99 protein-coding genes (2 of these 99 running past the window's edge) are annotated in these 115343 nt (G+C 62.6%); 63 read left to right on the top strand and 36 right to left on the bottom strand.

Going from position 1 to position 115343, the window contains the following annotated elements; translation table 11 throughout:
• On the top strand, nucleotides 1-1271 hold the end of the coding sequence (locus AC3EML_RS25905; RefSeq protein ID WP_488500386.1) for a HAMP domain-containing protein. The gene continues 4441 nt to the left of window position 1, outside the view; 1271 of the gene's 5712 nt are visible here — the last part of the coding sequence; its start codon lies beyond the left edge, outside the window; it ends in the stop codon at nucleotides 1269-1271.
• 10 nt (nucleotides 1272-1281) lie between these two features.
• Nucleotides 1282-3357, top strand: a complete 2076-nt coding sequence (locus tag AC3EML_RS25900; RefSeq protein ID WP_352521508.1) for a response regulator — start codon at nucleotides 1282-1284, stop codon at nucleotides 3355-3357.
• Nucleotides 3358-3475: 118 nt separating this feature from the next.
• Here the strand turns inward: AC3EML_RS25900 and AC3EML_RS25895 are convergent, their stop codons facing one another.
• The 6 genes from AC3EML_RS25895 to AC3EML_RS25870 form a co-directional block, all read right to left on the bottom strand.
• The gene (locus AC3EML_RS25895; protein WP_352521509.1) at nucleotides 3476-3904 is read right to left on the bottom strand and encodes a GFA family protein; all 429 of its coding nucleotides are present in this window, start codon (nucleotides 3902-3904) and stop codon (nucleotides 3476-3478) included.
• A 142-nt stretch (nucleotides 3905-4046) separates the two neighbouring features.
• Entirely contained in the window at nucleotides 4047-4364 is a 318-nt protein-coding gene (locus tag AC3EML_RS25890; protein ID WP_023687854.1) for a hypothetical protein, read from the bottom strand.
• 269 nt (nucleotides 4365-4633) lie between these two features.
• Nucleotides 4634-5605, bottom strand: coding sequence for an SDR family oxidoreductase (locus AC3EML_RS25885; RefSeq protein WP_352521552.1), 972 nt, complete (start codon nucleotides 5603-5605; stop codon nucleotides 4634-4636).
• Between the two features lie 183 nt (nucleotides 5606-5788).
• Nucleotides 5789-6430: a hypothetical protein gene (locus AC3EML_RS25880; RefSeq protein ID WP_023702102.1), complete on the bottom strand. Its 642-nt coding sequence runs from the start codon at nucleotides 6428-6430 to the stop codon at nucleotides 5789-5791.
• A gap of 453 nt (nucleotides 6431-6883) precedes the next feature.
• The gene (gene ftsZ, locus AC3EML_RS25875; protein ID WP_023702103.1) at nucleotides 6884-7864 is read right to left on the bottom strand and encodes a cell division protein FtsZ; all 981 of its coding nucleotides are present in this window, start codon (nucleotides 7862-7864) and stop codon (nucleotides 6884-6886) included.
• A 321-nt stretch (nucleotides 7865-8185) separates the two neighbouring features.
• The gene (locus AC3EML_RS25870; RefSeq protein ID WP_352521510.1) at nucleotides 8186-9055 is read right to left on the bottom strand and encodes a LysR family transcriptional regulator; all 870 of its coding nucleotides are present in this window, start codon (nucleotides 9053-9055) and stop codon (nucleotides 8186-8188) included.
• Nucleotides 9056-9290: 235 nt separating this feature from the next.
• Here AC3EML_RS25870 and AC3EML_RS25865 point away from each other — a divergent pair, with 235 nt between their 5' ends.
• Together AC3EML_RS25865 and AC3EML_RS25860 are read left to right on the top strand one after the other, a co-directional pair.
• Complete coding sequence (locus AC3EML_RS25865) at nucleotides 9291-9446, top strand: YjiS-like domain-containing protein (protein ID WP_352521511.1); 156 nt, start codon at nucleotides 9291-9293, stop codon at nucleotides 9444-9446.
• Nucleotides 9447-9587: 141 nt separating this feature from the next.
• On the top strand, nucleotides 9588-10658 hold the full coding sequence (locus tag AC3EML_RS25860) for a DUF930 domain-containing protein (RefSeq protein ID WP_352521512.1): 1071 nt from the start codon (nucleotides 9588-9590) through the stop codon (nucleotides 10656-10658).
• A gap of 87 nt (nucleotides 10659-10745) precedes the next feature.
• On the opposite strand, the gene AC3EML_RS25855 is transcribed toward AC3EML_RS25860, so the two are convergent.
• The 6 genes from AC3EML_RS25855 to AC3EML_RS25830 all read right to left on the bottom strand — a co-directional run bounded on the left by AC3EML_RS25855 (nucleotide 10746) and on the right by AC3EML_RS25830 (nucleotide 17336).
• On the bottom strand, nucleotides 10746-11489 hold the full coding sequence (locus AC3EML_RS25855; protein WP_023681186.1) for a ribonuclease activity regulator RraA: 744 nt from the start codon (nucleotides 11487-11489) through the stop codon (nucleotides 10746-10748).
• Nucleotides 11490-11512: 23 nt separating this feature from the next.
• The gene (locus AC3EML_RS25850; RefSeq protein WP_352521513.1) at nucleotides 11513-12676 is read right to left on the bottom strand and encodes a mandelate racemase/muconate lactonizing enzyme family protein; all 1164 of its coding nucleotides are present in this window, start codon (nucleotides 12674-12676) and stop codon (nucleotides 11513-11515) included.
• A 31-nt stretch (nucleotides 12677-12707) separates the two neighbouring features.
• Entirely contained in the window at nucleotides 12708-13805 is a 1098-nt protein-coding gene (locus AC3EML_RS25845; RefSeq protein WP_023733178.1) for an ABC transporter ATP-binding protein, read from the bottom strand.
• A 124-nt stretch (nucleotides 13806-13929) separates the two neighbouring features.
• Nucleotides 13930-14820, bottom strand: a complete 891-nt coding sequence (locus tag AC3EML_RS25840; RefSeq protein WP_023681190.1) for a carbohydrate ABC transporter permease — start codon at nucleotides 14818-14820, stop codon at nucleotides 13930-13932.
• Entirely contained in the window at nucleotides 14817-15776 is a 960-nt protein-coding gene (locus AC3EML_RS25835; protein ID WP_352521514.1) for a carbohydrate ABC transporter permease, read from the bottom strand. The genes AC3EML_RS25840 and AC3EML_RS25835 overlap by 4 nt, the downstream gene beginning before the upstream one ends.
• An 81-nt stretch (nucleotides 15777-15857) precedes the next feature.
• Complete coding sequence (locus AC3EML_RS25830; RefSeq protein WP_023668101.1) at nucleotides 15858-17336, bottom strand: ABC transporter substrate-binding protein; 1479 nt, start codon at nucleotides 17334-17336, stop codon at nucleotides 15858-15860.
• 205 nt (nucleotides 17337-17541) lie between these two features.
• Here AC3EML_RS25830 and AC3EML_RS25825 point away from each other — a divergent pair, with 205 nt between their 5' ends.
• From AC3EML_RS25825 to AC3EML_RS25750, 16 genes are all read left to right on the top strand, one after another.
• A complete protein-coding gene (locus AC3EML_RS25825; RefSeq protein WP_352521516.1) occupies nucleotides 17542-18252 on the top strand; it encodes a GntR family transcriptional regulator in 711 nt (236 codons plus the stop codon).
• A gap of 54 nt (nucleotides 18253-18306) precedes the next feature.
• Nucleotides 18307-19473 carry a mandelate racemase/muconate lactonizing enzyme family protein gene (locus AC3EML_RS25820; protein WP_352521517.1) on the top strand — a complete coding sequence of 389 codons (1167 nt, stop codon included), beginning with the start codon at nucleotides 18307-18309 and terminating at the stop codon, nucleotides 19471-19473.
• A 56-nt stretch (nucleotides 19474-19529) separates the two neighbouring features.
• Nucleotides 19530-20888, top strand: coding sequence for a mandelate racemase/muconate lactonizing enzyme family protein (locus tag AC3EML_RS25815; RefSeq protein WP_352521518.1), 1359 nt, complete (start codon nucleotides 19530-19532; stop codon nucleotides 20886-20888).
• Nucleotides 20889-20935: 47 nt separating this feature from the next.
• Nucleotides 20936-21262, top strand: a complete 327-nt coding sequence (locus tag AC3EML_RS25810; RefSeq protein ID WP_352521519.1) for an NIPSNAP family protein — start codon at nucleotides 20936-20938, stop codon at nucleotides 21260-21262.
• An 8-nt stretch (nucleotides 21263-21270) separates the two neighbouring features.
• The gene (locus AC3EML_RS25805) at nucleotides 21271-22473 is read left to right on the top strand and encodes a mandelate racemase/muconate lactonizing enzyme family protein (protein WP_352521520.1); all 1203 of its coding nucleotides are present in this window, start codon (nucleotides 21271-21273) and stop codon (nucleotides 22471-22473) included.
• Nucleotides 22474-23366: 893 nt separating this feature from the next.
• Entirely contained in the window at nucleotides 23367-29177 is a 5811-nt protein-coding gene (locus AC3EML_RS25800) for an RHS repeat-associated core domain-containing protein (protein WP_352521521.1), read from the top strand.
• A 30-nt stretch (nucleotides 29178-29207) separates the two neighbouring features.
• Nucleotides 29208-29621 carry a hypothetical protein gene (locus AC3EML_RS25795; RefSeq protein WP_352521522.1) on the top strand — a complete coding sequence of 138 codons (414 nt, stop codon included), beginning with the start codon at nucleotides 29208-29210 and terminating at the stop codon, nucleotides 29619-29621.
• A gap of 240 nt (nucleotides 29622-29861) precedes the next feature.
• Entirely contained in the window at nucleotides 29862-30905 is a 1044-nt protein-coding gene (locus AC3EML_RS25790) for a PilN domain-containing protein (RefSeq protein WP_352521523.1), read from the top strand.
• On the top strand, nucleotides 30905-31498 hold the full coding sequence (gspM, locus tag AC3EML_RS25785; protein WP_352521524.1) for a type II secretion system protein GspM: 594 nt from the start codon (nucleotides 30905-30907) through the stop codon (nucleotides 31496-31498). Before AC3EML_RS25790 ends, gspM begins: the two co-directional genes overlap by 1 nt.
• Complete coding sequence (locus AC3EML_RS25780) at nucleotides 31495-32073, top strand: hypothetical protein (RefSeq protein WP_352521525.1); 579 nt, start codon at nucleotides 31495-31497, stop codon at nucleotides 32071-32073. Before gspM ends, AC3EML_RS25780 begins: the two co-directional genes overlap by 4 nt.
• Nucleotides 32070-33296, top strand: coding sequence for a hypothetical protein (locus tag AC3EML_RS25775; protein ID WP_352521526.1), 1227 nt, complete (start codon nucleotides 32070-32072; stop codon nucleotides 33294-33296). The genes AC3EML_RS25780 and AC3EML_RS25775 overlap by 4 nt, the downstream gene beginning before the upstream one ends.
• Nucleotides 33293-34936, top strand: a complete 1644-nt coding sequence (locus AC3EML_RS25770) for a GspE/PulE family protein (protein ID WP_352521527.1) — start codon at nucleotides 33293-33295, stop codon at nucleotides 34934-34936. Before AC3EML_RS25775 ends, AC3EML_RS25770 begins: the two co-directional genes overlap by 4 nt.
• Complete coding sequence (locus AC3EML_RS25765) at nucleotides 34936-36153, top strand: type II secretion system F family protein (protein WP_352521528.1); 1218 nt, start codon at nucleotides 34936-34938, stop codon at nucleotides 36151-36153. The genes AC3EML_RS25770 and AC3EML_RS25765 overlap by 1 nt, the downstream gene beginning before the upstream one ends.
• Nucleotides 36150-36620 carry a GspH/FimT family pseudopilin gene (locus tag AC3EML_RS25760; RefSeq protein ID WP_352521529.1) on the top strand — a complete coding sequence of 157 codons (471 nt, stop codon included), beginning with the start codon at nucleotides 36150-36152 and terminating at the stop codon, nucleotides 36618-36620. Before AC3EML_RS25765 ends, AC3EML_RS25760 begins: the two co-directional genes overlap by 4 nt.
• Nucleotides 36617-36949: a PulJ/GspJ family protein gene (locus AC3EML_RS25755; protein ID WP_245260247.1), complete on the top strand. Its 333-nt coding sequence runs from the start codon at nucleotides 36617-36619 to the stop codon at nucleotides 36947-36949. The genes AC3EML_RS25760 and AC3EML_RS25755 overlap by 4 nt, the downstream gene beginning before the upstream one ends.
• Nucleotides 36946-37656 carry a type II secretion system protein GspJ gene (locus tag AC3EML_RS25750; protein WP_352521530.1) on the top strand — a complete coding sequence of 237 codons (711 nt, stop codon included), beginning with the start codon at nucleotides 36946-36948 and terminating at the stop codon, nucleotides 37654-37656. Before AC3EML_RS25755 ends, AC3EML_RS25750 begins: the two co-directional genes overlap by 4 nt.
• A 46-nt stretch (nucleotides 37657-37702) precedes the next feature.
• Here the strand turns inward: AC3EML_RS25750 and gspG are convergent, their stop codons facing one another.
• From gspG to AC3EML_RS25725, 5 genes are all read right to left on the bottom strand, one after another.
• The gene (gene gspG / locus AC3EML_RS25745) at nucleotides 37703-38149 is read right to left on the bottom strand and encodes a type II secretion system major pseudopilin GspG (RefSeq protein ID WP_352521531.1); all 447 of its coding nucleotides are present in this window, start codon (nucleotides 38147-38149) and stop codon (nucleotides 37703-37705) included.
• A complete protein-coding gene (locus AC3EML_RS25740; RefSeq protein ID WP_352521532.1) occupies nucleotides 38149-38652 on the bottom strand; it encodes a prepilin peptidase in 504 nt (167 codons plus the stop codon). The genes gspG and AC3EML_RS25740 overlap by 1 nt, the downstream gene beginning before the upstream one ends.
• A complete protein-coding gene (gene gspD, locus AC3EML_RS25735; protein WP_352521533.1) occupies nucleotides 38649-40775 on the bottom strand; it encodes a type II secretion system secretin GspD in 2127 nt (708 codons plus the stop codon). The genes AC3EML_RS25740 and gspD overlap by 4 nt, the downstream gene beginning before the upstream one ends.
• 284 nt (nucleotides 40776-41059) lie before the next feature.
• Nucleotides 41060-41599, bottom strand: coding sequence for a hypothetical protein (locus AC3EML_RS25730; RefSeq protein ID WP_352521534.1), 540 nt, complete (start codon nucleotides 41597-41599; stop codon nucleotides 41060-41062).
• A 2-nt stretch (nucleotides 41600-41601) separates the two neighbouring features.
• Nucleotides 41602-47844 carry an RHS repeat-associated core domain-containing protein gene (locus AC3EML_RS25725; protein ID WP_352521535.1) on the bottom strand — a complete coding sequence of 2081 codons (6243 nt, stop codon included), beginning with the start codon at nucleotides 47842-47844 and terminating at the stop codon, nucleotides 41602-41604.
• A gap of 432 nt (nucleotides 47845-48276) precedes the next feature.
• Between AC3EML_RS25725 and AC3EML_RS25720 the strand changes: the two genes are divergently transcribed.
• Together AC3EML_RS25720 and AC3EML_RS25715 are read left to right on the top strand one after the other, a co-directional pair.
• Complete coding sequence (locus AC3EML_RS25720) at nucleotides 48277-49806, top strand: MDR family MFS transporter (protein ID WP_023696271.1); 1530 nt, start codon at nucleotides 48277-48279, stop codon at nucleotides 49804-49806.
• A gap of 69 nt (nucleotides 49807-49875) precedes the next feature.
• Entirely contained in the window at nucleotides 49876-50712 is an 837-nt protein-coding gene (locus AC3EML_RS25715) for an amidohydrolase family protein (protein WP_286442641.1), read from the top strand.
• A 55-nt stretch (nucleotides 50713-50767) separates the two neighbouring features.
• Here the strand turns inward: AC3EML_RS25715 and AC3EML_RS25710 are convergent, their stop codons facing one another.
• Nucleotides 50768-51553 (bottom strand): SDR family NAD(P)-dependent oxidoreductase, encoded by a 786-nt coding sequence (locus tag AC3EML_RS25710; protein WP_023687891.1) that lies wholly within the window; start codon nucleotides 51551-51553, stop codon nucleotides 50768-50770.
• Between the two features lie 82 nt (nucleotides 51554-51635).
• On the opposite strand from AC3EML_RS25710, the gene uxuA reads away from it, so the two are divergent.
• From uxuA to AC3EML_RS25680, 6 genes are all read left to right on the top strand, one after another.
• A complete protein-coding gene (gene uxuA / locus AC3EML_RS25705; RefSeq protein ID WP_023687892.1) occupies nucleotides 51636-52820 on the top strand; it encodes a mannonate dehydratase in 1185 nt (394 codons plus the stop codon).
• A 308-nt stretch (nucleotides 52821-53128) separates the two neighbouring features.
• Nucleotides 53129-53506 carry a hypothetical protein gene (locus AC3EML_RS25700; RefSeq protein WP_156033774.1) on the top strand — a complete coding sequence of 126 codons (378 nt, stop codon included), beginning with the start codon at nucleotides 53129-53131 and terminating at the stop codon, nucleotides 53504-53506.
• A 194-nt stretch (nucleotides 53507-53700) separates the two neighbouring features.
• The gene (locus AC3EML_RS25695; protein ID WP_352521537.1) at nucleotides 53701-54990 is read left to right on the top strand and encodes a D-arabinono-1,4-lactone oxidase; all 1290 of its coding nucleotides are present in this window, start codon (nucleotides 53701-53703) and stop codon (nucleotides 54988-54990) included.
• Nucleotides 54987-56159 (top strand): alanine racemase, encoded by a 1173-nt coding sequence (locus AC3EML_RS25690; RefSeq protein ID WP_031199743.1) that lies wholly within the window; start codon nucleotides 54987-54989, stop codon nucleotides 56157-56159. The genes AC3EML_RS25695 and AC3EML_RS25690 overlap by 4 nt, the downstream gene beginning before the upstream one ends.
• A gap of 79 nt (nucleotides 56160-56238) precedes the next feature.
• On the top strand, nucleotides 56239-57951 hold the full coding sequence (locus tag AC3EML_RS25685; protein ID WP_352497916.1) for an aldehyde dehydrogenase family protein: 1713 nt from the start codon (nucleotides 56239-56241) through the stop codon (nucleotides 57949-57951).
• A gap of 49 nt (nucleotides 57952-58000) precedes the next feature.
• A complete protein-coding gene (locus AC3EML_RS25680) occupies nucleotides 58001-59653 on the top strand; it encodes an FAD-binding dehydrogenase (protein ID WP_023702125.1) in 1653 nt (550 codons plus the stop codon).
• A 239-nt stretch (nucleotides 59654-59892) separates the two neighbouring features.
• Here AC3EML_RS25680 and dgoD read toward each other — a convergent pair whose 3' ends face one another.
• Together dgoD and AC3EML_RS25670 are read right to left on the bottom strand one after the other, a co-directional pair.
• Nucleotides 59893-61041, bottom strand: a complete 1149-nt coding sequence (gene dgoD, locus AC3EML_RS25675; RefSeq protein WP_023685304.1) for a galactonate dehydratase — start codon at nucleotides 61039-61041, stop codon at nucleotides 59893-59895.
• A gap of 7 nt (nucleotides 61042-61048) precedes the next feature.
• On the bottom strand, nucleotides 61049-61738 hold the full coding sequence (locus tag AC3EML_RS25670; RefSeq protein WP_245259915.1) for a FadR/GntR family transcriptional regulator: 690 nt from the start codon (nucleotides 61736-61738) through the stop codon (nucleotides 61049-61051).
• Nucleotides 61739-61983: 245 nt separating this feature from the next.
• Here AC3EML_RS25670 and AC3EML_RS25665 point away from each other — a divergent pair, with 245 nt between their 5' ends.
• The 4 genes from AC3EML_RS25665 (at nucleotide 61984) to AC3EML_RS25650 (ending at nucleotide 66320) form a co-directional block, all read left to right on the top strand.
• Nucleotides 61984-62973 carry an arabinose ABC transporter substrate-binding protein gene (locus AC3EML_RS25665; protein ID WP_023668118.1) on the top strand — a complete coding sequence of 330 codons (990 nt, stop codon included), beginning with the start codon at nucleotides 61984-61986 and terminating at the stop codon, nucleotides 62971-62973.
• A gap of 69 nt (nucleotides 62974-63042) precedes the next feature.
• Complete coding sequence (gene araG / locus AC3EML_RS25660; RefSeq protein WP_352521538.1) at nucleotides 63043-64554, top strand: L-arabinose ABC transporter ATP-binding protein AraG; 1512 nt, start codon at nucleotides 63043-63045, stop codon at nucleotides 64552-64554.
• Nucleotides 64555-64565: 11 nt separating this feature from the next.
• Nucleotides 64566-65516: an L-arabinose ABC transporter permease AraH gene (gene araH, locus AC3EML_RS25655; RefSeq protein ID WP_352521539.1), complete on the top strand. Its 951-nt coding sequence runs from the start codon at nucleotides 64566-64568 to the stop codon at nucleotides 65514-65516.
• A 24-nt stretch (nucleotides 65517-65540) separates the two neighbouring features.
• Nucleotides 65541-66320, top strand: a complete 780-nt coding sequence (locus AC3EML_RS25650; RefSeq protein WP_023685301.1) for an SDR family oxidoreductase — start codon at nucleotides 65541-65543, stop codon at nucleotides 66318-66320.
• Nucleotides 66321-66382: 62 nt separating this feature from the next.
• Here the strand turns inward: AC3EML_RS25650 and AC3EML_RS25645 are convergent, their stop codons facing one another.
• On the bottom strand, nucleotides 66383-67330 hold the full coding sequence (locus AC3EML_RS25645) for a GlxA family transcriptional regulator (RefSeq protein ID WP_023685300.1): 948 nt from the start codon (nucleotides 67328-67330) through the stop codon (nucleotides 66383-66385).
• A gap of 86 nt (nucleotides 67331-67416) precedes the next feature.
• Here AC3EML_RS25645 and AC3EML_RS25640 point away from each other — a divergent pair, with 86 nt between their 5' ends.
• The 7 genes from AC3EML_RS25640 (at nucleotide 67417) to AC3EML_RS25610 (ending at nucleotide 74592) form a co-directional block, all read left to right on the top strand.
• The gene (locus AC3EML_RS25640) at nucleotides 67417-68124 is read left to right on the top strand and encodes a DJ-1/PfpI family protein (protein ID WP_352521540.1); all 708 of its coding nucleotides are present in this window, start codon (nucleotides 67417-67419) and stop codon (nucleotides 68122-68124) included.
• A gap of 121 nt (nucleotides 68125-68245) precedes the next feature.
• Entirely contained in the window at nucleotides 68246-68980 is a 735-nt protein-coding gene (locus AC3EML_RS25635) for a FadR/GntR family transcriptional regulator (RefSeq protein WP_352521541.1), read from the top strand.
• On the top strand, nucleotides 68977-70173 hold the full coding sequence (locus AC3EML_RS25630) for a PLP-dependent transferase (RefSeq protein WP_352521542.1): 1197 nt from the start codon (nucleotides 68977-68979) through the stop codon (nucleotides 70171-70173). Before AC3EML_RS25635 ends, AC3EML_RS25630 begins: the two co-directional genes overlap by 4 nt.
• Before the next feature lie 26 nt (nucleotides 70174-70199).
• On the top strand, nucleotides 70200-71477 hold the full coding sequence (locus AC3EML_RS25625) for an ABC transporter substrate-binding protein (RefSeq protein WP_023733168.1): 1278 nt from the start codon (nucleotides 70200-70202) through the stop codon (nucleotides 71475-71477).
• A 272-nt stretch (nucleotides 71478-71749) separates the two neighbouring features.
• A complete protein-coding gene (locus AC3EML_RS25620) occupies nucleotides 71750-72673 on the top strand; it encodes a carbohydrate ABC transporter permease (protein ID WP_023685296.1) in 924 nt (307 codons plus the stop codon).
• Nucleotides 72673-73521, top strand: coding sequence for a carbohydrate ABC transporter permease (locus AC3EML_RS25615; protein ID WP_023691354.1), 849 nt, complete (start codon nucleotides 72673-72675; stop codon nucleotides 73519-73521). Before AC3EML_RS25620 ends, AC3EML_RS25615 begins: the two co-directional genes overlap by 1 nt.
• Nucleotides 73522-73524: 3 nt before the next feature.
• The gene (locus AC3EML_RS25610; RefSeq protein ID WP_023668129.1) at nucleotides 73525-74592 is read left to right on the top strand and encodes an ABC transporter ATP-binding protein; all 1068 of its coding nucleotides are present in this window, start codon (nucleotides 73525-73527) and stop codon (nucleotides 74590-74592) included.
• A gap of 2 nt (nucleotides 74593-74594) precedes the next feature.
• On the opposite strand, the gene AC3EML_RS25605 is transcribed toward AC3EML_RS25610, so the two are convergent.
• Nucleotides 74595-75437: an AraC family ligand binding domain-containing protein gene (locus tag AC3EML_RS25605; RefSeq protein ID WP_081725414.1), complete on the bottom strand. Its 843-nt coding sequence runs from the start codon at nucleotides 75435-75437 to the stop codon at nucleotides 74595-74597.
• A gap of 247 nt (nucleotides 75438-75684) precedes the next feature.
• On the opposite strand from AC3EML_RS25605, the gene melA (AC3EML_RS25600) reads away from it, so the two are divergent.
• The 6 genes from melA (AC3EML_RS25600) (at nucleotide 75685) to melA (AC3EML_RS25575) (ending at nucleotide 84723) form a co-directional block, all read left to right on the top strand.
• Nucleotides 75685-77151, top strand: a complete 1467-nt coding sequence (melA, locus tag AC3EML_RS25600) for an alpha-glucosidase/alpha-galactosidase (protein ID WP_031197811.1) — start codon at nucleotides 75685-75687, stop codon at nucleotides 77149-77151.
• A 98-nt stretch (nucleotides 77152-77249) separates the two neighbouring features.
• The gene (locus AC3EML_RS25595; protein WP_488505343.1) at nucleotides 77250-79409 is read left to right on the top strand and encodes an ABC transporter substrate-binding protein; all 2160 of its coding nucleotides are present in this window, start codon (nucleotides 77250-77252) and stop codon (nucleotides 79407-79409) included.
• A gap of 99 nt (nucleotides 79410-79508) precedes the next feature.
• A complete protein-coding gene (locus AC3EML_RS25590; protein ID WP_023833956.1) occupies nucleotides 79509-80516 on the top strand; it encodes an ABC transporter permease in 1008 nt (335 codons plus the stop codon).
• Nucleotides 80517-81653, top strand: a complete 1137-nt coding sequence (locus AC3EML_RS25585; protein ID WP_023696252.1) for an ABC transporter permease — start codon at nucleotides 80517-80519, stop codon at nucleotides 81651-81653.
• Between the two features lie 10 nt (nucleotides 81654-81663).
• Nucleotides 81664-83331, top strand: a complete 1668-nt coding sequence (locus tag AC3EML_RS25580; RefSeq protein ID WP_352521543.1) for an ABC transporter ATP-binding protein — start codon at nucleotides 81664-81666, stop codon at nucleotides 83329-83331.
• A 21-nt stretch (nucleotides 83332-83352) separates the two neighbouring features.
• Entirely contained in the window at nucleotides 83353-84723 is a 1371-nt protein-coding gene (melA, locus tag AC3EML_RS25575) for an alpha-glucosidase/alpha-galactosidase (RefSeq protein WP_023702138.1), read from the top strand.
• Between the two features lie 29 nt (nucleotides 84724-84752).
• Here melA (AC3EML_RS25575) and AC3EML_RS25570 read toward each other — a convergent pair whose 3' ends face one another.
• Together AC3EML_RS25570 and AC3EML_RS25565 are read right to left on the bottom strand one after the other, a co-directional pair.
• Nucleotides 84753-86399 (bottom strand): acetolactate synthase large subunit, encoded by a 1647-nt coding sequence (locus AC3EML_RS25570; RefSeq protein WP_023702139.1) that lies wholly within the window; start codon nucleotides 86397-86399, stop codon nucleotides 84753-84755.
• 107 nt (nucleotides 86400-86506) lie between these two features.
• Nucleotides 86507-87394: an AraC family transcriptional regulator gene (locus tag AC3EML_RS25565; RefSeq protein WP_023691348.1), complete on the bottom strand. Its 888-nt coding sequence runs from the start codon at nucleotides 87392-87394 to the stop codon at nucleotides 86507-86509.
• Nucleotides 87395-87493: 99 nt separating this feature from the next.
• On the opposite strand from AC3EML_RS25565, the gene AC3EML_RS25560 reads away from it, so the two are divergent.
• On the top strand, nucleotides 87494-88198 hold the full coding sequence (locus AC3EML_RS25560) for a glutathione S-transferase family protein (protein ID WP_488505342.1): 705 nt from the start codon (nucleotides 87494-87496) through the stop codon (nucleotides 88196-88198).
• A 125-nt stretch (nucleotides 88199-88323) separates the two neighbouring features.
• Nucleotides 88324-88884, top strand: a complete 561-nt coding sequence (gene msuE / locus AC3EML_RS25555) for an FMN reductase (RefSeq protein WP_352444550.1) — start codon at nucleotides 88324-88326, stop codon at nucleotides 88882-88884.
• Nucleotides 88885-89044: 160 nt separating this feature from the next.
• Here msuE and AC3EML_RS25550 read toward each other — a convergent pair whose 3' ends face one another.
• The 9 genes from AC3EML_RS25550 to pcaQ form a co-directional block, all read right to left on the bottom strand.
• Nucleotides 89045-90076, bottom strand: a complete 1032-nt coding sequence (locus AC3EML_RS25550) for a hydroxyacid dehydrogenase (protein WP_352444548.1) — start codon at nucleotides 90074-90076, stop codon at nucleotides 89045-89047.
• A gap of 253 nt (nucleotides 90077-90329) precedes the next feature.
• A complete protein-coding gene (locus AC3EML_RS25545; RefSeq protein ID WP_023741772.1) occupies nucleotides 90330-91775 on the bottom strand; it encodes an aldehyde dehydrogenase in 1446 nt (481 codons plus the stop codon).
• 89 nt (nucleotides 91776-91864) lie between these two features.
• Nucleotides 91865-92650 carry a coniferyl-alcohol dehydrogenase gene (locus AC3EML_RS25540; RefSeq protein ID WP_023749942.1) on the bottom strand — a complete coding sequence of 262 codons (786 nt, stop codon included), beginning with the start codon at nucleotides 92648-92650 and terminating at the stop codon, nucleotides 91865-91867.
• Between the two features lie 2 nt (nucleotides 92651-92652).
• The gene (locus tag AC3EML_RS25535) at nucleotides 92653-93717 is read right to left on the bottom strand and encodes a branched-chain amino acid ABC transporter permease (RefSeq protein ID WP_023702146.1); all 1065 of its coding nucleotides are present in this window, start codon (nucleotides 93715-93717) and stop codon (nucleotides 92653-92655) included.
• Nucleotides 93714-94610: a branched-chain amino acid ABC transporter permease gene (locus tag AC3EML_RS25530; protein WP_023749940.1), complete on the bottom strand. Its 897-nt coding sequence runs from the start codon at nucleotides 94608-94610 to the stop codon at nucleotides 93714-93716. The genes AC3EML_RS25535 and AC3EML_RS25530 overlap by 4 nt, the downstream gene beginning before the upstream one ends.
• Complete coding sequence (locus AC3EML_RS25525; RefSeq protein WP_023685278.1) at nucleotides 94607-95335, bottom strand: ABC transporter ATP-binding protein; 729 nt, start codon at nucleotides 95333-95335, stop codon at nucleotides 94607-94609. Before AC3EML_RS25525 ends, AC3EML_RS25530 begins: the two co-directional genes overlap by 4 nt.
• Entirely contained in the window at nucleotides 95332-96072 is a 741-nt protein-coding gene (locus tag AC3EML_RS25520; protein ID WP_023691339.1) for an ABC transporter ATP-binding protein, read from the bottom strand. Before AC3EML_RS25520 ends, AC3EML_RS25525 begins: the two co-directional genes overlap by 4 nt.
• Nucleotides 96073-96095: 23 nt before the next feature.
• Entirely contained in the window at nucleotides 96096-97394 is a 1299-nt protein-coding gene (locus AC3EML_RS25515) for an ABC transporter substrate-binding protein (RefSeq protein WP_352521545.1), read from the bottom strand.
• Nucleotides 97395-97670: 276 nt separating this feature from the next.
• Nucleotides 97671-98588 carry a pca operon transcription factor PcaQ gene (pcaQ, locus tag AC3EML_RS25510; protein ID WP_023685275.1) on the bottom strand — a complete coding sequence of 306 codons (918 nt, stop codon included), beginning with the start codon at nucleotides 98586-98588 and terminating at the stop codon, nucleotides 97671-97673.
• Between the two features lie 92 nt (nucleotides 98589-98680).
• Here pcaQ and pcaD point away from each other — a divergent pair, with 92 nt between their 5' ends.
• The 6 genes from pcaD to pobA are packed head-to-tail and all read left to right on the top strand — an operon-like array spanning nucleotide 98681 to nucleotide 103499.
• Entirely contained in the window at nucleotides 98681-99490 is an 810-nt protein-coding gene (gene pcaD / locus AC3EML_RS25505) for a 3-oxoadipate enol-lactonase (RefSeq protein ID WP_023687922.1), read from the top strand.
• Nucleotides 99483-99896 carry a 4-carboxymuconolactone decarboxylase gene (gene pcaC, locus AC3EML_RS25500; RefSeq protein ID WP_023685273.1) on the top strand — a complete coding sequence of 138 codons (414 nt, stop codon included), beginning with the start codon at nucleotides 99483-99485 and terminating at the stop codon, nucleotides 99894-99896. Before pcaD ends, pcaC begins: the two co-directional genes overlap by 8 nt.
• Nucleotides 99886-100641, top strand: coding sequence for a protocatechuate 3,4-dioxygenase subunit beta (gene pcaH / locus AC3EML_RS25495; RefSeq protein ID WP_023685272.1), 756 nt, complete (start codon nucleotides 99886-99888; stop codon nucleotides 100639-100641). The genes pcaC and pcaH overlap by 11 nt, the downstream gene beginning before the upstream one ends.
• Nucleotides 100641-101255, top strand: a complete 615-nt coding sequence (pcaG, locus tag AC3EML_RS25490; RefSeq protein WP_023685271.1) for a protocatechuate 3,4-dioxygenase subunit alpha — start codon at nucleotides 100641-100643, stop codon at nucleotides 101253-101255. Before pcaH ends, pcaG begins: the two co-directional genes overlap by 1 nt.
• Before the next feature lie 19 nt (nucleotides 101256-101274).
• Nucleotides 101275-102327, top strand: a complete 1053-nt coding sequence (locus AC3EML_RS25485) for a 3-carboxy-cis,cis-muconate cycloisomerase (RefSeq protein WP_023685270.1) — start codon at nucleotides 101275-101277, stop codon at nucleotides 102325-102327.
• Nucleotides 102327-103499, top strand: a complete 1173-nt coding sequence (gene pobA / locus AC3EML_RS25480; protein ID WP_023685269.1) for a 4-hydroxybenzoate 3-monooxygenase — start codon at nucleotides 102327-102329, stop codon at nucleotides 103497-103499. Before AC3EML_RS25485 ends, pobA begins: the two co-directional genes overlap by 1 nt.
• Before the next feature lie 13 nt (nucleotides 103500-103512).
• Here pobA and pcaF read toward each other — a convergent pair whose 3' ends face one another.
• From pcaF to AC3EML_RS25465, 3 genes are read right to left on the bottom strand one after another with little or no spacing between them, the layout of a single operon-like run.
• On the bottom strand, nucleotides 103513-104718 hold the full coding sequence (gene pcaF / locus AC3EML_RS25475; protein ID WP_352521546.1) for a 3-oxoadipyl-CoA thiolase: 1206 nt from the start codon (nucleotides 104716-104718) through the stop codon (nucleotides 103513-103515).
• Between the two features lies 1 nt (nucleotide 104719).
• Entirely contained in the window at nucleotides 104720-105508 is a 789-nt protein-coding gene (locus tag AC3EML_RS25470) for a CoA-transferase subunit beta (RefSeq protein ID WP_023690761.1), read from the bottom strand.
• A complete protein-coding gene (locus AC3EML_RS25465; RefSeq protein ID WP_352521547.1) occupies nucleotides 105505-106362 on the bottom strand; it encodes a CoA transferase subunit A in 858 nt (285 codons plus the stop codon). Before AC3EML_RS25465 ends, AC3EML_RS25470 begins: the two co-directional genes overlap by 4 nt.
• A 116-nt stretch (nucleotides 106363-106478) precedes the next feature.
• On the opposite strand from AC3EML_RS25465, the gene AC3EML_RS25460 reads away from it, so the two are divergent.
• The 10 genes from AC3EML_RS25460 to AC3EML_RS25415 all read left to right on the top strand — a co-directional run.
• A complete protein-coding gene (locus AC3EML_RS25460) occupies nucleotides 106479-107249 on the top strand; it encodes an IclR family transcriptional regulator domain-containing protein (RefSeq protein WP_023729434.1) in 771 nt (256 codons plus the stop codon).
• 208 nt (nucleotides 107250-107457) lie between these two features.
• Nucleotides 107458-108183 (top strand): GntR family transcriptional regulator, encoded by a 726-nt coding sequence (locus tag AC3EML_RS25455; protein WP_023752095.1) that lies wholly within the window; start codon nucleotides 107458-107460, stop codon nucleotides 108181-108183.
• Nucleotides 108184-108186: 3 nt separating this feature from the next.
• Nucleotides 108187-109221 (top strand): ADP-ribosylglycohydrolase family protein, encoded by a 1035-nt coding sequence (locus AC3EML_RS25450; protein ID WP_023696232.1) that lies wholly within the window; start codon nucleotides 108187-108189, stop codon nucleotides 109219-109221.
• Nucleotides 109218-110192 (top strand): PfkB family carbohydrate kinase, encoded by a 975-nt coding sequence (locus AC3EML_RS25445; RefSeq protein ID WP_023752094.1) that lies wholly within the window; start codon nucleotides 109218-109220, stop codon nucleotides 110190-110192. The genes AC3EML_RS25450 and AC3EML_RS25445 overlap by 4 nt, the downstream gene beginning before the upstream one ends.
• 33 nt (nucleotides 110193-110225) lie before the next feature.
• On the top strand, nucleotides 110226-111287 hold the full coding sequence (locus AC3EML_RS25440) for an ABC transporter substrate-binding protein (RefSeq protein ID WP_023687931.1): 1062 nt from the start codon (nucleotides 110226-110228) through the stop codon (nucleotides 111285-111287).
• 66 nt (nucleotides 111288-111353) lie between these two features.
• Nucleotides 111354-112223, top strand: coding sequence for an ABC transporter permease (locus tag AC3EML_RS25435; RefSeq protein ID WP_023712105.1), 870 nt, complete (start codon nucleotides 111354-111356; stop codon nucleotides 112221-112223).
• Nucleotides 112223-113011 (top strand): ABC transporter permease, encoded by a 789-nt coding sequence (locus AC3EML_RS25430; RefSeq protein WP_352518740.1) that lies wholly within the window; start codon nucleotides 112223-112225, stop codon nucleotides 113009-113011. The genes AC3EML_RS25435 and AC3EML_RS25430 overlap by 1 nt, the downstream gene beginning before the upstream one ends.
• On the top strand, nucleotides 113011-114078 hold the full coding sequence (locus AC3EML_RS25425; protein ID WP_352518739.1) for an ABC transporter ATP-binding protein: 1068 nt from the start codon (nucleotides 113011-113013) through the stop codon (nucleotides 114076-114078). Before AC3EML_RS25430 ends, AC3EML_RS25425 begins: the two co-directional genes overlap by 1 nt.
• A 103-nt stretch (nucleotides 114079-114181) precedes the next feature.
• A complete protein-coding gene (locus tag AC3EML_RS25420; protein ID WP_023712102.1) occupies nucleotides 114182-115270 on the top strand; it encodes a Gfo/Idh/MocA family protein in 1089 nt (362 codons plus the stop codon).
• 54 nt (nucleotides 115271-115324) lie between these two features.
• A protein-coding gene (locus AC3EML_RS25415; protein ID WP_023705643.1) for a sugar phosphate isomerase/epimerase family protein crosses the window boundary here: on the top strand, nucleotides 115325-115343 show its start. 896 nt of this gene lie beyond the right edge of the window; the window shows 19 of its 915 coding nt (coding positions 1-19); its start codon is at nucleotides 115325-115327; its stop codon lies off the right edge, out of view.

The following is a 115343-nucleotide window of genomic DNA, read 5'->3' as shown; positions in this document are numbered from 1 at the left end:
CTGCGACAGCTCTGCTCAGCAGTCCGCCCTCGGCAGAGCTGATCGACGACCGCGATTTAATCCTACCCACCGATCGGATCGTGTTGATCGTCGAAGACGATCCGACCTTTGGCGGGTTGCTGCTTGGCCTCGCCCGGTCGGCCGGGCTGAAAGGCGTTCTGTCGACTGCAGGTTCCGGCACGCTGGCATTGGCCCGCAAGCTCGTTCCCGACGCAATCACACTTGATCTCGGACTTTCGGATATCGATGGCTGGGTGCTTTTCGATCTGCTGCGGCATGACCAGAAGACGAGGGGAATTCCTATCCATGTCATCTCGGGTGCCGAAGACATCGACAGTCTCGCACGCAAGGGGGCGTCCAGCATTTCCACCAAGCCCGTTTCCTCGGACGAGCTGATGAAGGTGTTTCAGGATATCCACTCGAAGAAGCTCCGCGTTCAGCGCCGCGTTCTGGTCGTGGACCCTGACCCGGAGCGGCGTCTGGCTCTGGTCGAGGCAATCCGCGACGGCGTAACGTCGGTCACCGCGATCGGTCGTGTTGCGGCAAATGCAGAAGACGTTGGCCTCGCCTTCTATGATGCCGTCGTGCTCGGCTTTGGACGCTCCGCCAAGGACAACGCAAAGGCGCTGGACGAGATCACCGGCCAATTCGGCGAAGCCTTGCCGCAGCTGCTGTTCTTTACGCCTCACCCGGACGCGCTTGAACAGGTACTGGCATTGAACCCGGCCTTGGCGGAAGCACCGCGGGCGGAGAACTTCGCTCAATTGGCGCTGCATATTTCGGCAACGCTGCCGGGAGAAGGTCGCCAAGAGGCCTGGGCAGGAACTGAACATAACGGCAAGTCCGATCTCGCCGGGGCGAAAGTTCTCATCGTCGACGACGACATTCGCAACATCTATTCGCTCACCAGTGTTCTGGAGACCTATGACATACAGGTTCTGCATGCCGAGCGGGGCCGTGATGGCATCGCGCTTCTTGAACAGGCGCCCGATGTCGACGTGGCATTGATCGATATCATGATGCCGGAGATGGACGGCTACGAGACGATGCGGCGGATTCGCGGCACACCGGCGATTGCTCATATCCCGCTGATTTCCGTCACCGCAAAGGCGATGAAGGGGGATCGGCAAAAATGTCTGGATGCCGGGGCTTCCGACTACATCGCCAAACCCGTCGACCTGGATCTCCTGCTGGCGCTGCTTCGTGTCTGGATCGGGCGTGCCCGATCCCGTGTCGAGAGCCCGGAAAAAATTCTCCTGGCAGCGAACTGACGGCCGTTCGATGCAAAAGCTGGCAAGAAACAGGGTAAGGAAACTTGAGGTGGCAGCTCTTGCCGAAGGGCCGGCAAGAGCCCGCATCCTGGCGGTGGACGACGATGAGCGCAATCTGCTGGCGATCAGCGAAGTGCTCGCGACTATCGGAGAGGTCATCTGCGCCCAATCGGGCGAAGAGGCTCTGCGCTTTCTGCTGAAAGAGGAGTTCGCCGTCATTCTCCTGGATGTCCTCATGCCAGGGTTGGACGGGTATGAAACGGCCGCACTTATCCGCCAGCGCGAGCAATCCAAGCGCACCCCAATCATCTTCTTGACCGCCATCAACAAGGAGGATGCGCATATGCTGCGCGGCTATGATGCCGGCGCGGTCGACTATGTGTTCAAGCCATTCGATCCGATCATGCTGCGTTCGAAAGTCGCGGTTTTCGTCGAACTCCACGAGAAGACGCTCGAGATCCAGCGCAAGGCGGAGGTCGAGCAGGGACTATTGGCGCAGGCGTTGCAGGCGCACAAGGACAAGCTTCAGGCCGAACGCGCGCTGCGCAGCGCCGAGCAACGGCAGGACGCCATCCTGAATTCGTTGCCGGTCTGCTTTCATGCTCGGGCAGCCGAGCCGCCCTTTGCGGCGCGCTTTGTTACGGAGGGCGTCGAGCGCTTGACCGGCTTTGCGCCTGAATACCTGACATCGGATCCGGAGTTCGGTCTCAGCCGCGTTCATCCGGACGACCTGCCGCGATTGAAGCAAGCGCTGCTGGCGGCAAAAACCACCGGCTCCTATACGTGCGAGTTCCGCTGGCAATGCGCCAATGGCGAGTATCGCATTTTTCTCGACCAGGGGGTGATGTCGGACGGCTCAGATGGCCGTGAACCGGAAATCATCGGCACATTGCTTGACATCACCGAGCGGCGCGGTCTTGAGGATCAGCTGCTTCAATCCCAGCGCATCGACGCTATCGGCAAGCTAACCGGCGGCCTGGCGCATGATTTCAACAACCTGCTCGCCGCAATTCTCAGTGGGTTAGGGCTGCTTGAACGCCGGGCCACGTTGGATGATCAGGCGCAACAGGTACTCGACCTGACGCGGCGTTCTGCAAAACAAGGCGCTGACCTTGTGGCGCGAATGCTGGCATTCTCGCGGCGCCAGACCCTGAAGCCGGAAGCGGTGCGCCTTGCTGCGCTGGGCGACACGATGAATGGATTGGTGGCGCCCGTACTGGGGGGGTTGATCCGTTTCGACTGGCAGATCGATGACACGATCTGGCCGGTGCATGTCGATGCAGGCCAACTTGAATTGGCCCTGATGAATCTGGTTTTCAACGCGCGTGACGCCATGCCCTCTGGCGGGACAATAACCGTGCATGCGCAGAATCGATCGATCGTGACGCAAACAGAGGATATTCCGCCGGGCGACTATGTCCTGATCGCCGTCAAGGACACCGGATCCGGCATACCACCCGATCTTGTCGCCAAGGTCGTCGAACCGTTCTTCACCACCAAGCCGGTCGGTAAGGGAACGGGCCTCGGTCTCAGCACGGTCTACGGCTTCATGAAGCAGTCAGGTGGGACACTTCGCATAGAAAGCGTCGTCAACCGCGGAACTACCATGCAACTCTGGCTGCCACGTTCGACCGAACAGCCGGTGGATCCTGCGGTGGAACCCGACATTGAACGAGCGTTCGCCGATGCCGGAATGGAGCACCCATCAATCCTCCTGATCGACGACAGCCATGTTTTGCGGCAATTGACCGCCGAGTCCCTTCGCCAGCGCGGTTTCGAGGTGACCTGCGCGGGAGGAGGGGCGGAGGCGCTGGCCATGATGGAGCGCACTCCCGACAAGTTCGACGTCATTATCACCGACTTCGCCATGCCACTCGTATCCGGCGTCGACGTAATCCGCTTCGCGCGCAATTTGCGCTCGGACTGGCCAGCGGTCATGATCACGGGCTATGCCGATGCCCGGGAGATTGCCGATCGGCCAGCCGACGTGCCCTTGCTCGGCAAGCCCTTCCGCGACGAGGATCTGTTCGAAGCGATTTTCTTCGCGATAGAGAATGCGGCCCCCCAAAGGATCAAAACCGGCTAGCGCTTAGGGATTGTCGACGGTCTGGCGACGTCGGCAGGCCGGGCAGATCGAGACCGCACTTTCGGGGCACGGCGACAAGGGCCGCATTCCTGATCGGCAATCTGGGTCGTTCGCGGCGCTACCAGCGCTCCTCGGTGTCGCGGTCCGGTAGGTCTATTCCGCAGCACACCCAACCAAGGCGCTGCGCTGAACCGTAGTTGTACCGAGGCACCAGGTGAGCCGGATCATCGAAGGTACCGACGTGCAGCGCGATCTCGGTTGGCGACGCGTCGAAGCAAAGGCTGAGCGGCGACCCGCATTCTGGGCAGAAGCCTCTTTGCGCGATCGGCGAAGACCTTCGATATGTTGGCGTTCCGGAATTCCAGCTCAGGCTTTGGCAGGGCATCCAGGCAAGAACTGCAAACGCGCTGCCGGTCGCTCGTCTGCACATATCGCAGTGGCAGTAGTGAACCCTCGGTTCGATCCCGGCGCTGAATCGGATCCTGCCACAGAGACATCCGCCCTTGATGGCCAAGGAGCCGGGTAGGCGCTTGCCAACCTCACGCATCAAGATCGATCAAGGCGGCGCCGAACGCTCCGATCGCAGTCAAAGAGGCACTGCCGATGTTCTTGTCGGCGATGCTCTTGTCGGTTGCGAAGGCGGTCAGCGAGCTTGAGTTTCATGGCGTTCCGAACCTGTTGCGGGGCAGTTAATGGGCATGGTGCTCGGCATTCCGCTTGCGTGTTGCCGCTGCCTTCTTTGCCGATTCCGATCGGCTTGCGGCTGACCGTGAAGCCGATGCCTTGCCGCCGCTTTTCCCACCCTTGTGGGCCGCGGGGTGTCCGGTGTGTTTACCACGACCCGAGCCGCCTTCTTTCTTGCCGCCGCCATCGTCCTTGTTGACGGTCGCCCATGCCCGGCGCTCGGATTCCTTCTCGGAAACACCGCGCTTCTCATAGCCCGCGGCAATGTGGTCGGCTTTGCGTTCCTGTTTGTCACTGTATTTCGATTTGTCGCCTCGTGGCATGGTCGTTCTCCTGGCTCAATGATGTTTGAACGGGATGCCGGCGGGAGAGTTCCAAGCGGAAATTCAGAAAACTGAAAACGCGGGCGAGGATTTCGACCAACGCGGAGCGCTATTGCTCCGGAGCCGTGGCGGGTGCCGTGCAGCGGCGGCCCACGGCACCGATCACGCGTTTCTTGAAGCGACCGAGCACGGCAAGCGTCTCCCTGGAGACGACGTCGTCGCGTGCCGTCTACTCGGTAGCCCAATGCAATGAAATACGTTCCGCGACCTCAGTAGCCACCGACCACCGGCAGGATCTCTCCCGTGATGTAACTCGAGCAATGCGACGAGGCGAGGAACACGTAAGCCGGGGCAAGTTCTTCCGGTTGCGCTGGCCGTTTCATCGGCGTATCCGCGCCGAATTTCGAGACGTCGTCGGCTTCCTTGTCCGAAGGGTTGAGCGGCGTCCACACCGGACCTGGCGCGACCGCGTTTACCCGGATGCCCTTGCCGATCAGATTGCCCGAAAGCGCTCGCGCGAAGGCATGAATGCCGCCCTTGGTCATCGAATAGTCAACCAGTTGCTTGGAACCGTCGATGCCGGTCACCGAACCGGTATTGATGATCGCGGAGCCCGGCTCCATGTGCGGCACGCTCTCCTGCGCCATATGAAAATAGCCGTAAAGATTGGTCTTCAGCGTCGTGTCGAAATGTTCCTCGGTCAGGTCGTTGAAGTCACTGGAATGGATTTGGAAAGCGGCGTTGTTGACCAGCACGTCGATCCTGCCGAATTTTTCGACCGTCAGCGCCACGGCGTTGCGGCAATGCTCGCGTTCACTGACATCGGCTTTTATCAGTATGCAACGCCGGCCTTCCTTTTCGACGGCGTTTTTGGTCGCTTCGGCGTCCCTGTCTTCACTCAAGTATACGATCGCAATGTCGGCGCCCTCGCGGGCGAACAAGACTGCCACCGAACGGCCGATGCCGGAATCACCACCCGTGATAAGCGCTACCTTGTCATCGAGTTTTTTCGATCCGAGGTAGTAAGGCGCATCGTAGAGCGGAGCGGGCTCGATCGCCCATTCATGCCCCGGTTTGGGTTGATGCTGCTCGGGAAAAGGTGGCTCGGGATATTTGCGAGCGCCGGCTTGCATCGCTTGTTGCATTTTGCCATTGCTCTTCGTCTCGTCTTTGGCGTCGATACCACGCTGGATATGGCGTTGCTTGGCGGCTTCGGCTGAAGTCTGCGACTTAGTCTGCATGGCTTTCTCCTGTGCTCGGAGAACGAACAACGCATGCCGGGCAAAAAAGTTTGCGCAAATATCTCGATCCCGAAAGGGCTCGCCATTGCGAACAGCCTGCGAGGGGCGTGGAGCATTGGTCGTCAATGAGATCGGAATTGCCATGCCGGCGGCGTTCAGACAAACACCACATTCATTACCCGCTCAAAGCACGCTTTTTTCAGAACCATAGGGTTTGGCAATGCGGACCATGCCTTTCGTCCGAAGGCGCTGGTATAAATAGAAAATCGTCATCAAGCCGATTGCTGTTCCAGCACCAAGACACAGCGCGAGCAATAGTTCTGCACCGACACGAAACGCAAGCAGAGTAACGCCCGCCGCAGCGACGATGGCATTTATGAATGCGATCATAGTCGCTGCGGTGGTCAGGTACGCCAGGAGAGGCCCAGTACGAAGAGAAGGTTCGGCGTCATTTTCGGGCCAGCGACCGAATTCCTTGGAAAACTGGAAGGCAGCCTCGTCGCCCAAAGTTCGATAGTAGGCTCTGATCCGGGCAATGCCGATATGGGCCTGCATGTTCTCAGCGGCGATGTCGACCAACCTCAAGACGGTAAAGGCACCCAGTAAAAAGACCGATGGCAGCACAACCGCGACAAACGGCAGGAAGAACTCGGAGGACTGCGTAACAAAGCCCGTTGCCACCAGAGCGCTCGACAGAGACATAATGTAGATGGTCGTTCGCGACGCCATTTCACTTATGGACGTGCTGATCGCTGTCTGCTGCACGAAATGCTCTGTCGTCAGGGCCGCGAGAAACGAAGCATCGGGTGTCGGCGTGTCAGCCATGGAGTATGCTCCTGTCGGGTCGACCTGAGTTTTTCTTCGATATAGTGCTTGCGAGGCTGGCCGCCACTGGATGCTCCCGACGCCTGACCCATGCCGGTTTTATTGTGCCATATCCAGCGAGCCCGCATCAGCGATCAGAAAGGGCCGATCATGTGGTCAGCAGATGCTGGCCATATCGCAGGCGAAATGTCTGCCGTGGTCAATCCGTATGGCCTCCTGTTGGGGATCCGGGTCGAAGCGCATTCGCGGCGGTTGCAGTTGGGGGCGGTTCCGCGGCGGCGCTGATGCGAGTTCGCGCATTCGTGGCAGCGGCCTCGAAACGAATTCGGTCCCTAGGCCGGCAACGCAAATTCACCGGCAAGTTCAATGGTGCGGGCTTGCGGGCCGACTTTTCGGTGGCGAAGCCCATGACCACGGTCCACCAAACTCATAAATCAGCAGCCCGGATCCTGCCTACTGCGGTATCTCCAGGCCCTGCCGCAATCCTGTCGCGACGACTGAGACCCTGAATTTTCCGGCGAGTGCCCGGTCGAATATGGCGCCGACGATGATGTCGGCGTCGGCGTCGACCTCCTCGCGGATGCGGGTGGCAGCCTCATCGACTTCGAACAGCGTCATGTCCATGCCGCCCGAGATCGAGACCAGGACGCCCTTGGCGCCGATCATCGAGGCTTCGTCGAGAAGTGGGTTTGCTATCGCCGCTTCGGCGGCCTTCCTGGCGCGGTCCTCGCCCGTGGCTTCCCCGGTACCCATCATTGCGCGGCCCATGTCGCGCATCACCGACTTCACGTCGGCGAAGTCGAGATTGATCAGCCCCTCCTTGACGATGAGATCGGTTATGCAGCCGACGCCGGAATAAAGGACGCGATCAGCCATGGCGAAGGCGTCCGCGAAAGTCGTCTTTGCGTCGGCGATCCTGAAGAGGTTCTGGTTCGGAATAACGATCACGGTATCGGCGCATTCGCGAAGCTGCTCGATGCCCTCTTCGGCGGCTTGCATGCGGCGCTTCCCTTCGAAGGTGAACGGCTTGGTGACGACCGCCACCGTCAGGATGCCGGCTGCCCGTGCAGCGTTCGCTATGACGGGCGCGGCACCGGTTCCAGTTCCGCCTCCCATGCCGGCGGTCACGAAGCACATATGGGTTCCCGCTAGGTGGTCCCTGATCTCGTCGATCGATTCCTCGGCTGCCGCGCGGCCGACCGCCGGCAGCGACCCGGCGCCCAGGCCTTCCGTGACATGGGCACCCAGCTGGATCAGCCGCGATGCTTTCGACATGGTCAGTGCCTGGGCATCGGTGTTGGCGACGATGAACTCCGCACCCTGCAGATTTTCGGCAATCATGTTGTTGACCGCGTTGCCGCCGCCACCGCCGACACCAATAACGGTTATCTTCGGCCGCATTTCCGAGATGACGGGCCTTGCCGCGGTGCTCATCGTCTTGTCTCCTTGGAATTGATCGACAAAAAAGTTCCCGGAACGCGCCGCTTGAACACGCCAGGTGCAAGAATCACGTTCTATCGCTTGGCACAGGGAATCAGAGGGTGAACTTTGCGGCAAGACAAGATGTGGGACTTGTACCATATGCGCCTGAATGAGCCGACCTTTTGAACGGGTCTCCAGTTCAATCTTCCGGAATCGGCTCGGATTCTGGCCAGCGAAAATCCACAATCTCCGGGATCCAACCCCTCCAAGCTTCACGCGCCCGCCTCACGCGCCAGAACCTTGAGAATCTGGCGGCCGATCGACGCCTGACGCTTAGCGGATCGGCATCTTGCCGCGAAACAGCGGCTGATGGGCCCGCATCAGAGCGGCAATCCGGTCGGCAATCTTTCGTACCGGCGGGGAGTGGCGTTCCTCATGGTGGGTGACGATCCACTGGTCGGTTTCGAGTTCTGGGATAGGATGAGCGACGCGAACCAGCCGCGGATCGCTGTCACCGACGAAGCACGGAAAGATCGAAAGGCCGGCGCCTGCGGCCACCAATTCGCGCACTGAATGGGTGTTGTTGCCGCGCACGGCGATGCGATCGCCGTGATGGGCTTGCAGCCAGCGCGCCGAGGCAATGTTTGCCCCTTCGCCGGTGACGCCGACGAACAACCCGGCGGCGATGCCGTTGATCAGGTGGCGTCCGGAATAGATGGCATACGCGACCTTGCCGCTCTGACGGCCGGCCAGCCACTGTTCGGTCGGGCGCTCGCTGCGGATGCCGATATCGGCGGCGCGGCGACCTATGTCGACCCGGTCGGTGGTGGTGACGAGTTCGACCCTGATGCCGTCATCGACCGTCCAGATTTCGCCGATATGGCCCGAAACGAAGGCCGAGGTCCATGGCCCGGCCGAGACGCGGACAATGCGGTCGGGCAGGTTTCCCTCGCGCCAGCGGGTCAGCGACTGCATTGCTGCCTCGACGTCTTCGGCGCGCCGCAGCAGTTCTTCACCAATCGGGGTTAGCCGGTAGCCGGTCTGCTGCCGTACGAACAGCGCTTCACCGATCTGCTTTTCGAGCGCGGTGACGCGTCGTCCGAGTGTGGCTGCGCTGAGGCGCGTGGTTGCCGTAGCCGCGCTCAGGCCACCCAGCCGCGCAACGTCGAGAAACAACCTCAGATCGTCCCAGCCAATATCCATTTTGCAGAAATGAAAAACTCCTTGCGACCGTGGCTGTAGCGCGAAGCGGCCATCACGCGCAAGTATATAGGCATTGGAAGCGTTTGATAATTCTGCCCTGGCGGGAAAATGACAGGCACCTCGGTTGGCCAGGCAGTCAGCGCAATCCGTTCGATCGTGCATACGCTTTGCGCGATTGCTTTGCGTTTTCGACCAATCCAAGAGCGTGGGTATCCCGCTCGCCAAGGAGACGATCATGTTGCATGAACTTCGACACCGTTTCGCCTGCTGGCTTGCCTATCGCCAGACGATCGCGAGCTTGAGGCGGCTTCCAGACAGCATATTGGCGGATGCGGGCCTTTCTCGCGAAGAGCTCCGCGAGCGTGCCCGCGACGCCGGCCTGCGTCGCTGAGATTGGAGGCGGGCATGCAGAGAATGGAGCCGGCGGCGAGAAGCAATCAGGCGTCGTCTCCTCACTGCTGAGCTGCGGCTGAATGCGCCAATACGGGTGCCACGCTTGATGCCGCCGCAGTTTCGCTCCACATCGTGAGGGATGAAGACCGAGAAATCCGAGCGGCGGCGGACTTTGCTGTGGGCCTTGCCCGCATCGCTGGTCCTGCATGCGCTCATCACCGCGTTCCTGGTCTATGGCCTGCCCGTTCCTGCCCAGCAGCCGCAGGAGGAGCAACCTATCAATGTCGCACTCGTGCCGCCGCCCGAACCACCAAAGCCGAAACCCGAAGCCAAAAGTCAGCCTGAAAAGAAGGTCGAAAAGTCGGTACCGGACAACCTGCCGTCAGAGAAAGTCCTGAAGCCTGCATTCCAGTTCGGTGACAAAGACACCGGCCCCAGGAAATCGCTGGATGGGAGAAGCGCTCAGGACCAAGCGTCGTCCACCGCCAAGGACAGCGAGCCCAAGCCGGCTGCCACGCCAACCGATGCGGAGAGCAGATCTGAACCGACGCCCGACGCTGCAAAGCCGGCGGAGCCAGCCAGCATCGATGAGAAGCCGGAAGCTGACACACAGGAGGCGGGAGCTCCTGACGCCGACAGGCACGAATCGGCCGCTGCAATACCTTCGGCTGATGATGGCGGTGAGATCGAGCTTCCTGCGTCGGCTCAGGCGCCTGAGGCCAGACCCGACACTGCACCGAAACCCAGCCCGGCGAAGGCCGCGAAGCCGCCGCGCGCAAAGGCCGCAGAGCCAAACCCCACGGCCAACTCACTAGCGTATGCGGGGCTTCCGGGTGTTCGCAAGCTTTTTTCAAAAGGCGCTACCGGCGATCCCTTCGCAACGAACTCGATGGCCGACGTGCCACGGGGGCAACGCGTAGCCGACCTTTGCTCCAATCTTCTGGGTCAGCAACTGAACGACGCCGCTTATCGCCCCGTATTGCTCCCAAGCATTCCACTAGAGGTCGGCAATCTTCTGGACGCCCCGGATACCGCTTTTCGTACCGCGACGACTTGGTATCATGTGCGCTTTCACTGTGGGATCGACACCAATGCGACGCATGTGACGTCCTTCACCTTCCGTATCGGAGCCGCCGCTTCACCCGAGGAAAGCGTTTTTCTGGATCGGGAGGCCCGTCGGCAGGGTTTTCGAGTGGGACCAGGCATGTAGCCGAAGGCAAGGGTCTCAAAACCCACGTATTGCGGGCAACAATCACCTCTTGAACGGCTGCATGCCGAATGCCGTTGCTGCCGGGCCTCAGCCCTTCACTGGATTGGCTTTGCGCCACTCCTCATATTCGCCGCGAGCATCGTCGTGCAGCGGATAGTAGCGCTGCAGCGGGGCGCCCTGCATGAGCTTCTCGCGCGAGAACTCCTCCCAATCGTGATGTTTTTTCGATTCTTCAATTACCTTTGCCGCCATTGCGACGGGAAGCACAACCGCCCCGTCGTCGTCTGCGATGATAATGTCGCCCGGGATCACCGTGACACCACCACAGGCTATCGGAACGTTGACGGCGTTCGGGTAGATGCTGGTTTGCACATGGTAGTTGGGCGTCCAGCCGCGCAGCCATAGGGGCAGATCGAGCTTCTCGACATTGGGCCGGTCGCGCATGCAGCCGTCGATTACGATGCCCGCGCCGCCTCTGCCCTTGAAATAGGTCGACATCATATCGCCGAAGACGCCCGAGCTCATGTCACCGCGCGCGTCGACGACGACCACATCGCCTTCCTGCGCGTGATAGAGCACGTGCCGGTGCAGTTGCGTTTCCGGGTCGGCGTATTCTCCCTCGCTGAAGAGGTCCGGCCGCTGCGGCAGGAACTGCAGCGTCAGCGCCGGCCCGACGATCGACTTCCCATGGTTCTGCGCCACCGGACCGACCATGTGAGGATTGCGGAAACCCATGTGGCCCAGCGTGCCGGCAACCGTCGCGGCGCCGATTTCCCTCAGGGCGTCAATGAGGTCTTTGGACGGTCGCGTGATGTCAGGGATATGCGTCATTGTGGACTCCGGTTGAGATGGAACTACCAGTTCGTAACAGACCCGTCCCGGCGCCTGAGGTGAGGCGCTTCCCAGAAACGAAAAGCCTCCGCCTGGACCGCCGCTTCGTTGACCTCGACGCCGAGGCCCGGCAGGTCGCTGACCGGATAGTCGGCACCGTCGAGCCGTGGCTGCACGGGGAAGAAGTCGGAATTGTCGAAGCCCAGCTTCGTCTCGGGTTCCCTGGTCTCGAGCCACGCGAAGTTGGGTACGGCGGCGGCGAGATGCAGGGTCGCGGCCGTGCACACCGGACCAAGCGGATTGTGCGGCATCAGGTCGACATAGTGCGCCTCGCTCCAGCCGGCGACTTTCATCGCCTCGGTGAGCCCGCCGACATTGCAGACATCGAGACGGTTGAACTGATGGATGCCGCGCTCGATGTAGGGCAGGAACTGCCACTTGCTGGCAAATTCCTCGCCGATGGCAAAGGGAATGTCGGTCATCCTGCGCAGGGATTCGTAGGCTTCAGGTGTCTCGTCGCGGATCGGCTCCTCGAGAAAATCAAGCACGCCGCGGCCGAGCTTGTTGCAGAAGCTCGCCGCCTCTGCCACCGACAGCCGATGATGATAGTCGATGCCGAGAACGACGTCGTCGCCAAGCGCCTCGCGCGCCTTGTTCAGCATGCTCGCGGTAGCGCCGATCGACTCGCGGGGTTCGAAGATGTCCCTGCTGCTTTGCCCTGCGGGGAAGAAGCGGATCGCCTGCCACCCCCGTGCGCGCAGCTCCCGGGCTCGTTCGATGGCGACGTCGCCCTCGGCCTCGTCTCCGGTCGAGGCGAAGGTGGGGATGCAGTCGCGCTGCTTGCCGCCCAGCAGTTCGTAGACAGGCACCCCCAGCGCCTTGCCCTTGATGTCGTGCAGGGCGATGTCGATGGCGGAAATCGCCGCCTGCAGAACGCGCCCGCCCTCGAAGTACTGGCTGCGATATGCCTCCTGCCAGATCCGCCCGATCTGCATCGGGTCGCGGCCGATGAGAAACTCGCGATAATGCTCGACCGCGCCGGCAACGGCCTTTTCGCGCCCGCTCAAGCCGCTCTCGCCCCAGCCGAAGACGCCCTGGTCGGTCTCGATCTTGACGAGCATCTGATTACGCGTTCCAACCCATACAGGATAGGGTTTGATCGCGGTGATCTTAAGCTTTTCAGTCATCCCCAACGTTCCCAATGAACCCCGTCTTGTCTCAGCCGGCCTTGAGGGCCAGTTCAGTTTCGCCATCGAACAGATGCAGCCGCTCCTGGTCGAACTCGAGCCAGATCTGCTCGTCAGGTGCGACGACGATGTTGGGGGACACGCTGATGTTGACGATGGCGCCTGACAGCAACGCCTGCACGAAGGTGACATCTCCGGTCGGCTCCACTGTATAGGCCCTGGCCGGGACGCTGCCTGGCACCGCGCTCTTGTGGAGCCTGATGGTCGAGTGACGTGCGCCGAGCACGACTTTCCTCGACGTTGCCTTCGCAACCTTCCGGGCGTTGAGCGGCGAGAGCTCAAGGCTCCAGCCCTCCGCGCCGGTCAACGCAGTGTTGCCGTTTGCTGTCGATGCCTCCAGTGGAACAAGGCTCATCGCCGGGCTGCCGATGAAGCTGGCGACGAACATGTTCACCGGATGGGCAAAGACCTGCGCCGGAGAATCGTATTGCAACAGGTAGCCGCCGTTCATCACCGCCATCTTGTCGGCCATGGTCACGGCTTCGAGCTGGTCGTGCGTGACATAGATGATGGTCGCCTTGAGGTCCTGGTGGAAGCGCTTGATCTCCGAGCGCATCTGGACGCGCAGTTTGGCGTCGAGGTTGGAGAGCGGCTCGTCCATGAGGAAAACGGCAGGGTCGCGGACGAGGGCGCGCCCCAAGGCGACACGTTGCTGCTGCCCGCCTGAAAGTTCGCGCGGCTTGCGCTCGAGAAGGTGCGTCATGTCGAGCACGCGCGCCGCTTCCTTGACCTTCCTGTCGATCTCGTCCCTGGGCAGCTTGCGCATCTGCAGCGGGAACGCCAGGTTCTTGTAGACCGATTTCTGCGGGTAGAGCGCGTAGTTCTGGAACACCATCGCGATGTCCCGGTCCTTGGGGTCGAGGTCGTTGACCACGCGGTCGCCGATGACGATGTCGCCCGATGTGACCGGGATCAATCCCGCGACAAGATTGAGCGTGGTTGTCTTGCCGCAGCCCGAAGGGCCGACGAGCGCAACGAACTCGCCGTCATTGACCGTCAGCGAAACGTCGTTGACAGCTTTGAAGCCGCCATAGGTCTTGACGAGATCTCTCAGGACCACGTGGGCCATCGGCAACTCCCTACGGCATGATGCCGAAAAGTGTGAAGCGGTTTTCGGACGACATCATGCTCTATCTCTTTGATTTAGAGGCGGATTCAGATTTCAGGTCGAACAGACCTGAAATCATCCGGCTCTAGTGTTTGACCGCGCCTTCTGTAAGGGCGCGTACGAAGTATCGTTGCAGGAGGAGGAACAGCACCACGACGGGCACGCTCATCATGAAGCTGGCCGCCATCAGGCCCGGAAAGTCCGTCGTATTCTCCGAGAAGAAACGCTGTATGCCGACCGGCAGGGTCAACTGCTCGTTCTTGGAAAGGAAGGTGTAGGCATAGATGTACTCGTTCCAGGCGCCAATGAAGGAATAGATCGCGGTGGCGATGATTCCGGGCGTCGAGAGAGGCATCACGATCAGGATGAAGGCCTGGAACCGGGTCGCCCCATCGATCCGCGCCGCCTGCTCGAGCTGCACCGGAATGTTGTCGTAAAAGCCCTTGAGCAGCCAGATCGCCAGCGGCAGGCCGAAGGTGAGATAGGTGAGAATGAGCGAGCCATGCGTGTTCACCAAACCGATCGCGCGCATCAGGATGAAGAGGGGCACGAGAAAGATCACCGCCGGGAACATGTTGCGCAAAAGCACGGTGAAGAACAGGAAGTTTCGACCGGGGAAACGAAAGCGCGAAAACGCGTAGGCAGCAGGAACGGCCACGATCACCGAAAGGATTGTGGTGACCGTCGACACGTAGAGGCTATTCCAGAAAAAACGCAGGAAGTCCTGACCGACGCTGTTTTGCGGATCGAGCAGCTTCTGGTAGCTGGCCAGGGTAGGCTCTTCCGGCCACCATTGCGGCGGGAACTGCATCGCCGCGAAGCCGGACTTGATCGATGTGATCAGCATCCAGATCATCGGCAACGCGGTGTAAAGCAGCATGAACACGAGGAAGATGCGCCCGGCCCACCGCCATCCGTCGATGCGCATGCGGCGCCGGGCCGGACCTCGAGGAGCTGTTTCGACAATCGTGCTCATGCGCCGCCCTCCTTGCGCTCGTTGCCGGCCAGCGCACGAACGTAGAAGTAGCCCAGCACCATCAGCATGAGGAACAGGAGCACCGAATAGGCCGATGCGACGCCCCATCGCTGCCGGCCGAAGGCGAGCTCATAAATGTGGGTGATCCAGATGTGCGAAGCGTTCGACGGCCCACCACCGGTCATGATCCACGGGATGATGAAGGAATTGAAATTGGCCACTGCGAGCAGCAGGATCGTCACCGTCGAGACGTTGCGCAGATGCGGGAAGGTGACGTGCCAGAAACGCTGCCATGCATTGGCCCCGTCGACTTCCGCGGCGCGCAGCAACTGGTCGGGGACCGTCTGCAAGCCGGCCATCATCATGATCATGGCAAACGGAAACTCGCGCCAGATGTTGACGACGATCAAGGAGGGCAGCACCGTGCTGACGTTGTCGATGAAGTTCGGCGGCCGGTCTGCCAATCCGAGGCCGACCACCACCGCGCCGATGATGCCGAAGTCCGAATGGTAGATCCACTTCCAGATATAGGAGGCGGCAACCGCGCTGATGACCCAGGGAATGATCAGGATAGCGCGCAGGACACCCCGGCCGATAAACTCGCGGTGGAGGGCCAGCGCGGCGGCAAATCCCAAGGCAAAGGCAACGAAGGTAGATGCGATCGTCCAGATCAGGGTGTTCAAGGTGACTTTCCAGAACACCTGACTGGTGAGGATGGCCGTGTAGTTGTCCAATCCGATGAAGGTCTTGTCGCGGAGCTGCAGGCCAGGCGGCGTCTTAAAGAACGACAGCTCGACCGTGTAGTAGATCGGATAGGCGATGACGATGAGCATCACGGCGATCGCTGGAAGCACGTAAGCGTAGTCGGCGCGATGCTCCCAGATATTCCGCAGCACGCCGGAGCTACCTGGTTGCAATCTTCGGCGAGCCTCGGCCTTGCCGGTCACGATCGTCACGATGGCGTGCCCTTGTTGTTCGGAGCAAACCGGCTGCACGCACTATCGGCACAGCCGGTCGGATCGCAGGTCAGGCCCGGACTAGAGTCCGTCCATCAGGTTCTTCACCTTCTCGGCCGCGTCATCCGCTGCCTGGTCGACGGTCATCGCTCCGGTCAGGGCGTTCTGCAGCATGTCCGGGACGATGATATTCATGATCTCGGGGGATTGCGGCAGCGCCGGGAACGGAATGCCGTATGGCAACATCGAGGTCGTGACATCGAGGAACTTGATGTTGTCCAGACGTTCCTTCATCCATTTGGTCTTGAAGCCGTTGAGGTTGCCCGGGTTCGAGCCGGCATACGCCATCTTCAGCGACCATTCAGGGCTCGTCCACATGCAGATGATGGCCTTTGCAGCCGGCTCGTCCACCTTGCCGCCCTCGACATATTCGGGCTTCAGGATGTGAATGTTCGAGCCGCCAAACACGACGGCGCGCTTGCCGTCGGGGCCGGTCGGAATCAGGCCATAGCGCATGTTGTCGATGACGGTCTGCGCCTTGTCCTTGTCGGCGCCCGTTGCCTTCTTCTGCAGGTCGAGCATGACGTTATAGTCGGACGGGTGCGAGACCATCATGCCGAGTTGGCCGGCGACGAACAGGGGCTGGTTATCGGCCTGCTGGTTGGTGAGGGCCGAAACCGGAACCGACTTGTCGCGAACATACATGTCGTAGGAGGCTTGCAACGCCGCCTTGCTTTGCGGGCTATTGAGTTCGACCTCCTTATAGGTCGGGTTCGCGGAGGCTTCGTCGAAGACACCGCCGCCATAGGCCCATAGCTGCGGCATGAAGCGGTACGGCGTGTTGCCGGCGTTCTTTCGCGCCACCAGGCCGTAGCCGGCAATGCCAAGCTTGTCATGGATCTGCTTGGAATATTTGACGACGTCGTCCCAGGTCGCCGGAGCCTTGTCCGGATCGAGGCCAGCGCGTTTGAAGATGTCGGCGTTCCAGATGAACGCCATCGTCTCATTGTTGGTGGGAATGCCGTAGGTCACGCCATCCCATGTCACCGCCTTCATGGCGCCGGGCCAGAAATCCTCTGTGGGATAGCCCACATCTTCCGGCTTGAGCGGCTGCAGATAACCCTTCGAGGCGAACTCGGTTCCACCCAGGATTTGCAGGCGGACCGCCATCGGCGCCGCATTGCCGAGCAGCGCCGTGCGGAATTTGTCGAGAAGGTCGTTGTAGGTGAGGGCCTGATCCTCGAGCTGGATGTTCGGATAGGTCTTGCGGAAGGTCTCGAAGAAATCCTTGTAGTACTGGCGCAGGAGATCGGGGTCGCCCTCGAACACACCCTGATACCAGAACGTCAGTCGCCCCTTGTAGTCGAGCGGAGTGACCTTGCCGCAATCGGCGGCCGTGTCGAAATCCTGTGTGCCGGCGATGGAGCGCACATATTCCGGCGACCACTTGCTCAAATCGACCGGCGGCGAACCCAGCGCCGATCCCGACATGAGCGACGCCATCAAAGCAGTGGCGACAGTGCCGCGCAGGACGGCACCGCCGAGTGTAATCCTCGTCATAGTATCCTCCCAGATTCTCCCATGCCGCTGTGCGCCAAGGGGCTCGTCCGACCGTGCGGGATGCGTCCTTCTGCTCAATGTATCCCTTCGATCATCTGGTACGTTTTCAGATCGTGGATTGCCTGTCAACGCACCCGATCGTACATTGTTTGCAAAACGCGTGTATGATATCGAGCATGCGATGTACTAATCGGGGGAGCCGGCTTTGGCCGAAACAAGTGATTTCAAAGCAGAGCCACCCGTGGGGATTGATCCCATCGGGGCGTCCAGCGAGGGCGCCTCGCTTTATGAGCTGATCCGGGAAGACATCATCGAGGGACGGCTCGCCGCCAACGAACGGCTTGTGGTCACCGATCTCGCCCGGCGTCACGGCACCTCGACCAACCCCGTACGCGAGGCGCTGCAGCTGTTGCGAGGGGAGGGCTTCGTCACCTTTGTCGCCAACCGTGGCGCGCGCGTCCGGCCCATCGACCAGGATTTTGTCCGGGATATCTACGAGATCGGCGTCCTGATCGAGCCGGCCCTGACGCGATGGTTCGTGAATATGGCGACCGGCGAGGACATCGCCGAACTCGAACGCATCCAGGCTCTGATCGAAGAGAACAACTTCACCGACACATTGCGGCACAGTGAACTTGATACCGCCTTCCACACCGTAATGTACCAGCGCCACTACAACCGCCATGCCGCCGAGCTTTGGTGGAAGCATCGCGAAGTGCTGCGGGCGGTGAGCCGGCGTTTCAATTTCACGCTCGCGCGGCGGGCCGCCATCCTGCGTGAACACCGCGAGCTCATCGCGCATATCAAAGCGGGAAATGCCGACGAGGCGGCCGAGCTCATTGCCCGCCATGTCGAGGGCTCCGGCCGGCACGTTCTCGAACAGATGCGTGCGCGCAACGCCGCTCGGGCCGGATAGAACTTCCAGCCCAGAAAATCATTGGTCCGGCCATCAGACAGAGGTAGTTGAGAGATGAAAATCACGAGCGTTCGGCCGTGGCTGATCAAGTCCGATGCTTCCTATTGGGGAGAGTTCCTGTTCGTCGAGGTGACGACCGACGAAGGGGTGAGTGGCTGGGGGGAAATCACCACCACCACAAGGCTCGCCAACCGCGCGCTGTGCACGATCCTGCGGCAGATCGGTGTTGCCGTCACAGGTGAGGATCCGGCGCGCATCGAGCATCTCTGGCACAAGATTTTCCGCAGCTTCACCTATATGGGTAGCCGCGGCGCCGCAGTCGAATGCGTGAGCGCTATCGACATAGCGCTCTGGGACATTCGCGGCAAAGTTCTAGGCAAGCCGATCTACGAGCTGCTGGGCGGACCGGTGCGCGATGAAATCGCGCTCTATACCCATCCCAACCAGGCCAAGTTTACCAGCAAGGAGGCTGTGGTCCGCGAAATTCGAGACATCGTCGAATCCGGACACACCGGGCTGAAGTTCGATCCTTTCCCCCACCAGGGCCGCATCGCCGATGGCTTGGCGCGCGAACAGCGGGACGGCTACCTCGATGGCGGCATGACCCGCAAGGACGAGCGCGAGGCTGCCGAACTGACGGCTTTGATCCGCGAAACGGCGGGGCCCGATGTCGACATTCTCATCGACGCGCATGGCCGCTTCGATGTACCCACCGCCATTCGCCTCTGCCGAAGCCTCGAGGAAGCCGGCCAGATCGACTGGTTCGAGGAGCCTTGCCCGCCCGAGAGCCTCAATGCCCTCAAGCAGGTGCGTGAGAAGGTCAGCGCCGCCATCTCGTGGGGCGAGCGCGGCCACACCAAGTGGGATTTCGTGCCGGTGCTCGAGAACAGGCTTGCGGACTACATCATGCCGGACGTTACCTGGACCGGCGGCATTACTGAACTGAAGAAGATTTCCGCCCTGTGCGAAGCCTACTATATCCCGGTCTCGCCCCATGACGCCGCGGGACCGATCAACGTGGTTGCGGGAGCGCAGGTGATGATGACGGTTCCCAACTTCTACAAGCTCGAAACGTCGGAGTGGAACCTCGATAAATACAATCACCTGATCGACAGACCGCTCGAGGTTTCGAACGGCAGTCTCAAGCTCACGTCGAAGCCGGGCCTGGGCGTCGAGATGAACCGCGACTACCTGCAGGCCCACGAGATAGAGCTTGGCTAGCAACGCTTGTGCCGGCCGGGCGTGCGGGGCGCCACCAATCAGAACGAGGATCAGCCATGGCAAAGACGGGTAGCGCCGGCGAGGCGCTCAATCGGGTAAATACGAACTCCAGGCCGAGCGACCTGCGCATCACCGACCTGCGCGTCGCCGAGATCGTCGGCGCACCGTTCACCTCCGCGCTGATCAAGATCTACACCAACCAGGGCATTGTCGGCCTGGGCGAAGTGCGCGACGGCGCCAGCGCGACCTATGCGCTGATGCTGAAGAGCCGGTTGCTGGGCGAGAACCCTTGCGACGTCGACCGGCTGTTCCGGCGCATCAAGCAATTTGGTGGCCATGGACGGCAAGGTGGCGGCGTCTCGGCAGTCGAGATCGCGCTTTGGGACCTCGCCGGCAAGGCGTACGGCGTGCCGATCTACCAGATGCTGGGCGGGCGGTTTCGCGACAAGGTGCGTGTCTATTGCGATACCGACGCGGACAAGCCCAGCGGCACGGAGACCGGAAAGCGGCTCAAGGCGCGGATGGATCTCGGTTTCACCTTCCTCAAGATGGACCTCGGGCTGGCGCAGATCTCCCATATCCCGGGCGCAGTGGTGGCGCCGGCCGGCGTGCTCGACGGTTTCCGCAGCCATGCCGCTCGCGGCCCGGCACGCACGCTGGACGAGCGCCGGGCGCGTAATGCCGCCTATGATGCGCAAAACGTGCCGCATCCCTTCACCGGCCTCCACTTCACCGAAAAGGGCATCGACCTGCTCGACCAATATATCCACGAGGTCCGCGAGGTGATCGGCTACGAGGTTCCGCTCGCCATCGACCATGTCGGCCACATCTCGCTGCAGGACGGCATCCGTCTGGCCCGGCGGATCGAGAAATACGCACCGGCCTGGCTCGAGGACGTGATCCCCTGGCAGTACACCGAGCAGTATCGGCAGTTGCAGCAGGCGACGTCGGTGCCGATCTGCACCGGTGAGGACATCTACCTCAAGGAAGCATTCGAGCCGCTGCTCAATTCAGGCATCTCGGTCATCCACCCGGACTTGCTGACCACCGGCGGCATCCTCGAGACCAAGAAGATCGGCGACGCGGCGCAGGAGCATGGCGTCGCCATGGCCATTCACATGGCGGAAAGCCCGATCGCGGCAATGGCCGCCGCGCATGTCGCGGTAGCGACGGAAAACTTCATGGCGCTCGAATATCACAGCGTCGAAGTCGACTGGTGGGACGACATCGTCACCGGCCTGCCCAAGCCGCTGGTCAAGGACGGGTTCATCACCGTGCCCGACAAGCCTGGTCTGGGCATCGACGACATCGTCGACGAAGTGATCAGCCAGCACCTGCAGCCCGGCGTCACCGACATCTGGCAACCGACCGATCACTGGGACGACGAATATTCCTGGGACCGCACCTGGAGCTGACTTTACACTTCTCTCCTCGGAGGGAGAGGTGAACAGAAGGATGGACCATGATCTATGAACTTCGCATTTACGACTGCGTGCCGGGCCAACTCCCGGCGCTGCTCAAGCGTTTCAACGACCATACCTTGGCGCTGTGGGACAAGCACGGCATCCGCCAAGCCGGGTTCTTCACCACGGTGGTCGGCGAAAGCAGCAATCGACTGACCTATTTCATCGCCTGGGAATCCCTTGCCGAGCGCGAAGTGAAATGGAAGGCCTTCACCACCGATCCGGCATGGCTCGAGGCCCGCGACGAGTCCGAGCGCGATGGCCCGATCCTGGCCAATATTTCCAGCCAGTTTCTCGCGCCAACCGCCTTCTCGTCGGTGAAATAGAGGACATCATGAAGATCACCGATCTCAGGTGCGCCGTCATCGGCAAGCATCCCATCGTGCGCATCGTCACCGACGAAGGCCTCCATGGCCTCGGCGAGGTTGAGTACACCAAGCCTTATCTCAAGCCCTGGGTGCTGCATTTCCGCGACGCGCTGATCGGCGAGGACCCGACCGATGTCGAACGCGTGATGTTGAAAATCCGCCAGCGCGGCTCGTTCAAGCCCTACGGCGCCGCCGTCAGCGCTATCGAGCATGCTCTGTGGGACATCGCCGGCAAGGCGGCAGGCGTTCCGGTCTACAAGCTGCTCGGCGGCAAGGTGCGCGACAAGGTGCGGGTCTATAACGGTTCCATCCGCAAGAAGCGCACCGGCGACAGGCCGGAGGATTACGCGGCCGACGTCAAATGGATGATGGAGCGGCCGGAAAACTTCTTCATGGTCAAGCAAGGCATCAGCTTTCATTCCAACATGAAGACCAGCGTCCCCGACTTCCACTACGGCGTGCGCCAGCCGCCGACCTATCACGGCGCGATGGACCAGGGGCAGATCAGCGAGCGCGGCATGGCGCACATGATCGACTGCGTCATCGCCATGAAGGAGGTGCTCGGCGACAAGGTCTCGCTGGCGTTGGATTGCGGCCCCGGCTGGTTCCTGCCGGACGCCATCCGCTTCGCTCAGGCGGTGGAAAAACACAATCTGATGTGGCTGGAGGACATGCTGACCGGCGACTACGTGCCATGGGTCAACCCGCAAGCCTACCGCGAACTCACCACATCGACGTCCACCCCCATCCACACCGGCGAGCAGATCTACCTGCGCCATAACTTCAAGGAACTGATCGAGACCCAGGCGGTCCGTGTCATCGGTCCGGACCCCGCCGATATCGGCGGCATCGCCGAGCTCAAATGGGTGGCCGAGCACGCCTATATGCACTCGATCATGATGGCGCCGCACGGCACGGCGAACGGTCTGCTGGGCCTCGGCGCGCTGATCAATGTCTGCGCCACGCTGCCGGCCAACTACATCGCCTTCGAATATCCCAGCGCCTCCGACCCCTGGTGGGAGGACATCGTCATCGGCCTGCCCAAGGGGCAGATCGTGAAGGACTCCATGATCGACCTGCTCGAAGCGCCGGGACTGGGTGTCGACATCGATGCCGAAGCAGCGAAGAAGTACCTTGCGGAAGAGGACGCCGGTTTCTTCGACCAATAAAAGATCCGACGCGGCGACCTGTAGAGTTGCCGCGATGCGGTCTCCAGCGGTGCCCAAGGGCAGGGCGCCTGCCCAAAATGGGTGGCATAAAGCTTCAAACTAGCAAGCAAGCCGGTCTGCCTGCTGTCAGACGGGCGGCGACGTCGTTTGATCCTGGCGGCGCCGCTGCTGCCGGGCATCGACAGCCTTTACCTGGATGTCGGAAGGCTTCCGGTCGCTTTGCGCAGGCACACTTGCGACGAATGCGGGTGACCGCCCTGGCTCGGCAACGTCGAGACACTGAGGGGAGCGCCCTTGTGCGATCGCTCCGCTGGCAGGGGCGCCTGGCGCTCTATGCGGAACAACTCATGCGTGCAAAATAAAGCTGTGGATATCTGGGTTGTGACGGGTTGTCGTCGTATAAACCAAGTCAAGCAGGAGTAGCGTCAAGCAACTGGCTCGGGGGATTCAATGAAGCGGTTGCTTTGGGGCGCGGCTGTGCTTGCCGCAGGCGTCTTCGGTGCTGATATATCTTCTGTATCTTATATTAGAGGTGACGCAGGGATGGAAGCCTTTGCGCAGAGCACCTCGCCGACTGCGCCAGCCAGTGGCGGCCTCGGCAATGGCGGAGCCGCAGCGGCTCTTCATCCGCCAAGCCCGCCCCGGCGGCAGGCGCGACGGGCGACGCGGCGACCGGCAGCCCGGACGCGGCCGCCAAGGTTGGCGCGAAGCCTGCGGAGGCTGGCGATGCCAAGGCGAGCGACACCAAGGCTGCCGGCACGAAGGCAACCGATGCGAAGGGCAAGGCGGCCGATACGGAAGCAGCGCCGGAGGAACCGGCCGCAGCGGCGGCGGCAGTAGAAGCAGCCGCGGCAACCGGCAGCGGCGATCCCGAAGCTGTCGGTACGCCGAAGGTGGACCTGCCGAAGGCCGCCGGCAACGGCAATCTGGGCTATGCCATCGGCATCGACGTGCCGGACTTCCACGGCATCGAGCCGCAGATTGCGCTGAACTACAACTCTTCGCGCAAGACCAAGACCGGTGGCCTCTACCAGGGCTGGCTCGGCTATGCCTGGGGGCTCGAAGGTTTCGATGTCATCGAACGGGCCACGCCTGGCTATGGCATGCCGGCATACGACGCCAATGACATCTATCTGCTCGACGGCCAGGCGATGGTGGCTTGCGTTGCGGGCACCGTCTCGCCGTCCTGCTCGACCGGCGGCACGCATGCGACCGAAAATGAATCTTACCGCCGCATTGCGTTGAACAGCACCACCAATGAATGGAAGGTCACCGATCGCGACGGCACGGTCTCGACCTTCCGCTCGGTGGCGGCGGTCGCCAACATCAGTGTTTCCCCGACCATTCCAGATGGGCATGGGGGCACCCTTCCTAACCCGGCCTACGACCTTGCGATGAGCTATCGCTGGCTGTTGACGTCGGTCACCGACACGAACGGCAACAGTGTCACCTACAGCTACACCTGTCCGGCAAGTCCGGTCTGCTATCCCGACGCCGTCAGCTACAACGGCACCGTGGTGAAATTCTACTACGAGACGCGGCCCGACCTGATCCTGATGGGCAATGGCCGTGACATCTCCGAGACCAGCCAGCGCATCAAGACGATCGGCATTACGGTCTCAGGTGCGGTGCGCGGCGCCTACAAGCTGACCTATGACCAGGCGCCGTTCTCCAACGCCTCTCGGCTGACCGTGGTTACGCGCTACGGCACCGATGCCACCGGCACCGCCGATGGCACCATCACCGGGGGCACTGCGAAGGTGCTTGGCCAGATGACCTATCAGAACACCGATGGGGTGTACGGATCGGTCACACCAGGAATGTATGGCCAGCCGTTGATATGGGGGCAAGTCGCGGGCAAGCAGCCTACCGAAGTGGGCGATCTCAATTTTGACGGACGCGACGAAGTCTTTGGCGCTTATACTGAGTCGGAGGATAGACGCACCGGTGGAAGCGGTGGGGAAACCTATACTGTAACCAGGACTTACAAGCGAGTTATCAAATTCGATACAAATGGGAGCCGCACAGACACGAAAACAATCCTGCTCAACGAATCTTATTCGAATTCTGACTTTAATGACGGCTGGGATTTTTCTGGGTCAGGACACTTCTTGGCGTCCAAGAATGCCATGGATTTTTTCCTCTATGATAACAAGGTCACCGGCAGAAACAACCAAGGCACCCCGATAGCATATGCGCCCACGGGTGCACTCCTGCTGACCGACAGCCAGTTGGCAATGACCAACTCGTACTGCAAACCGACAGCGCCTGCCGGTTACCAATCCGTCTGCGATGCTGTGCCCACTAACGTTACTGCCCCCAATCCTGATAAAATCTCCCTTGTCGCCGATCCCGATGGGGACGGCATCGACACGGTGAACGTCAACAACTCCGAAGATGTACCCATCGGCGTTGGCGATTTCCTCGGCAATGGCCGGCAGCAGCCACTCTTTTGGAAACCAGGTCCCGCTGTACAGAAGGGCGTACTCTCGAACGGTAAATGGCAGCGCAGCGGAACGTCATTCGGGATTAATTGTCCAAGAGAATATCACTTTGGCAGTGGAACCTGCGCCTTGGCCGACCTTAATGGGGACGGGGCATCGGATTTGCTCCGCTACGACGGGAATGGCGGCAACGTCTGGCTATGGTTGTCCACCGGTGTTGGCTTCAAAAGCTATTCGGTATCATCGATTTCCATGGGGTCCGTCGCGCTACGCGATTTCGACAATGATGGACGCACGGACGTCATCGCCATCTACAGTCCGCTAACGCCGCCGCCGCCGATGTATTCAGGTCCGGTCAAAGTGTATTCGCTACGGCCGTCCTCGACGGCGATGACGCCAGTTCAGTTTACGTTGCCGACAGGGATAAATGCAGGCACGGTCATCGGCGATTTCAACGGCGACGGACTGCCTGACTTCGGAGGTCGCATCTCCAACGCCGGCACCGGCAATCCGAACCTGCTGAAGCAGATCGTGACGGAGCTCGGCGGGACGGTTGCGGTGGAGTACTCGCCATCCTCGACCTGGGCGAACGATTACCTGCCGCAGGTCGTGCATGCGGTGACGAAGCTTTCGGTCAGCGACGGCCGTGGCCAGACGGCGGTATCGAGCTACACCTATGCCGGCGGCAAATACGATCCGGCAGCGCGCAAGTTTCTGGGCTTTGCCTCGATCCTTGAGACCAGGCCGCTTGCCAATGGCGAGACGGCGCCGTCGAAGATCGAGACCACCTATCGCCAGGATCTGGCGAGCTATGGCCTGCCGGCGCTGACGGTGTGGAAGGATGGCGCCGGCACCGTGCACAAGCAGGTGGCCGAGACCTATGTCGTCAACACCACGGCAAAACCCTACACCGTGCAGAACACGGCGACCGACACGACGCTGACCGAGAACATCAGCCGCACCTTGCGAGTCGAGCGGGTGTTCGACGGTTACAACAATCTTGCACAGGTAAAGGATTATGGCCGCACGGATGTCAGCGGCGACGAGTTGTGGACGGCAAATTGGTTTGCGCCAAACACCAGTACCTACATCGTGTCATTGCCACGCGCCCAGACGGCCCAGGGAGGCTTCGATGCGTCGCTCCCGTACATTCGTGTCCACTACGACTTCTATGACAACAATCATGCCGACAACACCACTCCACCGACCAAGGGCAATCTGACCTGGTCGGTGGATTATGCCGATATCTATTCCTCACCGGCGAGAGCGACCTATCAGATTTTTGCCTATGACGCCTATGGCAACAAGATTTCCGCCATCAACGCGCTCGGCCACAAGACCGAGTGGGACTATGACGCGACCTATCACCTCTATCCCGTAACCGAACGGGCGCCGCGCTATTTTGCGACGGGCGGACAGACGGCGGACACGCGCTTTGTCTCGACGGCCACCTACAACCCCACCTGTGGATTGCTGGCAACTAAGACCGACCCGAACGGCCTGGTCAAAACCTTCACCTATGATCCGTTCTGCCGGCTCTACCAGGTCTCGCAGAGCGTCACCGGCGCCTATGCCAAGACGCGCTTCGAGAATGAGGGCAATCCGGCAACCCAGGCGCTGGTGAAATACACGCCGCTGCCCAATGGCGCGAGTGGGGGCGCCAGCGAGGATTTTACCCGCTCATACTATGACGGGCTCGGCCGGGTCTATCGCGTCGAAACCCCCGGAGAGACGACGGCGGGCGCCAAGCGCATTGCCGAGACCGACTACGATCTGCGCGGCAATGTGCTGCGCACCGCCTTCCCAAGGTTTGTCGGCGAAGCCGCGCAATGGACTACTAACAACTACGACTGGGCCGACCGGCTGACCAAGACGGTTAATCCGGATGCCAGCCAGCGCACCTATCTGAACGAGTTGGCCACCGCCGCCGCCACGCCGCCACGGCTGAACGCCATGACGACGACCGACGAGCTTGGCCATCAGACACGCACAGCTTGGTCAACGCGTGGCGATGTCTCGGCCGTCGTCCGCGATTTCACGGGCCTCAGTCTGGTGGAGAGTCGCAGTTACGACGTGCTTGGACGGCTAATCGGCGTGACCGATCCCGGCGGTTCAAACTGGAGCTACACCTACGACATGGTCGGCAACCGGTTGACGGCGTCCGATCCCGATCTCGGCACATGGTCCTACACCTACGATGCCGCCAACCGGCTGGTCAGCCAGACCGATGCCAGGAGCACGGTCACCACGCTCAGCTATGACCAGATGGACCGGCTGACGATGAAGACGGCAATGGCGCCGGGCGGCGGCGCGGTGACGCAGGCGCAGAACACCTATGACCAGGCAGCCGCTGGCTATTACAACATCGGTCAGCTGACTACCGCGACCAATCCAGCTGCGACGCAGAGCTACAAATATGACGGCTTCGGCAAGGTGGCGCGTCAGGATGCCACCATCGGCACGCTGACGCATACCACGTCCAGCGTTCGCGATGCCTCCGGACAAACGCTGGCGACGCAATATCTGCCGGTGCAACTCGACTTCGGCACGGCGGCCGCACCTCTGCAATACAGCGCCGGCAACAAGCTCGTCTCTGCCCCCGGCTTCATCACCTCGACGCTCTATGAGGCCGATGGGCAAACGAAGGAGATCACCTATGCGAACGGCGTGAAGACTACCTTCGCCTATTCGCCGACAAGGCGTTGGGTGACGCGTGTCACCACGTCGAAGGGCGCAACCATCCTGCTCGACAATCAGTATGCGCGCGACAACCTCGGCCGCATCACCGGCACGACGGGGCTGACGGGATCGGACAGCTGGACCTACGGCTATGACAATGCCGACCGGCTGACGTCCTCCGACAATCTCGGCGACAACACGCTGGACGAAACCTTCGTCTATGCCGCCAACGACAACATGGTCTCACGCACCCGTGTTGCCGGCACATACGTCTATCCCGCGGCGAGCTCCGCTCGTCCGCATGCGCCAATCTCCGTCGGCGCCAACGCCATGGCCTATGATGCCAATGGCAATCTCACCTCCGACGGCAGCCGCACGCTGACCTGGGACGAGGCCAACCGGCTGAAGACGGTCACGCTGGCTTCCAACACCGTCAACCTGACCTACGGCCCCGACGGCGCGCGGGTGAAGAAGGCCTCAGCCTTCGCCACCACGCTCTATCCCGGCGCCAATGTCGAGATCGATTCGTCGGGACCGGTGGCGAAATACACCCGTTATCCCCATCCCGACATCAAGGTCATCGACGGCGTCAAATACTTCCTGCACCGCGATCACCTCGCCTCGGTGCGCATGGTCACCGATGCCTCCGGCAACATCGTGGAAGCCACCAACTACGCCACCTATGGCGAGCGGCTGAACACCGGCTTCCAGACCCAGAAGAGCTATATCGGCGAGCGCTTCGATCCCGAGACCGGCCTGTTGTATCTGAATGCGCGATACATGGACCCGGTGCTGGGACGGTTTATTTCACCGGACGATTGGGATCCGACCAGGAAAGGTGTCGGCACCAATAGGTACGCCTACGCCCAGAACGATCCTATTAATAATGCCGACAACAACGGCCATGTTGCCGCAACGCCGTCGTCTGACAAAGCCGCTAAGGATAGAGCGGCGCAGAAGGCACTTGAAGCGCGTGCCGACGCCATAAGAAGAGCGCGAGGTAATTCCAATTTCTTCAGCAATCGCGACGTAGACGCGTACGAACGTTTGAGTCAGCCAGTTGCGGACGAGATATCTCGTCAGGTCGCGTTGGACGTTTCAGGAAAGGTCGAAACTCGTGACGAGGTCTTCGCGGCCGTACCGGGTGGCTTACCTGCGAGAGCGGTAACAACTCTTTCTGAGCTAACGATAGCAAGGATAGCCGCTTCAAAACTTGCGCTGTCCGCCGAGCAAGTTGGAGTCAAGCAAGGAGCAGTGTCTGTTGTGGTATCGTCAGAAACTGGGGCTACATATGTTGGTTATAGTACTACTGCAGCCAAGAAATTGGGGGTTGGGAGGCCAACAAATTCCGCCGTGGACGATGCGTGGGCAGGCGTGCCGGCATCCGAACGCTCGGTGACGCATGGGTGTTGCGGCGAACCTCCTGCCGTTGCAAGTGCAATGAACGCTGGGGAGCATCCTTCGAACCTCACAGCGGCTACCGCCTCTATCGGCCGGACGGCGCCAGGAATCACGGGATCAATCAAAGGTCCCTGCTCTTCGTGCAGAGCAGCTATGGATACTCTCGGCGTGAAGTACTAACATCGTTAGAACGGTGACGAGAATGATATCATGGATATAGCGGACATCTTGGAGCGTTTTGAGGTCGAGAGCGTCGCAAGAGCTTTAGTAGAGAAGGTTATATCTAAGCTTGATCAAAATTTATCGGAAAATGAGAAAGCCAAATACTCCATACTGTTTGATGTATCGACGTTTAATGCAAAAATTCAAATGAATGAGGAAGACAAAGAAGTATATGGGAGTTTCTTGACACTTCTTATTGAAAAAATCGGTGGCGCGTATGACTATGATAGAGATTTACTATTCTTGCTTTGGGGATCTGTATTTAGAGGGCGCTGGATGGACAAGGAGTCGATAAGCGACTGGGCCATTGAGGTAGTTGAGGGGTATTTCGAAAAAAGAGGTTGGAATTTTGATTTTATGTATGACGAAATATACAACACTTTGAATGACGGAGAGAAATAGAGCTTTTTGTAAAATGCCGTTCTTTATTCATCGGCAGGCTTTTCATAAGATCGACGCATGTCTGACTTTTCCGTGTTGTCGTCCCGATCGCCGCACCACGTCGCGCAGGCGGCCGCCGGCACCCAACAAAAGCTGTGGCTAATCCGCCCTCCGCGCCTTCGCTGATATCCCCGTCACACCAGCCCCTGTAATCTCAGCCTGAAAGCCCTCGGCTTAGAATCAACCGAGGCAGGGTGGGTCGTGGCGGGACTTGGCGCGCAATGTCTGGATTTCCGGGACTGGTGGCTCGAGGAGCTGCGAGGGGCGCGGCTTTCGCCGAAGCAGAAGCAGGCTCCTACCGGTGACTGGATCGTCAGCCTGGCGGATGACGGCATTCGCGTGCGCGAGGCCGGGGCGCCGGAGTTCCAGTCGATCCCGCTGGCGCTGACCGCCTCTTCGGACGAGATCCTGGCGCTGCTGCAGGGTGGGCGCCGCGTCCGGCGGCCACGCTTCGATATTGTCGTCCAGCCCGGCCTGTTCCTGACACGGCAACTTGCGCCCAGGCGATTGCCGCTCCGGCAGGCGCGCGACATGGCCGAGCTCGACCTTCTGGCCGCGACGCCGTTCGATCCGGCGCAGGTGCATGTCGTGTTTGCCAGGGATGGCCGGGAGGACAGCGCCTACCATGTCGTCAAGGGCAAGACGCTTGCCGCGGTGCTGGATGCGGTCCGCCGCGCCGGCGGCTCGGTGCGCAGCCTGTCGCTGGCGCAGCCCGAAGAGACGCTGCGCGCCGATCCGCTCAGCCTGGCCGCCATCTGGCCGCCGACGGCGCGCGACCGGCGCAGGCGCCGCGCCTGGATCGCGGCGTGTTCGGCGCTGGCCGCAGCCCTGCTCATCACCTTCGTCCATGCGCACTGGCTGATATGGCAGGCCGATGGCGAACTCGACACGCAGATTGCCGATGCGCAGGTGCTGGCCAAGACGGCACGCGCGTCGCTGCAGAAGCGCCAGGCCGGCATCGAGCGGGTCGAGAAAATCCGCCAGGAGAAGAAGACGACGGCGTCGCTGGTGCGGGTCTGGGCCGAACTCACGCATCTGCTCCCCGACACGGCCTGGCTCACCGATCTCTCGGCCAAGGGCGACGATCTCACCATCACCGGCTTTGCCGCCTCGGCGGCCGAACTGATCCAGCCGATCGATGCCTCGCCGCTGTTTTCGGCGCCCGAATTCGCCTCGCCCGTGGTCAAGGTGCCCGGACAGGACGGCGAGCATTTCACCATTTCGGCCAAGATCGGAGCGCTCTGATGCTCTCCGCCATCCTCAACACCAGCCCGCCGCTGCGCCGCCTGATCGCGCTGGCGCTGGCAGTGGTGGCGGCGTGTCTCTGCGCCTGGCTGGTGTTCGCGGCGTTCGACAGCGTCGCTTCGGCGCGGGCCGGGATCGAGGAAAAGCGCGCGCTGCTCGGCCAGCTGCAAAATGTGGCCGCCCTTGCCAAGCGCCTCGACAGCGCCGCCAGCCCGGAGGCTACGGCCAGTCCCGAATTCCTCACCGGCGAGAGCGAAGCGGTCATTCGCGGCGGCCTGCAGAAGCGGCTGAATGCGATCGCCGCCGCCAATGGCGTCAGCGTGCTGTCGGCCGGCAATGCCCCGGTGCTGAGCGAAGGCGGCGTCGATTTCATCGGGCTGCGGGTCAATCTGTCGGGGCAGCTGGAAGGCGTCCACAATGCCGTGCTTGCCCTGGAGACGTCACTGCCGGTGCTGTTCATCCGCGAGGCGACGCTGCGCACCACCGATGTCAGCCCTGCCGCGGGACGGATGGGCGACCCCGAGCTGTCTGCCGAGATCCTGTTTTACGGCCCGCTGCAAACGTCGGGCCCGCCAGGCGGGATCAAGCCATGAGCGGTAAGTTTGCGGACCTGGCGATTGCTGGAGGTATCGCGGTTCTCGCCCTCATCAATGTCGCGCTCTACAACACACCGATCGACACCACGCCGATCGCCTCCGGCAAGGGGCATGATGGCGGCCCGGCTTCCGCCGCGGGAACGCTGCAGTTTCCCGAGGCCGGCGATTTCAGCGAGACGTTCCAGCGGCCGCTGTTCACGCCGATGCGGCGGAAAATCGTGCCGCCGCCGCCAGCACCGCTGCCGGTGGAGGTTGCCGTGGCACCCGTCGAACAGGCGCCGGCGCCAGTGGAAGTTGCACCGGTGGCCGCGCCATCGCTGCTGGGCATCAGCATTCAGGGCGGAGCGGGAAAAGCCCTGCTGCGCGTCGCGGGCAAGGATGAAGCGCTCTGGTATGCCAGCGGCGAGATCGTCGATGGCTGGACGGTGTCGGTGATCGACAAGGACCAGGCCGTGCTGGAGCGCGACGGCAAGGTGACGCGCATCCCGCTGCATCCGCCATGGCAGAACCCGCTACCGGCGCCGCCGCCAGCGCCAGCCCCGCCACCGCCGCCACCTGAGCCGGAACTATGAGCGCGCGCATGTTTGCTGAGAGTAAAGGCAGGGCAATCGCATTTGGTGGTGCCAGTCCCCCACTCCGTCCGCTGCGCGGCCACCTTGCCGGGGCGAGCCACGGGTCTCGCCCGTCCTTCGGACCCCCCATGTCCATGGGGGAGAGGAAACCCAAGCGTTTCAAGGCCGCGACCTCGGCGATTGGCATTTCCTCTTCCCCCACGAATGTGGGGGAGAGGTGGCTCGGCGAAGCCGAGACGGAGTGGGGGAACGCCATATGCGATTGTCCTGCTTCCCCTTGCGGGAAGGGGCCAAGGGTAGGGGTATTCTTAAAACGCAAAGCTCTCCCGGCCATAGACGCAGATAGCACCAGCGCCGGCTTTTCGCTGGTCGCGGTGCTGGTGTTCACGCTGATCGTCTCGGCCATCGTCGTTCCCTTCGCCGTCACCGCCAGGACGCGGCTGATGATTGCCAATAACGAGCTGGAGCAGGAGCGTCTGTCGCTGCTTGCCGAGGGTCTCGGCAATCTGGTGGCGAGCGAATTGACCGGTGACCAGCCCGCGGAAAAGCTGCCGCTGGATTCCACGCCGGCCGCGTGCCGGTCGGGAAAATACAGCTTTGTCCTGCGCGTCCAGGATCATGGCGGGCTGATCGATCTCAATGCCGCCGACGATCGCCTGCTCGGGCTGGGCTTCGCCGCGCTCGGTTTCGAGCAGCGGATGGCGGACGAACTGGCAAAGGCTGCGATGCGGTTTCGCGACAGCGCCAAATTGTTCACCGGCCTGCCGCAGGCAAGAAGCCCGGTGGGCCCGCCCGAGGACAAAGAGGCGCCGTTCGAATCCGTATCCGAGTTGCAGGAGTTTTCAGCACTGGCGTCGATCCCGCTGCGCAACCTGCAGGGGATTTTCACCGTCAACTCCAAGCGCGGCACGGTCAGCTCCGATCGGGCGCCGCGCCGGCTGCGCGCTGTTCTCGTCGGCGGCCCCGACGCATCGGCCGTTGCGGGGGCGACCGATGTATCGGCCTACACGGTTGACATCGTTGTCAGGCTAGATGGCTCCGGCATTACGGGCGAGGCCGGCTTCAACATCGAGAAATCCCAAGCAGGCCTATCGTCGTTCTCGCGCGTTTCGCGCAGCCCGGTCGGCGATGCCACAGCACTGCCGCCAGCCGCCAGTGCCGGTGGCTGCGAGGCGCTGTTCGGCACTGAAGCCGCGCAGTTGCTTGCGAGGTGGAGCGTATGAACGCTTCCGTCCAGGCCAAGGGGATCGAGGCGTTCCTCACCTTTCTCGAAGACGAGAAGGTACTGACCGCGCATGCCGCGCAGCGCGCCTTGGGGGCGTCGCGAACATCCGGCCATCCGTTCGATACGGTGATGACCGAACTCGGGCTGATCGGCGAGCAGGAGCTTGCCAACAGCCTCAGCAGTTACCTTGAAGCGCCGACGCCGGTGGATGTCCCCGAGCAGATCAGCGCCGAAATGTTGGCCGGCGTGCCGCTCGCCTATCTCCGCGAGAACGCCATCCTGCCCTTGCAGATGGACGCCGAGCGGCTGGTTGTCGCCGTCGCCGATCCGTTCTCGTCGGCAACCATCGATGCGCTTGCCTTCCACTATGAGCGGACGCTGGCGCTGCGCATTCTGCCGAGGCGCGTGATCGCCGAATGCATCGACCGTGTCGAGCAGTCGGCCCTGGCGGCGGCGTCGAATGGCGGCAGTGCCGGCGAGATCATGGATTTCGGTCCTGATGATCTCGAGCGGCTGAAGGATTTCGCCCGCGAGGCGCCGATCGTGCGCTTCGTCGCCGAAACCATCCACAAGGCGGTCGACGCCAGGGCCACCGACATTCACATCGAGCCGCTCGAGGACCATGTCCGCATCCGCTTCCGCCATGACGGCATGCTGTCCACCGTCGACACCGCCTCAATCGCGATGCTGTCGGGCATTTCCACGCGCATAAAAATCCTGTCGCGGCTCAACATTGCCGAACGCCGCCTGCCGCAGGACGGGCGCATGCGCATCGCCGTGCGCGGCAGAGATATCGATTTGCGCGTCTCTGTCATCCCGTCCATTCATGGCGAGGCCATCGTGCTGCGCATTCTCGACCGCGCAGGCGTCGAACTGAAGCTGGAAAAGCTCGGCTTCGACAGTGCCGCGCAAGCCAAGATCCGCTCCATGTCGCAATCGGCCAACGGCATCGTGCTGATCACCGGGCCGACCGGCAGCGGCAAGACGACGACGCTCTATTCGATCCTGGCCGAACGGTCGCGGCCCGACGTCAAGATCTTCACCGTCGAGGATCCGGTGGAATACCGCATGGCCGGGATCACCCAGCTGCAGGTCAATCCGGCGATCGACCTCGACTTTGCCGCGGCCCTGCGGTCGATCCTGCGCCAGGACCCCGACATCATCCTGCTCGGCGAAATCCGCGACCGCGAGACGGCGCAGGTCGCGGTGCAGGCGGCGCTGACCGGCCATCTGGTGTTCTCGACGCTGCACACCAACAGCGCGGCCGGCGCGTTGACGCGGCTGCGCGACATGGGCATCGACGGCTACCTGCTCGGCGCGACGATCCGCGGCGTCATCGCACAGCGGCTGCTGCGCCGTGTCTGTCCGGCCTGCCACGGCGTCGAGCAGGCCGGGTCGCCCTGCCGCACCTGCAATGGCTCGGGCTATAGCGGGCGCACGGTGACCTACGAAATGCTGCAGGTTTCGCCGCGCATTGCCGAACTAATCGACCAGGGCGCCGGCGAAATGGAGATCGGCCGCATAGCCGCGCAAGACGATCTGGTGCCGATGTCGATCCATGCCACAGCGCTTGCCCGCTCCGGGGTTACCACGATGGACGAGGTCCGCCGCGTCATCGATCTCGCGGGGGATGGCTGATGCCGGCCTTCGCCTATCGCGCCTATCTCGTCGACGGCAGCACGGAGAGCGGCGTCCTCGATGCCTCGACCAAGCAGGAGGCCGCCCGTAAGCTGGCCCAGCAAGGGCGCCGTTCCTATCACCTCGCCCCGGTAAGCAGCGACAGACCGCAGTTGCGCCTGCCGGGGCGAACCGCGTTGACCTTTACTCGCAAGGTCGATCTCAGCCGGCTGTTCTCCGAGCTGTCGGTGCTGCTCAACGCCGGCTTCACCGTCGACCGCGCCCTGGGCGCGGTCATCGCCGGCGAGGCGAACCGCCAACGGCGCCAGCAGCTGCAATCGGTGCTCGATCTCACCACGGGCGGGCGGCCGATCGCCGAGGCCTTTGCCGCCCTGCCGGGCATCACCTCCGATGTCGCGGCACTTCTCGCCAGCGGTGAGCGCAGCGGCAAGATGGCCTATATCTGCCAGCGGCTGGCGGACACGTTCGAGGCCACCGCCAAGCGCCGCGCGGCAATCGGCGAGGCACTGGCCTATCCGGCCTTTCTGCTTTTGGTGATGAGCGGGGCGCTGGTCATTCTGGCGACCGTGCTGGTGCCGGCGCTGGAGCCGATCTTCGAGGGCTCATCCGCGCCCAAGCCGTTCACCATGAAGATGCTGTCGGTCTTCGGCACGGTGTTCCGCGACTACCCCTTCGTCTTCCCGCTGGCGGCAGTGCTCGGCCTTTTGTCCTATCTCGTGCTGTCTCGCTCTGCCGGCGCCAGAAAACAGTTCTCGCACGCGGTGTTGAAGATACCGCTGATCGGCGCGCTGGTCAGGGATGCCGTCATCGCGCGCTACCTCGAAACGCTGGCCTTGCTGCTCGGCAATGGCGTGGCGATGACCGAGGCGCTATGGCTTGCCGCCAATGTGTCGAGGCAAAGCTCGCTGGCGGCAAGCTTTGCCTCGATCGAGGACAATGTCGCCAACGGCGCCCGCCTGCATGGCGCGGTCGTCAAGGCGGGGATTTTCGATCATGCGACGATGTCGCTGGTGTCGCTCGGCGAAGAGGCGAACGCGCTGCCGGTGGTGCTGGATCGCGCCGCCAAAATGCTGCAGCTGACGCTGACGCGGCGGATCGACACGGTGCTGAAGCTGCTGACCCCGGCGCTGACGATTTCGCTTGGCTTCCTCGTCGGCAGCCTGGTCATTTCGGTGATGACCACGATCCTCTCGATCAACGATCTGGCGCTGCAATGACCGCCGCCGCCACGAAAGCCGACCAGCAGGCGGAAGCCGGATTCACCCTGGTCGAAATGCTGGTGGTGCTGGCGATCATGGCGCTCGTGGCGGCCATCGCCGCACCCGGGCTGGTCAGCCACTACCGCAGCAAGAGCCTGGAGACGCTGGCCGGCGAGATCACCATGCGGCTGCGCCTGTCGCGCACCTCGGCCATTGCCACCGCGCGGCCGAGAGAGGTCCTCGTCGATCTCGGCGCCCGCACCATTCGCTTTGGCGAGCGCGATGTTTTCGCTCTGCCGGATGACGTCAAACTGACGGTCGTTACCGGCCAGGAGACCGTCGTCGCCGGACGGCAAACGGTGCTGACCTTCCTGCCCGACGGCAGCGCGTCGGGCATGGATATTTCGCTGCAGCAAAAGGGGCGGACCGCGCGCATTGCGGTCAACTGGCTGACCGGACTTCCGACATGGCGGGGATTGCCGTGACAGAGCCTTCGTCCGAAGACGGGTTTTCGATCCTGGAAATGATCGTCGCCATGACGATCCTGGCGCTGGTGCTCGGCATTGCCAGCCAGTCGATCGTGCTGGCCAGCCGCAGCATCGCCATCGCCAAGGCGCAGATCGAAGCGGCGAGGGCCGCGCGCATCATGCTGTCGGAGTACGAGGCCGGAACGGACAGCAGGCGATCCGGCTGGCAGTTGCAGACGCGCCCGATCGTGGTGTCGAAGACGAAGATGGTTGCCGTCGTCATTGGCAGGAGTAACGGCGCCGGCCAGCCGTTCCTGACCTTCGTGCCCGCGAAGGATCGGCAATGATCCGGCGGCTGGTCCAAGCCCATGCGCGTCGTGGGGGCCGGCCATCCGGGCAGCGTGTTCTCAAGCAAATATTCGGGACCGACCGGCGCCCCGGATCATCGGCATCGGTCGAAGGCTTCGCGCTGATCGACGTGCTGGTCGGACTGGCGATGATCGGCGTGATCTCCGCGCTGATGATCGTCTTTCTCGGACAGGCGCGGACCATGATGCGGATCCAGAAGACGACCGAGATGCAGATGGAGGTCGATGCCGCCGCGCGGTTTCTCGAAACGGCGATCGGCAGCGCCGAGCCGCTGCCGTTGTCGCAGTCGACGCCCGACATGGTGCTTTATCTCAGCGGCACCGGCGCGCGCATCGAGTTCAACGCCGTTCAGGCCATCGGCTTCAAATCCTCAGCCTTGCGCGAGGTCGCCGTTTCGCTTGGAAGCGACTTGACCATGGTGCAGAAAATCCGACGCGGCAGCGATGCCGCCAAATCGACCGGAGGCCAACCGGTGCGGCTGATCGCCGGCGTCAGCGCGGTAAGGTTCGAATATCTCGACGCTTCGGCCAAAGTCCCGTCATGGTCGGCGAGCTGGTCCGCTGCACGGCGTCTGCCTGCTGCCGTGCGGTTCACCATCTCGGTGGTGAGGGACGGCGCGACCTACTCGTCGACGGGCTTTGCCCGCCTCGATCTGGCAACTGCCGGGCCGCCGGCGGTGAGCTGAAGAGCCTGACCCATAACGCGTCCCGTCTCGCTTCAGTTGGCGGGCATCAGTTGGTGATGTCCTGGTCCTCGCCGGTGCCGTCGGGCTTGCCGTCCTTGCCAAGCGTGCGGATGACGACGCCGCTGGCATCGGCCTTCACCTCGTAGGAATAGGGCTTGCCCCAGGGATCCTTCAGGCCGCCCTTGAGATAGGGGCCGTTCCAGCGCGCTTCGCTGGCCGGCTGTGTGACCAAGGCGGCCAGCCCTTCTTCGTCAGTCGGGTATTTCGCGTTGTCGACATAATAGAGTTCGAGCGCGCTTTCGATGTTGCGGATCTGCGCCTTGGCGGCGTTGGTCCGCGCCGAGCCGAGATAGCGCAACACCTGAGGCGCGGCGAGCGTCGCGATCAAGGCAATGATGGCGAGAACGACCAGCAGCTCGACCAGCGTGAAGCCGCTTTCGCTGGTGTCGCGGCCGGATTTTTCGGAAGCTTGCTTAAAGCGCAGCGTGATCATCAGAGCAGTCCCATGTTCAAACCGGCGAATTGTTCCAGCACCCAGCAGGAACCGAGGCCGATGGTGATAAACGGGCCGAAGGCAATGCGGGCCCGCGCGGCTGCCGGCCCGCTCGCTACCACCTGGCCACCAACGAACAGCAGCGCGGTGGCGCTGGCGATGAACAGCAACACCGGCAGAAGCAGCGGGTCGATCCAGCATGCGGCGGCGGCCAGCATCTTGACGTCGCCGAGGCCGAGGCCGATCCGGCCGGTCATCAGGAAGTGCCCGCGCCGCAGCAGCCAGGCGGCGGCGAAGGTCGCTGCGGCAAACAGGAGATGCAACGGCAGGCCGTCCGCCCCGGCTGCCGCCACCTGATAGCCTAGGCCGACGGCGGCCAGCGCCAGGTTCAACCCGTCCGGGATGATCTGGCGGCGGAAATCGGCGATCGAAATGGCGGCGAGAATTGCCGCCAGGGCGAACGTGGCAGCCAGCAGGAGCGATGGGTGCGCAGCCGCGATCAATAGGCCAGCCTCTTCAAATCCTGCTGCAGCTTGGTGCCGCCGCGGCGTTTCTGGATCGGCGTCTGCAGGCTAATCTTGCCGCGGAATTCGTCGGTCACTTCGCGGGCCTCGTTGATGTCGCGCACGACATGCGGCCGGATGAAGATGATCAGTTCGGTACGCACAATCTTGTCGTTTTTCTGTTTGAACGCGTTGCCGATAATGGGGATGTCGCCGAGAATTGGCACCTGCGTGCGGCCGACACTGTTGTTCTGCTGGATGAGGCCGCCCAGCGCCAGGCTTTCGCCGTCATTGACCAGCACGCGGGTCTGGATCTTGCGCTGCTGTATGGTCGGTGAATCGATGCCGGAGCTCTTCGTCTCGGCAACGTTGCTGACCTCCTGCTGAATGTCGAGCATCACCCGGCCCGCATTGTTGATGCGCGGCGTCACCGTCAGGATGACGCCGGTGTCCTTCATCTGCACCGAGTTGATGATCGGCGCCGTGCCGCTGCCGGTATCCTGCGATTGCTGGGTCAGGATCGGCACCTGGTCGCCGACCTGCAAGATCGCCTTCTGGTTGTTCAGCGCCATGATGGTCGGCGCCGAAATGACGTTGACATCGGTGATCGAGGACAGCGCATTCAGCGTCACCTGTATGTTGTCGGTGGCATAACTCCAGTTGAAACCCGGCAAAGTGGCGGCGGCAGCCGCCTTGGCCACGTCGGTCACCGATACCTTCGTGCCGCCATTCTCGAAGAACCAGCGCAGGCCGTATTTCAGCTCGTCGTTGAGCGTCACTTCGGCGATGACGGCTTCCAGCATGACCTGCGTCGGCAAGATGTCGACCTTGGTCAGGATTTGCTCGATGCGCGCATAGTCGCGCGCCGTGGTCTGGATCAGCAGCGCGTTGTTTTCGATGTCGGCGACGACGGTGGCATGCGCCGGCGGCTGTCCGTCCTGCTGCGGCATCGAAGGCGATGGTCCGGTCAACGGCACCGGGGTAATGCCGTCCGACTGCATGGCGATCGGCGTCTGGTCGGGCGACACGTTCGAGCCGTCCGTGCCGCCCTCGGTCTTGACCGAGGTGCCGAGAACGGAGCTCAGCACAGCGGCCAGTTCCTTGGCCGGCCGGTTCTGGATCTGGTAGACGAAGAGCTGGTCCTCGTTGGACTCCGCCAGCCTGTCGAGCTTGTTGATCCAGCTTGCGGCCCGCGCGAGATAGGCCGGACGCGAGGTGATCACCAGCACCGAATTCAGCCTGTCGTTGGGGATGAACTGGATAAGCTTGGCGCCCGGCCCTTCCTTGGTGCCGAAGATGGAATCGAGTTCGGCGGCAACGGCTTCCGGCTTGGAGGTCTTGAGCGGATGCAGCGCCACCGACATGCCGCGCATCCAGTCGACGTCGAACACCGACACCGCCTCCCTGATGGCATTGAGGTCGCTGTCATTGCCGGCGACGGTGATCAGGTTGCGGGTGGAATCGACCCGCAGCACCGAGCCCTGGCGGGTGATCGGCTCGAGAATGGTCTTCATCTCGTCGGCGGCGATATATTGCAGCTGCAGCACCTGCACCTTGACGCCGGGGCCCGATGGCGACACCGAGGGAACGCTGACCGGCGGCGTGTTGGACATGATTTCGGACAGCGGCACGACCTGGTAGGTGCCGGCGCGCTTGGTGATGCCCGCGCCATTCACCGCAAGCGCCGATTCCAGAATGTCGACCAGCGCATCCTTCGACACCGGCTGCGATGTCTGCAGCGTCACCGTGCCTTGCACGCGCGGGTCGACGATGTAGTTGAGGTGCAGCGCGTCACCAAGCACCGCCTTGGCCGCCTCGGCGATCGGCGCGCTGACCAGGTTGAGCTCGTACTGGCCGGAGCCGTCTGTCGTCACCTGGGTGACGGGGGCGCTGGACGAGACGAACTGGCCGGACCCCTGATACTGCGCGCCGTTGAAGCGCTGCCCGGCGGTTGCGGCGGAGGTGACGGTGGACGGTCCGGTGTATCCAGCCCGCAAGGGCGAGTTCTTGGCGTGCAGGCTGTCGATGGTCTCGGTAAAAAAGTCCTTACCCGGCGTGGAATTGCAGCCGGCAAGTGCAAGCAACAGGCACAATACGACGCGATTGCTTGACCCGATTGACATACACCCGATTCCCCAAGGGCCTTAGACTAGGACGTCCTGAGGTTGAGCGCTTGGATTGATGGCGGGATTTGGAGTCTATCCACAGGGTTGGTAGGGGGTGGGGGTTGTCGGGTGTATTGACTCGAGCAAGCAAAGTTTGCGCGGATTTGATCCGCCTTGGGAGTCCCAGACAGAGCACTGCAATCTACCACTTTCTATATAAACGGCGCTCTTAGGTAACAATAGTGCAATAGATCTGCCGAAAACAGACGGGCCTGTCTATTGCATCCTCTGTCCATTTGCTTCTAAAATTTCAAATCGAATTGAGGAGGTGACTGTTCCGCAGTTGTAGTCAATCTCTTGCCCGACTTCAGCATTTGCAGCGCCTCCGTGCCAACCCACCACTCTCGGACCTTCGTAAAGCCTTCCTGCTTCAACGCGGAGTTAAACCATTTCATCATTTTCTGTGCGGTAGGTGTTTGATGAAGTGTCGACATGCTGCCTGGCAGTAAAGTTCCTGTCTTCCAGATACCTGCTAAAATTAAAGTGGTTGCGTCCTCATTGTCACTATTAAATAAATTCCAAAACTTCTCTCCCTTCTTCGAGACGGAAGCTCGCATATGATTCATGGTGTCCCTATGTGACACCAGGTAGCCCTGCGACATACTGCCTGTCTCATGGGTTGCAATTCCAGGATTCGGGATTTCGGAAGATTCCAGATAGATTGGCCTATTCGGGGTTGAGGCTGTTCCCATCTCGACGAACTTTAGTGGCGTGTTCGATTCGAATCGACGGAGAACCGGCGCGATATCGGAGGGAGTGGCGAAGAAGAGAATTTGCTTCATAGCTAGCGTTTCGGCACGATCAGGAGCTTGTCATTTGGGAAAGCAGCTCTAATGCGAGCTGCCGCCGCCGCTTCACTTGGTGTTGGTGTTACACCATCAGGAAGGGTCGTAACCGTCTGAACTCGCACGGTTCGACCATTCGGTGCCGTAGCGGTGATGTCAACATAAGTTCCTCCGCTTGAGCCAGGTCCAGAGCCTGGAATGTATTCCTCGGAGCCAATGCCGCCGCCTGGCCTCGCTGGGAAGCTATAACTACGCGTACCCATTTCTTGAGATATCGCATAATTCTGCTGTCGGGTAGTCGTGCTGCCCCATCGTCCTCCTGATTCCGTTAGATACCTTTGCGTAAATGGCGAAAGCGCCTCACTGTCTGCGGATGCAGAACTGCCTATCTTTAGGCCTTTAATTGGTATTTTTGATGTCACTAGCCCGGTAAAGAGCTCATAAGTCTGAAACATCATCGATTTTTCGGCGGCGCTGCTTGCATAGTAGTACTCAGGGCGTTTCATTTTTGCCGCTTGTTCAGGGGGAGACCAGCCTCTTCCTTGCGATAAGAAGAGAAAGATATTGGCAAGGGCTTTAGCTGGCCCTGTAATTATAGCCGATGAGCTCCCTGGGGGGAGTTGGACAGGTAAGTGACTTTCTGCAACACCTGCATGCCCATTCTGGTCGCTCTTGTTGACCGGATCATTCTGCGCATAGGCATACCGATTGGTGCCTACACCTTCCTTTGTCGGATCCCAGTCATCCGGTGAGATGAACCTGCCCAGCACTGGATCCATATACCGCGCGTTGAGATACATCAGCCCGGTCTCGGGATCGAAGCGCTCGCCGATGTAGCTCTTCTGCGTCTGGAAGCCTGTGTTCAGCTGCTCGCCATAGGTGGCGTAGTTCGTGGCCTCGACGATAGTACCCGACATGTCGGTGACATTGCGCACCGAGGCAAGGTGCTCGCGGTGCAGGAAGTATTTGGTCGCGTTCACCACCTTGATATCTGGATGGGGATAGCGGGTGTAGATTTCGGCTCCCGGTGAGGCTGGATTGATCTCGACTGAGGCGTCGGGATAGAGCGTGGTGGCAAAGGACGAAGCCTTCTTCACCCGCGCGCCATCAGGGCCATAGGTTAGGTTGACGGTGTTGGAGGCTCGCGTGACCGTCTTCAGCCGGTTTGCTTCATCCCAGGTCAGCGTGCGGCTGCCGTCGGAGGTGAGATTGCCATTGGCATCATAGGCCATGGCGTTGGCGCCGACGGAGATTGGCGCATGCGGACGAGCGGAGCTCGCCGCGGGATAGACGTATGTGCCGGCAACACGGGTGCGTGAGACCATGTTAGCGTTGGCGGCATAGACGAAGGTCTCGTCAAGCGTGTTGTCGCCGAGATTGTCGGATGAGGTCAGGCGGTCGGCATTGTCATAGCCATAAGTCCAGCTGCCCGGGCCCGCAGGGTCGATACCGACGATGTTGGTGATGCGGCCAAGATTGTCGCGCATGTACTGGCGATCCATTAGAACGGCGGCGTCCTTGGCGGTGGTTATCCTTGTCAGCCAGCGCCTAGTCGGCGAATAGCTGAAGGAGGTCTTCACGCCATTGGCATAGGTGATCTCCTTGGTTTGCCCATCGGCCTCATAGAGCGTCGAGGTGATGAAGCCAGGTGCCGAGACCAGCCTGTTGCCGGCGCTGTATTGCAGCGGCGCGGCAGACGTGCCGAAGTCGAGCTGCACCGGCAGATATTGCGTCGCCAGTGTTTGCCCGGAGGCATCGCGAACGCTGGTCGTCACATGCGTCAGCGTGCCGATGGTGACATCCTGACGCGCGACCTTGCCGAAGCCGTCGTACTTGTAGCTCTGCGTGGCTGCTGGATTGGTCGCGGTGGTCAGCTGGCCGATGTTGTAGTAGCCGGCGGCTGCCTGGTCGTAGGTGTTCTGCGTCTGCGTCTGCATCTGCGTCACCGCACTGCCGCCGGGCGCTGTTGCCGTCTTCAGCGTCAGCCGGTCCATCTGGTCATAGCTGAGCGCCGTGACCGTACCCCTGGCATCGGTCTGGCTGACCAGCCGGTTGGCGGCATCGTAGGTGTAGGACCATGTGCCGAGATCGGGATCCGACGCCGTCAGCCGGTTGCCGGCTAGGTCGTAGGTGTAGGTCCAGCTTGAGCCGCCTGGATCCTTGACACCGATCAGTCGGCTGAGCACATCGTAGATGCGCGTCTCGAAGAGATTCAGGCCGCCATAGTCGCGCAGGATGAGCACGACATCGCCACGGGTGGAGGACCATGTTACGGTCTGTCTCGCCACGGTGTTGCTCACCTGCTCGGTCTTGAACACAGCGGCTAGGGGCGGGTTGGCAAATCCTGTCGTGCTGTCGACAAGGACATAGAAATAGGTGGTCAGACTGGCATCGGCATTGACAGTCGATATCAGGCGGTCGGTCCAGTCATAGGAATTGGTGGTCCATTGTGCGGCCTCGCCGACAAAACGCGGAAAAGCTGTGCGCAACACATTGCCGCGAAGATCGTAGTCGGTCTCGGCGACGCGCCTGGCGCCGGCCGCCGTCTCTCCGGGGGTTTCGACACGATAGACCCGGCCCAGCCCGTCATAGTACGAGCGGGTAAGATCCTCACCGGCGCCATTAGGGAGTGGCGTGTACTTGACTAAAGCCTGTGTTGCCGGATTGCCTTCATTCTCGAAGCGGGTCTTGGCATAGGCGCCGGTGACGCTCTGCGAGAGTTGGTCGAGCCGACAGAACGCATCGTAGGTGAAGGTCTTCGCCAGCCCGTTGGGATCGGTCTTTGTGGCCAGTAGACCGCAGACTGAATTGTAGGTAGCGGTCGAGACAAAGCGCGTGTCGGCCGTCTGTCCGCCGGTGGCGAAATAACGAGGCGCCCGCTCGGTTACGGGATAGAGGTGATAGGTCGCGTCATAATCCCATTCGGTCCTGTGGCCGAGCGCATTGGTGGCGGAGATCTTGTTGCCAAAACTGTCATAGGCAAAGATCTGATAGGAAAATCTCTGCGGGGTCGAATTGATATCGGCAAAGTCGACGGACCAGGTCAGATTGCCCTTGGTCGGCGGCGTCGCGTTGTCGGCATGCTGATTGTCGTAAAACAGCGCCTTGTAGCCGATGAGCGGGAATGTCTCGTCAAAACCCGCCTGCACCGTCTCAAGGCGCGGTAACGATACGATATAGGCGTTGGTATTGGGCGCGAACCATCGCCCCGTTCGGGTCTCGTCGCCGCTGACATCGATGCGCCCATAATCGTCCTGGACGAAGATGTTGTTGTAGGCATCGAAGTAGCGTTGCACCTTGAGGCTGAGCGCAACGTTCTCGATCAGTATCGTGTCGGTCTGCGTGTTTTGCACCGTGTAAGGTTTTGCCGTTGTATTGACGGCATAGGTCTCGGCCACCTGCTTATGCACTGTGCCAGCGCCATCCCTCCACACCGTCAGCGACGGCATGCCATAGCTCGCCAAGTCCTGCCTGTAAGTGGTCTCGATCTTCGATGGCGCCGTCTCGCCATTGGCAAGCGGTCTGGTCTCGACGGTCGAGGCAAAGCCCAGAAACTTGTGCGCCACCGGATCATATTTGCCACCAGCATAGGCGTAGCCACTCATCGCCGTCTGGCCGCGGCCATCGCTGATCGATAGCTTTGTCACTGCATGCGTCACCTGTGGTAGGTAGGTGTTCGCCCATCCGCTCGATGGTGCATATTCAATGGCAACTGTGCCGCCGAGTTCGGTGATGATTTGCCGAAGCAGGTTCGGATTGCCGGCGCCCGCGTTGGACAGAAGAATATTTCGGCTCGCTTTGATCCAATCAGTCAGCCCGTCGCCATTTACGTCGCCAACACCGCCGAGACCACGCTTTGCCAGGTCTTTGGTGTTGACACTTCCCAAATCCAGGGAACCCACCAACCCGAGCGTACTTGTACCCAGCGCGTAAAGCTTGACGCTAGGAAGGCCGACTGCAAATTCGCCACGCCCATCTCCGTCGATATCCGCGAACTCCAGACGATAGGTGCCGGTGTAGGCCAGCTGCGTGCTTAGGACCTGTTTCAGTTGTTGTCCCGTCGAGAGATAGACTGTTGTAGTTGCGATCGAACTTGCCAAGGTCGTTCTGACCAGATCCGTCGCGCCGTCGCCGTTCAGATCGGTGAAGTAGCATCCTGGCTCACCTGCATTTACGCGCTTCGGGCAATCGAGCGCCGAAAAGAGGGAGGTGAATTGCCACGCATTGTTGTGTCGATAGCCGGCGACGATGTTCTGCGAGTTTGCGGAATAGATGGGCTGCTGCTGGCCATTTCCCGCAAGATCGGCGACCCCTATCAGCCGCTTGCCGGACATCTCATAAACTTCGTCGAGACCGTCACCGTTCGTATCTACGACAGTAGGTTCTTCCGGGTCACCCGAAAATTTTGCGCACGCAGCTTGCGATGCAGTGCAGTCCCTTGGTGTTTGAATTAGTGAAGTGGGAATTTCGGAATAGCGTCCGTATGGGTAATAGTGAGTAACATCAACCCATTCTAATTCATATCTCTGTCGACTATAGCATCGATCGGGTTGCGGGTAACAATGTGTAACAGGTGGATTGCCGCTTGAAGTACAAATCGGCGGCACTGGGTCGCATAACGTGTAGGTTACCCAGTGACCTCGTTGTTCTGGTACAGTTTCTGAGCGTCCGCCAACAGCAAAAGTTCTATCAGGCGTTGACCCGAATCTTCCAACATACCCATTTATGTATTTTGATGATGAACCTGAGGCGATTGTGGTGTCTGTTACGGAAATGATCTTCTGGTTTTCACTGCTTGGCCCAGATCTTGTATACAGCTCGTCTTTTCCGTCATTGTTCTGATCTGACGCGATGCCGAGGAGGTCTGAGGTATTTGCAGAATCGCGTTCAACGTAAGAGAGCGATGCATCCTGATACACCATCTGGCCGAGCGACTTCGAGGTGCTACCGGAGATCGTGCCGTCGGCAGCGATGGTCGCGTCGGTACCGAAGCGGGTGACGGCGGTTAGCCGCGAATTGTTGGAGAGCGGCGCCTGGTCGTAGGTCAGGCTGTAAGCGCCGCGCAGCACGTTGCTGGTCCAGACACTGATCGATTTGACGCGTAGGGTCGTCTCGGAGATGTCGCGCCCATTGCCCATCAGGATCGTATCGGGCCGCGTCTCGTAATGAAACCCGATCATCGTTCCATTGTAGGTGATCGTAATGGGATAACAGACGGGGCTGACGCAAGCATAGCTGTAGGCAACGCTGTTGCCGTTGATGTCGGTAACCGAGGTCAAGAGCCAACGATAGTTTTGGGCCAGGTCATAAGCCGGCGTGCCGGCGGTCGGCGTGAGGTTCGCGACCGCCGCCACCGATCGGAAGGTAGAGACAGTGCCGTCGCGATCGGTCACTTTCCATTCATTGGTGGTGCTGTTCAGCGCAATGCGGCGATAGCTCTCATTCTCGGTCGCATGCGTGCCGCCAGTCGAGCAGGATGGCGACACCATGCCGGCCGTGCAGGCCACCATTGCCTCGCCGTCAAGCAGAAAAATGTCATTCGCGTCGTATGCCGGCATGCCATAGCCCGGCGTCGCCCGCTCGATGACGTCGAAACCGTCAAGACCCCAGCCATAACCCAGCCAGCCCTGATAGAGGCCGCCGATCTTGGTTTTGCGCGAGGAATCATAGGTCAGCGCGATCCTCGGCTCAATGCCGTGGAAGTCCGATACATCAATGCCGATGGCATAAGCCAGATTGCCGTTGCCGCCTGCTTTGGGTAGATCCGCCTTCGGTGTGCTGACCGCCTGGGGGTCGTCGCTGCTGTCGGCGTCGGCAGCCGCTGCCGCCATCGCCGCTGCGGGCTCCTCGGGTGCAGCCTCGGTGTCGCTCGTTTTTGCCGCCTTGCCGCCTGTTTTCGTGTCCGCGGCCTTGGCATTGTTTGCCTTGGAGTCTACCGGCTTGGCGCCAACCTCGGCCGCCGCGTCCGGACTGCTGCCTGATGTTCCGGCTGCCGTGCCGTCTGTCGCGCCGGCCGCCGGCGCCGGCTGTGCGGGCGGCGAACCGCTGCCACCAAATGCTGCCCCACCATTGCCGAGACGCCTGGCAGGCACTGCTGCCTCAGGCGAAGCGCCTTGCGCATTCTGCGCAAAGGCTTCTATTCCTGCATTGTTGCTAATATATGAGATGGCAGAGATAAAAGGTATATCCGCACCAAAGACACCCGCGACAAGAAAAGTCACACCCAAAAGCAGCCGCTTCATGAGTCCCCCCGAGTCAAGTTGCTTGAAGTTACTCCTGCTTGACTTCGAAGATACGACACGATCCGGTCACAAACCAAATATCCACAGGTTTATTTGCGATTTAGTAGAGCATTGCAGAAGAGGCAAGCCAGGAGGGGCGAAGCTCTGACTCTGGCCTCCAGACGCCCTTCCGCAGCATCTGCGCAATGGCTGTGTGGAGAGCCACAATCTGACGACGCTGGCGCTCGATCACACTGCCTTCATCGACAGCATCGTCGACCCGATTGCACACGACCCCGCGGAACTGGTCGCGACGACCATCATCCACGGCTGCACGTCCGCTAAGGCTCTTCCCGTTAGCCGGACGGAATGCCTCCAGGCATGGCGTTTTCGCCTATTTGACACCTCTCGGCTGTGGGCACATAAATCGCGCCCCAAGCTACGGAGACACCGATGACTGTCGAGCAGACGCTGCCGGACACAGCGCCCGTGGAGGCCCAAGTCAGGCCCGACCTTACGACCTTGATCGTCTATTTCGGCGCGCTGATCGCCATGTTCATGGCAACCATCGACATGCAGATCGTCGTCACCGCCTTGCCCACCATTGCCGGCGAACTCGGCAATCTGCATTTGTTCGGCTGGGTCGGTGCCGCCTACCTGCTCTCGACCGCCGCGGTCTCGCCATTCTACGGCAAGCTCGGCGACATGTATGGCCGCAAGAATGTCGTGCTGACGGCGATCGGCCTGTTCCTGCTGGGCTCGCTGGTCTGCGGCATGGCATGGTCGATGGAGAGCCTCATCGCCGCGCGCGTGCTGCAAGGCATCGGCGGCGGCGGCCTGATGGTCTCGGCCTTCGCCATGATCGGCGAACTGTTTTCGCCGCGCGACCGCGCGAAATATCAGGGCTACAGTTCGGCGGTGTTCGCGCTGTCATCAGTGCTCGGCCCGTTGGCCGGCGGCTACATCACCAGCCTGTTCGGCTGGCGCTGGGTGTTCCTGGTCAATCTGCCGATAGGCATCATCGTGCTGGCGGTGCTGGCCTTCGCCATGCGCAGCCGGTTCAACGAAAAACGGCACCGCATCGACTATCTCGGCGGCGCGCTGCTCGCCATCGGCACAACGGCGGTCGTTTATTGGGGCTATCACGTGCTCGACCCCAGCGGGCCGGACCTGCTCACCTTCGTATTGCCACTCCTCGCGCTGGTCGCCATCACCTTGTTCATCATGGTGGAGCGCCGGGCCGAAGAGCCGATCGTGCCGTTGCGGCTGTTCGGCAATTCGACGGTCAGCATCGTCTCGGGCGTGTCGCTGGTCGCCGGAACGGTGACGCTGGGCATGTTCTTCTATTTCGCCCTCTACATGCAGACGCTGACGGGTCTCAGCCCGGCCGAAGTCGGCTTCCTGTTCCTGCCGGCGTCGCTGACATCGATGGTCATCTCGATCGTCGCCGGGCGGGTAATTGCCGCAACCGGACGCTACAAATGGATGCCGGTGGTCGCCATGGCTATTGGCGGGTTTCTGATGCTGGGCTTTGTCCTCACCAACCAGCACACGCCGATCTGGGTGCTGGCAACGATGATGGCTGTGTTCGGCATCAGCATGGGCCTGCAGTTCCAGGTGCTGATCGTGGCGATCCAGGCGGCGGCACCGCTGCAGGATATCGGCGCGGTGACGTCGCTGATCACCCAGGCGCGGACGCTCGGAGCATCGCTGGGTCTGGCGCTGAACGGCGCGGTGATGATCTGGGCGCTGAACCGGCAGACAGCCGAGCTTCCTGCAGACGCCGCCGCCCTGCTGCCGGGTGGCCTGAACGGGTTGACGCCGCACCTCGCATCGAGCCTGCCGGGCGCGATCCGCGAAGTGGTGCTCGACCATTACTCCAGTGGCTTCAACGTGATGTTCATCTGGGTGGCGGCGCTCTATTTCGTCGCCATGGGGCTGACGCTGCTGCTCGAGGACAAAGAGATCCCGAAGCGGGCCTGAGCCAAAGCTTGTGTCATGCGCTGGGTTTAGGCATTTGGCGATGATCTGAAATCACCGAGGAGGACAGCCATGATCATCGACACTCATCTGCACCTGATCGACCTGTCGGCGCTGCGCTATCCCTGGCTCAGCCGCGAGCCGGCGCTCAACCGCGATTTCCCGCACGCAGAATATGCGATCCAGGCCCGCCGCGCCGGTATCGAGGCCGCGCTGCATATGGAGGTCGACGTCGATGAAGCCGACATCCAGGCCGAGACCAGCCATGTGAAGGCGCAGTCGCTGGAGAAGGGCAGTCTGTTGCGCGGGGCGATCGCCTCCTGCCGCCCGGAGGAGGCCGGCTTCGCCGCCTATCTCGGGCGCCAGCAGGCCGATCCCTTCGTCAAGGGGTTCCGCCGCGTGCTGCATGTCATGCCGGACGAGCTTTCGGACAGCGCGCTGTTTCGCGAAAACATCAAGCGGCTTGCCGGCACCGGCCTGACCTTCGACCTCGTCGTCCTGCCGCATCAGATTCCAAGGGCGGTTGCGCTCGCCGATCTGGCGCCGGATGTGCAGTTCGTGCTCGACCATTGCGGCGTGCCCGACATCAAGGCCAGTGCGGAACATCCGTGGCGCGAGCATATGACCGAGATCGCGCGGCGTCCCAATGTCATCGGCAAGATCTCCGGTGTCGTCGCCTATGCCGATGCCGGCTCATGGACCGTCGAGACCTTGCGCCCCTATGTCGAGCACACGATCGGCTGCTTCGGCTGGGACCGCGTCGTGTGGGGCAGCGACTGGCCGGTGTGCACGCTTGGCGGTGGCCTTGCGACCTGGGTGACAGCGACGCATGCGCTGATCGCGGGAGCCAGTCCCGACGAACGGGCGAAGCTGCTTTCGGGCAATGCCAGGCGGACGTGGAAGCTATAGAGGCGGTACATAGCGCTCGAGATCGCCGGCAAGCGTGCAGAGCACGATCAGTGCTCTATCTGACGCCGATGCCGGCGGTCAGTCCGCCATCAATCCTGTAGTCCGCGCCGGTGCAGAAGCCGGCCTTCGACGAGCAAAGGAAGGCGATGAGTTCCGCCACTTCCTCCGGTTCGCCGATGCGGCCGAGCGGATGCGCCGCGCCGAAGCGCTTGTAGGCCTCTTCGACATCGGCATCGCTGCCGCCGTCACCGCGCGCAGCCTTCTCCAGGATCGGCGTGCGGATCGAGCCCGGGCTGACCGAATTGACGCGGATGCCTGATGCCGCGTAGTCGAGCGCCAGCGAGCGCGTCAGCGTGTGGATGGCGCCCTTGGTCGTGGCATAGGCGGCGACGTTCTGCTGGCAGGCAAAGCCCTGCACCGAGGCGACGTTGACGATGGCGCCGCCTCCGCGCTTGATCATTTCCGGAATGCCGAAATGCGCGGTCAGGTAGATCGAGCCGACATTGACCGTCATCGTTCGGTTCCAGCTTTCCCAGTCGGTGGTCGTCGCCGTGCCATAGGGATGGACGGCGGCTGAATTGACGATGACATCCAGGCCGCCGAACTTCGCGACGCCAGCCGCGACCGCGTCGCGCACCTGATCGGAGACGGACACATCGGTGTCGATGACCAGCACCGCGGCACCAGCACTTTCTAGTTGCGCTTTCATCGCCGCGTTGGCGGCGCGGTCGATGCCGCAGGCGATGATTGCGGCGCCACCGGCCGCAAGGCGTGTGGCGGTTGCCAGGCCGATTCCGGTCGTCCCGGTCACCAGGGCGACCTTGCCGTCGAAATCCGTCATTTCTAAAAACTCCTCCATTTTCTATCGACTCCCATCGGGGTCCAACAATAAGTTGCCAACCTGTCGCAGAAGGAAAGCCGAAATGGAACAATGCTGGCGCTGGTATGGGCCCGATGATCCGGTGACGCTCGATCATGTCAAGCAGGCGGGCGCCACCGGCGTGGTCTCGGCGCTCCACCATATCTATGACGGCCGGGCGTGGCCTGAGGCCGAAGTGCTGGAGCGCAAGCGCATTATCCAGGAAGCAGGACTGACCTGGTCGGTCGTCGAGAGCATTCCGGTCCATAATTCCTTCAAGATCGGCGCGCAGGAACGCGAGCGCTATGCCGGCTATTACCGCGATTCGATCCGCGCGCTGGCCAGGGCCGGCATCGCCACGATCTGCTACAATTTCATGCCGGTGGTGGACTGGACCCGCACCGATCTAGCCTACCGTCTGCCGACGACAGGCTACGCCCTGCGTTTTGATGCCGTTGATTTCGCCGCCTACGATCTGTTCGTGCTGAAGCGCAAGAACGGTGCTGACAGCTATACGCCGGCGCGTATTGCGCAAGCGGAAGCGCGGCTGAAGGAATTGTCGCCAGAGAAGATGGACCAGATCGAGCGCAATCTGATCGCCGGCCTGCCGGCTACAGAGCGCAAGTATGACCGCGACAGTTTTCGCGAGGCGCTTGCGGACTATGACGGAATCGGGCCGAAGGAGTTGCGCGGCAACCTCGCGTGGTTCCTGCGCGAGATCATTCCGGTGGCGGAAGAGGAGGGGGTGCGCATGTGTATCCACCCCGACGATCCGCCGTTTTCGCTCTACGGCCTGCCGCGCGTCGTTTCGACCGCCGAGGATGCGCGTTTCATTCTCAATGCCGTCGACAGCCAGGCCAATGGGCTGACGTTCTGCACCGGGTCCTACGGCACGCGCGCCGACAACGACATCGTCGCCATGGTCAAGGAATTCGGCGACCGCATCCACTTCGCCCATCTGCGCAACATCACCATCGAGGATGACGGCTCGTTCTACGAGGCCGAGCATCTCGAAGGCGGCACCGACATGGCGCATGTCATCCTGGCGCTGATGCAGGAGGAGGCGCGCCGCCGCAAGGAGGGCCGAGCCGACTGGCAAATCCCGATGCGGCCGGACCATGGCCACCTGCTCGCCGACGATATCGGCAAGACAAGGATCAATCCCGGCTACTCGCTGATCGGCCGCCTGAAGGGTTTGGCCGAATTGCGCGGCATCATGCGGGCCGTGGAAACGTTTGGGCTGGCTTGAAGGGGCAACGAACTGCGTTCAATGCCGACGCCGGCTCAGCGTGCGTCGCTGTAGATAATGCGGCCGGCGCGGAATGTCGTCCGATGACAATCAGATACCACGCTCGATCACGATCGCCCGGTCGCGGTGAGGCTCGTGATACAGCCGGTTGCCCTCATGGATTTGCACGGCCCTTAGTACGGCGCGCGGCTCGCTGACGGACGAGGAACCTAGCCGTTCGCCCCACGACCTGGCGGCGTGCTATTGTGTAGTGAAGTTCCGTTGCCCCGAGGTGAGCTAGAGGGGTACTCGGAAATCAAGTATGAATCATGAATAATGCAGTATTGATTTACGTTCGTGCAAGCAAAGGAACTGTAGTGATGGATGGGCACGACGGTCGTCGGAATGCGTTAAAGAAACTATACGTTTTCTCGATGCTTTTCGTTTTATTCACTTCAACATTGGTTATTTACGGAATTGGCGGATGGGTGGTTGCGTTTGGCAGCAGTGACTTCCGAGAAAGCCATGGTAGGAGAGGTATTTTTTTGGTTTTGTTAGCATGCTGCATGTTTTATGGATATATAAAGTATGACGAACATGAAACAAAAATCAGAATAAAACGGGATGAGCGCAAAGCTCTTGTGGTGAGATTTAAGCAGATTGTTTTAATTATATTTGTGTCCTTGTTTGTCCTTTTAATTGCCTAGAGATAATCTCACTATCGGAATGCGCCCAATCATGGCCAAAGGCCATGCACTTGAACACGGGACCACACAAGACACCTCCGATTGCCAGGTTGACAGAAAGCTGACAATGTATCATATCCGAAAAGCTGAGTATGTATCATATTATTCAGCGCTAGGAGAAAGACCGGCAAAGCCGGCGTCCCAGGGAGGCAATTTTGGGAGAGGCTATCAGCCAGTGGAGCAATTGGTCGGGCTATGTCACGGCCACGCCGCAGGCTTTTGCCGAACCGCAGAGTCTCGATGAGCTGAGTGGTGCCATTCGCAACGCGCCGGGACCAGTTCGATTCGCTGGCACGGGCCATTCCTTCACGCCTCTGGTCAAGAATGACGGGACGATCCTGTCGCTTGATCGCTTCGAGGGCCTGAGGTCGCACGATCCCGAAAGGCTGACAGCACGGGTCGGCGCCGGCACCAAGATCGGCGCGCTGGCAAAGCTGTTGCACGGCGTCGGCCAGGCGCTGCCGAACATGGGCGACATCGACAAGCAGGCGTTCGGCGGGGCGCTGGGCACCGCCACCCACGGCTCGGGCATCACGCTCGGCGCTTACCATACCCAGCTCGAGGCGATGCAGATCGTCGACGGGCGTGGCGCCGTGAAAGAGTTCGACCGTGCCAAGAGCCCCGACATGATCGAAGCCATGGGCGCTTCGCTCGGCGCTTTCGGCGCCGTCACCGAAGTGACGATCCGCAACGTGGCGAGTTACCGGATGCGGCACCGCCGCTGGACGGCGCCGATCGCCGATGTGCTTGCGCAATTCGAAAGCACCATGACGGCGCATCGTTCGGCCGAGTTCTACTATGTGCCGTTTTCCGGCCAGGCGCTGCTGATTGCCAGCGACATCACCGAGGCGCCGGCGACGGTGCGTCCGCCGACGGAAGACGACGATGCGGTGACGACGCTGAGAAAACTGCGCGACTATCTCAGCTGGCTCCCTTGGCTGCGCCGCCGTCTCATCGGCTCGGCCTTCGCCAAGGTGCCGGCCGAGGATTATGTCGAGGAGTGGCTGAAGGTCTTCACCTCCGAGCGCAACGTCAAGTTCAACGAGATGGAATACCACCTGCCGTTCGAGGAAGGGGCGGCCGCACTCAGCGAAATCATTGCGCTGCTCGAGACGCGGTTTCCAGAGGTCTATTTTCCGATGGAGGTGCGCGTCGTCGCGCCCGACAATGTCTGGCTCAGCCCCTTCTACAAGCGCCCAACCTGTTCCATCGCCATCCATCACGGCGTCGAGCGCGATCCGATGGCGTTCTTCAACGCCGCCGAGCCGATCTTCAGGAAGCGCGGCGGCCGCCCGCATTGGGGCAAGATGCACAGCCTGACATCAAGGGAATTGAGCGCGCTCTATCCGCGCTGGAACGATGCGATGGCGGTCCGCCGCGAGATGGACCCGGACAACCGCTTCGTGTCGCCCTATATTGCCAGGCTGCTCGACGTCGCGGCATGAGCCTGACCGACACCTATTTCGCGGAAATGTCGGGCGCGCTCAGGGCAGCCGGGATCTTTCAGCCTTGCCTGGTGCTCGATCTCGACCGGCTCGATCACAACATCGCTGCGATCAAGGCGAAGTTCGCCACGGGCCTCGATCTGCGCCTCGTCGACAAGTCGCTGCCATGCCTGCCGCTGATCGACTATATCCGCGCGGCGTTTGCGACCGACAGGCTGATGACCTTTCATCTGCCGATCAGCGCCGAGATGCTGAAAATGTTTCCCCAAGTCGATCTCCTGTTGGGCAAGCCGATGCCGGTTGCCGGCGCCAGGCACGCGCTGACGAAGGGCGTTCTCGCCGGGCTCGGCGAAGCTACGTCGCGCATCGTCTGGCTGATCGATACCGAGGAGCGGCTGGCCGCCTATGGCTCGCTTGCCGCCGAGCTCGACCGCGAGCTGCGCGTCTGCTTCGAGGTCGATGTCGGCCTTCATCGCGGCGGTATCAGCGATCCCGACTCACTGGCCCGGGCAGTTTCCGCGTTGGCGAATTACCCGCGGCTGAAATGCGAAGGCGTCATGGCCTACGAGGCGCATATCGGCCATATCCCCAAACTGCTGGGAGGACCGGCCAAGGCGCGCGTCAAGGCGATCAGCCTGTTTCGCCAGTATGTCGCTTGCCTTGCCGCCGACCAGCGCAAGATCCTCAATCTTGGCGGCAGCAGCACCGCATTGCTCTATGACAGCTGGGTCGGCGCCAATGAATTGTCCATCGGATCGGCTTTTATGCTGCCGACCGATTTCGATGTGCCGAGCCTCAGCCAATTGTGGCCTGCCGCATTCATCGCGACGCCGATCCTGAAAGTGGTCGATGTCCAGGCGCCGGGCCTCGACCAGCGCTCCTGGCTGCTGCAGAAGCTCGGGCTGTTGCCGCGGCGCGGCTGTTTTCTCTATGGCGGAAAATGGATGGCGAAGCCCGTCCATCCCGTGGGGATGAAGACCGACAAGACGTTCGGCTTTTCGACCAATCAGCAATTCATGGCGCTGCCCGACAACGTCAATGTCGGGCCTGACGACTACGCCTTCCTGCGTCCGACGCAGAGCGAATTCGTGCTACAGCAGTTCGGTTCGATCCAGGTCTATTCCGGCGGGAAATTCGTCGAGCAATGGGCCGCACTGCCGTTTTCGTAGAGCAATTCCAGGAAAAGTGTGAAGCGGTTTTCCCACAGGAATTGCGTCAAACAAAGAGATCGAAGTGGAGGAGGATAGGATGGTTGCCAAGGCAGTCAAAACCCAGCCCGTGCAGCCTGAATGGGCAGCCGAACTCGACCTCGCGCTCACCGATCTCGACGCCAGGAAGGACGACTGGGCGCAGACCTCGAATGGCGAGCGGATCGCCTTGCTGCGGCAGGTCAAGGATCACATCCGCGAGGTCGCCGAGGCGTGGGTCAAAACCGCGACGCGCAAGAAGGGCATCCCGACCGGCTCGCCGCTGGAAGGTGAGGAATGGCTGGCTGGCCCGGCGGCGCTGATGGATGGCTGCAACCAGTTCATCCACACGCTGAGCCTGATGGAGGGCAAGAAGTTCCTCGACAGACTGCCGGTCCGCACCTTGCCCAGCGGACAGGTGGCGGTGACGGTGGTTCCGAATTCGCTCTGGGACAAGGTGTTGTTCACCGGGCTGAAGGCCGAGATCTGGATGCAGCCCGGCGTGACCAAGGCGAACCTGGCCGCAAACACCGCATCGGCCTATGACGCGCCGCGCACCAGCCGCAAGGGCAAGATCGGCCTCGTGCTCGGCGCCGGCAATGTCGCCTCGATCGCGCCGCTCGACTGCCTGCACAAGCTTTTGGTCGAGCACCAGGTGGTTCTGCTCAAGATGAACCCGGTCAACGACTATCTGATCGATTTCCTGCGGCCGGCGCTGCGGCCGCTGATCGAATTCGGTGCGCTGCGCATCGTGCGCGGCGGCGCCGATGTCGGCGCGTATCTGTGCAACCACGATCTCGTCGACGACATCCACATCACCGGTGCCGCCGCTTCGCATGACGCGATCGTCTGGGGGCCTGGCGAGGAGGGCCGCAAGAACAAGGCGGCGGGCACGCCGCGCAACAGCCGGCGTATCACCTCTGAGCTTGGCGGCGTGGCACCGACCATTGTGGTGCCCGGTCCGTGGTCGGATGCCGATATCGCCTACCACGCCGAACTGATCGCCACACAGAAGCTCAACAATTCCGGTTTCAACTGTATCGCCTGCCAAATGCTCGTGTTGCCCGAAGGCTGGGACAAATCCGACGCGCTTCTGGCGGCCCTCGAAAAGGTGATGCAGAAAGCCCCGTCGCGCCCGGCCTATTATCCCGGCGCGACCGAGCGCCTCGCCGCCTTCGAGGCGCATGCCGACAGCGTACAGAAATTCGAGCGGCCCGGCGGGCCGGCCTGCGTGGTGGTGCCGTTCCGGCCGGGCACGGATACCTATCTCGAAAATGCCGAGGTGTTCGCGCCGGCGCTCAGCGTCATGCGGCTGCCGGCGGGCAATGCGGAATCCTATCTGCGCGCCGCTGTCGCCTACGCCAATGAAAAGCTGCACGGCACGCTTGCCGCCAACATCCTCATCCATCCCAGGACGATCGCCGAGATCGGCCGGCAGCGCTTCGAGGAAATCATTGCCGAACTGCGCTATGGCGGCATCGGCATCAATTCCTGGAGCGGCGTTCTGTTCGCGCTGCTGCGCCCGACCTGGGGTGCTTTCCCTGGCCACACGCTCGACGACGTGCAGAGCGGCATCGGCGTCGTCCACAACACCTATTTGTTCGACAGACCGGAACGCAGCGTGCTCGAAGCGCCGTTCCGCATCATGCCGAAGCCGGCCTGGTTCCTGACCCACAAAAGGGCACACATGGTCGGCCGCCTGATCACCGAGTTCAACTACCAGCCGAGCCTCCTGAAGCTGCCGCGCATCATCTGGAACGCGCTGCGCGGCTAGCAACGAGCATCCGATCTCGAAAACAAAAGCCGGCACAGGAGCTACGACAATGGCTGACGCGGACGCAATCATCGTTGGCGGCGGGCTGGCCGGCCTGGCCGCAGCCGCGGAACTCGGCGATGCCGGAAAGCGCGTGATCATCGTCGAGCAAGAGGGTGGCGGTTTTCTCGGCGGCCAGGCATTCTGGTCGCTCGGCGGCCTGTTTTTGGTCAACACGCCCGAGCAGCGCCGCCTGCGCATCAAGGACAGCCGCGACCTCGCCTGGCAGGATTGGCTGGGTTCTGCCCAGTTCGACCGGCCCGAGGACCATTGGCCAAGGAAAGTGGCGGAAGCCTATGTCGATTTCGCCGCCGGCGAGATGCGGCCGTGGCTCTACGCCATGGGCATGCGCTGGTGGCCGGTGGTCGGCTGGGCCGAGCGCGGCGGCGCGCTGGCCAATGGCCACGGCAATTCAGTGCCGCGCTTCCACCTGACATGGGGCACTGGGCCGGGCGTGGTCGCGCCGTTCGAAAGGCGCGTGCGCGAGCACGTCGCCAAAGGGCTGATCACTTTGAAATTCCGTCATCAGGTCAGCCGGCTGATCAAGACCAACGGCGCGGTCACCGGCGTCGCGGGCGAAATCCTGGAGGCATCCGATGTCGAGCGCGGCAAGCAGTCGAGCCGCACGGCCGTCGGCGATTTCGACCTTTCGGCCGGTGTCGTGATCGTCACCTCCGGCGGCATCGGCGGCAATCATGAGTTGGTTCGCAAGGTCTGGCCGGTCGGGCGGCTGGGGCCGGCGCCGAAGCGTATGGTTGCCGGCGTGCCGCACCATGTCGACGGCCGCATGGTGGCGATCACCCAGGACGCCGGCGGGGCCGTCATCAACGCCGACCGCATGTGGCACTATGTCGAGGGGATCAAGAACTGGAATCCGATCTGGCCGAACCACGGCATCCGCATCCTGTCTGCGCCGTCGCCGCTATGGTTCGACGCTCTCGGACAACGCATGGAGGCGCCGTTCTTCCCGAGCTTCGATTCGCTCGGCACCTTGAAGCGTATCCTGTCGACGGGACACGATTATTCCTGGTTCGTGCTGACCAAGACGATCGCTTCGAAGGAGTTCGTGCTCTCGGGTTCGGAGCAAAACCTCGACTTTACGGCCAAGGATTTTCGGGCCGTGCTGAAGAACCGGCGCGGCGGCAAGGCGCCGCCATCGGTGGCGGCGTTCCTGGAAAAGGGCGAGGACTTCGTCGTCCGCGACAACCTGGCCGACCTGGTCGCCGGGATGAACGCGCTGTCAGGCGACAATCTGCTCGACTACGACCGGCTCAACGCCCAGATCGTGGCGCGCGATCGCGAGGTCGACCATGCCTATACCAAGGATGCGCAGGTCACAGCCATCCGCGGCGCTCGCAACTACATTGGCGACAAGATCTTCCGGGTGACCAAGCCGCACAAGATACTCGATCCCAGGCACGGGCCGCTGATCGCGGTGCGCCTCAACATCCTGACGCGCAAAACGCTTGGCGGCCTGCACACCAATCTCAATTCGCAGGTTCTCGACGGCAATGGCGAACCCATTGCCGGGCTCTATGCGGCAGGCGAGGTGGCCGGCGGCGGTGGCGGCGGCTATCACGGCTACAATGCGCTGGAAGGGACATTTCTCGGCAGCTGCATCTTCTCCGGCAGGAACGCAGGCCGGCACGCCGCGGGCAGGTGACGCGGCTGGCGGGCCAAGAAAAGGTCGATGAGAACAGGACATCCGCCATGTTCCATGGATAGCGACTGCTTTCGATCGCTTGCGGCAACCCAGGCGGTCAGCGAGTTGCGGCTTGCCGGCGCCGACGGTTCCCATGCGCTGGTGCTCGGCGCTGCGGCCCATCAGAGGCCTGCGTTACGCTGGCGCCACCGCGAAATTGAGGTTGAGGTCCTGAAGGCCTGGCCGCAAGGTCGGCCGGGCTACCACTCGGCGAAGGAGCCGTCCTTGTGACGCCAGACCGGGTTGCGCCAGCGGTGGCCTTCCTTGGCCCTTTCCTTCACGTAGTCCTCGTCGATTTCGACGCCGAGGCCGGGACCATCGGGGATTGCGACATAGCCATCCTCGTAGCGAAAGACGTCCTTGTTGGCGGCATAATCGAGCAAATCGTTTGCGGCGTTGTAGTGGATGCCGAGGCTCTGTTCCTGGATGAAGCAGTTGTAGCTGACGGCATCGAGCTGCAGGCAGGCGGCGAGCGCGATCGGGCCGAGCGGGCAGTGCGGCGCGACCGCAATATCATAGGCTTCGGCCATCGCCGCGATCTTGCGGCATTCGGTGATGCCACCGGCATGCGAGAGGTCGGGTTGGATGATGTCGACGGCGCCTTGTTCGAACACCGATTTGAAATCCCAGCGGCTGTAGAGCCTCTCGCCGAGTGCGATCGGCGTCGAGCCGAGGGCGGCGATCTCCTTCAGCGCCTCGCGATTTTCGCTCAGCACCGGCTCCTCGATGAACATCAGCCGGTAGGGTTCCAACTCCTTGACCAGCATGCGCGCCATCGGCCGGTGGACGCGGCCGTGGAAATCGACGGCGATGCCAATGTTGGACCCAACGGCCTCGCGCACCATGGCGACTCGTTCGACAGCCGCATCTATTCTGTCATGGTTGTCGACGATCTGCAGTTCCTCGGTGCCATTCATCTTCAGCGCCTGAAAACCGCGCGCCACCACTTCCCTGGCGCCATCAGCCACTTCCGCCGGCCGGTCGCCGCCGATCCAGGAATAGACCTTGATGCTGTCGCGCAGCTTGCCGCCGAGCAGTTCGTGCACAGGCACGCCGAGCGCCTTGCCCTTGATGTCCCATAGCGCCTGGTCGATGCCGGCAATGGCGCTCATCAGGATCGGCCCGCCGCGGTAGAAGCCGCCGCGATGCATCACCGTCCAATGGTCCTCGATCAGGCGCGGGTCCTTGCCGATCAGATAATCGCCAAGTTCCTTGACCGCTGCCTCGACCGTCAGCGCACGGCCTTCGACCACAGGCTCGCCCCAGCCGGTGACGCCGGCATCAGTCTCGATCTTCAGGAACAGCCAGCGCGGCGGGACGATGTAGGTGGTGAGCGAGATGATTTTCATGCTGGTCTCAGTTGTTCTTGAGTTTCTTGGCGCTGACCAGGTCGCGCGCCGCAAGGTCGAGGATCCGGCCTGCCGCCGCACGCGCCGCCGCGGCATCGCGCATGCGCAGTGCCTCCACCACCTCGCGGTGCGCCGCCACTGCTTCCATGCGCCGAGCGAGCGAAATGGTCGCCGTTGCTTCAAGCGAGAATTTCAGCCCGGTGTCGATCAGATTGCCGATCTGGCGGAAGATCGGGTTGTGGCTCGCGGCATAGACGATCTGGTGGAAGGTGATGTCCGAGCGCGAGAAGGCGGCGAGATCCTCGCCGGCATTGGCCATGCCGCGCCAGGCGGCTTCGAGATCGGCGATCTCCTGCAGCGTCGCACGAGTCGCCGCCAGTTCAGCTACCAGAGGTTCGATGGCGCGGCGCGTCTCGAGGATGGCGTCGAACAATTTGTCGTCCAGCGCATGCGGCGCGTGCCAGGCCAGCACCTGCGGGTCGATGATGTTCCAGTTGTCCTGTTCACATACAACCGTGCCGATGCGCGGCCGCGACAGCACCAGCCCCTTGGCGGCCAGCACCTTCAGCGCCTCGCGGATGACGGTGCGGCTGACGCCATATTCGACGCCGAGCTCGTTTTCGGTCGGCAGAGACGAGCCGGCGGGATAGCGTCCGGAAAAGATGTCTGAGGCAAGCGCCTTGGTCACATCGGGCATGACGCGCGGGCGGCGGGTGTCGCCTGATGCCTTCTTCGAAGTTTCGGTCACCTCAGCCCTCCTCCAAGGCGGCGAAACCACTGATCTCGCGTCCCCGGCCTTACCGGATGCGGATGATTTGCGCCAGCGATCCCTGGTCGGAGCATGTAGCTCAATTATCATACCAGATCAATTGACGAGTATGATAAAAAGAATTAGAGACTCTGCATCCGGGCTGAGCGCCCGGCCATCGCTGGGAGGTAATCATGCGACTTCTGAAGACCGCGCTCGTCGCGGGCGCCCTTGCCGTGCTGTCCGTCACGACCATCGCTGCATATGCTCAGGACACCAAGATAGGTTTTATCGTCAAACAGCCCGAGGAACCGTGGTTCCAGGACGAATGGAAGTTCGCCGACCAGGCCGCCAAGGAGAAGGGTTTTACCCTGGTCAAGATCGGCGCCGAGGACGGTGAGAAGCTGATGTCGGCGATCGACAATCTCGGCGCGCAGGGCGCGCAAGGCTTCATCGTCTGCACACCTGATGTGAAACTCGGCCCCGGCATCGTCGCCAAGGCCGCCGCAAACAATCTCAAGCTGATGACCGTTGACGACCGTCTGGTCGGCGCAGACGGCAAGGCGCTGGAAGACGTGCCGCATATGGGCATTTCGGCGACCAAGATCGGCGAGGCCGTCGGCCAGGCGATCGTCGACGAAATGAAGGCGCGCGGCTGGAAGGCCGACGAGGTTGGCGCCATCCGCGTCTCCTATGATCAGTTGCCGACCGCCGTCGACCGGGTCGAAGGCGCCATCTCGGTGCTCAAGGCCAACGGCTTCAAGGCCGAGAACATCTTCGACGCGCCTCAGGCCAAGACCGACACCGAGGCTGCACTGAATGCGGCGACGGTGGTGCTCAACGCCCATGCCGACATCAAGAAGTGGGTCTCCTTCGGCCTCAACGACGAAGCCGTGCTCGGCGCCGTGCGCGCTTCCGAAAGCGTCGGCATCCCGGCCGAAAACGTGATCGGCGTCGGCATCGGCGGTGCGGATTCGGCGATCAACGAGTTCAAGAAGCCGACCGCCACCGGCTTCGTCGGCACGGTGATCATCTCGCCGAAGCGTCACGGCTACGAGACTGCGCTCAACATGTATGACTGGGTCGCCAACAACAAGGAACCCGAGAAGCTCATCCTGACCGCCGGTGCGCTGGCCAAGCGCGACGACTACCAGACGGTCCGCAAGGGTCTCGGCATCGAATAATCCTCCCTGTACAAACAGGCGGCGGCTCACAGTCGCCGCCTGTTTGGCATGGCAAAAGGATAGGCGCCCATGTCCTTTCTCGACTTTTCGCGCATCACCAAGACCTATCCGGGCGTCAAGGCGCTGTCGGACGTCTCGTTCGGCGTCGACAAGGGCGCCGTGCACGGCCTGATGGGCGAGAACGGCGCCGGCAAATCCACGCTGATCAAGATCCTGTCGGGCGACCAGCATGCCGATGACGGCGCAATCAGCATCGACGGCGAGGTCCAGGCCTATTCATCGACGAGGGATGCCTTCGACAATGGCGTCATCGTCATCCACCAGGAACTGCAGCTGGTTCCCGAGCTCACTGTTGCCGAAAACCTCAGCCTCGGCCGCTTCCCCGCCAACGCCGGCATCATCGCCCGTGCCAGGATGCTGGACGATGTTGGCGCCAAGCTGAAATCAGCCGGCATCGACATCGATATCAGCCGCAAGGTCAAGACGCTGTCGATCGGCGAGCGCCAGATGGTCGAGATCGCCAAGGCGATCATGCTCGACGCGCGCGTCATCGCTCTGGACGAGCCGACCTCGTCATTGTCGTCGCGCGAAAGCGAAATCCTGTTTGCGCTGATCGACCGCCTGCGCGGCGAGGGCAAGGTCATCATCTATGTCTCGCACCGGCTGGACGAAGTGTTCCGCCTCTGCGACAGCCTGACCGTGCTGCGCGACGGCAAGCTCGCGGCGCACCATGCGTCGCTGAAAAACGTCACACGCGACCAGGTCGTCGCCGAAATGGTCGGCCGCGAAATCTCCGATATCTGGGGGTTTCGCCCACGCCCGGCCGGCGATGTCCGGCTGAAGGTCGACGCTGTTTCCGGAGTAAAACTGACGACGCCTGCCAGCTTCGAGGCAAGGGCCGGCGAGATCGTCGGCTTCTTCGGCCTGATCGGCGCGGGGCGCTCGGAACTGATGCGGCTGGTCTTCGGCGCCGACCGGCGCTCAGGCGGCACCATCAGCGTCGACGGCAAGGTCGTTCATGCCACCGATCCCCATGACGCGATCCGCGCCGGCATCGTTTTGTGCTCGGAAGACCGCAAGCATGACGGCATCATCCAGGGCCGCTCGATCGAGGAGAACATCAACATCTCGTCGCGGCGTCATCACACGCGCTTCGGGATCCTGAACCGCGCCAGCGAGATCGCCACCGCCGAGACCTTCATCAAGAAGCTCAAGGTGCGCACGCCGTCGCGCAAGCAGGACATCATCAACCTCTCCGGTGGCAACCAGCAGAAGGTCATTCTCGGCCGCTGGCTGTCGGAGCAGGGCGTGCGCGTGCTTATCGTCGACGAGCCGACACGCGGTATCGATGTTGGCGCCAAAGCGGAAATCTACGAGTTGCTCTACCAGCTTGCCGAAGACGGCATGGCGATCGTCGTCGTCTCGTCCGAACTGCCGGAAGTGATGGGCATTTGCGACCGCATCCTGGTGATGTGCGGCGGGCGCATCAGCGCCGAACTCGCGCGCGACCAGTTCGCCGAAAAAGCGATCCTGGCCGCCGCTCTTCCCGATCAGAAAACCCCCGACGCGATCGCATCCTGAGGATCTTTGCCATGACCGATCAGTTGAAGAAGATCCTGCTCGGCGAACAGGGCCTCGTCGTGATCTTCATCGTCGCCTTCGCGCTGGTGTCGCTGCTGGTGCCGAATTTTCTGACCGACCGCAACATGCTCGGCCTGCTGCAATCGGTGGTCACCGTCGGCATCGTCGCCTGCACGATGATGTTCTGCCTCGCCGCGCGCGACTTCGACCTCTCGGTCGGTTCGATCGTTGCTTTCGCCGGCATGGTCGCGGTAATGGCGTCGAACTATGCCGGTTCGATCCTGCTCGGGCTTCTCGCGGCAATCGCCTGCGGCGCCTTGGTCGGCTTCATCAATGGCGTCGTCATCGCCAAATTCCGCATCAACGCGCTGATCACGACGCTTGCCACCATGCAGATCGTGCGCGGCCTTGCGCTGATCGCATCCGATGGCCGCGCCGTCGGCATCAACAGCCCGGATTTCTACCAGCTGGCGCTATCCAAGCTGTTCGGCATTCCGACGCCGGTCTGGGTCCTGGCCGTGCTGTTTTGCATCTTCGGTTTTGTCCTCAATCGTACCGTCTTCGGCAAGAACACGCTGGCCATCGGCGGCAACCCGGAGGCCTCGCGCCTGGCGGGCGTCAATGTCGACTGGACGCGCATCTGGATCTTTGCTCTGCAAGGCGTGATCTGTGGCATCGCCGGCATCCTTTTGGCCTCGCGCATCACGTCGGGCCAGCCCAATGCGGCGGTCGGGCTTGAACTCTCGGTCATCTCGGCCTGCGTGCTCGGCGGCGTCTCGCTTGCCGGCGGCCGCGCCACCATGTCGGGCGTCATCGTCGGCGTGCTGATCATGGGCATCGCCGAAAACGCCATGAACCTGCTCAACATCCCGGCGTTCTACCAATACATTGTGCGCGGCGTGATCCTGCTGCTTGCCGTTTTGCTCGACAATCTGCGTTCGTCGGCACTGGGCCGGCGCTGACCATCTTCCAGTGGAGTGACAGCCATGGCTGAGCGCCTGTCCGGCAAACGCATCTTCCTCACCGGAGCCGCGCAAGGCATTGGGCTTGCCATCGCTGAAGCTTGCCTCGCCGAAGGGGCAAGGCTGTTCCTGGTCGATCGCGACGGCGCGCTGCTGGACAAAACGGTCGCCGGCCTTGCCGCACCGCAGGGCCATGTCGGACATACCGCAGCCGACATCAGCGACGGGGCCGCGATTGCCGCTGCCGTCAGCCGGGCGACCGACGCGATCGGGCCGATCAACGCGCTAATCAACAATGCCGGGATGAATGTGTTCTCGACGCCGCTCGAGGCGACCGAGGAGGAGTGGAATCGCAATTTCGATGTCAACGTCAAAGGCGCCTGGAACTGCGCCAAGGCGGTGCTGCCGGCAATGATCGCAAATGGCGGTGGCGCGATCCTCAACATCGCCTCGACGCACAGCTTCACCATCATCCCTCATACCTTCCCCTATCCCGTGGCCAAGCACGCGCTGCTTGGGCTGACCAAGTCGCTGGCGCTGGAATATGCCGGGCAGGGCGTGCGCGTGAACGCGCTGGCGCCCGGTTATGTCGAGACGCAGAAGGCGACCGACTATTGGAACAGTTTTGCCGATCCGGTTGCGGCGCGCGCCAAGACGCTGGCGCTGCATCCCGGCGGCCGCATCGCCTCGGCGCGCGAGATCGCGCTGGCCGCTGTGTTCATGATTTCTGAGGAGTGCCCGTTCATGAACGCGGCGACCCTCGTCGTCGATGGCGGGCTCAGCCAGCTACAGCATCCCGCCTGAACGCTGGAGAGGCTCTATTTCTACGGCATCGACCGCCGGCCTAATGGAGCAAGCAGTCGCGATCAGAACCGCTCGCGATAGGCGCGCGGATTGGTGCCCAGCACGCGCAGAAAGCCGCGCCGCATGGTTTCTTCCGAGCCGAAACCGCAGCGGCGGGCTGTCTGGTTGACGGGCTGGCCCCGCTCCAGCATCCGCCGCGCCGCCTCGATCCGGATCTCCTCGATCGCGCGGGCAGGTGTCCGGCCGGTGGCCTCGCGATAGCGCCGCGAGAAGCTGCGCGGGCTCATATTGGCGTGGTCGGCCAACTGCGTGAGCGACAGGTCACCGGCCAGATTTTCGAGGATCCAGCCATGCAGCCGGTCGAAGCGCCCGTCGCCTTGCTGCAGCTTGAGGGTCTGGCTGAATTGCGCCTGGCCACCGGGACGTTTCAGGAAGACCACCAACTCGCGCGCCACGCCGAGCGCCGTGTGCCGGCCAAGGTCGGCCTCGACGAGGGAGAGGGCGAGATCGATCCCCGCCGTTACGCCGGCGGATGTCCAGACATTGCCGTCGCGGATGAAGATCGGATCGGGTTCGAGCCGGACCGCGGGAAAGCGCCGGGCGAACTCCGCGCAGCGTCCCCAATGGGTCACCGCGCGGCGGCCGTCGAGCAGGCCAGCCGTCGCCAGCAGCATGGCGCCGCTGCAGACGGAAGCGGTTCGGGTGGCATCGCGCGAGCGACCGGCGATCCACTGGACCAGCACGGGATCGTCGCAGGCCGCGTTGACGCCCCATCCTCCGGGGACAAGCAGCGTGTCGATCTTACCTCCGTGGGTTGGCAGCACTGCTGCCTCCAGCACGAGACCGGCCGATGTCCGGATGCGCGGTGAGGCGGCGACGACCACGACCTCGTAAGGAGCCGGTTCGCCGGCCTGCCTTTTGAAATCATTGGCGCTGGCAAAGACCTGCAGCGGTCCGCTGACGTCGAGGAGCTGGATGTCGGGATAGGCAAGTACTTCGATACGGCGCATTGGTTTGGCCCGAAGCGAGGGATGAATGGCAATCGTGCCAAACCATGATGCCGTAGATTGCCGGAAGTCAACCCACGGAGATTTCCATGCCCCTTCGTTTCGGCATCCTCGTATTCCCCGACGTCCAACAACTCGACCTCACCGGCCCATACGAAGTCCTGGCATCGGCCAAGGATGCCGAGGTGGAACTGATCTGGAAGGATCGCAACCCGGTGACGTCATCGACGCGCCTCTCGCTGACGCCAACCGCGACCTTTGACGATTGCCGGCCCCTCGACGTGCTGTGCATTCCTGGCGGGGGCGGGGTCAACGCGCTGCTGGAGGACCAGACAGTCCTCGATTTCGTGTGGGAGCGCGCGGGGCAGGTGCGCTACATCACCTCCGTTTGCAGCGGTGCCCTGGTGCTTGGGGCGGCCGGACTGCTGAGGGGCAAGCGCGCGACCACGCACTGGTATGCGCATGATTTCGTTGAGGAGTTCGGAGCGATCCCGGTCGACGAGCGTATCGTCGAAGACGGCAAGCTCATCACCGCCGGCGGCGTCACTTCGGGGATCGACTTCGGCCTGGCGCTGGTTGCGAGGCTGCTTGGACAGGAGGAGGCCGAGATCGTGCAGCTCTCGCTCGAATACGCCCCGGCTCCTCCCTTTCGGTCCGGCACGCCCGCCGAGGCGTCGCCTGCGGTGCTGGCGCAGGCAAAAAAGCGCCTCTCTGGTTCGAGGCGGGTTCGCGAGGCAATCTTCGCTCGCTGGCGCGAGGCTCGCGCCGCCGCTGCGCCGGCGCGCATCCACGGCTGAAGCAGCAAGGCCGAAGGTGCATCCCCTGGCCCTTCGGCCTCGCTGCGTTTCCACTGTTGACAGGTCCCTTCGTCTGTGCAGAAATTGGTTGGACCATTGAACCACTTCGGTAATAGCCCCGGTGACCGAATTCAGCCTTCCGCCGATCCAGACGACGGCCCGCGACGACGCGGTGCTGAAGGCGTTGGCCGGCTTCGTCATGCGCGAGAAGCTGGAACCCGGTGAGAGGCTGCCGACCGAACGCATCCTCGCTGAGCGTCTGAAGGTCAGCCGCAACACGGTGCGCGAGGCGCTGACGCGCTGGGAAGGACTTGGCCTGGTCGAGCGCCGGCAGGGCTCGGGCACCTATCTCAAGGCCGCCGTCTCGCTCGACATGCTGCACATGCCGCTGACGCTTGCCGGCGGCAATGATTTCACCGGCCTGATGCGCACGCTGGAAATCCGCCGCGCGCTGGAAGCGGAAGCCGCCGCCCTTTGCGCCATTCGTGCCGACAAGGACGACCTCGCCGAGATCAAGCGCAAGCTCGACATCATGGAGGAAGAGTTTCTCAGCCGCGCCGGCATGTCGTCGGAAGAGGACTGGGAATTCCATCAGGCGATCTACCGCGCCTGCGGCAATCCGCTGTTCGAGCAGATTATCGCCGCCATGCACGAACTGTTCCACCGCTTTTGGGAACATCCGCTCGGCGTGCGCGATTTCGGCCACGCAAGCTTTCCCTACCACCGCACCATGTTCGACTGCATCGCCGCGCACGATCCGGAAGGCGCCCGGGCCGAAGCGCTGAAGCTGATCGCCACGGTCGAGGACGATTTGAAGCGCGGCGCCGCCAACCTCAAACTTTCGGTCCGCACATGAACGAGCACAGCTTCGACCCAAGCATTTCCGGCAGCGACTATCTCGCGGAGGCGGCGACGCTTCTGGCGCATGACGACCCGTTCCCCGGCAATGCGGTGGTGCCGCCGATCTACCAGACCTCGCTGTTCACCTTCGCCAGCTATGCCGACATGGCCGACACCTTTGCCGGGCGCAGGAAACAGCCGATCTATTCGCGCGGCGACAATCCGACGGTGATGGAATTCGAGTCGCGCGTCGCAGCGCTTGAAGGTGCTGAAGCAGCACGTGGTTTTTCGAGCGGCATGGCTGCGATCAGCGCGACGTTGCTGGCTTTCGTCGGCGCAGGCGAACGCATCCTTGCGGTGCGCAATTGCTATGGCGACGCCTACCGACTGTTCGAGCGGCTGTTTCCGCGCCTGCATATCAAGGTCGACTATGTCGACGGCTCCGATCCGGATGCGGTGGCCGCGGCACTTCCCGGTGCGAAACTGCTCTACCTGGAAAGCCCGACCTCGATGATGTTCGAGCTGCAGGATCTCGAACATCTGACGCGGCTGGCGAAAGAGCAGGGCATCGTCACCACAATCGACAATTCCTGGGCGACGCCGGTGTTCCAGAAGCCGATCCTGCACGGCGTCGATCTGGTGCTGCACTCGGCCTCGAAATATCTCGGCGGCCACAGCGATACCGTCGCCGGTGTGGTGGCGGGCTCGGCCGCCCATATCAAGCACATCAACGACCAGACCTATTCGCAGCTCGGCGCAAAGCTGTCGCCCTTCGAGGGCTGGCTGCTGTTGCGCGGCCTGCGCACGCTGCCGCTGAGACTGCCGCATCACATGAAGAGCGGGCTCATCATCGCCGAGCGCTTGAAGGCGCATGACAAGGTCGAGCGGGTCAATCATCCCGCCTATTCCAACCATCCCGGCAAGAAGACGCTTGCCGGCTATGCCGGGCTGTTCTCTTTCGAGGTGACGGAGGATGTCGACATTCCCGCTTTCGTCGATGCGCTGAAATTTTTCCGCATCGGCGTCAGCTGGGGCGGTCATGAAAGCCTGGTCGTGCCGGCAAAGGCCTCGCTCGAGCAGACACCGGGTCTCAATTCGATGGCGCGCTTCGGCGTCAGCCCCCGAACTATCCGCTTCAATGTCGGATTGGAAAGCGTCGAAGACCTCTGGGCCGACATCGGCCAGGCCTTCGACAAAGCAAAAAAATGACTGGGTTCAAAATGGGAGTTCTGAACATGAAACGACTGAGCATCATGCTTGCCACCGCTGCCGGCCTGGCGATGTCCGCCAGCGGCGCATTGGCCGACACCACCCTCAAGCTGGTCGAGGTCATCACCAGCCCGCAGCGCACCGAATTCCTGAAGAAGCAGATCGCCGAGTTCGAGGCCGCCAATGCCGGCGTCAAGGTCGAGGTGGTCTCGCTGCCCTGGGGCCAGGCGTTCGAGAAATTCCTGAACATGGTGCAGGCCGGCGATACGCCCGACATCGTCGAGATGCCGGAGCGCTGGATGGGCCTCTACGCCACCAACGGCCAGCTCGAGGATCTCGGTCCCTACATGGCCAAATGGGATGATGCCAAAACGCTCGGCGACCGCGCCAAGCAGTTCGGCTCGACCGTCAACAACACCCAGTTCATGATCCCGTACGGCTACTATGTGAATGCGCTGTTCTGGAACAAGAAGCTGTTCAAGGAAGCCGGTCTCGACGGTCCGCCGGCGACGCTCGACGACTTCATCGCCGACTCCAAGAAGATCTCGGCCATTCCAGGCAAGTACGGCTATTGCTTGCGCGGTGGGCCGGGCGCCTTCAACGGCATGCACATGTTCATGAACATCGCCGCCGGCAAGGGCGGCTACTTCAACGAGGACGGCACCTCGACCATCAACGAGGAGGGCTCGGTCAAGGGCCTGCAGATGCTGGCCGACATGTACAAGGACGGGCTGGCGCCCAAGGATGCGGTGAGCTGGGGCTTTAACGAGACCGTCACCGGCTTCTATTCCGGCACCTGCGCCATGCTCAACCAGGATCCGGATGCGCTGATCGGCATTGCCGACAAGATGAGTGCCGACGATTTTGCCGTGGCGCCGCTGCCTGTGGGGCCAAGCGGCAAATCCTATCCGACGCTGGGCTATGCCGGCTGGGCGATGTTCGCCAATTCGCAGCACAAGGACGATGCTTGGAAGCTGATGGCGACGCTGTTGTCGCCCAAGGACAATCTCGAATGGGCCAAGGAAGTCGGCGTCGTGCCGATCCACAATGGCGCCGACCAGGATGCCCACTTCAAGACCGAGCAGTTCAAAGGCTGGTTCACCGAACTCAGCGACACTTCCAAATATGAAATGGTGACGCCGCCGACACATCTGGAGAACCTCGGCAATTTCGTCGACCAGGTGGCGATCAAGAATTTCCAGGAAGTGCTGCTCGGCCAGAAGTCGGCCAAGGACGTTGCCGATCAATGGGCCGCGTTCCTGACCAAGGAACAGCAGGACTGGCTGGCCAAGAACAAGAAGTAGTTCTTCCACCTTCTCCCCGTTTACGGGGAGAAGGTGGCCCGAATGCATGTCGCCCAAAAGTGCGTAGCGGTTTTGGGACAACGACATGCATAGACAGGCCCGGATGAGGGGCAGCGCGAGCACCCCAAGGCTGGCGCCGCCCCTCATCTGCCTGCCCGTCCTCCGCAGCAGCTGCGCTGCAGCTACGGAGGGTGGACCGGCATCTTTCTCGTGAGCGGGTAGGACGCTTGTCGCCAATCCCGGCGCTCCTCCAGGAGACGATTTAGCACCCAATGACCTACGCCGTGTCCGAAATACGATCCGCCGGCCGGCCGCGAAAGAAGCGGCTGACGCATGCAGCAATCGAGCCCTGGCTTTATCTTTCGCCGGCGATCGTTCTGCTGGTCGTGGTGCTGCTGGTGCCGCTGATCATCGGCATCAGCTATTCGTTCCGGAAGTTCTCCGCCTTCAAATCCGAATATGTCGGTCTAGGCCAGTATCAGGCGATGCTGACCGACCAGGTGCTGGGGCAGGCGCTGGTCAACACGCTGTGGTGGACCGTCGCCAGCCTGTTCTTCCAGTTCTTCCTCGGCCTGGGTCTGGCGTTGCTGCTCGACAAACCGTTTGTCGGGCGCAAGTTCGTGCAGGCGGTGGTGTTCCTGCCCTGGGCGGTGCCATCTTTCCTGTCGGGCCTGACCTGGGCGTGGCTGTTCAATCCGATCATCGGACCACTGCCGCATTGGCTCTTCACGCTCGGGCTGAAGGCCGAGCCGACCAATGTGCTGTCCGATCCGGCCACCGCCATGTGGGGGCCGATCATCGCCAACATCTGGTTCGGCATTCCGTTCTTCGCCATCACTCTGCTGGCGGCGCTGAAGTCGATCCCGTCGGAACTGCATGAGGCGGCCGCAATCGACGGCGCTTCGCCCTGGCAGCGCTTCACCAAGGTGACGCTGCCGTTCCTGGCGCCGACCATCGTCATCACCGTCATGCTGCGTACGATCTGGATCGCCACCTTCGCCGATCTGATCTTTGTCATGACCGAGGGCGGGCCGGCAGGCTCGACCAGCACGGTGCCGGTCTACATCTATGTCAGTGCCTTCAAGTCGCTGGACAAGGGCTATGCCTCCGCGGTGGCGGTGCTGCTACTGGTACTGCTCATCGCCTATGCGATCGCGCTGATCGCCATCCGCCGGTTGCTGGTGAGGCACGTCTGATGATTGCCGGACGCTCTACCTCCTCGCGCATCTTCAGCGGCGTCGGCCTCTACGCGGCGATTGCCGCCTATATGATCTTCGCCCTGTTCCCGATCTTCTGGACGCTGAAGATTTCGGTGACGCCGGAGCGGCTGCTCTATTCCGAGGGCATCACGCTGTGGCCGTCGCAGACGACCTTCCGCAACTTCATCACTGTCCTGGAAGCCTCTGATTTCCCCCGCTATTTCCTCAACAGCGTCATCGTCTCGGTGTCGACCGCGGCGCTCGTCACGGTCATCGCCACCCTCGCCGGCTACGCCATGTCGCGCTTCACCTTTCGCGGCAAGGCGACACTGGCGATCATGCTTTTGCTGACGCAAACCTTCCCGCTGGTGATGGTCATTCCGCCGATCTACCGCGTCATGGGCGAGCTTGGCCTGACCAACAGCCTGGTCGGTCTGATCATCATCTACACGGCCTTCAACACCGCCTTCGCCACCTTCCTGATGCAGTCCTTCTTCGACGGCATTCCGAAGGATCTGGAGGAAGCGGCGATGATCGACGGCTGCACGCGGGCGCAGGCGATGCGCAAGGTGATCGTGCCGCTGACCTTGCCCGGCATGGGCGCCACGCTTGGCTTCGTCTTCACCGCCGCCTGGAGCGAATTGCTGTTCGCGCTGATGCTCATTTCCAGCGACGACCAGAAGACGTTTGCCGTCGGCCTGCTCACCTATATCGGCAAGTTCGCCGTCGACTGGGGGCAGATGATGGCGGCGTCGATCCTGGCGCTGATCCCGGTCTGCATCTTCTTCGCCTTCCTGCAACGCTATCTCGTCACCGGCCTCACCGCCGGCGCGGTCAAAGGATAATCGATGGCTTCCGTCACGCTGCAAAACGTCGAGAAGGACTACGGTTCGCTGCGCATCCTGCACGGCGTCGACCTCGAAATCGCCGATGGCGAGTTCGTCGTGCTGGTCGGCCCGTCCGGCTGCGGCAAGTCGACCCTTTTGCGCATGATTGCCGGGCTGGAGGAAGTGTCGGGCGGCGAGATCCATATCGGCGATCGGCTGGTCAACGATGTCGCGCCGAAGGACCGCGATATTGCCATGGTGTTCCAGTCCTACGCGCTCTATCCGCACATGGACGTGTCGTCGAACATGGGCTTCAGCCTGCTTTTAAAGAAGGCGGAGAAGACGACGATCGACGGCAGGGTAGGGGCGGCGGCCAAGCGCCTCGGCCTCGACAGTTTCCTCGGACGTCTGCCCAGGCAACTGTCCGGCGGCCAGCGCCAGCGCGTCGCCATGGGCCGCGCCATCGTGCGCGATCCCAAAGTGTTCCTGTTCGACGAACCGCTCAGCAATCTCGACGCCAAATTGCGCGTCCATATGCGCGCCGAGATCAAGGCGCTGCACCAGCAGCTCAAGACCACATCGGTCTATGTCACCCACGACCAGATCGAAGCCATGACTATGGCCGACCGCATCGTCGTCATGCATGACGGTTACGTCCAGCAGGTCGGCCATCCGCTCGAACTCTACGATCGGCCGATCAACACTTTTGTGGCCGGCTTCATCGGCTCGCCCGGCATGAATTTCTTTCCAGCGACAGTCGCCAAGGGCGGCAAGGTGGATGCGGTGCTGGCCGACGGCCAGAAGCTCAGATTGCCTGATGGCTTGCCATCGAAGGATGGCGATGTGCTCACCGTCGGGCTACGGCCGGAGCACATCCAGCTTGCCGACGATGGTCCGCTCAAGGCAGAAGTCGAGGTGGTCGAGCCGCTCGGCCTGTCGACGCAGTTCTATGTCCGGCTCGCCAACCAGCTGGTTTGTGTCTTCGTCATGGGACGCAGCACTATCCGACCGCGCGATACGGTGCGGCTGTCTGCCGATCCGGCGGCGCTGCATCTATTCGATCCCGCAAGCGGCAACCGCATCGGGTAATCCTATCGAAGGCTGCCCAGGCTGGCATACATGCCGGTGGTACGGAACTGCGTCGGGTTGATGCCGTAGAGCCGGCGGAAGACTTTCGAGAAATAGTTGGCGTCCTCGAAGCCGCACAGGATGGCGACCTCCTTGACCGGCAGGAAATCGGCTTTGGTTAGCAGCTTCGCCGCCCGCTGCAGCCGCTGCTGCAGCACGAACTCGGCCGGCGGAACGCCTTCGCTCTCGGCGAAGCAGCGCGAGAAATGGGCGCGGCTGAGGCCGCTGATCTGGACGAGCTCGGCCACGGGCAAGGGCTTGTCGAGATTGGCGTTGATATGATCGATGACCGGCTGCATGACGCTCTGTTTCTCAGTGAAGGCGTGCGAGCCGAAGACATCGTCGTAAAGCGCCATCGCCGCCTCATAGGCGATTGCCGAAGCAGCGCCAGGCGAAGCGCCGCCCTTGATCAGGCGCAGGCTGCAATCGGCGAGATGATCGATCGTCTCCGGCTGCAGCCGAAACACCGGGCCGGAGACGCTGAGTATGGATTTGTGGACGCGCAGCGCCTCCTCGCCATTCATCGAGATCCAGAAATATTCCCAGCGGTCGCCCTTCTCCAGCCAGTAGCGATGGTTGTGTGGCACCAGCACCAGCAGCGTGTCGTTGGCCTGCAGGCGGTAGTTGCGGTTCTCGTAGCGCAGCTGGCCGGTGCCGCTGATCGTGTGCTGCAGCACGGTGAACGGTGTCTGGCCGCGCTTGCGCCCATCCCAGTCATAGGTCACGCCCTCGCGTACTTCATAGCCGGTGCTGGTCGGCATGGCATGCAGGCGCTGGCGGCCGCGCGGCAGCGAGATGGTGCGCATCAACTGTCCGTTGGCGATCAGATCATGCAGCACAAAATTACCCTCGAAAGCATAATCGTTCTCTGGCCGCGCCCTGGAATAACGGCATAATCCAAATCCTGAGAACGCGAAAGACCCGCGGTCGAGGAGCGGGCGGGGAGGAGAACGAGCCGGAATTCCGGCTCGAATGGCATGCGCGCCAAGGCGGGCCGCCATTCCCTTTCCTGTTGCTCCTTACCCGGCATTCGAATGGATCGAGGTGAAGGTGATGAGTTTCAAAATCGCTATTATCGGCGCGGGCAGCGTCGGCTTCACCAAGAAGCTGTTCACCGACATTTTGTGCATCCCGGAATTCAGCGACATCGAATTCGCGCTGACCGATCTCAGCGAACACAATCTGCAAATGATCAAGGCGATCCTCGACCGCATCGTCGAGGCCAACAAGCTGCCGACCAGGGTGACGGCGACGACCGACCGCCGCAAGGCGCTGGAAGGCGCGCGCTACGTCATCAGCTGCGTCCGGGTGGGCGGGCTCGAAGCCTATGCCGACGATATCCGCATTCCCTTGAAATACGGCATCGACCAGTGCGTCGGTGACACGATTTGCGCCGGGGGCATCCTCTACGGCCAGCGCAACATCCCGGTCATCCTCGACTTCTGCAAGGACATATTGGAGGTCGCCGAGCCAGGCGCCAAATTCCTCAACTATGCCAACCCGATGGCGATGAACACCTGGGCGGCGATCGAATATGGCAAGGTCGATACGGTCGGCCTCTGCCACGGTGTCCAGCACGGCGCCGAACAGATCGCCGAAGTGCTCGGCGCCAAGTCGCACAGCGAACTCGATTATGTCTGCTCCGGTATCAACCACCAGACCTGGTTCATCGATTTGCGGCTCAACGGCCGCAAGATCGGCAAGGACGAACTGGTGGCTGCCTTCGAGGCGCATCCGGTCTATTCGCAGCAGGAAAAGCTGCGCATCGACGTGCTGAAGCGCTTCGGCGTCTACTCCACCGAAAGCAACGGTCATCTCTCCGAATATCTGCCCTGGTATCGCAAGCGGCCGGACGAAATCACCCGCTGGATCGACATGTCCGATTGGATCCATGGCGAGACCGGCGGCTATCTTCGCTACTCCACGGAAACCCGCAACTGGTTCGAGACGGAATATCCGCAATTCCTCGAAGCGGCGTCGAAGCCGCTCGACGTATCGAAGCGCTCGAACGAGCATGCCAGCCATATTCTCGAAGCGCTGGAGACGAACCGTGTCTATCGCGGCCACTTCAACGTCAAGAACACCGGCATCATCACCAATCTGCCGCAGGACGCGATCATCGAATCGCCCGGTTTCGTCGATCGCTTCGGCATCAACATGGCGTCAGGCATCACGCTGCCGGAAGCCTGCGCGGCCACCTGCATGGCTTCGATCAACGTTCAGCGCATGTCGGTGCATGCGGCTGTTACGGGCGACATTGACCTGCTCAAGCTCGCGGTGCTGCACGATCCGCTGGTGGGTGCGGTGTCGACGCCGGAAGAGGTCTGGCAGATGGTCGACGAGATGGTCGTCGCCCAGGCGCGTTGGCTGCCGCAATACGCCGATGCCGTGCCGGCCGCCAAGGAGCGGCTTTCGAAATCGATGGTGAAAACCCGCGACTGGGCGGGTGCGGCGCGGCGCAAAGTGCGCTCGATCGAGGAACTGCGCGCCGAAAAAACGGCCCTGAAACAGGCCGGCTGAGAATGCTGGCAGGCGGACAGCGGGAGGCCGGTTCGCCAATCAGCCGTCATGAATAGATGCGGGCAGCAGCAGACGTCGAAACATCTGGGAGGAACACAATGAGGAACTTTCGTGGAATTGGCATTCTCGCCGGGCGAAGAATTGGCATTCTCGCCGGGCGAAGAATTGGCATTCTCGCCGGGCGAAGAATTGGCATTCTCGCCGGGCTGGCGCTGAGCGTCTCGGCATCGGCGCTTGGCAGTGCATACGCGTCCGAGCCGACCACGCCGCCGGCGCCGGCGGCGTTTCCCGCCGAGGGCAAGATCAAATACGTCGCCCGCGATTCCATCCTGGAGTTCAAGGCGCTGCCCGAATATCACGAGCCCGAGTGGGTCACCGAGAAATACGTCAAGACTGGCAAGCTGCCGCCGGTCAAGGATCGCCTGCCGAAGGAGCCGCTGGTGTTCAAGACCGGCAACATGCCGGACGGCATCGGCGTTTATGGCGACACCATGCGCCACGTCATTGGCGGCCGGCCGGAAGGCTGGAATTATGGCGCCGGCCAGACCCAAGGATGGGGCGGCATCGACATCGGCCTTTCGGAATGCCTGACGCGCACCGCGCCTTTGTTCCAGGTCGAGGCCAAGGACACCGAGCCGCTGCCCAACCTCGCCAGGAGCTGGGACTGGTCGAAGGATGGCCACACGCTGACCATGCACCTGGTCGAAGGCGCCAAATGGTCTGACGGCGTTGCCTTCAATGCCGACGATGTCATGTTCTACTGGGACGATGAGGTCGTCGACCCCAATGTCTCGCCGTTGAACGGCGCCACAGCGGAAACCTTCGGTGTCGGCACGACGCTGAAGAAGGTCGACGATTACACCGTCGAGTGGACCTTCAAGGACGCTTTCCCCAAACAGTATCTCTACGCCATGGCCTATGGCACCTTCTGCCCCGGCCCAGCGCATATCCTCAAGCCGCAGCATCCGAAGTACTCGAAGAATACCTACGAGCAGTTCAAGAACGCGTTCCCGCCGGAATATATGAACATTCCGGTGATGGGCGCCTGGGTGCCGGTGGAGTATAGGCCTGACGACATCATCGTCTTGCGCCGCAATCCCTACTACTGGAAGGTCGACGAGAAGGGCAACCAGCTGCCCTATCTCAACGAACTGCACTACAAGCTGTCGACCTGGGCCGACCGCGACGTGCAGGCGGTGGCAGGGGCCGCCGACTTCTCCAACCTCGAGCAGCCGGAGAATTTCGTCGCTTCGCTGAAGCGAGCGGCGGACAAGGACGCGCCGGCCCGGCTCGCCTTTGGCCCGCGCCTGATCGGCTACAATCTGCGCATGAACTTTTCCGCCAATGGCTGGGGCAATCCCGACGAACGCGGCCAGGCGATCCGCGAGCTCAATCGCAATGAGGACTTCCGCAAGGGCATCACCATGGCGCTCGACCGCAAGGCGCTCGGCGACTCGCTGGTCAAGGGGCCGTTCACCGCCATCTACCCCGGTGGCTTTTCCTCGGGCACCAGCTTCTATGACCGCAACTCGACCGTCTACTATCCCTTCGACATCGAGGGCGCCAAGGCGGAACTGGCCAAGGCTGGTCTCAAGGATACGGATGGCGACGGCTTCGTGAACTTCCCGGCCGGGACCGCCGGCGGCAAGAATGTCGAGATCGTGATGCTGGTCAACAATGACTACGGCACTGACAAGAGCCTCGCCGAAGGCGTCGTCGGCCAGATGGAAAAGCTTGGCATCAGGGTCGTGCTCAACGGCCTCAACGGCACCCAGCGTGATGCCTCGCAATATTCCGGCCGCTTCGACTGGCTGATCAGGCGCAACGAGCAGGAGCTGACTTCCGTCGTGCAGAATACCGTGCAACTCGCGCCCGTCGGACCCAAGACCAGCTGGGATCACCGCGCGCCCGAAAGCGGCGTGGTCGACCTGATGCCGTTCGAAAAGGAGCTTGTCGACATCGTCAACAAGTTCGTCTCCTCGTCAGACAATGACGAGCGCGCCAGCCTGATGAAGACGTTCCAGAAGATCTCGACGGAGCATGTCTACAATATCGGACTGACCGAATATCCCGGCGCCCTGATCATCAACAAGCGCTTCTCCAACATCCCGCAGGGAACGCCGATCTTCATGTTCAACTGGGCCGAGGATTCGATCGTGCGCGAACGCGTCTTCGTCGCCGCCGACAAGCAGCAAAAATACGAACTCTTTCCCGACCAGCTTCCCGGCAAGCCCGGCGACAAGGGTCCGACGAACTGAGTTTCCTCCCCTGGCTGACGCCCGGCCGCGCTGCGCGCGCGGCCGGGACGGAGTAAGGTCAGCGGCAACAGATTAGATCAAAGGAGGAGAAACGGTCCGATGCTGCGATTCCTGGCCATGCGCATAGCATCGGCGGTCCCGGTCATGGTCATCCTGAGCCTGGTCACCTTTGCCATCATCCAGGCGCCGCCGGGCGACTATGCCGACTATATCCGCTCGCAGCTTATCAACCAGGGCGGGGCGTCTTTTGCCGAAGCCGACGCGCAGGCGCAGGCCTATAGGGTCGAGCACGGCCTCGATAAACCGCTGCCCGTCCAGTACCTGAACTGGGTCGCCGGCATCATCACCCGCGGCGATTTCGGCTACAGCCTCTATTACAACAAGCCGGTCGCCGCCGTGGTCGGCGAGCGGCTGCCGCGCACGCTGCTGCTGGCACTGGTCTGCCATCTGCTGGCGTCGGTGCTCGGCATCACCTTCGGCATCTGGGCGGCGACCAGGCAATACACATGGATCGACTCGGCGCTGTCGGCCATCTCCTTCCTCGGCATGACCGTGCCGCGCTTCCTGATGGCGCTGATCATCGTCTATCTCCTGGTCTTCCAGTTCAACGTGTCGGAGATCGGCAGCTTCTTCTCGCCGCAATATGGCGGCGCGCCGTGGTCGTGGGCGAAATTCGCCGATCTCGTCAAGCATGTCTGGCCGGTGGTGGCGATCGCCACCTTCGGCGGGCTCGCCTACAATATGCGCGTCATGCGCGGCAATCTGCTCGATACGCTGAACGCGCAATATGTCGAGACGGCCAAGGCCAAGGGCCTGACCGGCAGCGCCGTCGTCATGCGCCATGCCGTGCCCAACGCACTGCACCCGCTCATCATGTATCAGGGCGTGGTGCTGCCCTACATGCTGACCGGCGAGATCGAGACGGGCATCATCTTTGCGCTGCCCACGGTCGGGCCCGCCATCGTCGGCTCGATGGCGGTCGGCGACGTTTATGTCACGGCGACCTTCATGATGGTGCTGTCGGCAACGCTGATCGTCGGCAACATCATCGCCGACATGCTGCTCGCGCTGCTCGATCCGCGCGTACGCCAGTTCAGGGAGAGCTAGATGCTGGCGCGTGACCCATCCCCGCCGCCGCCCCCGGCTGAAGCAACCGCGATTGCGACCCCACGCGGCAATGAGAGCTATATGGCGCTGGTCTGGCGCCGGCTGAGGCGCTCCTGGACCGGCATGGCCGGGCTGATCCTGGTCGTGCTTCTGGTGCTGATGGCGCTGTTTGCCGATTTCTTCGCGCCGATGGACCCCAAGGCGACCGATGTCGCTTTCGCCCCGCCGCAAGTGATGAGTTTTCACGACAGAGACGGGAATTTCGTGCTCCAGCCGCGGGTCTATGCGCTGGCGGATTCTGCAGACCTCGACCCGGTCACCTTCCAGCCGGTCGTCGGGCCGGATTACGAGCATCCGCGCCTGCTCGGCTTCTTCGTCAAGGGCGCCGACTACCGGCTGCTTGGCCTGATCCCCGCCAACCGGCATTTCTTCGCTTCGGCCGACGGCCAGCCGGTGCATTTTCTCGGCACCGACAAATTCGGCCGCGATGTGTTGTCGCGCGCCATCCAGGGCTCGCGCGTCTCGCTGATGATCGCGCTGACGGTGGTGTTCATCATCACCGTCATCGGCACCACGGTCGGCATGGTCTCGGGCTATTTCGGCGGCCGCTTCGACGTCTGGATGCAGCGCTTTGTCGAGTTGGTGCTCGCTTTCCCGCAATTGCCGCTTTATCTTGCGCTGACGACGCTGATCCCGGTGACCGCGCCGACCAACGTCTTCCTCGCCTTTGTCATCATCGTCATGTCGGCGCTGGGCTGGGCGCAGATGTCGCGCGAGGTGCGCGGCAAGACGCTGGCGCTGGCGCGGATCGACTATGTGCGCGCCGCCATGGCGGTCGGCGCCACCGACATGCGCATCATCATGCAACACATTTTCCCCAATGTGATGAGCCACGTCATCGTCGCCGTGACGATCGCCATCCCGACGGTGGTACTGCTCGAAGCCTTTCTCGGCTTCCTCGGCTTCGCGGTGAAGCCGCCGCTGATCTCGTGGGGGCTGATGCTGCAGGACACGGCTACCTATTCGGTCATCGGCACCTATCCGTGGATCCTGTCGCCGGTCGGCTTCGTGCTGATCACCGTCTTTGCCTTCAACGCGCTGGGCGACGGCCTGCGCGATGCCGTCGATCCCTATTGAGGTGGCCGGGATGACTGTAGCGCTCGCAGCCACCTTCGCACCAGCCGTCCGGTTCGACCATGCCGGCCGCCACGACCAACCCATCATCGATGCCCGCAACATCGAGGTCGCCTTCAAGGTCGAGCACGGCGTCGTCGACGCGGTGAAGGATGTCTCGTTCCAGCTCTATCGCGGGGAGACGATCGCCATCGTCGGCGAGTCCGGTTCCGGCAAGTCGGTGACGGCGCGCGCTGTCATGGGGCTCTTGTCAAAGCGGGCCACCGTGTCGCCGAAATCCACCATCCACTATTGCGGGCAGGACATACTGAAATTCCCCGAGAGCGCCCGGCGCAAGTTGCGCGGCAATCGCATCTCGATGATCTTCCAGGAGCCGATGAGCTCGCTCAACCCGATCTATACGGTCGGCAGTCAGATCGTCGAGGCGATCAGAGTGCATCGAAAGGTCAGCCGCAAGCAAGCCTGGGCGCGGGCGCTCGAGCTTTTGCGGCATGTCCAGATCCCCGAGCCGGAAGCGCGCATCAAACAGTATCCGCACCAGATGTCGGGCGGGCAGCGCCAGCGCGTGATGATCGCCATGGCGCTCGCCAACGACCCCGATGTGCTGATCGCCGACGAGCCAACGACAGCGCTCGACGTCACGGTGCAAGCACAGATCCTCAATTTGATCCGCAATCTGCAAAAAGAACTCAGGATGGCGGTCATCCTGATCACCCACGACCTCACCGTGGTGCGGAAATTCTCGGACTATGTCTATGTCATGCAGCATGGCGAGATGTGCGAGCACAACGTTACCGAGCGGCTGTTCGCCGACCCGCAGCATGCCTATACCAAGCGGCTGCTCGCTTCAGAGCCGCACGGCAAGCCGCAGCCGCTGCCGGAAAACAGCGGCACCATCCTCGAGGCCCGCAATATGCGCGTCTGCTTCATGCTGCGCCATGGCAGCTTCCTGAAGCCGGACTGGCGCGAGCTGGTCGCCGTCGACGATCTCGGCCTGAAGCTTTGCCGCCACGAGACACTGGGGCTGGTCGGCGAATCCGGCTCCGGCAAGACCACCTTCGGTCTCGCCTTGCTCAGACTCACCGAGGCCAAGCGCGGCGAGGTCAGCTTCGACGGCCAGCCGATCCACGGCCTGTCGCGCGCCGAGATGCGGCCGCTGCGCTCGCGCATGCAGGTCGTTTTTCAGGATCCGTTCTCGTCGCTCAACCCGCGTATGACGATCGGCCAGATCATCGAGGAAGGGCTGGTCGTCAACAGGATCGGCGCGACACGGCGCGAGCGGATCGATCGGGTTCGCGACGCCCTGGTCAGCGCCGGCATGCCCGGCGATATCCTGTCGCGGTTCCCGCACGAATTTTCCGGCGGCCAGCGGCAGCGCATCGCCATTGCCCGAGCCATCGCGCTGGAGCCCGAATTCATCCTGCTCGATGAACCGACATCGGCGCTCGACCTTTCGGTGCAGGCGCAGATCATCGACTTGTTGCGCAAGCTGCAGGACGAACGCGGCCTTAGCTATCTCTTCATTTCGCACGACCTCAAGGTGGTGCGCGCGCTCTGCCATCGCGTCATCGTCATGCAGAACGGCAAGATCGTCGAACAGGGACCCGTCGACGAGGTCCTCACCCATCCCAAGACCGCCTACACCGAACGGCTCGTCAGGGCCGCCTTCGACGTGGCGTAGCAAAGTGCCGGAGGCTTAATAGTGGCAAGACATCCCAGGATCACCTTCATTGGCGCGGGTTCGACCGTGTTCATGAAGAACATTGTCGGCGACGTGCTGCAGCGGCCATCGCTGTCAGGCGCGACGATCGCGCTGATGGACATCAATCCGCAGCGGCTGGAAGAGAGCGCCATAGTCGTCAACAAGCTGATCGCGACGCTGGGCGTGAAGGCGAAGGCCGAGACCTATTCCGACCAACGCAAGGCGCTCGCCGGTGCCGACTTCGTCGTCGTCGCCTTCCAGATCGGCGGCTTTGAGCCCTGCACCGTCACCGATTTCGAGGTGCCGAAGAAATACGGCCTGCGCCAGACCATTGCCGACACGCTCGGCGTCGGGGGCATCATGCGCGGCCTCCGGACCGTGCCGCATCTGTGGAAGATCTGCGAGGACATGCTGGCCGTCTGCCCCGACGCGATCATGCTGCAATATGTCAACCCGATGGCGATCAACACCTGGGCGATCTCAGAGAAATACCCTGAGATCAAACAGGTAGGCCTCTGCCACTCGGTGCAGGGCACGGCGATGGAACTGGCGCACGATCTCGACATTCCCTACGACGAGATACGCTACCGCTCGGCCGGCATCAACCACATGGCCTTCTACCTGAAGTTCGAGCACCGGCAGCCGGATGGCTCTTACCGCAACCTCTATCCGGACCTGGTCCGCGCCTATCGCGAAGGCAGGGCGCCGAAGCCGGGCTGGAACCCGCGCTGCCCCAACAAGGTGCGCTACGAGATGCTGACGCGGCTCGGCTATTTCGTCACCGAAAGCTCCGAGCATTTCGCCGAATACACGCCCTATTTCATCAAGGAAGGCCGCCCCGACCTGATCGACAAGTTCGGCATTCCGCTCGACGAATATCCCAAGCGCTGCATCGAACAGATCGAGCGCTGGAAGGGCCAGGCCGAGGCCTATCGCTCGGCCGACCGCATCGAGGTCGAGCAATCGAAGGAATACGCGTCCTCGATCATGAACTCGGTGTGGACCGGGGAGCCTTCGGTGATCTACGGCAATGTCCGCAACAATGGCTGCATCACCTCGCTGCCGGACAATTGCGCCGCCGAGGTGCCGTGTCTGGTGGACGCCTCCGGCATCCAGCCGACCTATATTGGCGAGCTGCCGCCGCAACTCACCGCGTTGATACGCACCAACATCAATGTGCAGGAACTGACGGTGCAGGCGTTGATGACCGAAAACCGCGAGCACATCTACCACGCGGCGATGATGGACCCGCATACGGCGGCCGAACTCGATCTCGACCAGATCTGGGCGCTGGTCGATGAGTTGCTGGCGACACATGGCGACTGGCTGCCGACCTGGGCGCGTGGGAGCGCCAAGGTCCGGGCCGCCTGAGCGCTGCTGCGGCGGTATCTACTCCACCGTCAGGCCTCCGGTGGCGCCGGCAACCGGTGGCGCAGTTCCTCGACCAGCACGCGCTCGTTCTCCGAATAGTCGATCGGAACGACGACGAGATGGACGCCACCGCCGGCAAAAGCCTGTTCAAGCGTCGATTGTATTTCTGAGACGGCGCCGACCCTGGTTCCCTTGGCGCCATAGGCCTCGGCATAGCGGACGAAATCGGGATTGCCGAAGGTCATGCCGAAATCGGGGAACTGGTCGACCGCCTGCTTCCAGCGGATCATGCCGAAAGCATTGTCCTCGATGATCAGCACGACCAAATTGAGCTTCAGCCTGACGGCGGTTTCCAGTTCCTGGCTGTTCATCATGAAGCCGCCATCGCCGCAGATCGCCATGACGCGGCGTGCGGGATAGAGCATCGCGGCCGTCATCGCCGACGGCAGGCCGGCGCCCATCGTGGCCAGGGCGTTGTCGAGCAGCAAAGTGTTGGCGACGCGCGTGCGGTAATTGCGCGCGAACCAGATCTTGTACATGCCGTTGTCGAGCGCCAGGATGCCATCGGCCGGCATCACAGCGCGCACATCGTGCACCAAGCGCTGCGGCGTGAAACGGTCTTCGGTGGCGCGGGTGGCAATGCGGCTCAAAATCCCTTCGCGCAGCGGCAGTAGCGCCTGCGCGTTGGGGATCTTGCCCTCGATCCGGTCGGCAAGCAGCCTGAGCGAAGCGCCGATGTCGCCGATCACTTCGGTCTGCGGGAAATAGACCTGCTCGACATTGGCCGGCTGGTAGCCGACATGGATCACCTTCGGTCCCTTGTCGCCCATAATGAAGGGCGGCTTCTCGATCGTGTCGTGGCCGATGGTGATGATGAGGTCGGCCTGCTCTATCGCCTCATGGACATAGTCGCGCTCGGACAGCGCGGCGGTGCCCATATAGAGCTCGGTTCCGCCAGGCACCGTGCCCTTGCCCATCTGCGTGGTGAAATAGGGAATGCCGGTTCTGATAACGAACTGGGCGAGGTCGGAGGTTGAGCGCGGCCGCGACGCGGCGGCGCCCAGCATCGCCAGCGGACGCTGCGCCTTGATGATCATCTCAGCGGCACGGTCGAGCGCCAGCGGGCTGGCCAGCGGAAGCTCGACCGGATGCGGCGGGATCAGCGCGACATCGTCGCACTCCTCGGCCGCGATGTCTTCGGGCAGTTCCAGATGCACCGGCCCCGGACGCTCCTCCTCGGCAATCCGAAACGCTTCGCGCACCACGGCGGGAATGGTCTTCGCCGAGATGATCTGACGTGACAGCTTGGTCAACGGCTTCATCGCGGCGACGATGTCGACGATCTGGAAGCGGGCCTGGCGCGACGAGCGGATGCCCTTCTGCCCGGTGATCATGATCATCGGCATGGCGCCGAGCAGCGCATAGGCGGCACCCGTCGTCAGGTTCAGGGCGCCGGGTCCCAGCGTGGTGATGCACACACCTGGCTTGCCGGTGAGCCTGCCATGGGTGGCGGCCATGAACGCCGCCGCCTGCTCATGACGGGTGAGGATGAGCTGGATCGAGGATTTGCGGATGGATTCGACGACGTCCAGGTTTTCTTCGCCGGGAATGCCGAAGATGCGATCGACGCCCTCATTCTCGAGGGCGGCAACAAGCAGGTCAGAACCTTTGGGCACGAAGCATCTCCTGGGCAAAGCGGCGGCGAACCGCGTCGGGATATGATCAGACATAGTGCTGGCAAAGTCCTACCGCGAGGCGCGGCCGCCGCCAATATCGCTCTGCCTTACAGATCCTTCCGTTTCCTGAATTGGCCGGGCGAGACGCCGGCGTGGCGCCTGAAGGCGGTGGAGAAGGCGGCTTCCGAGCTGTAGCCGACCGCCTCGGCGACTTGGCCCAGGCTCTTGCCCTCGTGCAGCAGCCGGCTGGCCTGCCGCATGCGGCAGCCGAAGAGATAGGCCATGGGCGCTTCGCCGACGAGATCGCGAAAGCGGGCGGCAAAGGTTGCCCTGGAGAGCCCGACCGCGCGTGCCAGGGTCTCGATCGTCCAGTCGTGGCCATAGGCTTCATGCAGGGTCGCGAGCGCTCTGGCGATCGCGGGGTCCTGCAATCCCCTCAGCCAACCTGGATTGTCCATGCTTTCCAGACCGGAGCGCAAGGCGCGCGTGACGATGGCCCCAGACAGGCGAGCCATTACTACGTCGCTGCCGGGACCTTCGTCGGTCGCTTCCACCAGCAAGGCCTCGACATAGCCACGCAGCCATTTGGGCAGACGGCCATTCGATCCCCGGATGTGAACGATGCGCGGCAGGCCGGCAAGTGCCGGATGGTCGGCGTCGCGAAAGGCGAAGGCGCCGCACAGGATGACGGTCTTTTCGCCTTCGCCGCCGCTGCGAATACGCCCGGCTGCGGTTTGGGTCGCCAGTTCGGCGGCGGGGACGTTCGCGCTTTTGAGCGCGCCGGGCGACCGCAGCACATGCGGATCGGCGCGCGGTGCAATGATCAGGTCGCCGGCATCGAGAGGCTCGACATCTTCCTCACCGAACACCGCCTCGCATCGCCCCTTGATGACGACGTGAATGCCGCGAAGTCCAGCCTGGCTGAACGAGATCGCCCAGGGCGCGGCCAGTTCGAGGCGCCGGTACCCGGCGGCTGCGAAGTGCAATTCGCGCATGAGGGTAGCCAGGAGATCCACGCTTCGCTCCAGAAACAGACGATCGATAAATCAATCCAGACGCTGTCGAATAGCGCGCCGGCCTTACTGGACCTAGCTATGCCCGACAGGCCGCTTGCCGGCGATAACGAAACTCAGGAGTTATTCATGCCGCCAATCGAGCTTTTTGTCGCGCAGCTTTGTCCCTATGCGCACCGTGTCAGGCTCGCCCTTGCCGAGAAAGGCCTGCAGGCGACGGAAATCGAAATCGATCTGCGCAACAAGCCGGCGTGGTTCCTGAAACTCACGCCGACGGGAAAGGTGCCGCTGCTGCGCCATCAGGGGCAATATGTCAGGGAGTTGGCGATCATCTGCGAATATCTCGATGATGCATTCCCCGAACGGCCGATTTTCCCCAGGGATGCTCATGCCCGCGCTGAGGCGCGCATCTGGATCAGCTTCGCCGACACGCAGCTTTACGCCAGGACGGCAACCATGATGCACAGTTCCGACGCTATGGTTCATGAGCGGATCAAGGCCCAGCTTGGCGACGCCCTGCGCTTTGTGGAACAGCATGCCTTTGCGAGGCGAGGGGCGGACGAACGGTTTTTGCTGGGCTCGGAATTCAGCGCCGCCGACGTCGCCTTCTATCCCTGGTTCGAACAGCTGTGCGTGCTTGAGAAATATCTGGGCTTTGCCATGCCGACCGAATGCGAGCGCCTGCTGCGGTGGCAGGAAACGGTTGCCGCCAGGGAGGCGGTGCGGACCTGCGCAAGGTCGCCCGGCTTCTACCTGGAATCCTATGGCCGGCTTCTCGCGGCCTGAGACGAGCGGGCAAACGGAAAAAAATTCCTCACTATGGTGCTGCAAGGTCAGTCATTTGCTTCTTGCGGCAGGCGCAAGCCTGTAAATATGCGGCATCAAGCAGGTCCGCGAGAGGTGAGAGAAACATGCCCAATCCAACCGTCGTCGGGTTTTCCGGCAATTTCACCCGGCCGTCCAAGACGCGCGGCTTCGTCGACCAGGTCGTCAGGGACATTGCGCGCCAGCATGGATTGTCGGCGAGTACCTACGACATCGAAGACCTCGGCCCCTCACTTGGCGCTGCCAAATGGGCGCGCGATCTCGACGGTCAGGCGCGGGCAATCTTCGACAGCGTCGTCAATGCCGATGTGCTGGTGGTGGGGTCGCCGACCTACAAGGGCAGCTACACCGGCCTGTTCAAGCACTTCTTCGATCTGTTCGATCCCGCTTCCTTGCGCGGCAAGCCGGTGGTGCTGCTTGCCACCGGCGGTAACGATCGCCACGCGTTGATCGTCGAGCACCAGTTGCGGCCGCTGTTCGGCTTCTTCGAGGCGCTGACGCTGCCGACAGGGGTCTATGCCACGGACAAGGATTTTTCCGATGGCGTGCTGCGGGCAGAACCCATCCTGAAGCGCGTCGAGCAGGTCGTCGGCGAGGTCGGGCTGGTGCTGGCCAATCGCTCAGCTGCCGGCGTCGCGGCCGGATAGCACGCAGATTTTTACGTGATCCGCAAATCAATACCCCGCCGGCCAGGCCTGGCGGGGTATCGCCGTGCAAAGGTTCCCGCGCTTGCGGTCATCCTGAGCGACGATGACAACGCGGCTTGGCTAACTCCGAAATCCATTTCAGACGGATTTATCGCGATAACTAGTTCCTGTCCGCCGGCTTCGAACGCATCCTTGACACGGTCTCGCGCTCGGCGCGCTTGGAGCGCAGCGGCGGCAGGCCGCGGTCGATCAGGTCCATGTCTTCCAGAACCATGTCGCCCATGCGCTTGAAGGCGATGTCGAGCGCGCCGGCGCGATGGGCGGAGCGCAGGAAGCCGGGGATCGCACGGACCGGATGGTCCGCCGCCAGCGGCTCTTCGGGGAAGACATCGCTGGCGGCAAGGATGTGACCACTCTTCACCGCCGCCATCAAGGCCGGAAAATCGACGACGCCGGCGCGGCTGAGCAGGATGAAGGCGGCGCCCTTGCGCATGCTGGCAAAAGCATCGGTGCCGAGAAAACCCTGGTTCTCCGAGGTCACCGAAGCGACGACGAAGACGAAGTCACTGGTCGACAGCACCTCGTCGAGCGAGGCCGGTTCGACGCCATTGTCGATCAGGATCGATGGCGGCAGCCAGGGATCGAAGACCTTGGTGCGGGTACGAAAGCCCGACAGCAGCCGGTTCAGCGCACGGCCCAGATCGCCGAAGCCGATGATGCCGACATCGGCGCCGGACAGAAGCCGCGCCGTCAAATTGCCATCGCCGCCCCACAGCTCCTCGCCTTTGCGGAAAGCGAGGTCGGCATCGACAATATTTCGGGCAAGGTTGAGCGCCATGGCGAGGCCAAGCTCGGCCACCGGCTCGGCGAAGACGAGGCCGGTGGTGACGACATGGATGCCGCGCGCAAACAGCGTCTCATAGGGCATGTTGTTGATGAGGTTGGTCTCGACATTGAAGACGCAACGCAGCGCCTGCATCCGGTCCAAGGTCTCGGGCGAGATCGGCGGCTGGCCGATAATATAGCGGGCTTCGGCAAGCACGTCGGCGGGCAAGTTCGCCACGCCCTCGGCCGTCGTCTCGACGACGCGGTAATGCGCCTTGAGGCGCGCCAGCTGCGGTGAGGTGAAGATCAGGTCGAGCGTGCGTGGTTCCGGCGCGCTGATGACCAGCGGCAGGGCCTTGTTTGGCATGACGATTCCTCCCCGGCGCGATCCGTATCGCGTATTTTGCTTTGCACTTGCGGTAGTCCCCAAAACCGCTTGCCGCCGTCCGGCGGCATGTGCTTGAGGGGTAAAATACCCACGATTAAACGATTTACAACTCCGGGAGGGGCCGCCGATCGCGTGGCTCGAGCCTTGCCGGGTTTTGATGCGGGAATCCCTTGGCTCGCCAGGCAACGGCCCTGAGGGCTCCTTTCCTTCTCCCCTGTGAGAGAAGGTGGAGTCAAAACGGATAGTGCTGCCCCGGATCCTCGATGGTCAGCCAGCGCAGGTCGGTGAACTCGGCAATCGAGGCCTTGCCGCCGAAGCGGCCGTAGCCTGAACCCTTGACGCCGCCGAACGGCATTTGCGCCTCGTCGCCGACGGTCGGGCCGTTGATGTGGCAGATACCGGCTTCGATGCGCGCGGCAACCGCCATGGCACGGCGGATGTCGCGGCTGAACACGGCTGAAGACAGGCCGTATTCGGTATCGTTGGCGACACATACCGCTTCGTCCTCGCCCTTGACGCGGATCACCGGCTTGACCGGGCCGAAGGATTCTTCCGAATAGACGCGCATCGCCGGCGTCACGTGGTCGAGCAATGTCGCCTCGACCACGGTTCCGGTGCGCTTGCCGCCGGCCACAAGCCTGGCGCCCTTGGCGACGGCGTCGGCAACCAGTTCTTCCATCTTGTCGGCGGCTTGGTCGCTGATCAGCGAACCGAGCACGACATGGCCGCGCGGGTCACCGGCAGGCAGCTGCGCCGCGCGGGCGGCGAGCTTGGCGACGAACTCGTCGGCGACCTTTTCATCGACGACCAGACGCTCGGTCGACATGCAGATCTGGCCCTGATGCATGTAGGCGCCGAAGGTCGCCGCATTGACCGCCGCATCGATGTCGGCATCGTCGAGCACGACCAGCGGCGCCTTGCCGCCGAGTTCGAGCAGCGCCGGCTTCAAGTGACGGCCGGCGAGTTCGGCAATGATTCTGCCGACCTTGGTCGAGCCGGTGAAGTTGACACGCCTGACTGCAGGGTGCGCGACCAGTGCCTCGACGATTGCCGCTGCGTCCTTGGGGTCATTGGTGACGACATTGATGACGCCCTTGGGCAGGCCCGCCTCGACCAGCACCTGGCCGATCAGCCGGTGTGTGCCGGGGCACATTTCGGAGGCTTTCAGCACAACCGTGTTGCCGCAGGCGATCGGCATGGCGATGGCACGGGTACCGAGGATGACCGGCGCATTCCACGGCGCGATGCCGAGGCAGACGCCGGCCGGCTGGCGGATCGCCATGGCCAGCGTGCCGGGCTTGTCGGAGGGAATGACCTCGCCCGAAATCTGCGTCGTCATGGCGGCTGCCTCGCGCAGCATTTTGGCGGCGAGCATGACGTTGAAGCCGGCCCAGGGGCCGGTCGCGCCGGTTTCTTCCATCATCAATTTGGTGAATTCGCCGACCTTGGAGTCCATGACATCGGCCGCCTTGGACAGCAAAGCGCGGCGCTCGCCCGGACCGGTCTTCGACCACGTCTTGAAAGCGGCAGCAGCGGCTTCGACCGCGGCATTGGCGTCGGCGATGCTGGCTGCGGCAGCGCGGGTCGCCAGCTTGCCGGTGAACGGGTCCATGCGCTCATAAGAGGCTGAGCCGGAGGCATCCCTTTTATCACCGTCGATCAGAAGTCCGATGTCCATTGTTCTCTCCCTCGCTCGCCGTGGAGCGTCTTTTCTATATTGACCACGATCTTATCAGAAAACCGGCTCCCACTTTTCGGGATGATGGTCTAGAAGCCGAGCACCTCGGCATTGATCGATGCTTCAAGCCCACCGTCAACCGGCACATTGGCGCCGTTGACCCAGCGTGCGCCGTCCGAGCACAGGAACAGCACGACAGGCGCGATGTCGCCCGAGCTTCCGGCGCGTCCGACCCTGGCGATGTCGCTGTCGACGCGGGCGTCACCCAGCACATTGCGGAACTGTTTGAGGATCGGCGTCTCGACCGGGCCGGGGCTCACTGCATTGACGCGGATGCCGCGGCTCCTGAACAGGTCCTGATGCGCGGCGCGCTGCGTCCACAACAGCAGCAGCTCCTTGGAAACGGGATAGCCTTCCTCGTTCTTCACCTGATGGTCGGCGATCATCTTCGCCACATCGGGAAAGCCTTCGATGCCGACCATCGATGCCGCGCGGTTGAGATTGGCGCGCCAGCCATAGCCGGCGATCGAGGCGACGTTGACTACGGTGCCGCCTTCACGAAGTCTTGGTGCGAGGCCTTCCGAGAGCGCGCGCAGGCCGTAGAAGTTGACGGCCAGTGTCGACACCGCACCGGTGTTGCCGGGGAGGCCGGCGACATTGCAGAGCGCATCGATGCGCTGCGGCAGGCGCCCGAGGAGATCGTCGACGCCGGCCTTGGATGAGATGTCAGCCTTGACGAAACTGCCGGCCGATGCTGCCGGTTCACGCATATCGACGCCGATCACGTCAGCGCCCAGTTGGCCGGCAAGTTCGGCCGTGCGAGCGCCGATACCAGAGGCGACACCGGTGATGAGGATGGTCTTGCCGAACAGCATGGTCACGCCTTTTCACTATGCGTTGCGGCCTGTTGCGGCGAAGGCGTCGCGTCACTATCGCCGGCGTTTGCCGGCAGCCTGACCCGGTAGCCGACCGGTAGCAGGCGCAGGCCAAGGCGCTCCTCCAGCGTTCCCCACACGCCGCGCGGCAGGAACAGCGAGAACAGCACCGCCGTGGCGCCGAGGCCGATCAGATACCAGACGCCGGTGCCGCCGAACCAGGTCTCGATGAGGAAGAACAGCAGCGCACCCAGAATGGCGCCCTCGAAGGTGCCGATGCCGCCGACCAGCACCATGAAGATCATGTAGGCGGTCCACTGGACGTTGAAGTAGGTTTTCGGCTGGAAGGTGATCGACGTGGCCAACCACAGCGCGCCGGCCATGCCGATGCCGAAGGCGGCGAGCACGAAGAGCAGCCGCTTGGTTCCGGTGACGCGCACGCCGACCGATGCCGCGGCCTCCTCATTGTCCCTGATGGCGCGGATGGCCGCACCCGTGCTGCCGCGCAGCAGGCTAAACAGGGTGGCGAGCAGCGCCGTCATCGCGGCCAGCGCCAGCCAGTAGATCGTCGCCCGCCTGGAACCGGCGTCATAGACGTTGAGCGAGATCAGCGACGTCCCGGTCTCGCCTTGCACCAGCCGGTCGAGATTGACCAGGAGATGGGTGAGCGCCGCGATCACCCACATGCCGATGGCGAACTCGCCGTTCCTGAGCCGCAGCATGAACAGCGACATCGGCCAGGAGATCGCGCCGACAATGATCGCGGAGACGAACAGCGAAGCGAACGGGTTGAGGCCGGCATCGGCCAGGCGGATGGTGAAATAGGCGCCGAGGCCGAAGAACACTTGCTGTCCCACCGAAACCAGCCCGCCGAAGCCGGCCAGCGCGTTCCACATCGCTGCCAGGATCACATAGATGAACAAGGCGGTCACGCGGTCGACGGCGCCGGCCGACAGGAAATGCGGCGCGACGCCAAGTAGCGCGATGATGACGACGACCGCAATCGCCGAGATGCGCGAGGCGGAGGTGCCGCGCTCGATAGCGGGGGCGTTTAAAACCGCGCTCATGATGCTTTCCTCGCGGGCAGGCGCAGCAGGCCGCGCAGGCCGAGGCCGCAGGTGGAGAGCCGGATGAACAGCACGATCAGGAAGGCGACATGGCCGCCGATCAGAAAACCTTGCGGATGGATCTGCGCGCCGAGCGTCTGGGCGAGCGCCAGAACGATGCCGCCGACCAGCGTGCCCCATAGCGAACCGGCGCCGCCGATCACCGCCGCCTCGAAAGCGAACAGCAATTGAGGTGCGCCGGTATAGGGATCGAAGGTGGCGCGCATGCCGAGGAAGGCACCGGCAAGACCGACCGTGACCATGGCGATGGCGGCCGCGAGGGCGTTGGCGCGGCGCGCATCGACGCCGACGAGACCGGCCGTGTCGGGATCTTCCGACGTGGCGCGGATCGAGCGGCCAAGCCTGGTGTTGGTAAGGAACAGCTGCAGTCCGCCAAGCAATATGACGGCGGCGGCGAACATGATCACGGCAAGCTTGCCGACATAGATGCTGCCCGGCCATTCCCAGGAATCGTAGGAGAGGCTGCCGATATAGGGCGCCAGCGAACGTGTGTCGGCGCCGAACTGCTCGAACAGCGCATTGTCGATGACGATGGCGAGGCCGAACGTGGTCAGGATCGGCAGCAGCGCGCCTCCACGGGCGCTGCGCTCGAGCAGGAAGCGCTGCAGCGCCCAGCCGATGGCCGCCATCAGCGGCAGCACGATGAGCAGGCCGACGAAGGGCGAGATATGGAATTGCGAGGCGAGCCACCACAGCGCATAGGCGGAAAACACGGCCAGGCTGCCATGCGCGAGGTTGATTATGCGCATCACCGAAAACATGAAGGAGAGGCCGCAGGCGATAAGCGCGTAGTAGCCGCCGAGCAGGATGCCCTGGACGATCTGGTTGCTCATGCCGGCACACTCCCGGCGCTTTTTCTGTGCAGACCGAAATAGGCTTTCGTCACTTCATCGCGGGACATGCCCTTGCTCGGGCCTTCCAGCGCGACGCGGCCTTCGAGCATGCAGATGACCTTGTCCGAGACCGAGAGCGCGCGATTGAGGTCCTGTTCGACCAGGATGATCGTCGTGCCGGAGCTGATCAGGCCTTGCAGCGAAGCGTATACGCGATCGACCACCAGCGGCGACAGGCCGAGCGAGACCTCGTCGAGCAGCAGCAGTTCGGGATTGCTCATCAAAGCGCGGCCGATGGCGGTGGCCTGCTGCTCGCCACCGGAGAGATGCCCGGTCTTGGCATGGCGGCGCGGCTTCAGATTGGGGAACGTGTCGAGCACTCGTTCCACGCTCCAGTCGCCGGGACGGCCGGCGGTCTTGCCAAGCAGGAGGTTCTCCTCGACCGTCATTTGCACGAACAGTTTTCGCCCTTCCGGCACCAGCGCGACGCCCATGCCGACGCGCTTGTGCGAGGGAACGCCGGTGATATCGGCGCCATTCAGCAGCACGCGGCCGGCCGTCGGCTCATGGGCGCCGGCGATCGCCCGCAGCAGCGTCGTCTTGCCGGCGCCGTTGGCGCCGACCAGCGCCAGCGTTTCGCCGCGCTCGATCGTAAAGCTCACACCGCGCACCGCCTGCAACAGGCCATGGCGGACGACCAGATTCTCGATTGCGAGCAGGCTCATTTCGGGCCTCCGCCGAGATAGGCGCGCACGACTTCCGGGTCGGCCATCACCGCTTGCGGCTCGCCATCGGCGATGATCTTGCCGGCGTCCATACAGATCAGCCGCTCTGCCACCTGCAGCAGGATGTGGACGATGTGCTCGATCCAGACGATGCCGATCTTGCGGCGGCGCAATTCCTTGATGGTATCGACAAGTTCGCTCGCCTCGCCATCGGTCAGTCCGCCGCCGATCTCGTCGAGCAGAAGCAGCGTAGGCCTTGCCGCGAGCGCGCGGGCAAGTTCCAGCCGCTTGCGGTCGAGCAGGCCGAGCGTTTCGGCGCGCCGGTTGGCCACGCCCATCATGCCGCACAGTTTCAGCGACTCCAGCGCCTCTTCATAGGCCTCGTCGCGGGCGAGACCGGCACCATGCGACGCGGCAACAAAAACGTTCTCGAACGTGGTCATGCCGCTGAACGGCTTGGGCACCTGGTGCGTGCGCACCAGGCCGAGACGACAGCGCGCTGTAGCCGGCATCGCGGTCACATCGCCACCCTTGAAGGCGACCGTGCCGGCGCTCGGCGGGAAGGCGCCTGACAAGATGCTGAGCAGCGTCGTCTTGCCGGCGCCGTTCGGGCCGACGATGCCGACGGCCTCATCGGCATTCATGGCGAAGTCGACATCGTCGAGCACCACCAGCGCGCCGAAGCGTTTCTGGATGCCGGCAGCGCGGAGGATCGCGGCGTTTGCTGAACCGTTCACGATGCGATCCCCGTAACCGACCGTCAGCTGTTATACGGCTGGAGCTTGGCCTCGACCGGAACCTTCGGGTCGGTGGCGTTCTCGGTCACGACGTAGTCGAGCGGGAATTTGCCGCCTTCCTTGGCCGCCACCCATTGGGTGCCGATGATCGGGCCGGGAGAGACATTGGCGACCGGGCCGCTGGTGAAGTCGACCTTGCCGATCATGGTCTCGGTGTTGAGCGTGCTCAGCGCCTTGGCGACGGCCGCCTTGTCCTTGGCGTCGGTGCTTGCCTTCAGCGCCTCGAAGCCGGCGTCGAGCAGCGACATCGAGGCGCCGAGCTGCTGCGTCCACTGCTTGCCGCTTGCGGCCTCATAGCCGTCGGCCAGTTTGGTCCCCGAAACGCCGGTCAGCGGCGACTTGTAGGGGAAGGCCTTGTGCCAGTACGCGGCGCTCGAAATCTTGTTGCCGAGATCGCCGAGCGCCTCGATGTCGGACGGGAACAGCCCGGTCTTGGCGACCTGGCAGATCTTGATCTGCTTGATCAGGCCTTGCTGCGCGGCCTGGCGCCAGAAGGCGGCGAAGTCCGGCGGGATCGGGAAGGAGTTGAAGATCTCGACGCCTTCCTGTTTGAACAGTGCGATCTGCGAGGAATAGTCGGTGGTGCCGGTCTCGTAGGCGCCGGGATCGACGATGGTGAAACCCTGCTTTGCCAGCAACGGCGCCAGATGGGTGCGGATGGCATTGCCGTCTGCGTCGTTGGGGTACATGACGCCGACCTTCTTGTTGGTCTCGATCAGGTTCCATTGCGAGATGTAGGTCCGGAAGAACTCGTCGACGCCGAAGCCGAAATGATAGGTCCATTTGAACGGCGAGGGTTCGCCGGGCTTGGCGCCGCGGCCGAAATACCAGGCCTCCCACGGCATGACGGTGGAGAGGCAAGGCACGCCGGCGGCTTCGCAGGCGTCGGCGACCGGGTTGATCACCTCCGGCGTCGACACCGCCAGCATCAGGTCGACGGCCTGGTTGTTGATGAGGTCCTTGGCGAGCTGGCCGGCGCGCGACGGGTCGGATTGCGTGTCCTGGTCGATGATCTCGACACTGTATTTCTTGCCGCCGATGTCGAGGCCGTTGGCGAGCGCCTTGCGGGCGAGATCGAGCACATAGCCGTCGGTCTGGCCGAAGCCGGCGAGCGGCCCGGTGCGCGGGCTGACAAAGCCGACCTTCAGCGTGTCGGCGGCCTGCGCGAATGCCTGGCCGCGGCTGAGCGCAAGTGCCGCGCCGCCGGCGAGCGATGTGGCGATGAACTGGCGCCGCGAGACGCCGGATTTGCTTGAGGTCATGCTGGTATTCCTCCCTTTCCTGACGGCACCTGGAGGTCACCGCCGGCCTGCTCAAAATCGATGCCGCCCGTTCTTAAGATCGGAGATCGCCCCGGCAGGCCTTGAGGCGGCAGCGGAACGCCGCCAATGCCGATAACGGCACGATTTCGATCCTCCCATCGTCACAGTGCCCTAGGTGTTTGGTTTGGTAAAATGATATTTTGCGGTGTTTCGTTAACCAACAGGTTATGGAAATACGGCTGAAGGCCCGCTCTGCGCCAGATTGGCGAAAGGTGCTCAGGCGTTCTGGCTGGCCGCCTCGCGAATGGTCTGCAGCAGGATGGTGAAGGCCGGCGAAGGCGCAGTGTCGGTCCGCATCGTCAGGCCGACCGGCCCTTTGGTTTCCTCGGTGTTGACGGGCAAGGCGACGAAGGCGCCGCTGGAGAGTTCGTTGGCGACGACGCCTGTCGATATGATCCAGACCGCATTGCTTTGGCGCAGGAAGGCACGGCCGAAGGAATCCGAGACGGTCTCGATCTCGGTCGCAGGCGCCGTCATGCCGTTGGTGATGAACAGGCGGTCGACGAAGGGGCGGATGACCGACTCCCGCGTCGGCATCAGCACCGGGAATTCATCGAGCCGGGCGAAGATGTCCTGGCCCGGCTGCAGCAGCGGATGGCCGGCCCTCACCACGAACAGCACCGGTTCGGAATAGAGATGCTCGAAGAAGAAGCCGGTCATGTTTTCCGGCGCCGCAAGCCGGCCGACGACGAGATCGAGCGCACCGACGCGCAACTGTTCCAGCAGGACCGCGTTCTCGCCGGTGACGATCTTGATCGCAGCACCGGTATTTTCACTCAGGAACAGGCTTATGGCGCGTGGCATCACCTTGGCCGACACTGTCGGGAGCGCGCCGATGCGGATCGGATGCCGGTTGATGGCGCCGTCCTGGCGGACGGAATCGACGCCGCGCTTCAGTGCCGTGATCGCCGTGCCGGCATGGCCGAGAAAGATTTCGCCAAGCCGTGTCACCCTGATGCCGCGGCCGTCGCGTTCGACGACAGCGATGCCAAGCGCCTCCTCCAATTCGCGCAACGTCTTGGTCACGGCCGGTGGGCTGACATGGAGAAAGTCGGCCGCCCTCGCCACGCTGCCTTGCCGCGCTACCTCAAGGAATGCCTGCAGGTGACGGAACCTTATGCGGCTTTCGGACATGTTCTCATAACCTAGCAGTTAATGAAACGGCGTAAAATATCATTTTACCAAACCAAATGCCTTGTGCAATGTGAACACGGAGGATCGAAATCGTGCCATTCGTCAACATTGGCGGCATCACGCTGCACCATCGCCATATCAAGGCGAAGGGAAATGCGCGGCCGATCGTGTTCATCAATTCGCTGGGCACCGACTTCCGCGTCTGGGACGAGGTGTTGTCCGAACTGGGTGGCGAAATGCCTGTGTTGGTCTACGACAAGCGCGGCCATGGCCTGTCCGACATTGGTGGCGTCAGCTCGATCGACGAGCATGTCGATGATCTGTCGGGCCTGATCGATCATTTCGAACTGAACAATGCGGTGCTGTGCGGCCTGTCGGTGGGCGGCCTGATTGCGCAAGGGTTTTATGCCCGGCGCCCCGAAATCGTCGACGGCCTCATCCTGTGCGACACCGCCCACAAGATCGGCACGGCCGACAGCTGGAACACCCGCATCGAAACGGTCGAAAGCAAAGGTATCCAGGCCATCGCCGATGCCGTGCTCAAAATGTGGTTTACGCCTGCCTTCCACGCGGACCGTGTCGCCGAGCTCGACGGCTACTGGAACATGATGACCCGGCAAGCCGTCGCCGGCTATGTCGGCACCTGCGCCGCGGTGCGCGATGCCGATTTCACCGAGGCCGCGCAGGGGATCGCGGTACCCACGCTTTGCGTCGTTGGCGACCAGGACGGCTCGACGCCGCCGGATCTCGTCCGCTGGCTGGCCGATCTGATCCCAGGCGCACATTTCGAAATCATTCGTGACGCCGCGCACATCCCTTGCGTCGAACAGCCCAAGGCGCTGACCACCCTGATCCGCGATTTCGTCGCGGCGCTTCCCCTGAGAAAGCAGACCCATGGATGAACTGCCCAAAAATGAAACCAGATATCAGACCGGGCTGACCGTCAGGCGCTCGGTGCTCGGCGACCCGCATGTTGATCGCAGCGAGGATGCCGTCACCGATTTCGACCGGCCGTTCCAGGAGCTGATCACCGAGGCAGCCTGGGGCACTGTGTGGGCGCGTCCGGGCTTCAGCAGGCGCGAACGCTCGATCGTGACGCTGGCACTGCTGGCCGCCCTTGGCCATGATGAAGAGGTCGCCATGCATGTGCGCGCCACCGCCAACACCGGTGCGTCGCGCGACGATATCTGCGAAGCGTTCCTGCATGTCGCGATCTATGCCGGCGTGCCGGCCGCCAACCGCGCCTTCAGGATCGCCAAGGAGGTGTTTTCGGAAATGGACGGAAGCAGGGCTGGCCATGCCAGCTGATGCCGGCTCGAACCGCAGGCCCGAGAGCGGAGCCTTCTTCCAGCGCGACCGTGGCTGGCATCCGCCGGCGCTGACGCCCGACTACAAGACGTCGGTGTTGCGCTCGCCGCAAAAGGCGCTGCTGGCCTTCGACAACACGGCGTCCGAAATCACCGGTCCGGTGTTCGGCCACGCCATGCTCGGCGAACTCGACAATGACCTGATCCACAACTTCGCCAAGCCCGGCGAGAGCGCAATCGGCGAGCGTATCATCGTCTATGGCCGCGTGCTCGACGAGCGCGGCCAGGGCGTCTCCGGCGCGCTGCTCGAATTCTGGCAGGCCAATTCAGGCGGCCGTTACCGCCACAAGAAGGACGGCTATCTCGCGCCGCTCGATCCGAATTTCGGCGGCTGCGGCCGCACCATCACCGATGCCGATGGCGGCTATGCCTTTCGCACGGTGAAACCCGGTCCCTATCCCTGGCCGAACGGGCCCAATGACTGGCGGCCATCGCACATCCATTTCTCGGTGTTCGGCCACGGCTTCGCACAGCGGCTGATCACGCAGATGTATTTCGAGGGCGACCCGCTGATCTGGCGGTGCCCGATCGTGCGCGGTATCCGTGACAAGGCGGCCGTTGAGACGCTGGTCGCGGCGCTCGACATGCAGGCGACGATCCCGTTCGACGCGCGCGCCTACAAGTTCGACATCGTGCTGCGCGGGCGCCGCGCCGCGCTGTTCGAAAACCGGCCGGAGGGCAATTGATGGCGCAATCGCTGACCCGGCTGAAGGAGAGCCCGTCGCAGACCGCCGGGCCCTACGTGCATATCGGGCTGACGCCGAATTTCGGTGGTATCGGCGGCGTCTATCCGACAGACCTCGGCGCGACGATGCTCAACGACAAGACCAAGGGCGAGCGCATCGGTTTGCGCATCCGCGTGCTCGACGGCACCGGCACGCCGCTCAGGGATGCCTTGATCGAAATCTGGCAAGCGGATGCCAATGGCTTCTACAATTCGCCGGCCGAATTGCGCGGCGATGCCGATCCGGATTTTCAGGGCTGGGGCCGTCAGCCGACCGACATGGAAACCGGCCTGTGCAGTTTTCAGACGATCAAGCCGGGACGCGTGCCGTATGGCGACGGCCGGCTGATGGCGCCGCATATCAGCCTGTGGATCGTCGCCCGCGGCATCAATATCGGCCTCCACACGCGGCTCTATTTCTCCGACGAGGCCAAGGCCAATGCCGAGGATCCGATCCTGGCCCGCATCGAGCACAAGGTGCGCGTGCCGACGCTGATCGCCGAGCGGCAAGGCGACAACTATATTTTCGACGTCCATCTCCAAGGGGAGAAGGAAACGGTCTTCTTCGACAGCTGACGGTCAGGAAACCAATGACATGACCGTATCGCCCTTCGACCATCCGCTGCTCTCCGGCCTGCTCGGCGACGAGGAGGCGGCTCGGCATTTTTCGGTGGATGCGGAAATCGCCGCCATGCTCGATTTCGAGCGCGCGCTGGCGCAAGCGGAAGCCGAAAGCGGGACTATCGGCACGGATGCCGCCGCGGCGATTGTACCTGTCCTGTTGTCATACAAGCCGGACACCGCGCGGCTGCGGGCCGGTGTGGCGAAGGATGGCGTGATCGTGCCCGAACTGGTGCGCCAGTTGAAGGCAGCGGTCGGGGCGCCGCACGACGCCGGCGTGCATTTCGGCGCAACCAGCCAGGACGTCATCGACACTGGCCTGGTGCTTCGGCTGCGCCGGCTCATTGAACATCTCGACCTGCTGCTGACTGAAAACATTCTGCGGCTGGTGGGGCTGGAAGAACGTTTTGGCAGCCGTGCATTGACAGCGATGACGCGCATGCAGCCGGCGATCCCAATTCAGGCGTCGGACCGCGTGGCGGTGTGGCGCACGCCGCTGCAACGGCATCAGCAGAGACTGTCGGAGCAATCCAAGCGTCTGCTCGTGGTGCAGTTTGGCGGCGCCGCCGGCACGCTGGAGAAGCTGGGCGACAAAGGACCTGCCGTGCGCGCGGCCCTTGCCGCAAAGCTCGGCCTTGGCGACGCGCCGCAATGGCACAGCCAGCGGGATGCGCTGGCCGAATTCGCCGGGCTGCTATCGCTCATCACCGGCAGCCTCGGCAAGTTCGGCCAGGACATTGCGCTGATGGCTCAAGATAGAACCGACATCAAGCTGTCCGGCGGCGGCGGCTCGTCGGCCATGCCGCACAAGCAGAACCCGGTGAAGGCGGAAGTGCTGGTGACGCTGGCGCGCTTCAACGCCACCCAGCTTTCCGGCATGCATCAGGCGCTGGTGCATGAGCAGGAGCGCTCCGGTGCTGCCTGGACGCTGGAATGGCTGCTCTTGCCGCAGATGGCGGTTGCGACCGCGGCTGCGCTACGGCTCGCCGCCGAACTCGCCGGACAGATCGAAAGCCTGGGACACTGATGCGCACCCGGATTGTCATTGTCGGCTCCGGACCGTCCGGGCTGCTGCTTGGCCAGCTTCTCGGCACCATTGGCGTCGAGACGGTGATCCTCGAACGTTCGAGCCGGGAGCATGTGCTTGGCCGGGTGCGGGCAGGGGTGCTCGAACAAGGCACCGTCGAGTTGCTCGAAGAGGCGGGCGCAGCTGCAAGGCTGCATGCCGAGGGCCTGCTGCATGCCGGCATCTCGCTTGCCTTCGGCGGCGGCCTGCACCGGCTCGACCTCACGGCACTGACTGGGGGAAAGCATGTCACCGTCTATGGCCAGACCGAAGTGACGCACGATCTGATGGACAAGCGCGAGGCGGCCGGGCTGACCACCGTCTATGAGGCGGCCAACGTCGCGCTGCATGGTTTCGATGGCGAAGCGCCTTACGTCACCTATAGCAAGGACGGCGTCGGCCATCGCATCGACTGCGACTTCATCGCCGGCTGCGATGGCTATCACGGCGTCAGCCGCAAATCGGTGCCTGAGCGGGCGCTGAAAACCTTCGAGCGGACCTATCCCTTCGGCTGGCTCGGCGTGCTGGCCGAAGTGCCGCCGGCCGATCACGAACTGGTCTACGCCAACCATGAGCGGGGCTTTGCGCTGTGCTCGATGCGCTCGACACATCGCAGCCGCTACTATGTGCAGGTTCCGGTTGATGAGAGCGTCGAGGCCTGGAGCGACGACCGCTTCTGGGATGAGTTGCGCCGTCGCCTGCCCGAGCAGACTGCCGCCGCCGTTGTTACCGGGCCGTCCTTCGAAAAGTCGATCGCGCCGCTGCGCTCCTTCGTTGCCGAGCCGATGCGCTTCGGCCGGCTGTTCCTGGTCGGCGACGCCGCCCATATCGTGCCCCCGACCGGCGCCAAAGGGCTCAACCTCGCTGCCAGCGACGTGCGCTATCTCTTTGCCGGACTTCGCGAATTCTATCTGGACAAATCGCAGGCCGGGCTTGACGCCTATTCAGCCAAAGCGCTGGCTCGGGTGTGGAAGGCGGTGCGCTTCTCCTGGTGGATGACGACGATGCTGCACCGCTTTCCCGATACGGGCGAGTTCGGCCAGCGCATCCAGGAAGCCGAGCTCGACTATCTCGTGCATTCGCAGGCGGCGTCGACCGCGCTGGCGGAGAACTATGTCGGTTTGCCCTATTAAGGGCAGTGCGATCTCAAACCCGTTCGAGCGCCACTGCGATGCCCTGGCCGACGCCGATGCACATGGTGGCGAGCGCATAGCGGGCGCCGCGCTCGCGCAGTTCCAGCGCAGCCGTGCCTGCAATGCGCGCGCCCGACATGCCCAAGGGATGACCAAGCGCGATGGCGCCGCCATTGGGGTTGACGTGCTCCGCGTCCTCGGAGATGCCGAGTTGGCGGAGCACGGCGATGCCTTGGGAGGCGAAAGCTTCGTTGAGCTCGATGACATCGAATTGCTGCGGTGTCAGGCCGAGGCGGGCGCAGAGCTTTTGTGTCGCCGGGGCAGGGCCGATGCCCATGATGCGTGGCGCCACGCCGGCAGCAGCGCCGCCGAGGACGCGGGCGATCGGCGTCAGGCCGTATTTTTTCACAGCCGCTTCGGAGGCGATGATCAGCGCTGCCGCGCCGTCATTGACGCCGGACGCGTTGCCGGCGGTGACGGTGCCGCCCTGGCGGAACGGCGTCGGCAATTTGGCTAGCGACTCGACCGTGGTGCCGGCGCGGGGATGCTCATCCTTCGATACGATAATCGCATCGCCCTTTTTCTGTGGGGTCGTCACCGGGGTAATCTCCTTCGCCAGCCGGCCATTGGCCTGTGCCGCGACGGCCTTGTCCTGGCTGCGCACGGCAAAGGCGTCCTGGTCGGCGCGCGACACTGAAAAATCCTCGGCGACGTTCTCGCCGGTCTCCGGCATGGAATCGACGCCATACTGTTTCTTCATCAGCGGGTTGATGAAACGCCAGCCGATGGTGGTGTCGTGGATCTCGGCATGGCGCGAAAAGGCGGTCTCGGCCTTGGGCATGACGAAGGGGGCGCGGCTCATCGATTCGACGCCGCCGGCGATCATCAACTCGGCTTCGCCCGCCTTGATGGCGCGGGCGGCGATGGTGAGCGCGTCCATGCCGGACCCGCAGAGGCGATTGACGGTCGAGCCTGACACTTCCTGCGGCAATCCGGCGAGCAGGAGCGACATGCGGGCGACATTGCGATTGTCCTCGCCGGCCTGGTTGGCGCAGCCATAGACGACGTCGTCGATGGCCTGCCAGTCGATGCCGGAATTGCGCTCGACCAGCGCCTTCAGCGGAATGGCGCCGAGATCGTCGGCCCGCACCGACGACAGCGAGCCGCCGAAACGGCCGATCGGGGTGCGGATGTAATCGCAGATGAATGCCTCGGTCATGTCATGCAGCCTTTTCTTTTCCGCTTCCCTCATGCGCCGCCTTGGTGCGGGCCTGCAGGTCACGCAATGTCGTCAGCTCGAGTTCCGTCGGCGCCGGCGTTTCGTCAAGCGCCTCGGCGAACTTTACGATCCAGCCGCAGCTGTCCTGCACCTGCTGCCGCGTCACGCCGGGATGCAGCGACACCACGGTGAATTCCTTGCTCATCGGGTCGGGCTTCCAGATGGCGAGGTCGGTGATCAGCAGCGTCGGTCCAGCGGTGTCGATGCCTAGGCGCTGGCGGTGATCGCCCCCATCGCCATGGCCGAAGGAGGTGAAGAAGTCGATCTTCTCGACCATGCCGCGCTTGGACTGCGCCATGGTGATGTAGATCTCCTTCGACGAGGTGGCGATCTCCGGCGCGCCGCCGCCGCCGGGCAGGCGGGTCTTGGGATGCGCATAGTCGCCGATGATGGTGGTGTTGATGTTGCCGAACTTGTCGAGCTGGGCGGCACCGAGGAAACCGATCGAAATGCGGCCGCCCTGCAGCCAGTAACGAAACATCTCCGGCACCGAGACGGTCGTGACGGCGGTATCGCAAAGTTCGCCGTCACCGATCGACAGCGGCAAAACATCGGGCGCGGTGCCGATGGTGCCGCTTTCATAGATCAGCGTGATGTCGGGCGCATGCGTCAGCCGCGCGACGTTGCAGGCGGCTGACGGCGCGCCAATGCCGACGAAGCAGACATCGTCGTTTTTCAGGGCTCGGCTGGCGGCAATCGTCATCATCTCATTGGGAGTAAAGCCGCTCATCCCGCGCTCCTCAGATGCTTTACGCGGCCGGCGAAATCGTCCGCCGTGCGATCGAGGACATTGGCCTGCATCCAGGTCTGGAATTTTTCACGGTCGGCGGCGATGTCGTCCCATTCGAGATAGGCGGCGTTGTCCCTGGCATAGTAGCCGTGCGTGTAGGAGGGATGCGAACCGCCTGATACCACCGAGATCGCAGCGATGGTCCAGCGCGGCAGCACGGTGAGGTTGGGATGCAGGTCGTCGAAATTGTCGACGACTTCCTCTACCGTCACCACGGCGCGCTTGGCCGCGAGCACCGCTTCCTTCTGGATGCCGATAATGCCTTCGACCAGAACATTGCCTTTTTTGTCGGCCTTCTGAGCGTGGATGAACGTCACGTCCGGTCGGATGGAAGGAACGGCGGCAAGCACCTCGCCGGTGAACGGGCAGGTGACCGAGCGGATGTTGGGATTGACTGCCGCCAGCCCGGCGCCGCGATAGCCGCGGAACACCGCGCAAGGCAGGCCGGCAGCTCCCGCCTCGTAGGCGTTGGCCATGCCGGCATGGCTGTGCTCCTCGATCTCGATCGACCGGGGGAAGCCGTTCTCGATGGCGTCGCGGGCGCGGCGCAGCAGGCCGACGCCGGGATTGCCGACATAGGAGAAGATGATCTTCGTGGCCATGCCCATGCCGATCATCTGGTCGTAGATCAGGTCGGGGGTCATGCGGATGAGCGTCAGGTCGCGAAAGCCCTGGCGGATGGCCTCATGCGCCGCCGCCGTCGGGATCAGATGCGTGAAGCCTTCGAAGGCGACCGTATCGCCATCATGCAGGTTCTCAGCCACGGCCTGTTTGAGCGGCAGGAAATTGACCATCGCCAAGAACTCCGAAGTTCAAAAAGTTCGTATTGCGAACATTTGTTTTGTATGAGATATTTTTACATCGCGCCGCCGAGACGAGTCAAGGCGGCGCATTGTCTTGCGGAGGCCGCATGGAGGACAAGGCAAAGACGCGCGACCATGTCGGCTCGCTGGAGCGCGGCCTTGCAGTCATGGAGATACTGGCCCGGCATCCGGCCGGGATGACGCTGACCGAAATGGCGGAGGAGGCGGGGCTGACCCGCGCCGGCGCGCGTCGCTTCCTGCTGACGCTGACCGCCACCGGCTATGCCACGCAATCCGGCCGGCAGTTTTCGCTGTCGCCGCGCCTGCTCGCCATCGTGCGCTCTTGGCTCGGCGGCGCCTCGCTGTGGACATTCGCGGCATCCATCATGCGCGACGTCGCGGGCCAATTCGACGAGGCCTGTAACGCGGCGGTGCTGTCGGGCGAGGAAGTCGTCTATGTCGCGCGCATTCCTGGCCGCCGCATCCTCAGCGTTTCGCTCGATGTCGGCACCAGGCTGCCGGCGCATTGCACCTCGATGGGGCGCGTCCTGCTTGCGGGGCTGGGCGCGGATGAGCTGAAGGCCTTGCTTGCAGAGGCGAGGATCGAACGGCGCACGCCGAAGACGATCACCAGCCGCGCCGCGCTGGCCAAGGCCATCGACGCGGCGAGGGTGGATGGCTTTGCCGTCGTCGATGAAGAGCTGGAACTTGGCCTGCGCTCGATAGCGGTGCCGATCTATGACCGCGCCGGCAAGACCGTGGCGGCGATCAACGTCTCGACGCAGTCGGCGCGGTTCTCCGTCGAGGCGATGGAGCGGGATATCCTGCCAGCGCTGCGGACGGCCAAGCAACGGATTGAGGAATTTTTCTTCGTGTGAGCGCAAGGCTAATCGCCTGAGGGAAGCGCTGCCCCCGCTCTGTCTCGGAGACGGGAGCGCCCTACGCGGTTAGCGTCGCCATGCGAGCAAACGATGCCCTGGGGCACCTGAGCACAACGCATATGCGTGAATCCAAATATATCGTTGACGTCGCCCTTCAACTCCAATATTGAACAGGACTATACAGGTTTATTGAACAGGTACCCATATGAGGCGGCGCGTGGTTCAACTGTCTCCCGGCACGGGCAAGCCCGAGCAGATCGCCACCGTTCTCGAACATGAGATCCGCTCCGGCGTGCTTGGCTTCGGCGACCGCCTGCAAAGCGAGAACGAACTCGTCCAACGCTTCTCCGTCAGCCGCAACACGATCCGCAAGGGCCTTGAGGAGCTGTCCAGCCGTGGGCTGATAACGACCAAGGTCGGCATCGGCTCTTTCGTGACCTTCGACGGCAAGCCGGTCGACGACGCCATCGGCTGGTCGCGGGCGCTGGCCAATGCCGGCGCCAATGCCGAGACGCGGACGCTGCGGCTTGAAGTGATCGAGGATGCCGATCTTGCCGCGCTGCTTGGCATCGAAAGCCCGTTCTTCATCGCCGTCGACCGGGTGCGCACCAATGCCAGCGACGGCCATGCGATCTCCATCGAACGCAGCCGCCTGCCGCTGTCGCCCGAACTGGAGGACGTGCCGCTGCGCGGTCTGCGCGAAGGCTCGCTGCACCAGACGCTGCGCGGCGCCGGCCTCATCCCAGACCATGGCGAGGAATGGGTCGGCATCGAGATGCTGAATGCCGAAGACGCCGCCATTCTCGGCTGCCCGCAAGGCACGCCGTTCCTGCGCGGACGCCGGCTGACGCGTGCGGCCGACGACCGGCCGATCGAATATGTAACCAGCCTGCTCAACCCGGCGCATTTCGCGCTGCATATGAGGTTTTGAGCGATGCCGGACAGAACCAACGACACGCTCGATCGCGCCATGGGCGCGCTTGTCGGTGGGGCGCTCGGTGATGCGCTGGGCATGCCGACGCAGCTTCTGTCGCCGGCGCGGATCGCCGAGCTATACGGCCATGTCGAGGATTTCGTGGCGCCGTTTGCCGATCATCCGGTGTCGAAGGGGCTCGTTGCCGGCACCATCACCGACGATACCGAACAGGCGCTGCTGCTTGGTCGCATTCTGGTCCAGTCCGGCGACCGCTTCGATCATGCGCGCTGGGTGAACGCACTGCTCGACTGGGAGCGCGAGGTCAAGGCGCGCGGCAGCTATGACCTGCTGGGACCATCGACCAAGCGCGCCATCGACGCCATCAATGACGGCGTGCCGGCGGAAGAGGCGGGAAGCCGGGGCGACACCAATGGCGCGGCCATGCGCATCGCGCCGGTCGGCATCATGATGCCGCTGGAACCGCTCGACGCTTTCGTCGCCAAGGTGGCCGAAACTTGCCGTGCCACGCACAACACCTCGATCGCCATCGCTTCGGCCGCAGCAGTTGCCGCCGCCGCCAGCCACGGCGTCGCCGGTGGCGACTGGCGTGCCGCTTCCGACAGCGCGGTAGCAGCCGCGCGGCGAGGCGCCCGGCTCGGACATTGGGTGACTGGTGGCGATATCGCCGCGCGTATCGCCTGGGCGCAGGAGCTCGTGCGCGGCAAGACCATGCGGGATGCGATCGGGCTCATCACCGATCTCGTCGGCACCGGTGTGGCCAGCCAGGAGTCCGTGCCGGCAGCTTTCGCCGTGCTTGAAGTCGCGCAGGGCGATCCCTGGCAAGCGGCAATCATCAGCGCCAATCTCGGCGGCGACACCGACACGATCGGCGCGATTGCCTCAGGCATGGCCGGCGCCTGCGTCGGCTTTTCGCAACTGCCGCAACAACACATTGCCGGGCTCGTCGGCATAGATATGGGGGAGGTGCGCTCGCTTGCCGAAGACCTCGTCGCGGCGCGCACGGCAAAGGCCAGCAAGGATGCCGCGGCATGAGTGGGCGTCTGGTCCATATCGGCAGCGCCGTCGTCGACTATGTCTACCGCATCGACGCCTTGCCGGCGCCGGGCTGCGAGAAGACCGCGTCGAGCTTTGCGCAGGTCGCCGGCGGCGGCTTCAACATGATGGTCGCGGCCAGCCGCACCGGCATGACGGTGGTGTTCGGCGGCCAGCTCGGCAGCGGACCGAATGGCGATTTTTTGCGCGCCGCGTTTGCGGCCGAAGGCATCATAACGCTGACGTCGCCATCCCCTGTCATGGACAGCGGCAATTGCGTCGCCATGATCTCCGGGGATGCCGAGCGCACCTTCGTGTCGTGGCCCGGTGCGGAGAGCATTCTCAGCCTCGAGATGATGAGGCCCGTGGTGGTCGCGTCTGATGATTGGGTGTTCACGTCGGGCTACACGCTGAGCTATCTCGGAAGCCGCAACGCGCTGACCGACTGGATCGAGGCGCTGCCAGAAAACATTCCCTTCGTTTTCGATCCAACGCCGGTCATCGCGGATATCCCGCGTCCCATCCTGTCGCGGGTGCTTGCCCGTACGACATGGCTGAGCTGCAACATGACGGAAGCGGTCGAGATCGCTGGGCAAGGCGATGTCGAGGCACTCGCCGCCCGGCTGCTCGCCGACCACTGCCCAAAGGCCGAAGGCGTCGTTATCCGCGCCGGCGCCAAGGGCTGTTTCGTGAGGTTGGTCAATGGCGAGACGCAGACCATTGCCGGCTTCAAGGTCGATGCCATCGACACCAATGGCGCCGGCGACACCCATATCGGCGGTTTCGTCAGTGCACTCTCGCGCGGCGTGCATCCCTTCGAGGCGGCGCGCTATGCCAATGCGGCGGCAGCACTTTCCGTCACCCGCCATGGCGGCTCATCGGCGCCGACCGACAGCGAGATCCAGACTTTCCTGAGCCAGGCCGCCACGGGCGAGCCGGGCCAGAACCAGAAGGCCCATCAGACAGCCTGACCCGCCAAGCGGGCAAACAAGAGAGGAACGAACATGCGCATGCCAAGACTGACTGCCCTGCTGACGGCGACCGCCGTCATCACCTCCGCGCTCACGCTGGCCGCCAGTGCCGCCGAAGTGCATGTGCTCAACTGGAAGGGCTACGGCGCCGACGAGCCGTGGGCGATCGAAGCCTTCGAAAAGGCGACCGGCAACAAGGTCGTCAACGACTTCTTCAATTCCGAACAGGAAATGCTGACCAAGATCCGCACCAATCCGGGCCTCTATGACGTGGTCATGATCAACGCCGCCTTCAACGATCAGGCGATGGCGGAAAAGCTGATCCAGCCGATCGATGTCTCGAAGCTGCCGAACTATGCCGACATCAGCAAGGACAAGGCGCAATCACCGATGCTCGACCATGACGGCAAGGTCTATGGCGTGCCGTGGGTGTGGGGCCTGACGGCGCTGGCAATCAACGAAAAGTCCTTCGACAAGCCGCCGACCTCGATCGCCGAAATGTGGGACCCAGCGCATAAGGGCCGGGTCGTCATTCGCGACGACGCTGTCGAAGCGGTGCAGTTCGGCGCCATCGCCACCGGTCAGAATATCAACGACATCAAGGATATGGAAGCGGTCAAGGCGAAGCTGACCTCGCTGATGCCGCAGATCAAGACGTTCTGGAGTTCGGAGAACGACTGGAACCAGATGGTCGCCTCCAACCAGATCGACATCGGCACCTATTGGAGCGGCTCGGCCGACCGTGCCAAGACGCATTTCAAGCTGCCGGTCTCGCTGGTCGTTCCGCAGGAAGGCGCCGTCGCCTGGCTCGACGCGTTCTCGATCCCGGTGGGCTCGAAGAATGTCGAAGGTGCGCAGGCCTTCATCAACTGGATGATCGATCCGAAATTCTATGTCGAATGGGTCACCAAGGTCGGCGCTCCGGTGTCGGCCAACACCAAGGCGGTGGAAGCGCTGCCTGAAGACTCCTTCAACCGCAAGGTGATGGGCGATCCCGAGGTGGCCAAGCGCATCCAGTTCCAGGCGCCGATCACCGACGCGCAGCGCGAGGCCTATCTGGCGCTGTGGCAGCAGCTCAAAGTCGACGTGAAGTAACGCTCACGTCCGGACCAGCCGGCGGTTGGCGCCGGCTGGCCCTTCAATCCTGGGGAGGAGGGTATCATGGCGGTACAGGGTGCGGTCGCGTCGCGCAGCGGGCTGAGATCGGCCCTGCCGCTGCTGGCGCCGGCCTATCTCTGGCTGACGGTGGCGATCTTCCTGCCGCTCTCGGCCATGGTGTTCTTCTCCTTCATGACCGACCTGCCGCTGTCGGGAAAGCCGTGGGCCTTGACCCTTGGCAATTACGCCGCCTTCTTCTCGCAGAGCCTGTACCTGACGCTGCTGCTCGCTTCGCTGCGGCTCGGCCTCGAAGTGACTTTGTGGTGCGTCGTCATCGGTTATCCCGCAGCCTATGTGTTGGCCAAGGTGCTGAAGGGGCGCAGCCGCGAGGCGATCTTCCTGCTGGTCATCCTGCCGTTCTGGTCGAACGGGCTGGTGCGCATCTTCTCCTGGGCGATGGTGCTGCGCGAGGGCGGCATCCTCGACACGGCGCTCAACGCCGTGCTGCCGTTCAATATCAACATCGACCTGATGTATTCCTACCCCGCAGTCATCATCGGCCTGGTGCACTCCTACGTGCCCTACATGGTGCTGACCTGTTACCTCACTTTGCAGGCCATCGACGACTCGCTGATCGAGGCCGGACGTTCGCTGGGCGCCTCGCGGCTGCAGGTGCTGAAGCGGGTGATCATCCCGCTGTCTATGCCCGGCCTGGTGGCAGGTGCGGCACTGATCTTCGTGCCGGTCGTCGGCTCGTTCATGGAGCCGCGCATTCTCGGCGGCCGCACCGGCACGTTCTATGGCACGGTGATCGAGGACCAGTTCGTCGCCGTCTTCAACTGGCCGCTGGGGGCGGCGCTTTCCTTCATCCTGCTGGCGGTGGTGCTGGTGATCCTGGCGGTTGCCTCGCCGGTGCTGCGGAGGGCTGCTTGATGATGACGACCCGCATAATCGAAGGACTAGGCCGCTTCTACATCGGACTGCTGCTCGTCTTCCTCTATCTGCCGATCATCATCATGGCGCTGATGTCGTTCAACGTCTCGCCCTTCTACCAATTGCCGTTCGAATGGACGACGGAATGGTATGCCTCGCTCTGGCAGAACGACCAGCTGATCGCGGCGACCTGGAACAGCCTCGAGATCGCGGTCATCACCACGCTCATCTCAGTGGTGCTTGGCTCGGCCGCTTCGCTGGCGCTCTTCCGCTACGACTTCCGCGGCAAGAAAGTGCTGCAGGCGCTGCTGTTTCCGCCGATCGCCATTCCGTGGCTGATCACCGGCACGGCGATGCTGATCTTCTTCTTCGGCGTCGGCATTGGCCGCGGCCTGTTAGCCATCCTGCTCGGCCATGTGGCGCTGGCGCTGCCCTATGTCATCGTCGTCGTCTCGGCCCGGCTGCAGACTTTTGCACCGGAGCTGGAAGAGGCGGCGCGCTCGCTCGGCGCCAACCAGTGGCAAGTGACGAGGCGTGTGACGCTGCCGTGGATCATGCCCGGCGTCATTGCCGGCGGCTTGTTCGCATTTGCCGTGTCGTTCGACCAGTTTGTCGTCTCCTACTTCCTGGCGACGCCGGGGCAGACGACGCTGCCGGTGGAAATCTACGCCGCGATCCGCAAGGGGTTCACGCCCGAGATCAACGCGGTCTCGACCATCATCATCGTCGTGTCGATGGCGCTGATGCTGCTCACGGCGCGCTTCTTCAAATTCGGCGGAGAGAAATAATGGCCGGCGTGCAGGTATCGAACGTCTCGCGCAGTTTTGGCGCGCACAAGGCGCTGGACGACGTCTCCATCGATTTTGCCGATGGCGGCTTTTATGGGCTGCTTGGCCCCTCGGGCAGCGGCAAGACCACGCTGCTGCGCCAGATCGCCGGCTTCGACTTTCCCGACTCCGGGCGCATCGCCATTGGCGGCGAGAGCGTCGAACGGGTGCCGGTCGAAAAGCGGCGCATCGGCATGGTGTTCCAGAACTATGCGCTGTTTCCCAATATGAGCGTCGCCGATAATGTCGCCTTCGGCCTGTCGGTGCGCGGCGAAACGAAAGCGACGATCGCCACCGAAGTGCAGCGCGCGCTCGATCTGGTTCAGCTCGGCAAACTCGGCGAGCGCCGGCCGCACCAGCTCTCCGGCGGCCAACGCCAGCGTGTGGCGCTGGCGCGCGCCATCGTCACCAAGCCGCGCGTGCTGTTGCTCGACGAGCCGCTCGGCGCGCTCGACAAGGCGCTGCGCGTCGACATGCAGATCGAGCTGAAGCGCATCCAGCGCGAGATCGGCATCACCACCATCTTCGTCACCCACGACCAGGAAGAGGCGCTGACGATGAGCGACCGCATCGGCATATTGCGGGACGGCAGGCTCGTGCAGGAAGGGCCGCCGGAGGAAATCTACGACCGGCCGAAGAGCGAATTCGCCGCCACCTTCCTTGGCGACGCAAACATTTTTCGCGGCGATGCGACCGGCAACGGCATCCGGCTGCCTGACGGCACGGCGATCGCCGCCGGGGTGGGTGATCGGCTTGCCGCCGGTACGAAGGCCAGCTGCGCCGTGCGTCCCGAACGCATTCGCATCGCCACCGATGCCGGGGTTGCGGATGCGGCCAATGCCAACGCTCTGAAGGGCCAGATCTCCAAGCGCATTTTCGCCGGCAACAACAGCACCTATTTCGTCGAGCGTGCCGGCCAGACGTTGAAAGTCATCGTCCAGAATACCGGCAGTGACCGGCTGGCCGAGGGCCAGAATGTAATGCTCAGCTGGTCGCCGGAAAGCACCGTGCTGATTGCCGCAAACTAGTTCGCACCGTCACCCCGGCATGGTTCTGATGGGAATTGATGGAGCGGACCTTGGCTGATGGGCCGGCCATGGCGTTATATCCTGTCGTCCAAGGGAGGAATGGATGGCAGGCCAGGGTTTCGAGCCGGATGTGAGGGTTCGCACCAGCGAATACCGGATCGGTTGCATCGGCGCCGGCATGATCATGGCCGAATGCCATCTTGCCGCCTATGCGCAGGCCGGTTTCCCAGTCGTCGCCATCGCCTCGCGCACCAAGACCAGCGCCGAGAAGGTGGCGAAGCGCTGGAGCATTGCGACCGTCCACGACACACCGGAACAGCTGATCGAGGATTCTGAGGTCGAGATCGTCGACCTTGCCTTTCCGCCCGACCAGCAGCCGGCGCTGATCCGCCATGCGCTGAAGCAGCCTCACATCAAGGCGATCCTGGCGCAGAAGCCACTGGCGCTGTCGGTCGATGAAGCCGTGAAGCTGCGCGACGAGGCAGCCAAGTCAGGCAAGATCCTCTCGGTCAACCAGAACATGCGCTACGACCAGTCGATGCGCGTCCTGAAGCAGATCATCGACAGCGGCGCGCTGGGCGACATTGTCTTTGCGCAGATCGACATGCATGCGATCCCGCACTGGCAGACTTTCCTTCAGGACTACGACCGGCTGACGCTCGCCAATATGAGCGTGCATCATCTGGACGTGCTGCGCTTCCTGTTCGGCGATCCCTCGGAAATCACCACGCTGACGCGCAAGGATCCGCGCACGACATTCGACCATTCAGACGGCATCACCGTCTCGACGCTGCGCTTTCCCTCCGGCGTGCTCGCCGTGTCGCTGGAGGATGTCTGGTCCGGACCGCGCCAGGAGGGCTATGAGGACGACCAGCACATCAACTGGCGCGTCGACGGCACCAAGGGTGTCGCCAAAGGCACGATCGGCTGGCCGAAAGGCGTGGCCTCGACGCTGACCTATGCGTCGACCAAGACGACCGGCGGCGAATGGGTCAGCCCGAGCTGGGACACGATGTGGTTCCCGCATGCCTTCATCGGCGTGATGGAGCAATTGCAGCATGCGGTGAAGACAGGCGCGCCGCCGGCGCTCTCCGTCGCCGATAACGTCAAGACAATGGCACTGGTCGAGGCGGGCTACCGCTCGATGGCGCAAGGCCGCACCGTCAAACTGTCCGAGATATCGATCGACTGAACATGCCGCCGAATAGTGTGGCGGCTGAATCGCTTACCGGGAGGAGTTCACATCATGATGCAGGCAGGTATCT

This window comes from Mesorhizobium sp. P170090 (assembly GCF_057786115.1).
This window is presented reverse-complemented; position numbering and strand designations above follow the sequence as displayed.

Coding starts and splice junctions, on each gene's coding strand:
- AC3EML_RS25645 (WP_023685300.1), bottom strand. CDS start 67,330: ATGCGCCGTATCGAAGTACTTGCCTATCCCGACATCCAGCTCCTCGAC.
- AC3EML_RS25830 (WP_023668101.1), bottom strand. CDS start 17,336: ATGACGAGGATTACACTCGGCGGTGCCGTCCTGCGCGGCACTGTCGCC.
- AC3EML_RS25870 (WP_352521510.1), bottom strand. CDS start 9,055: ATGGATATTGGCTGGGACGATCTGAGGTTGTTTCTCGACGTTGCGCGG.
- araG (WP_352521538.1), top strand. CDS start 63,043: ATGTCCTTTCTCGACTTTTCGCGCATCACCAAGACCTATCCGGGCGTC.
- AC3EML_RS25525 (WP_023685278.1), bottom strand. CDS start 95,335: ATGAGCCTGCTCGCAATCGAGAATCTGGTCGTCCGCCATGGCCTGTTG.
- AC3EML_RS25615 (WP_023691354.1), top strand. CDS start 72,673: ATGATTGCCGGACGCTCTACCTCCTCGCGCATCTTCAGCGGCGTCGGC.
- msuE (WP_352444550.1), top strand. CDS start 88,324: ATGCCCAATCCAACCGTCGTCGGGTTTTCCGGCAATTTCACCCGGCCG.
- AC3EML_RS25560 (WP_488505342.1), top strand. CDS start 87,494: ATGCCCGACAGGCCGCTTGCCGGCGATAACGAAACTCAGGAGTTATTC.
- AC3EML_RS25805 (WP_352521520.1), top strand. CDS start 21,271: ATGAAGATCACCGATCTCAGGTGCGCCGTCATCGGCAAGCATCCCATC.
- AC3EML_RS25855 (WP_023681186.1), bottom strand. CDS start 11,489: ATGACGCATATCCCTGACATCACGCGACCGTCCAAAGACCTCATTGAC.
- AC3EML_RS25465 (WP_352521547.1), bottom strand. CDS start 106,362: ATGGTCAATTTCCTGCCGCTCAAACAGGCCGTGGCTGAGAACCTGCAT.
- AC3EML_RS25775 (WP_352521526.1), top strand. CDS start 32,070: ATGAGCGCGCGCATGTTTGCTGAGAGTAAAGGCAGGGCAATCGCATTT.
- AC3EML_RS25765 (WP_352521528.1), top strand. CDS start 34,936: ATGCCGGCCTTCGCCTATCGCGCCTATCTCGTCGACGGCAGCACGGAG.
- AC3EML_RS25580 (WP_352521543.1), top strand. CDS start 81,664: ATGACTGTAGCGCTCGCAGCCACCTTCGCACCAGCCGTCCGGTTCGAC.
- AC3EML_RS25815 (WP_352521518.1), top strand. CDS start 19,530: ATGGCAAAGACGGGTAGCGCCGGCGAGGCGCTCAATCGGGTAAATACG.
- AC3EML_RS25485 (WP_023685270.1), top strand. CDS start 101,275: ATGACCGTATCGCCCTTCGACCATCCGCTGCTCTCCGGCCTGCTCGGC.
- AC3EML_RS25685 (WP_352497916.1), top strand. CDS start 56,239: ATGGTTGCCAAGGCAGTCAAAACCCAGCCCGTGCAGCCTGAATGGGCA.
- AC3EML_RS25595 (WP_488505343.1), top strand. CDS start 77,250: ATGAGGAACTTTCGTGGAATTGGCATTCTCGCCGGGCGAAGAATTGGC.
- AC3EML_RS25590 (WP_023833956.1), top strand. CDS start 79,509: ATGCTGCGATTCCTGGCCATGCGCATAGCATCGGCGGTCCCGGTCATG.
- AC3EML_RS25665 (WP_023668118.1), top strand. CDS start 61,984: ATGCGACTTCTGAAGACCGCGCTCGTCGCGGGCGCCCTTGCCGTGCTG.
- AC3EML_RS25690 (WP_031199743.1), top strand. CDS start 54,987: ATGAGCCTGACCGACACCTATTTCGCGGAAATGTCGGGCGCGCTCAGG.
- AC3EML_RS25895 (WP_352521509.1), bottom strand. CDS start 3,904: ATGCGTGAGGTTGGCAAGCGCCTACCCGGCTCCTTGGCCATCAAGGGC.
- AC3EML_RS25640 (WP_352521540.1), top strand. CDS start 67,417: ATGCCCCTTCGTTTCGGCATCCTCGTATTCCCCGACGTCCAACAACTC.
- pobA (WP_023685269.1), top strand. CDS start 102,327: ATGCGCACCCGGATTGTCATTGTCGGCTCCGGACCGTCCGGGCTGCTG.
- AC3EML_RS25605 (WP_081725414.1), bottom strand. CDS start 75,437: ATGCGCACCATCTCGCTGCCGCGCGGCCGCCAGCGCCTGCATGCCATG.
- AC3EML_RS25840 (WP_023681190.1), bottom strand. CDS start 14,820: ATGAGCACGATTGTCGAAACAGCTCCTCGAGGTCCGGCCCGGCGCCGC.
- AC3EML_RS25725 (WP_352521535.1), bottom strand. CDS start 47,844: ATGAAGCGGCTGCTTTTGGGTGTGACTTTTCTTGTCGCGGGTGTCTTT.
- AC3EML_RS25440 (WP_023687931.1), top strand. CDS start 110,226: ATGCGCATGCCAAGACTGACTGCCCTGCTGACGGCGACCGCCGTCATC.
- AC3EML_RS25550 (WP_352444548.1), bottom strand. CDS start 90,076: ATGCCAAACAAGGCCCTGCCGCTGGTCATCAGCGCGCCGGAACCACGC.
- AC3EML_RS25565 (WP_023691348.1), bottom strand. CDS start 87,394: ATGCGCGAATTGCACTTCGCAGCCGCCGGGTACCGGCGCCTCGAACTG.
- AC3EML_RS25540 (WP_023749942.1), bottom strand. CDS start 92,650: ATGCTGTTCGGCAAGACCATCCTCATCACCGGTGTCGCCTCTGGTATC.
- AC3EML_RS25625 (WP_023733168.1), top strand. CDS start 70,200: ATGAAACGACTGAGCATCATGCTTGCCACCGCTGCCGGCCTGGCGATG.
- AC3EML_RS25445 (WP_023752094.1), top strand. CDS start 109,218: ATGAGTGGGCGTCTGGTCCATATCGGCAGCGCCGTCGTCGACTATGTC.
- AC3EML_RS25860 (WP_352521512.1), top strand. CDS start 9,588: ATGAAGACCGAGAAATCCGAGCGGCGGCGGACTTTGCTGTGGGCCTTG.
- AC3EML_RS25450 (WP_023696232.1), top strand. CDS start 108,187: ATGCCGGACAGAACCAACGACACGCTCGATCGCGCCATGGGCGCGCTT.
- AC3EML_RS25890 (WP_023687854.1), bottom strand. CDS start 4,364: ATGCCACGAGGCGACAAATCGAAATACAGTGACAAACAGGAACGCAAA.
- AC3EML_RS25850 (WP_352521513.1), bottom strand. CDS start 12,676: ATGACTGAAAAGCTTAAGATCACCGCGATCAAACCCTATCCTGTATGG.
- AC3EML_RS25435 (WP_023712105.1), top strand. CDS start 111,354: ATGGCGGTACAGGGTGCGGTCGCGTCGCGCAGCGGGCTGAGATCGGCC.
- pcaF (WP_352521546.1), bottom strand. CDS start 104,718: ATGACCGAGGCATTCATCTGCGATTACATCCGCACCCCGATCGGCCGT.
- AC3EML_RS25780 (WP_352521525.1), top strand. CDS start 31,495: ATGAGCGGTAAGTTTGCGGACCTGGCGATTGCTGGAGGTATCGCGGTT.
- AC3EML_RS25515 (WP_352521545.1), bottom strand. CDS start 97,394: ATGACCTCAAGCAAATCCGGCGTCTCGCGGCGCCAGTTCATCGCCACA.
- AC3EML_RS25700 (WP_156033774.1), top strand. CDS start 53,129: ATGAATAATGCAGTATTGATTTACGTTCGTGCAAGCAAAGGAACTGTA.
- dgoD (WP_023685304.1), bottom strand. CDS start 61,041: ATGAAAATCATCTCGCTCACCACCTACATCGTCCCGCCGCGCTGGCTG.
- AC3EML_RS25795 (WP_352521522.1), top strand. CDS start 29,208: ATGGATATAGCGGACATCTTGGAGCGTTTTGAGGTCGAGAGCGTCGCA.
- AC3EML_RS25810 (WP_352521519.1), top strand. CDS start 20,936: ATGATCTATGAACTTCGCATTTACGACTGCGTGCCGGGCCAACTCCCG.
- AC3EML_RS25750 (WP_352521530.1), top strand. CDS start 36,946: ATGATCCGGCGGCTGGTCCAAGCCCATGCGCGTCGTGGGGGCCGGCCA.
- AC3EML_RS25730 (WP_352521534.1), bottom strand. CDS start 41,599: ATGAAGCAAATTCTCTTCTTCGCCACTCCCTCCGATATCGCGCCGGTT.
- AC3EML_RS25650 (WP_023685301.1), top strand. CDS start 65,541: ATGGCTGAGCGCCTGTCCGGCAAACGCATCTTCCTCACCGGAGCCGCG.
- pcaC (WP_023685273.1), top strand. CDS start 99,483: ATGGATGAACTGCCCAAAAATGAAACCAGATATCAGACCGGGCTGACC.
- AC3EML_RS25865 (WP_352521511.1), top strand. CDS start 9,291: ATGTTGCATGAACTTCGACACCGTTTCGCCTGCTGGCTTGCCTATCGC.
- araH (WP_352521539.1), top strand. CDS start 64,566: ATGACCGATCAGTTGAAGAAGATCCTGCTCGGCGAACAGGGCCTCGTC.
- AC3EML_RS25720 (WP_023696271.1), top strand. CDS start 48,277: ATGACTGTCGAGCAGACGCTGCCGGACACAGCGCCCGTGGAGGCCCAA.
- AC3EML_RS25585 (WP_023696252.1), top strand. CDS start 80,517: ATGCTGGCGCGTGACCCATCCCCGCCGCCGCCCCCGGCTGAAGCAACC.
- AC3EML_RS25610 (WP_023668129.1), top strand. CDS start 73,525: ATGGCTTCCGTCACGCTGCAAAACGTCGAGAAGGACTACGGTTCGCTG.
- AC3EML_RS25620 (WP_023685296.1), top strand. CDS start 71,750: ATGACCTACGCCGTGTCCGAAATACGATCCGCCGGCCGGCCGCGAAAG.
- gspG (WP_352521531.1), bottom strand. CDS start 38,149: ATGATCACGCTGCGCTTTAAGCAAGCTTCCGAAAAATCCGGCCGCGAC.
- uxuA (WP_023687892.1), top strand. CDS start 51,636: ATGGAACAATGCTGGCGCTGGTATGGGCCCGATGATCCGGTGACGCTC.
- AC3EML_RS25845 (WP_023733178.1), bottom strand. CDS start 13,805: ATGGCCCACGTGGTCCTGAGAGATCTCGTCAAGACCTATGGCGGCTTC.
- pcaG (WP_023685271.1), top strand. CDS start 100,641: ATGGCGCAATCGCTGACCCGGCTGAAGGAGAGCCCGTCGCAGACCGCC.
- ftsZ (WP_023702103.1), bottom strand. CDS start 7,864: ATGAGCACCGCGGCAAGGCCCGTCATCTCGGAAATGCGGCCGAAGATA.
- AC3EML_RS25630 (WP_352521542.1), top strand. CDS start 68,977: ATGAACGAGCACAGCTTCGACCCAAGCATTTCCGGCAGCGACTATCTC.
- AC3EML_RS25530 (WP_023749940.1), bottom strand. CDS start 94,610: ATGAGCAACCAGATCGTCCAGGGCATCCTGCTCGGCGGCTACTACGCG.
- AC3EML_RS25880 (WP_023702102.1), bottom strand. CDS start 6,430: ATGGCTGACACGCCGACACCCGATGCTTCGTTTCTCGCGGCCCTGACG.
- AC3EML_RS25770 (WP_352521527.1), top strand. CDS start 33,293: ATGAACGCTTCCGTCCAGGCCAAGGGGATCGAGGCGTTCCTCACCTTT.
- AC3EML_RS25885 (WP_352521552.1), bottom strand. CDS start 5,605: ATGCAGACTAAGTCGCAGACTTCAGCCGAAGCCGCCAAGCAACGCCAT.
- AC3EML_RS25715 (WP_286442641.1), top strand. CDS start 49,876: ATGATCATCGACACTCATCTGCACCTGATCGACCTGTCGGCGCTGCGC.
- AC3EML_RS25760 (WP_352521529.1), top strand. CDS start 36,150: ATGACCGCCGCCGCCACGAAAGCCGACCAGCAGGCGGAAGCCGGATTC.
- AC3EML_RS25670 (WP_245259915.1), bottom strand. CDS start 61,738: ATGCCCGATGTGACCAAGGCGCTTGCCTCAGACATCTTTTCCGGACGC.
- AC3EML_RS25820 (WP_352521517.1), top strand. CDS start 18,307: ATGAAAATCACGAGCGTTCGGCCGTGGCTGATCAAGTCCGATGCTTCC.
- gspM (WP_352521524.1), top strand. CDS start 30,905: ATGCTCTCCGCCATCCTCAACACCAGCCCGCCGCTGCGCCGCCTGATC.
- AC3EML_RS25430 (WP_352518740.1), top strand. CDS start 112,223: ATGATGACGACCCGCATAATCGAAGGACTAGGCCGCTTCTACATCGGA.
- AC3EML_RS25460 (WP_023729434.1), top strand. CDS start 106,479: ATGGAGGACAAGGCAAAGACGCGCGACCATGTCGGCTCGCTGGAGCGC.
- AC3EML_RS25470 (WP_023690761.1), bottom strand. CDS start 105,508: ATGAGCGGCTTTACTCCCAATGAGATGATGACGATTGCCGCCAGCCGA.
- AC3EML_RS25455 (WP_023752095.1), top strand. CDS start 107,458: ATGAGGCGGCGCGTGGTTCAACTGTCTCCCGGCACGGGCAAGCCCGAG.
- AC3EML_RS25900 (WP_352521508.1), top strand. CDS start 1,282: ATGCAAAAGCTGGCAAGAAACAGGGTAAGGAAACTTGAGGTGGCAGCT.
- pcaQ (WP_023685275.1), bottom strand. CDS start 98,588: ATGTCCGAAAGCCGCATAAGGTTCCGTCACCTGCAGGCATTCCTTGAG.
- AC3EML_RS25545 (WP_023741772.1), bottom strand. CDS start 91,775: ATGGACATCGGACTTCTGATCGACGGTGATAAAAGGGATGCCTCCGGC.
- AC3EML_RS25710 (WP_023687891.1), bottom strand. CDS start 51,553: ATGACGGATTTCGACGGCAAGGTCGCCCTGGTGACCGGGACGACCGGA.
- AC3EML_RS25425 (WP_352518739.1), top strand. CDS start 113,011: ATGGCCGGCGTGCAGGTATCGAACGTCTCGCGCAGTTTTGGCGCGCAC.
- melA (WP_031197811.1), top strand. CDS start 75,685: ATGAGTTTCAAAATCGCTATTATCGGCGCGGGCAGCGTCGGCTTCACC.
- AC3EML_RS25535 (WP_023702146.1), bottom strand. CDS start 93,717: ATGAGCGCGGTTTTAAACGCCCCCGCTATCGAGCGCGGCACCTCCGCC.
- gspD (WP_352521533.1), bottom strand. CDS start 40,775: ATGTCAATCGGGTCAAGCAATCGCGTCGTATTGTGCCTGTTGCTTGCA.
- AC3EML_RS25420 (WP_023712102.1), top strand. CDS start 114,182: ATGGCAGGCCAGGGTTTCGAGCCGGATGTGAGGGTTCGCACCAGCGAA.
- pcaH (WP_023685272.1), top strand. CDS start 99,886: ATGCCAGCTGATGCCGGCTCGAACCGCAGGCCCGAGAGCGGAGCCTTC.
- AC3EML_RS25680 (WP_023702125.1), top strand. CDS start 58,001: ATGGCTGACGCGGACGCAATCATCGTTGGCGGCGGGCTGGCCGGCCTG.